The sequence below is a fragment of the Chryseobacterium sp. MMS23-Vi53 genome (assembly GCF_047651245.1).
GTDB lineage: Bacteria > Bacteroidota > Bacteroidia > Flavobacteriales > Weeksellaceae > Chryseobacterium.
The window spans coordinates 4,481,100-4,596,442 of the sequence record NZ_CP180265.1 but is presented as its reverse complement, the minus strand read 5'-3'; the positions used below and the strand labels follow the sequence as shown (position 1 = coordinate 4,596,442).

99 protein-coding genes, 1 tRNA gene and 2 pseudogenes (2 of these 102 cut by a window edge) are annotated in these 115,343 nt (G+C 35.8%); 46 read left to right on the top strand and 56 right to left on the bottom strand.

The features are described 5' to 3' along the window. The 8 genes in view from ACKX2A_RS20430 to ACKX2A_RS20395 are tightly spaced (at most 21 nt apart) and all read left to right on the top strand, a layout consistent with a single transcriptional unit that may run on beyond the window. Positions 1-944: the 3' end of an SDR family NAD(P)-dependent oxidoreductase gene (locus tag ACKX2A_RS20430; protein ID WP_415326919.1), read on the top strand. 6,055 nt of this gene lie to the left of the window's left edge; 944 of the gene's 6,999 nt are visible here — the last part of the coding sequence; the start codon falls outside the window, past its left edge; it ends in the stop codon at positions 942-944. Positions 945-965: 21 nt separating this feature from the next. After that, positions 966-5,201: a beta-ketoacyl synthase N-terminal-like domain-containing protein gene (locus ACKX2A_RS20425; protein WP_415326918.1), complete on the top strand. Its 4,236-nt coding sequence runs from the start codon at positions 966-968 to the stop codon at positions 5,199-5,201. Continuing rightward, positions 5,189-5,488, top strand: coding sequence for an acyl carrier protein (locus tag ACKX2A_RS20420; RefSeq protein ID WP_415326917.1), 300 nt, complete (start codon positions 5,189-5,191; stop codon positions 5,486-5,488). The genes ACKX2A_RS20425 and ACKX2A_RS20420 overlap by 13 nt, the downstream gene beginning before the upstream one ends. Beyond that, on the top strand, positions 5,479-6,270 hold the full coding sequence (locus ACKX2A_RS20415) for an alpha/beta fold hydrolase (RefSeq protein ID WP_415326916.1): 792 nt from the start codon (positions 5,479-5,481) through the stop codon (positions 6,268-6,270). The genes ACKX2A_RS20420 and ACKX2A_RS20415 overlap by 10 nt, the downstream gene beginning before the upstream one ends. Next, on the top strand, positions 6,263-8,659 hold the full coding sequence (locus tag ACKX2A_RS20410; protein WP_415326915.1) for a glycosyltransferase: 2,397 nt from the start codon (positions 6,263-6,265) through the stop codon (positions 8,657-8,659). Before ACKX2A_RS20415 ends, ACKX2A_RS20410 begins: the two co-directional genes overlap by 8 nt. A gap of 4 nt (positions 8,660-8,663) precedes the next feature. Next, positions 8,664-9,932: a condensation domain-containing protein gene (locus ACKX2A_RS20405; protein WP_415326914.1), complete on the top strand. Its 1,269-nt coding sequence runs from the start codon at positions 8,664-8,666 to the stop codon at positions 9,930-9,932. Beyond that, entirely contained in the window at positions 9,929-11,173 is a 1,245-nt protein-coding gene (locus tag ACKX2A_RS20400) for a phthiocerol/phthiodiolone dimycocerosyl transferase family protein (RefSeq protein WP_415326913.1), read from the top strand. The genes ACKX2A_RS20405 and ACKX2A_RS20400 overlap by 4 nt, the downstream gene beginning before the upstream one ends. Beyond that, entirely contained in the window at positions 11,170-11,718 is a 549-nt protein-coding gene (locus ACKX2A_RS20395) for a hypothetical protein (RefSeq protein WP_415326912.1), read from the top strand. The genes ACKX2A_RS20400 and ACKX2A_RS20395 overlap by 4 nt, the downstream gene beginning before the upstream one ends. Before the next feature lie 2 nt (positions 11,719-11,720). Here the strand turns inward: ACKX2A_RS20395 and ACKX2A_RS20390 are convergent, their stop codons facing one another. Then, entirely contained in the window at positions 11,721-12,317 is a 597-nt protein-coding gene (locus tag ACKX2A_RS20390) for a helix-turn-helix domain-containing protein (RefSeq protein ID WP_415326911.1), read from the bottom strand. Positions 12,318-12,439: 122 nt separating this feature from the next. Here ACKX2A_RS20390 and ACKX2A_RS20385 point away from each other — a divergent pair, with 122 nt between their 5' ends. From ACKX2A_RS20385 to ACKX2A_RS20360, 6 genes are all read left to right on the top strand, one after another. Next, a complete protein-coding gene (locus ACKX2A_RS20385; RefSeq protein ID WP_415326909.1) occupies positions 12,440-12,835 on the top strand; it encodes a YbjN domain-containing protein in 396 nt (131 codons plus the stop codon). A 20-nt stretch (positions 12,836-12,855) separates the two neighbouring features. Then, positions 12,856-13,557: a PspA/IM30 family protein gene (locus tag ACKX2A_RS20380; protein ID WP_415326907.1), complete on the top strand. Its 702-nt coding sequence runs from the start codon at positions 12,856-12,858 to the stop codon at positions 13,555-13,557. A 3-nt stretch (positions 13,558-13,560) separates the two neighbouring features. Continuing rightward, the gene (locus ACKX2A_RS20375) at positions 13,561-14,214 is read left to right on the top strand and encodes a hypothetical protein (RefSeq protein WP_415326906.1); all 654 of its coding nucleotides are present in this window, start codon (positions 13,561-13,563) and stop codon (positions 14,212-14,214) included. 100 nt (positions 14,215-14,314) lie between these two features. Beyond that, entirely contained in the window at positions 14,315-16,324 is a 2,010-nt protein-coding gene (locus ACKX2A_RS20370) for a flotillin family protein (protein WP_415326904.1), read from the top strand. 331 nt (positions 16,325-16,655) lie between these two features. After that, on the top strand, positions 16,656-21,467 hold the full coding sequence (locus tag ACKX2A_RS20365; protein WP_415326902.1) for a DNA repair ATPase: 4,812 nt from the start codon (positions 16,656-16,658) through the stop codon (positions 21,465-21,467). Between the two features lie 237 nt (positions 21,468-21,704). Then, positions 21,705-25,046 carry a DEAD/DEAH box helicase gene (locus ACKX2A_RS20360; RefSeq protein WP_415326900.1) on the top strand — a complete coding sequence of 1,114 codons (3,342 nt, stop codon included), beginning with the start codon at positions 21,705-21,707 and terminating at the stop codon, positions 25,044-25,046. Between the two features lie 287 nt (positions 25,047-25,333). On the opposite strand, the gene ACKX2A_RS20355 is transcribed toward ACKX2A_RS20360, so the two are convergent. From ACKX2A_RS20355 to ACKX2A_RS20330, 6 genes are all read right to left on the bottom strand, one after another. Beyond that, a complete protein-coding gene (locus tag ACKX2A_RS20355; RefSeq protein WP_415326899.1) occupies positions 25,334-25,855 on the bottom strand; it encodes a hypothetical protein in 522 nt (173 codons plus the stop codon). Between the two features lie 68 nt (positions 25,856-25,923). Next, a complete protein-coding gene (locus ACKX2A_RS20350) occupies positions 25,924-31,395 on the bottom strand; it encodes a beta strand repeat-containing protein (protein ID WP_415326897.1) in 5,472 nt (1,823 codons plus the stop codon). Between the two features lie 412 nt (positions 31,396-31,807). Further along, on the bottom strand, positions 31,808-32,449 hold the full coding sequence (locus ACKX2A_RS20345) for a helix-turn-helix domain-containing protein (RefSeq protein WP_415326896.1): 642 nt from the start codon (positions 32,447-32,449) through the stop codon (positions 31,808-31,810). A 387-nt stretch (positions 32,450-32,836) separates the two neighbouring features. Then, complete coding sequence (locus tag ACKX2A_RS20340) at positions 32,837-34,450, bottom strand: helix-turn-helix domain-containing protein (RefSeq protein WP_415326895.1); 1,614 nt, start codon at positions 34,448-34,450, stop codon at positions 32,837-32,839. A gap of 301 nt (positions 34,451-34,751) precedes the next feature. Beyond that, positions 34,752-35,699 carry an alpha/beta fold hydrolase gene (locus tag ACKX2A_RS20335; RefSeq protein ID WP_415326893.1) on the bottom strand — a complete coding sequence of 316 codons (948 nt, stop codon included), beginning with the start codon at positions 35,697-35,699 and terminating at the stop codon, positions 34,752-34,754. A gap of 318 nt (positions 35,700-36,017) precedes the next feature. Continuing rightward, positions 36,018-36,980 (bottom strand): YihY/virulence factor BrkB family protein, encoded by a 963-nt coding sequence (locus tag ACKX2A_RS20330; RefSeq protein WP_415326891.1) that lies wholly within the window; start codon positions 36,978-36,980, stop codon positions 36,018-36,020. A 197-nt stretch (positions 36,981-37,177) separates the two neighbouring features. Here ACKX2A_RS20330 and ACKX2A_RS20325 point away from each other — a divergent pair, with 197 nt between their 5' ends. The 3 genes from ACKX2A_RS20325 to ACKX2A_RS20315 all read left to right on the top strand — a co-directional run bounded on the left by ACKX2A_RS20325 (position 37,178) and on the right by ACKX2A_RS20315 (position 39,854). Further along, positions 37,178-38,221, top strand: a complete 1,044-nt coding sequence (locus ACKX2A_RS20325) for an NAD(P)-dependent alcohol dehydrogenase (RefSeq protein WP_415326890.1) — start codon at positions 37,178-37,180, stop codon at positions 38,219-38,221. A 128-nt stretch (positions 38,222-38,349) separates the two neighbouring features. Beyond that, positions 38,350-38,691, top strand: coding sequence for a nuclear transport factor 2 family protein (locus tag ACKX2A_RS20320; protein ID WP_415326888.1), 342 nt, complete (start codon positions 38,350-38,352; stop codon positions 38,689-38,691). Between the two features lie 26 nt (positions 38,692-38,717). After that, a complete protein-coding gene (locus tag ACKX2A_RS20315) occupies positions 38,718-39,854 on the top strand; it encodes a serine hydrolase domain-containing protein (protein WP_415326886.1) in 1,137 nt (378 codons plus the stop codon). A gap of 127 nt (positions 39,855-39,981) precedes the next feature. On the opposite strand, the gene ACKX2A_RS20310 is transcribed toward ACKX2A_RS20315, so the two are convergent. Beyond that, positions 39,982-40,167 carry a hypothetical protein gene (locus ACKX2A_RS20310; RefSeq protein WP_415326885.1) on the bottom strand — a complete coding sequence of 62 codons (186 nt, stop codon included), beginning with the start codon at positions 40,165-40,167 and terminating at the stop codon, positions 39,982-39,984. A 154-nt stretch (positions 40,168-40,321) separates the two neighbouring features. Between ACKX2A_RS20310 and ACKX2A_RS20305 the strand changes: the two genes are divergently transcribed. The 10 genes from ACKX2A_RS20305 (at position 40,322) to ACKX2A_RS20260 (ending at position 49,014) form a co-directional block, all read left to right on the top strand. Then, positions 40,322-41,167, top strand: coding sequence for a transporter (locus ACKX2A_RS20305; protein WP_415326884.1), 846 nt, complete (start codon positions 40,322-40,324; stop codon positions 41,165-41,167). Between the two features lie 229 nt (positions 41,168-41,396). Further along, positions 41,397-42,065 carry a MarR family winged helix-turn-helix transcriptional regulator gene (locus ACKX2A_RS20300; protein ID WP_415326882.1) on the top strand — a complete coding sequence of 223 codons (669 nt, stop codon included), beginning with the start codon at positions 41,397-41,399 and terminating at the stop codon, positions 42,063-42,065. A gap of 1 nt (position 42,066) precedes the next feature. Beyond that, positions 42,067-43,533: a phytoene desaturase family protein gene (locus ACKX2A_RS20295; protein ID WP_415326880.1), complete on the top strand. Its 1,467-nt coding sequence runs from the start codon at positions 42,067-42,069 to the stop codon at positions 43,531-43,533. 5 nt (positions 43,534-43,538) lie between these two features. Beyond that, positions 43,539-44,375 (top strand): phytoene/squalene synthase family protein, encoded by an 837-nt coding sequence (locus ACKX2A_RS20290; RefSeq protein ID WP_415326879.1) that lies wholly within the window; start codon positions 43,539-43,541, stop codon positions 44,373-44,375. 18 nt (positions 44,376-44,393) lie between these two features. Beyond that, a complete protein-coding gene (locus tag ACKX2A_RS20285) occupies positions 44,394-44,852 on the top strand; it encodes a beta-carotene hydroxylase (protein ID WP_415326877.1) in 459 nt (152 codons plus the stop codon). Next, positions 44,853-45,548, top strand: a complete 696-nt coding sequence (locus ACKX2A_RS20280) for a lycopene cyclase domain-containing protein (RefSeq protein ID WP_415326876.1) — start codon at positions 44,853-44,855, stop codon at positions 45,546-45,548. A 220-nt stretch (positions 45,549-45,768) separates the two neighbouring features. Further along, complete coding sequence (locus tag ACKX2A_RS20275) at positions 45,769-46,773, top strand: glycosyltransferase family 9 protein (protein ID WP_415326875.1); 1,005 nt, start codon at positions 45,769-45,771, stop codon at positions 46,771-46,773. 15 nt (positions 46,774-46,788) lie between these two features. Further along, entirely contained in the window at positions 46,789-47,550 is a 762-nt protein-coding gene (locus tag ACKX2A_RS20270) for a lipopolysaccharide kinase InaA family protein (protein WP_415326873.1), read from the top strand. A gap of 139 nt (positions 47,551-47,689) precedes the next feature. Then, positions 47,690-48,361, top strand: a complete 672-nt coding sequence (locus ACKX2A_RS20265; RefSeq protein WP_415326872.1) for a MarR family winged helix-turn-helix transcriptional regulator — start codon at positions 47,690-47,692, stop codon at positions 48,359-48,361. A 206-nt stretch (positions 48,362-48,567) separates the two neighbouring features. Continuing rightward, positions 48,568-49,014, top strand: a complete 447-nt coding sequence (locus tag ACKX2A_RS20260) for a hypothetical protein (protein ID WP_415326870.1) — start codon at positions 48,568-48,570, stop codon at positions 49,012-49,014. 168 nt (positions 49,015-49,182) lie between these two features. Here the strand turns inward: ACKX2A_RS20260 and ACKX2A_RS20255 are convergent, their stop codons facing one another. The 5 genes from ACKX2A_RS20255 to ACKX2A_RS20235 all read right to left on the bottom strand — a co-directional run bounded on the left by ACKX2A_RS20255 (position 49,183) and on the right by ACKX2A_RS20235 (position 53,216). Further along, on the bottom strand, positions 49,183-50,046 hold the full coding sequence (locus tag ACKX2A_RS20255) for an SDR family oxidoreductase (RefSeq protein WP_415326868.1): 864 nt from the start codon (positions 50,044-50,046) through the stop codon (positions 49,183-49,185). 77 nt (positions 50,047-50,123) lie between these two features. Further along, positions 50,124-50,693, bottom strand: coding sequence for a Crp/Fnr family transcriptional regulator (locus ACKX2A_RS20250; RefSeq protein WP_415326866.1), 570 nt, complete (start codon positions 50,691-50,693; stop codon positions 50,124-50,126). Positions 50,694-50,828: 135 nt separating this feature from the next. Beyond that, the gene (locus tag ACKX2A_RS20245; RefSeq protein ID WP_415326864.1) at positions 50,829-51,638 is read right to left on the bottom strand and encodes a T9SS type A sorting domain-containing protein; all 810 of its coding nucleotides are present in this window, start codon (positions 51,636-51,638) and stop codon (positions 50,829-50,831) included. A gap of 413 nt (positions 51,639-52,051) precedes the next feature. Then, positions 52,052-52,543: a cupin domain-containing protein gene (locus ACKX2A_RS20240; protein ID WP_415326862.1), complete on the bottom strand. Its 492-nt coding sequence runs from the start codon at positions 52,541-52,543 to the stop codon at positions 52,052-52,054. Positions 52,544-52,637: 94 nt separating this feature from the next. Further along, positions 52,638-53,216 carry a Crp/Fnr family transcriptional regulator gene (locus ACKX2A_RS20235; protein WP_415326861.1) on the bottom strand — a complete coding sequence of 193 codons (579 nt, stop codon included), beginning with the start codon at positions 53,214-53,216 and terminating at the stop codon, positions 52,638-52,640. 427 nt (positions 53,217-53,643) lie between these two features. On the opposite strand from ACKX2A_RS20235, the gene ACKX2A_RS20230 reads away from it, so the two are divergent. Together ACKX2A_RS20230 and ACKX2A_RS20225 are read left to right on the top strand one after the other, a co-directional pair. After that, positions 53,644-54,219: an isochorismatase family protein gene (locus tag ACKX2A_RS20230; protein ID WP_415326860.1), complete on the top strand. Its 576-nt coding sequence runs from the start codon at positions 53,644-53,646 to the stop codon at positions 54,217-54,219. Positions 54,220-54,300: 81 nt separating this feature from the next. Continuing rightward, entirely contained in the window at positions 54,301-55,029 is a 729-nt protein-coding gene (locus ACKX2A_RS20225; RefSeq protein WP_415326858.1) for a pirin family protein, read from the top strand. Positions 55,030-55,100: 71 nt separating this feature from the next. Here the strand turns inward: ACKX2A_RS20225 and ACKX2A_RS20220 are convergent, their stop codons facing one another. Beyond that, entirely contained in the window at positions 55,101-55,613 is a 513-nt protein-coding gene (locus ACKX2A_RS20220; protein WP_415326856.1) for a YceI family protein, read from the bottom strand. Between the two features lie 196 nt (positions 55,614-55,809). Here ACKX2A_RS20220 and ACKX2A_RS20215 point away from each other — a divergent pair, with 196 nt between their 5' ends. Further along, positions 55,810-56,400 carry a Crp/Fnr family transcriptional regulator gene (locus tag ACKX2A_RS20215; protein WP_415326854.1) on the top strand — a complete coding sequence of 197 codons (591 nt, stop codon included), beginning with the start codon at positions 55,810-55,812 and terminating at the stop codon, positions 56,398-56,400. A 24-nt stretch (positions 56,401-56,424) separates the two neighbouring features. On the opposite strand, the gene ACKX2A_RS20210 is transcribed toward ACKX2A_RS20215, so the two are convergent. After that, positions 56,425-56,580 carry a hypothetical protein gene (locus ACKX2A_RS20210; RefSeq protein WP_415326853.1) on the bottom strand — a complete coding sequence of 52 codons (156 nt, stop codon included), beginning with the start codon at positions 56,578-56,580 and terminating at the stop codon, positions 56,425-56,427. Positions 56,581-56,763: 183 nt separating this feature from the next. After that, positions 56,764-57,156: a GlcG/HbpS family heme-binding protein gene (locus ACKX2A_RS20205; RefSeq protein ID WP_415326852.1), complete on the bottom strand. Its 393-nt coding sequence runs from the start codon at positions 57,154-57,156 to the stop codon at positions 56,764-56,766. Positions 57,157-57,446: 290 nt separating this feature from the next. Between ACKX2A_RS20205 and ACKX2A_RS20200 the strand changes: the two genes are divergently transcribed. Together ACKX2A_RS20200 and ACKX2A_RS20195 are read left to right on the top strand one after the other, a co-directional pair. Further along, a complete protein-coding gene (locus ACKX2A_RS20200; protein WP_415326850.1) occupies positions 57,447-58,256 on the top strand; it encodes an SDR family oxidoreductase in 810 nt (269 codons plus the stop codon). 38 nt (positions 58,257-58,294) lie between these two features. Beyond that, the gene (locus ACKX2A_RS20195) at positions 58,295-59,209 is read left to right on the top strand and encodes a helix-turn-helix domain-containing protein (RefSeq protein WP_415326849.1); all 915 of its coding nucleotides are present in this window, start codon (positions 58,295-58,297) and stop codon (positions 59,207-59,209) included. Between the two features lie 134 nt (positions 59,210-59,343). Here the strand turns inward: ACKX2A_RS20195 and ACKX2A_RS20190 are convergent, their stop codons facing one another. The 9 genes from ACKX2A_RS20190 to ACKX2A_RS20150 all read right to left on the bottom strand — a co-directional run bounded on the left by ACKX2A_RS20190 (position 59,344) and on the right by ACKX2A_RS20150 (position 69,063). Continuing rightward, on the bottom strand, positions 59,344-59,883 hold the full coding sequence (locus tag ACKX2A_RS20190; RefSeq protein WP_415326848.1) for a VOC family protein: 540 nt from the start codon (positions 59,881-59,883) through the stop codon (positions 59,344-59,346). Positions 59,884-60,192: 309 nt separating this feature from the next. Beyond that, positions 60,193-60,942 (bottom strand): SDR family oxidoreductase, encoded by a 750-nt coding sequence (locus ACKX2A_RS20185; RefSeq protein WP_415326847.1) that lies wholly within the window; start codon positions 60,940-60,942, stop codon positions 60,193-60,195. An 11-nt stretch (positions 60,943-60,953) separates the two neighbouring features. Next, on the bottom strand, positions 60,954-61,418 hold the full coding sequence (locus tag ACKX2A_RS20180; protein WP_415326845.1) for an ester cyclase: 465 nt from the start codon (positions 61,416-61,418) through the stop codon (positions 60,954-60,956). 117 nt (positions 61,419-61,535) lie between these two features. Beyond that, complete coding sequence (locus ACKX2A_RS20175; protein WP_415326844.1) at positions 61,536-62,492, bottom strand: NADP-dependent oxidoreductase; 957 nt, start codon at positions 62,490-62,492, stop codon at positions 61,536-61,538. 156 nt (positions 62,493-62,648) lie between these two features. Then, the gene (locus tag ACKX2A_RS20170) at positions 62,649-63,548 is read right to left on the bottom strand and encodes a helix-turn-helix domain-containing protein (protein ID WP_415326842.1); all 900 of its coding nucleotides are present in this window, start codon (positions 63,546-63,548) and stop codon (positions 62,649-62,651) included. Between the two features lie 170 nt (positions 63,549-63,718). After that, positions 63,719-64,654, bottom strand: coding sequence for a hypothetical protein (locus ACKX2A_RS20165; RefSeq protein ID WP_415326840.1), 936 nt, complete (start codon positions 64,652-64,654; stop codon positions 63,719-63,721). Positions 64,655-64,722: 68 nt separating this feature from the next. Further along, complete coding sequence (locus ACKX2A_RS20160) at positions 64,723-65,184, bottom strand: hypothetical protein (RefSeq protein ID WP_415326839.1); 462 nt, start codon at positions 65,182-65,184, stop codon at positions 64,723-64,725. Positions 65,185-65,300: 116 nt separating this feature from the next. Next, on the bottom strand, positions 65,301-67,574 hold the full coding sequence (gene bglX / locus ACKX2A_RS20155; protein ID WP_415326838.1) for a beta-glucosidase BglX: 2,274 nt from the start codon (positions 67,572-67,574) through the stop codon (positions 65,301-65,303). A gap of 61 nt (positions 67,575-67,635) precedes the next feature. Further along, complete coding sequence (locus tag ACKX2A_RS20150) at positions 67,636-69,063, bottom strand: carbohydrate-binding protein (protein WP_415326836.1); 1,428 nt, start codon at positions 69,061-69,063, stop codon at positions 67,636-67,638. Between the two features lie 369 nt (positions 69,064-69,432). On the opposite strand from ACKX2A_RS20150, the gene ACKX2A_RS20145 reads away from it, so the two are divergent. The 7 genes from ACKX2A_RS20145 (at position 69,433) to ACKX2A_RS20115 (ending at position 83,512) form a co-directional block, all read left to right on the top strand. Further along, on the top strand, positions 69,433-70,263 hold the full coding sequence (locus ACKX2A_RS20145; RefSeq protein WP_415326835.1) for an SDR family oxidoreductase: 831 nt from the start codon (positions 69,433-69,435) through the stop codon (positions 70,261-70,263). A 12-nt stretch (positions 70,264-70,275) separates the two neighbouring features. Then, complete coding sequence (gene uxuA, locus ACKX2A_RS20140; RefSeq protein WP_415326833.1) at positions 70,276-71,454, top strand: mannonate dehydratase; 1,179 nt, start codon at positions 70,276-70,278, stop codon at positions 71,452-71,454. A 12-nt stretch (positions 71,455-71,466) separates the two neighbouring features. Next, a complete protein-coding gene (locus tag ACKX2A_RS20135) occupies positions 71,467-75,627 on the top strand; it encodes a two-component regulator propeller domain-containing protein (RefSeq protein ID WP_415326832.1) in 4,161 nt (1,386 codons plus the stop codon). A gap of 212 nt (positions 75,628-75,839) precedes the next feature. Continuing rightward, positions 75,840-78,863: a SusC/RagA family TonB-linked outer membrane protein gene (locus tag ACKX2A_RS20130; protein ID WP_415326831.1), complete on the top strand. Its 3,024-nt coding sequence runs from the start codon at positions 75,840-75,842 to the stop codon at positions 78,861-78,863. Positions 78,864-78,892: 29 nt separating this feature from the next. After that, on the top strand, positions 78,893-80,506 hold the full coding sequence (locus tag ACKX2A_RS20125; RefSeq protein ID WP_415326830.1) for a RagB/SusD family nutrient uptake outer membrane protein: 1,614 nt from the start codon (positions 78,893-78,895) through the stop codon (positions 80,504-80,506). 33 nt (positions 80,507-80,539) lie between these two features. After that, complete coding sequence (locus ACKX2A_RS20120; RefSeq protein WP_415326828.1) at positions 80,540-82,369, top strand: glycoside hydrolase family 2 protein; 1,830 nt, start codon at positions 80,540-80,542, stop codon at positions 82,367-82,369. Positions 82,370-82,381: 12 nt separating this feature from the next. Beyond that, positions 82,382-83,512 carry a glycoside hydrolase family 5 protein gene (locus ACKX2A_RS20115; RefSeq protein WP_415326827.1) on the top strand — a complete coding sequence of 377 codons (1,131 nt, stop codon included), beginning with the start codon at positions 82,382-82,384 and terminating at the stop codon, positions 83,510-83,512. Positions 83,513-83,624: 112 nt separating this feature from the next. Here ACKX2A_RS20115 and ACKX2A_RS20110 read toward each other — a convergent pair whose 3' ends face one another. The 9 genes from ACKX2A_RS20110 to ACKX2A_RS20070 form a co-directional block, all read right to left on the bottom strand. Further along, positions 83,625-83,753 (bottom strand): hypothetical protein, encoded by a 129-nt coding sequence (locus ACKX2A_RS20110; protein ID WP_415326825.1) that lies wholly within the window; start codon positions 83,751-83,753, stop codon positions 83,625-83,627. Positions 83,754-83,798: 45 nt separating this feature from the next. Beyond that, the gene (locus ACKX2A_RS20105) at positions 83,799-83,993 is read right to left on the bottom strand and encodes a hypothetical protein (protein ID WP_415326823.1); all 195 of its coding nucleotides are present in this window, start codon (positions 83,991-83,993) and stop codon (positions 83,799-83,801) included. A 24-nt stretch (positions 83,994-84,017) separates the two neighbouring features. Then, positions 84,018-85,148 carry an L-dopachrome tautomerase-related protein gene (locus tag ACKX2A_RS20100; protein WP_415326822.1) on the bottom strand — a complete coding sequence of 377 codons (1,131 nt, stop codon included), beginning with the start codon at positions 85,146-85,148 and terminating at the stop codon, positions 84,018-84,020. A gap of 18 nt (positions 85,149-85,166) precedes the next feature. Then, positions 85,167-86,102 carry an NADP-dependent oxidoreductase gene (locus ACKX2A_RS20095; protein WP_415326820.1) on the bottom strand — a complete coding sequence of 312 codons (936 nt, stop codon included), beginning with the start codon at positions 86,100-86,102 and terminating at the stop codon, positions 85,167-85,169. 253 nt (positions 86,103-86,355) lie between these two features. Next, positions 86,356-87,426, bottom strand: a complete 1,071-nt coding sequence (locus tag ACKX2A_RS20090) for an SMP-30/gluconolactonase/LRE family protein (protein ID WP_415326818.1) — start codon at positions 87,424-87,426, stop codon at positions 86,356-86,358. Positions 87,427-87,591: 165 nt separating this feature from the next. Continuing rightward, positions 87,592-88,482, bottom strand: coding sequence for a helix-turn-helix domain-containing protein (locus ACKX2A_RS20085; protein WP_415326816.1), 891 nt, complete (start codon positions 88,480-88,482; stop codon positions 87,592-87,594). A gap of 58 nt (positions 88,483-88,540) precedes the next feature. After that, positions 88,541-89,374: an alpha/beta fold hydrolase gene (locus tag ACKX2A_RS20080; RefSeq protein ID WP_415326815.1), complete on the bottom strand. Its 834-nt coding sequence runs from the start codon at positions 89,372-89,374 to the stop codon at positions 88,541-88,543. A 134-nt stretch (positions 89,375-89,508) separates the two neighbouring features. Further along, positions 89,509-90,351 (bottom strand): alpha/beta fold hydrolase, encoded by an 843-nt coding sequence (locus ACKX2A_RS20075; protein ID WP_415326813.1) that lies wholly within the window; start codon positions 90,349-90,351, stop codon positions 89,509-89,511. 33 nt (positions 90,352-90,384) lie between these two features. After that, the gene (locus ACKX2A_RS20070) at positions 90,385-91,119 is read right to left on the bottom strand and encodes a hypothetical protein (RefSeq protein WP_415326812.1); all 735 of its coding nucleotides are present in this window, start codon (positions 91,117-91,119) and stop codon (positions 90,385-90,387) included. A gap of 211 nt (positions 91,120-91,330) precedes the next feature. Between ACKX2A_RS20070 and ACKX2A_RS20065 the strand changes: the two are divergent. Then, a pseudogene (locus tag ACKX2A_RS20065) lies at positions 91,331-92,133 on the top strand (SDR family NAD(P)-dependent oxidoreductase). 203 nt (positions 92,134-92,336) lie between these two features. Beyond that, positions 92,337-93,254 carry a helix-turn-helix domain-containing protein gene (locus ACKX2A_RS20060; protein ID WP_415326810.1) on the top strand — a complete coding sequence of 306 codons (918 nt, stop codon included), beginning with the start codon at positions 92,337-92,339 and terminating at the stop codon, positions 93,252-93,254. Between the two features lie 11 nt (positions 93,255-93,265). Here ACKX2A_RS20060 and ACKX2A_RS20055 read toward each other — a convergent pair whose 3' ends face one another. From ACKX2A_RS20055 to ACKX2A_RS20035, 5 genes are all read right to left on the bottom strand, one after another. Continuing rightward, a complete protein-coding gene (locus tag ACKX2A_RS20055; protein ID WP_415326808.1) occupies positions 93,266-94,174 on the bottom strand; it encodes a helix-turn-helix domain-containing protein in 909 nt (302 codons plus the stop codon). A gap of 108 nt (positions 94,175-94,282) precedes the next feature. Further along, a complete protein-coding gene (locus ACKX2A_RS20050) occupies positions 94,283-95,104 on the bottom strand; it encodes an SDR family NAD(P)-dependent oxidoreductase (RefSeq protein ID WP_415326807.1) in 822 nt (273 codons plus the stop codon). A gap of 352 nt (positions 95,105-95,456) precedes the next feature. Next, positions 95,457-96,023 (bottom strand): NAD(P)H-dependent oxidoreductase, encoded by a 567-nt coding sequence (locus ACKX2A_RS20045; RefSeq protein WP_415326805.1) that lies wholly within the window; start codon positions 96,021-96,023, stop codon positions 95,457-95,459. Positions 96,024-96,026: 3 nt separating this feature from the next. After that, entirely contained in the window at positions 96,027-96,830 is an 804-nt protein-coding gene (locus tag ACKX2A_RS20040) for an enoyl-CoA hydratase/isomerase family protein (RefSeq protein ID WP_415326804.1), read from the bottom strand. Between the two features lie 100 nt (positions 96,831-96,930). Beyond that, complete coding sequence (locus tag ACKX2A_RS20035; RefSeq protein WP_415326802.1) at positions 96,931-97,827, bottom strand: helix-turn-helix domain-containing protein; 897 nt, start codon at positions 97,825-97,827, stop codon at positions 96,931-96,933. A gap of 250 nt (positions 97,828-98,077) precedes the next feature. Here ACKX2A_RS20035 and ACKX2A_RS20030 point away from each other — a divergent pair, with 250 nt between their 5' ends. Beyond that, positions 98,078-99,049 (top strand): aldo/keto reductase, encoded by a 972-nt coding sequence (locus ACKX2A_RS20030; RefSeq protein ID WP_415326800.1) that lies wholly within the window; start codon positions 98,078-98,080, stop codon positions 99,047-99,049. Then, positions 99,049-99,858, top strand: coding sequence for a helix-turn-helix domain-containing protein (locus tag ACKX2A_RS20025; RefSeq protein ID WP_415326798.1), 810 nt, complete (start codon positions 99,049-99,051; stop codon positions 99,856-99,858). Before ACKX2A_RS20030 ends, ACKX2A_RS20025 begins: the two co-directional genes overlap by 1 nt. 239 nt (positions 99,859-100,097) lie before the next feature. Here ACKX2A_RS20025 and ACKX2A_RS20020 read toward each other — a convergent pair whose 3' ends face one another. The 4 genes from ACKX2A_RS20020 to ACKX2A_RS20005 all read right to left on the bottom strand — a co-directional run bounded on the left by ACKX2A_RS20020 (position 100,098) and on the right by ACKX2A_RS20005 (position 101,622). Continuing rightward, positions 100,098-100,331 carry a hypothetical protein gene (locus ACKX2A_RS20020; protein ID WP_415326796.1) on the bottom strand — a complete coding sequence of 78 codons (234 nt, stop codon included), beginning with the start codon at positions 100,329-100,331 and terminating at the stop codon, positions 100,098-100,100. Positions 100,332-100,444: 113 nt separating this feature from the next. Further along, a complete protein-coding gene (locus ACKX2A_RS20015) occupies positions 100,445-100,708 on the bottom strand; it encodes a hypothetical protein (protein ID WP_415326794.1) in 264 nt (87 codons plus the stop codon). 12 nt (positions 100,709-100,720) lie between these two features. Beyond that, a complete protein-coding gene (locus tag ACKX2A_RS20010; RefSeq protein WP_415326792.1) occupies positions 100,721-100,975 on the bottom strand; it encodes an SDR family oxidoreductase in 255 nt (84 codons plus the stop codon). A 77-nt stretch (positions 100,976-101,052) separates the two neighbouring features. Continuing rightward, positions 101,053-101,622, bottom strand: coding sequence for a Crp/Fnr family transcriptional regulator (locus ACKX2A_RS20005; RefSeq protein WP_415326790.1), 570 nt, complete (start codon positions 101,620-101,622; stop codon positions 101,053-101,055). 313 nt (positions 101,623-101,935) lie between these two features. Between ACKX2A_RS20005 and ACKX2A_RS20000 the strand changes: the two genes are divergently transcribed. Continuing rightward, positions 101,936-103,348 carry an amidase gene (locus ACKX2A_RS20000; RefSeq protein ID WP_415326788.1) on the top strand — a complete coding sequence of 471 codons (1,413 nt, stop codon included), beginning with the start codon at positions 101,936-101,938 and terminating at the stop codon, positions 103,346-103,348. 74 nt (positions 103,349-103,422) lie between these two features. On the opposite strand, the gene ACKX2A_RS19995 is transcribed toward ACKX2A_RS20000, so the two are convergent. The 5 genes and pseudogenes from ACKX2A_RS19995 to holA all read right to left on the bottom strand — a co-directional run bounded on the left by ACKX2A_RS19995 (position 103,423) and on the right by holA (position 107,093). Continuing rightward, a complete protein-coding gene (locus ACKX2A_RS19995) occupies positions 103,423-103,989 on the bottom strand; it encodes a Crp/Fnr family transcriptional regulator (RefSeq protein WP_415326787.1) in 567 nt (188 codons plus the stop codon). 172 nt (positions 103,990-104,161) lie between these two features. Next, positions 104,162-104,428: pseudogene (locus ACKX2A_RS19990) on the bottom strand (helix-turn-helix domain-containing protein); the annotation flags it as partial. Between the two features lie 181 nt (positions 104,429-104,609). Beyond that, positions 104,610-104,697, bottom strand: a tRNA-Ser gene (locus ACKX2A_RS19985). A 218-nt stretch (positions 104,698-104,915) separates the two neighbouring features. Then, positions 104,916-105,857, bottom strand: coding sequence for a thioredoxin-disulfide reductase (trxB, locus tag ACKX2A_RS19980; protein WP_415326785.1), 942 nt, complete (start codon positions 105,855-105,857; stop codon positions 104,916-104,918). Positions 105,858-106,055: 198 nt separating this feature from the next. Further along, on the bottom strand, positions 106,056-107,093 hold the full coding sequence (gene holA, locus ACKX2A_RS19975) for a DNA polymerase III subunit delta (RefSeq protein WP_415326783.1): 1,038 nt from the start codon (positions 107,091-107,093) through the stop codon (positions 106,056-106,058). Positions 107,094-107,100: 7 nt separating this feature from the next. Between holA and ACKX2A_RS19970 the strand changes: the two genes are divergently transcribed. Beyond that, the gene (locus ACKX2A_RS19970; protein WP_415326781.1) at positions 107,101-107,532 is read left to right on the top strand and encodes a type I restriction enzyme HsdR N-terminal domain-containing protein; all 432 of its coding nucleotides are present in this window, start codon (positions 107,101-107,103) and stop codon (positions 107,530-107,532) included. A gap of 400 nt (positions 107,533-107,932) precedes the next feature. Beyond that, positions 107,933-108,676: a dienelactone hydrolase family protein gene (locus tag ACKX2A_RS19965; RefSeq protein WP_415326779.1), complete on the top strand. Its 744-nt coding sequence runs from the start codon at positions 107,933-107,935 to the stop codon at positions 108,674-108,676. A 66-nt stretch (positions 108,677-108,742) separates the two neighbouring features. Here ACKX2A_RS19965 and ACKX2A_RS19960 read toward each other — a convergent pair whose 3' ends face one another. The 8 genes from ACKX2A_RS19960 to carB form a co-directional block, all read right to left on the bottom strand. Further along, a complete protein-coding gene (locus ACKX2A_RS19960; RefSeq protein ID WP_415326776.1) occupies positions 108,743-109,120 on the bottom strand; it encodes a PEGA domain-containing protein in 378 nt (125 codons plus the stop codon). A gap of 139 nt (positions 109,121-109,259) precedes the next feature. Next, complete coding sequence (locus ACKX2A_RS19955) at positions 109,260-109,490, bottom strand: hypothetical protein (RefSeq protein ID WP_415326774.1); 231 nt, start codon at positions 109,488-109,490, stop codon at positions 109,260-109,262. A 2-nt stretch (positions 109,491-109,492) separates the two neighbouring features. Then, the gene (locus ACKX2A_RS19950; RefSeq protein WP_415326772.1) at positions 109,493-109,861 is read right to left on the bottom strand and encodes a cupin domain-containing protein; all 369 of its coding nucleotides are present in this window, start codon (positions 109,859-109,861) and stop codon (positions 109,493-109,495) included. 156 nt (positions 109,862-110,017) lie between these two features. Beyond that, complete coding sequence (locus ACKX2A_RS19945; protein WP_415326770.1) at positions 110,018-110,545, bottom strand: GNAT family N-acetyltransferase; 528 nt, start codon at positions 110,543-110,545, stop codon at positions 110,018-110,020. Positions 110,546-110,548: 3 nt separating this feature from the next. Next, on the bottom strand, positions 110,549-111,154 hold the full coding sequence (locus tag ACKX2A_RS19940; protein WP_415326769.1) for a DUF2911 domain-containing protein: 606 nt from the start codon (positions 111,152-111,154) through the stop codon (positions 110,549-110,551). Positions 111,155-111,182: 28 nt separating this feature from the next. Then, a complete protein-coding gene (locus ACKX2A_RS19935; RefSeq protein WP_415326767.1) occupies positions 111,183-111,692 on the bottom strand; it encodes a methylated-DNA--[protein]-cysteine S-methyltransferase in 510 nt (169 codons plus the stop codon). Positions 111,693-111,946: 254 nt separating this feature from the next. Further along, complete coding sequence (locus tag ACKX2A_RS19930; protein ID WP_415326765.1) at positions 111,947-112,444, bottom strand: hypothetical protein; 498 nt, start codon at positions 112,442-112,444, stop codon at positions 111,947-111,949. Between the two features lie 120 nt (positions 112,445-112,564). Further along, positions 112,565-115,343 carry the 3' portion of a carbamoyl-phosphate synthase large subunit gene (gene carB / locus ACKX2A_RS19925; RefSeq protein WP_415326763.1) on the bottom strand. The gene runs 401 nt beyond the window's last position, so the window shows 2,779 of its 3,180 coding nt (coding positions 402-3,180); the start codon falls outside the window, past its right edge — the gene reads right to left on this strand; the stop codon is at positions 112,565-112,567.

The window sequence follows — 115,343 nt, the reverse complement described above, 5'->3', positions numbered from 1 at the left end:
AAATTTTATCAACCGATAAACCTTCAGAAGTGATTTATAAAAATGACCAAAGGCATAAAGTGGATATTATTCCATCACCGTTGTCAACTGGTCTAAGCGAAGCACAAATTCAACTCGATAAAGATTCTGTTGTTTTGGTTCTTGGAGGTGCACAGGGAATTACTTCCGAACTCGCAAAACATATGTCACAGGCTTATCCTTGTACGTATATTTTAGTAGGAAGATCTGCTGATCCGAGAAATCAGGCAACAAATAGAGAATTAGAAGTCATGAAAACCAAGGAAGAAATAAGAGCCTATCTTATCAAATCCGGAACATTTACTTCGCCTTCCGAGATTGAAAAAGAAACGATAAAAGTTTTCAAAAATAATCAAATTCTACGCACAATCCGCGATATGGAGCAATTGGGAAATACAATTGTTTACCAGTCATTAGACCTTTGCGATGAAAATGGTTTGTCTGAATTAATCAATAATATTTACGAAAAATACAACCGTTTAGACGGAGTTATTCACGGCGCTGGATTGTTGGAAGATAAATTATTCAAGCAAAAAACAACAAGCTCTTTCGGACGTGTTTTCGATACCAAAGTGAAGCCGCTTCGTGTATTGGCGGAACAGCTTCGTACTGATTGTCAGTTTGTCGTATTGTTTTCAAGCATCGCTTCGGTGTATGGAAACAAAGGTCAAACCGACTACGCAGCCGCAAACTCTGTTTTGGATGACTATGCAAATGCTTTAAATAAAAAACTAAAAGGAAAAGTAATCTCCATCAACTGGGGACCTTGGAAAGGAGCCGGAATGGTTTCTCCAACCCTGGAAACAGAATATGAAAGAAGAGGTATTTCTTTAATTCCATTGGAACAAGGGAAGGAAATTTTCCTGAACGAAATTAAATATGGAACTGAAAGTCAGGTATTAATCATGTCTGGAAGTAATTGGTAATCTCTGTTTTAAATTAAATATATGAAAATAACAGATGTTGCAGTAATTGGTTTGTCTTGTGTCTTTCCGGGGGCACAAGACGCCCAAACTTTTTGGCAGAATATTGTCAATAAAGTAGATTCTACCCAGTTGGCTCCGGCCGACCGAATCGATCCTGTTCATTTCAGTGACAGCACGAATCCGGTAGACCGTTTTTATTGTCAACGTGGTGGATTTATTTCTGATTATGAATTCGATCCAACTGCTTTCGGAATTTTACCATTGGCGGTTGAAGGAACAGAACCCGATCATTTATTAACCTTAGATTTGGTTCAAAAAGCCTTAGACGATGCCGGAATTTTTCAGAAAAATATTTCGCTTGAAAAAACAGGAATCATCATAGGGAAAGGAAATTACACCGGACCGGGCGCAACCCGTGCCATCGAAATTGTAAGAACAGGTGAGCAGATTTCTTCTTTGTTAAAGGAATTATTACCCGAAGTTTCTTCTGCTGATATCGAAAAAGTAAAACACGCTTTTCAGGAAAAGAAAGGACGTTTTGCAGCAGATACAGCAATGGGATTAATCCCCAATTTGGTAGCTTCATTGGTAGCAAATCGTTTTAATCTTGGTGGTGCAGCTTTTACTGTTGATGCAGCCTGTGCAAGTGCTTTACTAGCAGTCGATCACGCGGTACAGGAACTTCAGAGAGGTCGTTCTGACATCATGATTGCAGGCGGTGTTCACACCGGACAAAACGCTGCTTTCTGGAGTATTTTTGCTCAGTTGGGTGCGATGTCCCGTCAACAGCAAATCAAGCCTTTCAGCAGCGATGCAGATGGATTATTGATTGGTGAAGGTTGCGGATTTGTAGTCTTGAAAAGATTAGAAGATGCCGTTCGCGATCAGGATAAAATCTACGCTGTTATTAAAGGTATCGGAATCAGCAGTGACGGTAACGGAACGAGTGTAATGAGCCCTTCTGTAAAAGGTCAATTAAAAGCTTTACAACAAGCTTGGACGAATGCAGATTTAGATGAAAATCAAATCGGTTATATCGAAGCTCACGGAACAGGAACGCCGCTTGGTGATAAGACAGAATTGCAGACTTTAGCTCAGTTTTTCGGAAAAGAAGAAGGCGTTAAAATTGCCGGAATTGGTTCTGTAAAATCAAATATCGGTCATGCGATGCCTGCTGCGGGAATTGCTGGTTTAATTAAAACCTGTTTGGCTCTGCATCACGACACATTGCCACCGACTTTATACTGTGAAAATCCGACTTCGGAAATGCAGAACACAAGATTCGAACCTGTTCAGGAAGCAAAAAATTGGTCAAAAACAGGCTTACCAAAAGTAGCGGCAGTGAATGCTTTCGGATTCGGAGGAATCAATGCACATGTGGTTTTAGAAGGATATAATATGCCTAAAAAAGATAAGGTCTTAATCTTGGCAAGACCAACACATGAAGCATTATTAACCGCTTTACAAAATAATGAAACAACAGTTGGTGAAGGAAATTTCCGTGTGGCAATTTTCGAACCAACTCCTGCGAGAATTGAAAAAGCGACTAAAATTGTTGCTAAAAATAATCCGTGGAGAAATAAACAGGATATTTGGTACACCAACACTCCTCTATTGCAAAACGGAGAAAAAGTTGCCTTTGTTTTTCCAGGATTAGATGGATTGGCGAAAGGTGAAGTGGAAAGTGTAAGTCGTTATTTCAACATCAATGCACCGATTGAAACGGAAGGCGAAGGTTTGTTAAATGATGCTTTAAATATTTTCAACAACTGCAGTATTCTTGATAATTCATTGAAAAAACTAGGAATTATTCCCGATATGAATGCAGGTCACAGTTTGGGAGAATGGCTCGCGGGCTACTCTTCTGAATTGGCAGAAGTAAATTCTGTAAAAGCTCTCATTGATGTTTTAAATCCTGAAACTTTTGAGTTAAAAGATTCTAAATTCATCGCCATCGGAGCCGGAATTGAAACTATTAAACCAATAATCGAAGAAATTCAGAACGTTTATATTTCTAATGACAATTGCCCGAATCAGGTGATTCTTTGCGGAAGTAATTCTGCTTTGGACGAATTGGTTCCAATCTTAAAATCAAAACAAATATTTCATCAGATATTACCTTTCCAGTCTGGTTTTCACTCGCCTTTCATCGCTGATAAATTAGATGTGATTTTGGCAGGAATGGAAAAAGCGCAGTTTCAGCAGACTAAAATTCCGTTGTGGTCGGCAACGACTTTAGAACCGTATCCGGCAGATCAGGAATCTATCCGAAAACTGAGTGCGGAACATCTAGTAGAACCCGTTCGTTTCCGTGAATTGACAGACAAATTATACGAAGAAGGCGCAAGATTTTTCATTCAGATCGGAACCGGCGGATTAATTGGATTTATTGATGATACGTTGAAAGGAAAAGCATTCAGTACGATTGCTTCAAGCGTAGCGACGCGTTCTGCATTAGCTCAGTTTCAAAGAGTGGTTGCGGCGTTATTCGTGGAAGGAAAAACAGTTGCGCTGGACTTTTTAGATATTCAAAATCAAACAAAAAAAACGTCCGGAAAAGGTATTAAACTGGAATTAGGCTCACCCATTATCCGTGATTTTAAAGAAATTCAACATCTAGCAAAATCGATTGATACTTCAAAGCCAAAAGTTTCTGCGGCTGTTGTAAAAATAGGACATCCGTTGGTTCAGGCATTTCAGGATAATATTTCGGACATGATCAAAATGCAGGAAGAAGTTTTGACTTTATTTCAGGATCGTCCGAAAGTTTCAATTCAAAATGTTGCTTTGCCAAAAGTTCAGGCCCCGATAAGCAAGAATTTTGAAAAAACATTGTACGTTACGTTGGAAACTCACCCCTATCTCATTGACCACAGCTTATTGAGACAACCAAAAGGCTGGACAGAAGTTGCCGATATGGAACCCGTGATCCCAATGACGATGATTTTCGAACAACTTGCTGAAATTGCTCAAGCTGAAATCGAGGGAAGTCAGGTTCATAAAATCATAAATGTAAGCGTTTTTCAATGGATGAATGTGGCGAAACCTTTCGAAAAAACCGTAAAAGGAGAATGGAAATCTACCAATCACGCTTATTTAGATATTGAAAATTTTGCAAACGCTGAAGTTGTATTAACCTCAACCGCAAGACCCAATCCTACTTTCAATCTTTCCATCGGAGAAATATTACCCATTGAGAGAACTCCCGAAGAAATCTACGAGATGCACATGTTTCACGGTGAAAAATATCAGGGAATTACAGAAGTTTCAAAGGTCGGAACGAAAGGAATTATCGGAAAAATAAAAGGAAATGGCGGAAAAGGTTCGTTGTTGGATAACGCGGGACAGTTATTCGGGCTTTGGCTTCAATTAACATTAACAAAAGACAGAATTGCCTTCCCTGTAAAAATCAAAGACATTGAGTTTTTCGGAGATTTACAGGATCAGGATGGTATTTTCGAATGTACCTGCAGCCTGACGGAAATGAATGACGAATTTGCCATCGGAGACATTCTTTTAACTAGAAACGGAAAAGTATGGTGCAAAATTTCAGGGTGGCAAAACCGCCGTCTGGAAATCGATGCCGCACTTTGGAATGTTTCGATGTCACCTTTGCACAATCGTCTTTCGGAGGAAATTGCACCTGAAGTATTTTTCTTCCATCAAGCCTATTCAAGGGTTGCTTCTTGGGATTTTATTCTGAAAAGATATTTCAATCAAACCGAAAAACAGCATCATCAAGCCTTGCTTCCGAACAAGAGAAAAAGCTATATGGTAAGCCGCGTTGCGGTGAAAGATGCGGTGAGAAATCTTCTTAAAAAGGAAAAAAATCACCCTTGCTTCCCGATCACTTTTGAAGTTGGAAAAGATGAGGTCGGAAAACCGTTCTTAATCGGAGATGCTACGAAAGATATACACATTTCTTTAGCACATAAAGGAAAAGATGCGGTCGGAATTGCAAAAAGCGGAAAACCAGTCGGAATCGATATGGAAGTCATGGAAGAACGAAGCTCAGGATTCTACGATTTGGTCTTTACCGATAACGAATTAGCCTTATTAAAAGGAAAAGATCAGGCAGAGTGGACGACCAAATTCTGGGTAGCCAAAGAAGCTTACGGAAAATTCGTCGGAACCGGATTGAAAGGAAACCCGAAAAACTTTGAAGTCGAGAAAATAACAGAAGATTCTTTATGGATCAATCAAACAGAAATCAAAACAATTAAACATAAAAATTATATCATAGGATGGACACTATAAACACTACAGCAAAATTAAATCACGAAGAATTATTTACTCTTTTAAAAGGTTTCATCACAGAAGTTATCGGTGAAGAATTTGCAGAGGAAATGGACATTACACCAGAAAGTTCTTTCACGAAAGACCTAGAAATGGATAGTATTGAAATCGTTTCATTTTCAGAAAAAATCAAAGCGCATTTTGGTGAGCAGATTGATTTCACAGGATGGTTGTCATCCATGGATCTGGACGAGTTGATTAACCTAGATTTAAGTATGATTATCAATTACATCTACGAATGCCAATAATCTCTGTTAACGATAAAAAGGTTCATATTCAGGAACTCAACAAAGGAGCTGAACAAACTGTGTTACTGATTCACGGGATGTTTAGCAACCTGTCTATTTATTATTTTAATATTGCTCCGATTCTGGCAAAACACTTCCATGTGGTGATGTTTGATTTGAAAAGTCACGGCATGAGCGAGCGTTTTACAGACGGTTATGATCTGGAAAATATGTCTTCAGATGTTTTAGCATTGATGGATGCTTTACATATTGAAAAAGCACATCTTGTCGGTTACAGCTTTGGAGGATTGATTTCTTTAAAAACTGCTTTAAAAGCTCCGAATCGCATCGAGCAACTGGTAGTTATCGAAGCTCCCGATCCGCAGGACGAAAAAGCAAGAAATATTATTGATGAATACAGCAAAGAGTTTCTGGAGCATTATGTAGCCAATTTTACCGACACCACAAAAGTACAGATGGGCAAAAGACAGATGGAAAAAAATCATCGTATGTATGAGTTTCTGTTTAATCAGACCAGCATCAAAGCAGATATGATTAAAGAAAAACATTTTCTGAGCGAAGCTGATTTTTCTGAATTACAACCATCAACAATGCTGATGTATGGCGAAGATTCCAACTGCAGACCGACAGGAGAATGGCTGAATGATCAAATCGGAAATTCTGAATTACAATTAATTCAGGGAGATCACAACATCCCGATTCAGGAACCTGTTTTGATCGCAGAAACTATCGCCCATTTTTTATCAAAATCATTAAAAACCTTATCACAAAACCATGGCTAAATTTGTATTTATAGTTCCACCTTTAACTGGTCATGTCAATCCCACATTAAGCATCGGTGCTACTCTTCTGGAAAGAGGACATCAGGTTGCATGGATAAGTCTCGACCAACAATTACAACACAAACTTCCGGAAGGCGGAGAATTATTATTTATTCAGTATGACCAGACCGATGAAGAAAAAAGAGAAAGCGAAAACTATCTCGATATTATTTCTAAAAAAGTAGTTTATGGAATCGACAGCATTAAATTTCTTTACGAAGAGGTGCTGATTCCTTTAAACAGACATTGCTATAACGGGATTATTCCTTTGTTAAAAGCCTATCAACCTGATTTGGTTATTGGTGATCATCAATTATTTGCGGCTTCTATTGCTGCGAAAAAATTAGGTTTGCCTTATGCAACAACAGTTACCGCTCCGGCTGCAATAAAAATCATGAGTGAACTCCCTAAAGTTCATGAGTGGGAAGAAAAACAAATCATCGCATTACAACAGGAATTAGGCGTTGAAGAAAACCGCGCATTAGATTGTTCAGATTTACTTACATTGGTTTTAACATCCCAATATTTTTTTGGCGAAATGGATTTGGAGTCCAATTTCCAATTTACAGGTCCGGTTCTTACGGAACGTCGTGTTTCTTCTGATTTTCATTGGGAGAAATTCAACAGCAATTCAAGAAAGAAGATTTTAGTAAGTATTGGAACTACTTTCGACCACGAACATAAAAAAGCATTTTTCCAAAAGGTTGTTGATGCTTTTAAAGATGAAAACTTAACGGTTGTTGTCGTTTCAGACCCTCAGCTTTTCGAGCAATGGCCGGAGAATTTTATGGTCTATCAGCAAGTTCCTCAGTTGGATTTGTTACCTCATTTGGATGGCGTTGTTTCTCACGGCGGTCACAATACAGTTTCCGAAACCTTGTCAAACGGTTTGCCGTTGGTAGTGATTCCGATTGCGTATGACCAATCGCATGTTGCGGGGCGTGTTGTGCGTACCGGAGCCGGCGAACGTCTGAATTTTAATAGATTTAAAGCGCATCATTTAAATGAAGCCGTACAGAATATTTTAACCAATCCTGAATATAAAAAAGCAGCCGAAACCGTTCGCGAATCTTTCATCGAAGCTGGAGGAAGTTCAACCGCAGCCAATTTATTAGAAAACGCCATTTCAAATTCAACTATGGAAAAACCTAAGTCTAAATTTTTATTTGTTGTTCCTCCGTTTTTCGGACATATCAGTCCGACTTTAAGCGTTGGAGCGAGTTTAATTGCCCGTGGTCACGAAGTAAAATGGTTCGGAATTACCCCTTTAGATACCAAACATATTCCAGAAGGAGGAAGTTACTTTTATCCAGAGCAGGATTTAATTCCGTATCAGGAGGAAATTGCAAAAATTTTAAAAAGACAGGATGACGGCCCCGCTTGTTCAGGTCCTGAAGTCATGAAACTGGCTTTAGAAGAAACCTACGTTCCTTTCGCAAAAATGATGATGCCCGGTTTGGAAACATTGACCAAAGAGTGGCAACCCGATGTAATTGTAAATGACTGCATCACTTTCGGAGGAGCGCTTTTTGCTCATAAAAATAATATTCCGTGTGTGACGACAACGCCTGTTCCACCTGATGTGATGGGCGATACCGAAAACAGTGCGCCGAAAATCTTCGAGTGGCAGCAGAATTTAATTAAAACTCTTCAAAAAGAAGTTGGAATTGAAGATGACGGAATTTTTATTCATTCTCATCATTTGAATTTGATTTTTACATCTCAGAAATTTGCCGATTTTGATGAGGTTTCGACACACATGCAATTTGTTGGGCCTGTAAAAGGTCGTCCAAATCCTGCACCTTTTGATTGGGATAAATTAAATGCTTCTACAACTCCGAAAATATTTGTTTCATTAGGAACATTATTGGTAGACATCAGAAAAGCATTTTTTGAAAAAGTAATTGATGCATTCGCAGACCAACCTGTGACGGTAATCGCCGCTACTCCACCGGAAATTTTTGAGGAATGGCCTTCAAATTTCATTGTAAGCAGTTTTGTGCCTCAATCTGCTTTGATGCCGCACATGGATGCCGTGATTTGTCATGGCGGTTTCAATACCGTGAATGATACTTTCACTAACGGATTACCGATGTTAATCACCCCCATTGCTTACGACCATTTTCATATCGCGAAACTGATCGAAAAAGCAGGTTGCGGAATCAGCATAAGATATAAAAGACTGCGTGTTGATGCGCTTCGTCAGACGGTTTTCGAATTATTGGAAAATCCGACATACAGAAATGCTGCAAAAGAAGTTCAATCGAGCTTAATTAATGCCGGAGGAAATGATCGCGCGGTAGAATTGCTTGAAAATTTTGTTGAACAATCCACTTTGGTTCCCGTATAAATTTATGAAACGAAGATTGTTATTTGGTGAACGAATGTTGCTTGGCGACGGAACCGAACCTTTCAACACAGTGATTCCTTTCAGATTAAAGGGAACATTTGTGCTGAAAGATATTCAGCATGCTTTAGAAAAAATTCAGAAAAAACATCCTTGGTTAAAGGCTGTTATTCAATATGATGAAAAAAATATTCCGTGGTTTGAAGTTTCAGAAAAAGTAAAAATTCCGATTAGAATTTTAGCCAGAAAAGAAGAAAACGACTGGCTGGAAGAATCGAAAACTGAGTGGTATAAACTATTCAATTACAAAGAACAACCATTGATGCGATTTGTCTGGATCAAAGGCGAGGAAATTTCAGATATGATGTTTGTATTCCACCATTGCTTATGTGATGGCGGTTCTGCCATGGCTGTTTTGGATGAATTTTTAAAATTACTGGACAATCCAAATCACGATATCGGTATTGAAGATCCGATTTTGGGAATTCACGATGTGGTTCCGAGCAAAATTCTGAACAGCAGCGGACAAAAATTTAAAGCAAAAATGATCGGAAGGCTTGCTGCAGCAGCGATTAAAATCATTCCTGTTAATAAAAAAACAACCGACCGACAAAGCGATTATTTAATCAATTGGAGATTCGATAAAGAAACAAGTCAGGAATTAATTGATTATTGTAAATCCCAAAAAGTAACGGTCAATACTTTCCTCTGCGCAACACTTTTAAAGGCATTTGAGAAAATCAGGAAAGAAAAGTCATTCAATAAAGTGTCTTGTCCAGTGGATATTCGACGCTTTGCCAATCAGATAAAAGCCGATCATATTTTCGCTTTTGGGTTGATGATTGTGGTTTCTTTAAATAAAAAATTCGGTTTTGAAGAAAATTTAAAACTGATGCAGGAAGCAGTAGAGAAAAAAACATCAAAGCTTAATCCATACATCACGATGATGGTGATGGAATCTGCTCATGATGCATTGACGAATTTTACTAAGCTATTGAAGAACGGAAAATCTTCCAACGATTGTATGTTTTCTAATTTAGGACGTATTCCAATTGCCCATGAATACAAAGAATTTACCGTAGAAAATATTTTCAGTCCATCTGTCATCGGGCCTTTGGGAAATACAACAACGATGGTAACTTCTACATTCCGTGGAGAAATGGATTTTGCTTTTGTGGGAAGCGAAGGTTATTTGCCCCATTCCGACGCGTTGGCAATTCGAGATGAAATGATGAAAATTGTAAAACAACAAATAGAATCTTTGGCTGTATCATGATTAAAAGAAAACTAATGATGGTGGAAAGAATCATGTATGTTGATTCTCAAACACCTTTAAATGTTGTCTACACCGCAAAAATTAACGGTGAAATTTTAGAAGAGAATTTCAAAATTGCTTTAGATAAAATTCAGCAAAAACATCCTTTGCTGAGGGTTTCTATTGACCATAAAAGTGCAAAATATCCTTTCTTTGTTGAGGAAAAAGAGATTTCGTCGATTCCGCTTCGCATTGTTGAAAGAAAAACCGATGAAGACTGGCTGCTTGAATCTGAAAATGAATGGTATAGGCTTTTTGAAGATAAGAAAAAACCAATGGCACAGCTCGTTTGGGTAAAAGGCGAAACGACTTCCGAAATTCTTTGGATAATGCCTCACTGCCTTTGTGACGGGACAACAGGCATTACTTTAACTCGTGAACTTTTGACTTTGCTGGATGATTCTTCCATTGAATTAAATTCGTACGAAAGTTTTAATTCAATTAATGATTTTCTTCCTGCAGATTTTAATTTGAAAAAAAAGAAACGAAAAGCCCGATTTTATGTAATGATGGCAAAATTGTTTTTTTTAATTCAATCTAAAAGTAAAGACAAAAATCTTGGAAAAAATTACGCACTTCACAGAAAACTGGATGCTGCTGTTTCCAAAAAAATAGTTGAAAAATGTAAAGCCAACGGAATTTCCGTTCATGCATTGCTTTGTTCGGCTTTTATGCAGGCTTTCAAAGAATTTAAGGGGAAAAATGCCAAAGGAAAAGTGATCAGTCCGGTGGATGTTCGCCATTTTATTCCGGAAATTAAGCAGGATCATATTTTTGCGTTTGCGCCAACTGTTGAACTGTCCATCAAAAAAGGACAAAATTTAATTGAAAATGCACAACAAATCAAGAAAGATTTAGTTGAAAAAATAGAAAAAACCAAAGCAAGAGAATTGTTATGGATGGGCGAAAACATGCATCCAGTCGTTGATCGCATGATTTCATTATTAAAATCAAGTAAAGGTGGACACGATATTACGCTGTCGAATATGGGAAAAATTGATATTCCGAGTGAGTATAAAAATTTCACACTGGAAACCATTTTCAGTCCGACTGTTGCATTTCCCTGGCTGAATTCAAACACCTTGGTAACAACCACTTATAACCAACAAATGGATTTTACGTTTATGTCTAATGAAAATTTTCTTCCCAAAGAAGAAGCGAAAAAAATAAAAGATAAAGCTATTGAGCTGTTAATTTCATGAAACTTAAAATAAAAAAGGCTCAACCTAAACCGCTTAAAAAAACAACACTGAATCGCTTTCTCAGAAGGCGAATGATTATTTATGTGCTTCCAAATGTGTTTTTTAATTTCATTATTGCTTATGCGAGTTTTAATGAATTGGGATACACGCATTTCTTTGCAGGAACACAATGCCTGGCCCGATTGACACTGCCAATGGCGATTTTTTTGCCCGTTGTTCTTACGATCGATATCATGAAAAGGGTAACCGATGCCGCTGGACAGGAAGCCATTGAATTTAAGGTTGACGATCAGCTTAATTTAAAAAAATTAATGACCAAGCTGAGCATTTTGCATGGTTTAATTACAGGTTCACTTGTTTTATTAAGTTTATTGTTTGCTCAATATATTTTATCTGAATTTTACAAACTCGATGCGGCTGCAATGGCTGTGTTGGTCGGAGTTTTGGCTGGTTTGCTTTCGGTTTTGTTCACTTATCTTCCGATTATGAAACTGAAAAGGCATTTGTACAAACAACCGCAAATTTCGGCAGAAACAAATAGTTAAAATCATTTTCGTTCCAATATTTCTATCCTTTCTAAAATTTCAGAAAGGATATTTTTTTGTTCAGATGAAATATAACCTACAATTTTATATAACTCTGAATTATTTTTCTCTGCTTCCTTAATTTCAGAATAATATTTCAAGTTTCCGTCTATGTTGACGAGAAGTGTAGAATAAGGATCTTTTGTGATATCGGCTTTATTTAAAAACAAAATATCACCGTAATTATATTTAGATAAAAGACTATTGCTTTTCGTAAATTCATAAATCAAATCTATATTAGCTAATATTTTTTGCAAGACCACAGCATTTGGATCCATGTTAGAAATAGTGGAAACATGATGATCTGTCGAAAACATTAAATGATCGATATCAGATCCACTTGCCAATTGATTAACTTGTAATGTTTCGGTTAATAAATCATGCAAATCCAAATTAAAGTGATCTGCAACTTTCAATAATGTTTCAATTTTTGGCTCTGCACGTCCTTCTTCATAAGAGCTTATCACTCCTCTATTCAAGTCAAACAAGTCTGCAAAGGCCTTTTGACTTAATCCTCTTACCTGACGTATCTTCTTTATATTAGTCCCGAAAAAGCTCATTAGTCTAATCTTTTTTGCAAATATACATTAATTCCATTAGATTAATTGCTAAAAATATTTGCATTTTGAAAATTTTATCCTATATTTGTGAAACTAAAATCAGAAACACTAAGTGATTGCTTATGAGAAACCAAATATTTAGAACTGTTAAAGAATGGCTGTTGGATAGTGGGTTTAATATCACACTGGATGATGAAACTCGCAGAATTCTTATTATAGAAAAAGAAACCCACGGAATAAAAAATATGATCCTTATCGTTTCGGATTCCATCCTTATTATGGAACAATTTCTTTTTGAGGTTAAAAATCCGAGCGAAAAAATTTACAAAACCCTTCTTCAGAAAAACAGAGACATTGTACACGGTGCTTTTGCCCTTGATAACACAGGAAAACGTGTGATTTTCAGAGATACACTTCCGACGGATAATATGGCACAGAACGAATTAATGGCTTCTATCAATTCTTTAGGGATTCTTGTAGGAGAATTTACCCATGAAATGATTGAAATGAGTAAATAATTTCACAAAAAACATTAAAAATGAACATTTTCAAAAGATTATTACATATAGGAAAAGCAGAACTACACTCTGCAATCGATGATTTTGAAGACCCTATAAAACTGACGGAAGAGGGAATCCGAGAAATGAAAGAACAGCTTGCCGAAAAAACCGAAACATTGGCTCAACTAAAAGCATTGTCGATTCGCAAGAAAAATGAAGCAGAAACTGAAGAATTAACCGCAAAAGAATATTATAAAAAAGCAGTTCTTTTAGTCCAGAAAGCGGAAAAAGGCGAAGTTGATACTGCCGAAGCAGACAGATTAGCTAAAGAAGCATTAAAAAAACAAGCTGCGGCACAGGAAAATGTAAATGCTTTAAAATCCGAATCCGAGAAACTTCACGGAGAATGTGACAAAATGCAGGGAAATATCGATTATCTAAAATCCAGCATTTCCAAATGGGAAACAGAGCTCAAAACTTTAAAAGCCAGAGTTCAGGTGAGTGAAGCAACGAGAGATATCAATCAGAAAATGACGCAGATTGACACAGACGGAACAGTGAGTATGCTGGAAAAACTTAAAGAAAGAGTTACTCAGCAGGAAGCCGAAGCAGAGGCTTATCTTGAAATTTCAAAAACGGGAAAATCTGTCGATAAAGAAATTGATGCTTTATTGAAAAATGAAGATACAGAAGCAGGAGATGCTTTACAAAAATTAAAAGAATCATTAAAAAAAGGGTAAAAAATGACCTTTCAGGAATTTTTAAACATTGCTTTTTCTCCGGTAAATACAGTTTTGAGTGTGCTTTTGGCGCTATCAGTTATTTATTGGGTATTTACAATGCTTACAGGATTGGATATCGATGTCGGAATGGATTCTGATGTAGATGCCGATTTGGACATAGACGCTCCGGACGGACATGTCCACATCTCCAACGATCCTTCAGCTTGGGCACATTTTCTGAAATTCCTGAATCTGGATATTGTTCCGATGACGTATTTTCTTACGCTTGTTCTTTTGCTGACGTGGCTGGGCTCTATTTATCTTAATGTTTTTCTTCCGTTGCCAACTTGGGCAGAAGCATTGATGGTAGTTCCGTTGCTGATTGGCAGTTTAATTTTAACTAAAATTATTTTAAAACCATTAAATCCTTTCTTCAAGGAAATTAACCATAAAGGAGAAAGGGCTCACGATTTTTTGGGAAGAGAAGGCAGATTGAAATCAAGCATTGAAGGAAATAAAATCGGAATGATGGAGGTTTTCATCGGGAGCGATCCCATGACGCTGATGGTCAAAAGCAAAGACGGAAAAAAACTGGAACATGGAACACGAGTGATGATTGTAGATGAAGAACCGAACCGAAAATTTTATGTCGTAGATACTGGTTTTAATTTTTAAAACCAATAACCATGTTCACTCTTTTTATCATTATCCTCGACTATATTTTATCATTTTTTACTTAAAAAAACACATTTTTAACATATAAACTATTAAACTTATGAATATACCTTTAATTGTTGGAATTATTGTAATCGTAATCGCTACTGTCGGGCTCATCTTTTGGGTGTTGTCGATGTACAAGAAGACGGTTCAGGGAATTGTAATTCTCAGGACAGGTTACGGAGGAACGAAAGTATTTTTCAATGCAGGAATTGTAATCCCGATCATCCATCGTATGGAATCTATGGATATTTCCGTGAAAAAATTAGAAATATCGAGAGAAGGAAAAGCAGGATTGATCTGTAAAGACAATATGAGAGCCGATATTCAGGTTGCTTTTTTCATCAGAGTAAATAAATCGGTGGATGATATTATTAATGTCGGACAAACCATCGGTTGCCAAAGGGCTTCAGATACCAATACCTTAAGAGAACTTTTTGAAGCTAAATTTTCAGAAGCCTTAAAAACAGTGGGTAAAAAATTCGATTTCACAGAATTATATGAGGCAAGAAGTGAATTCCGTCAGGAAATTCTGGACATCATCGGAACAGACTTAAATGGTTATGTTTTAGATGATTGTGCGATCGATTATCTTGAACAGACTTCTATTGATAAATTAGACAAAGACAATATCTTAGATTCGGAAGGTATTAAAAAAATTACGGAATTGACGGCTACTCAAAACATTAAAGCCAACCAGGTTCGCAGAGATGAGGAAAAAACAATCACCAAACAGAATGTTGAAGCGCGTGAAGCGATTCTTGAATTGGAAAAACAATTAGCCGAAAAAGAAGAGTCTCAGAAAAGAGAAGTTGCCAACATCAAAGCCCGTGAAAATGCTGAAATTTTAAAAGTTGAAGAAGAAGAGCGTTTGAAATACGAAACGGTAAGAATCGCAACAGAAGAGAAATTGCAGATTGCAGAAGAAAATAAGCTTCGTCAGGTTGTTATCGCCGCTAAAAACAAAGAACGCGCAGATCTTGTTGAAACCGAAAGAGTCCTTAAAGACAAAGCATTGGAAGCAACAGAAAGAGAAAGAATCGTTTCTTTGGCTCAAATTGAAAAAGAAAAAGCCATTGAATTAGAAAAGAAAACCATTCAGGATGCAATCCGTGAAAGATTAACAATGGAAAAAACCGTTGTGGAAGAGCAGCAGGGAATCAAAGATTTAGAAGCATTCAAAACCGCAGAAAGAAACAAGCAGGTAGAAATCACAATGGCAACTCAGGAAGCCGAGAAAAAATTAATCGAAGAAACAAAAGCAGCAGAATCTCGCAAATTAGCTGCAGAAAAAGATGCCCAGAAATACGTTATTGAAGCTCAGGCAAAAAGAGATGCTGCCGAAAAAGAAGCCGAAGCTCGTAAAATTATCGCCGATGCAAAAGCCAAAGAAGAAGCAACAGTTGGTTTATCTGAAGCTCAGGTAATGCAGGCAAAAGCAGATGCGGCCGAAAAACAAGGTATAGTAGAAGCGATTGTTATTGAGAAAAAAGCGGATGCCATCAGAAAAGAAGGAATTGCTCAGGCGGAAGTGATCAAAGAAAAAGCATTGGCAGAAGCAGCAGGAATAACTGAAAAAGCTGAAGCAATGAAGAAATTAAATGATGCAGGAAAAGATCATGAAGAATTCCGATTAACATTGGCAAAAGAGAAAGAAGTGGAATTGGCTCAAATTTCTATTCAGAAAGATATTGCAGAAGCACAATCTTTAGTTTTAGCAGAAGCATTTAAATCTGCAAACATCGATATCGTGGGTGGCGACAATACTTTCTTCGACAATGTTGTTCGTCAGGTTTCCGCAGGAAAAGGATTGGATAAATTCATCAACCATAGTGAAAATGCACAGTTGCTAAAGGAAAATTTACTGAGCGGTGACGAAAACATCATCAGCAAAGTGATGGGAATGGTGAACAAATACAATATTTCATCCGAAGATATCAAAAACATGAGCATTGCCTCATTGATATTTAAATTAAACAATGTTGCAGACCAAAACGAAAAAGGAATTCTTGGGAAAGCACTCGATATGGCAAAACATTTAGGAGTTGAAAACAAACCGTTGAAATAATCAGTTTTCTGAACCATTGAACTCAACATAAACATCAGTAGAACTCTCACTGTTTTAGCGACTTTTCGTGAAAACTTTGGGAGTTTTTTTAACAAAATTATGAACTTGTTTAAACTAAATTTTATTGGAAAAACACAAAGACTCAAAGATTTTTAAACCTTAAAAACGTTTTTAAGACACAAGAAAATCAAAGATTTTTAAAATAAAACGAGATAAATTTTATCAAAGATAAAATCCTTGTGTCTTAATCATTGAGATATTACCAAAAAGACTTTGTGCCTTTGCGATCACCAACAAAAAACAGGTTTATAAAATTATTTAAACCAAAATTATGTCAGAAAAACTTAATTCCGGTATATACGAAATTATTCAGAACCGTCTGAATGAGCAGAAAAACATCCTTGTCGAAAAACTCTACAAGCTTAATGACAGCCGTAAAAGTATTTTTGGAGGCATCGATTTTTCTCTGATTGCTAATGAAAGAATTTCCACCGACCACAATTGCGTGGCGAAAGATATTTTCTCATTCAACAACCTTCTGATTTTCGGTTCCAATGCTCATTTGGGAGTGCAAAGTGAAGTAAATATCACAGATGTATTTTCCGTCCATAAAATTAATAACAACCGTTTTGAACCACAGGATTGTTCCTTAATCAACGATGAAATTTTCATTGATGAGTTCAAAAACCTTTATAAATATTACAGAAATACCTTTTTTGCCCGTTTTTATTTCACGGAAAACTATTTGTACATGGTTTTCCAGCTTTCTGAAAGCACATCGGATATCAAAGCTTTCAAATGGCTGATTAAGGAAAATCAGTTGGTGTATATAGATTCCAGAAGCGCTTCAGAAGTCTCCTACCCTCCTCAGCATGGCTTTGCATGGACAAAAGCGACCAGAGATATGCAGCGAAACGGAAAATATCCGCACGTTTCTTTGGCAGATAAAGTTTTCGTTGAATCCACCGGAGGTGATATTACCATTAAAATTGAAGACAACACCGATACAGGAAAAGGTATTTATTCTGAGGACGTTACGCATAAAGACCAAAATCTGGATGACGCAGAAATACACTTCTGTGATTTGGGAAATTTGGTTTTATTTAAAATCCGACCGTATCAGGAAACGGAACGGTATTTCATTTACAATCATAAGGAAAAAACGGTTTCCAGAGTTGACGCTTTAAAACATGCAGGTGTTTTGCTTCCTGAAAGTCAGGGTGTTTTATTTTCCAACGGATATGCATTGCAAACGGGAGGTTTGAAGGTTATTTCACAAGACCAAAACCGTCTTCATTATCTTAAAACTATTGCTGAACCCAACGGTGAAAACTTCCTGTATATTTTCTATGATGATAAAACCAATAATTACCAGTTGGTTTCCTATAATATCATTACTCAGACCATCGAAACACCAATTCGTTGCAGTGGTTTCACGATTTTAAATGACGGAAGATTAATTTATCTTCGAGAAAGTACAGAAACTACAAAACATCATCTTGCACAGATTTGGCAGTCGCCATACTCAAAAGAATTCAGGATAAATACAGAAAAAGCAGACAATTTATTATATAAAATCGGGAATAAAGATATCGTAAGAGTAATGGCGGAAAGCCAGGAATTGATTACTTTATTAAACAAAAAAGACTCGTACAGCGGACTTTATGATGATATTGTAAAACTTTCGACGACAATTCTGGATGCTTATTATTTTTTGGGCGAAGAGGAAATTCAGCATCTTGATGTTCCGTTAAAGGAAATCAGGAAAATTGCCCATTCTGCCATTAATGAATATGAAAAAGTTGTCGAGCAGAAGAAAAAAACGGCCGAAGTTATTGAAAAAATAAAAGTTGCTTGTGAAAAAACGTTGGATGACACAAAAAGAATTCATTATTCCGAATTAACGGAATACATTGATATGCTTTCCCAAATCCGCGCTTTGCGAGGTGAAATTATCGGTATCAGAGAATTAAAATATGCTGATACAAACATTTTAGATTCTCTTGAAAAATCACTTTATACCCGTTCGGAAGAACTTTCGAATGCATGCGTAAGCTTTTTGCTTCAGGAAAATTCCTTACAGCCTTATCATAAAAGAGCCGAGAATATTACTGAGCAGATTATCAATCTTCAAAAAGCAATTGATGCCAAAGGAATTGACGAAGAAATCAACAATTTATCCGCCCAATTAGAGCTTTTGGTGGATATTGTCAACAATCTTAAAATTGAGGATACTTCACAATCAACTCAAATCATTGAAAATATTTCTTTGATTTTTGCGAGATTAAATCAGGAAAGATTAGAACTTTTAAAAAGAAAAAGAGAAATCTCAGGGAAAGAATTGTCTGCCGATTTTCAGGCGCAAATGACATTGTTCGATCAATCAGTGATTAACTTTTTAGAACTTTCCCAGACTCCTGAAAAATGTGATGAATATCTTACCAAACTTTCCATTCAACTGGAAGATATGGAAACCAAATTCGTAGATTTTGAAGAATTTATTCAGAAGATCGGCGAAAAGAGAGAAGAAGTTTACGGACATTTTCAGAATAAAAGAGTTCAGCTTACGGAAGCGAGAAACAAACGAACACAAAACCTGTTTGATTCGGCTCAGAGAATTTTAAAATCTGTTCAGACCAAAGCGGAAACCTTCAACAGCGACAATGAAATCAACGGTTATTTTGCCACCGATTTGATGGTCGAAAAAGTGAGAGATATTTCCCGACAGTTGACGGAAATGGAAGATTCTGCAAAGGCTGAAGAAATCCAGACTTTCCTGAAAACCTCACAGCAGGAAGCCGTAAGAAAGCTGAAAGATAAGAAGGAAATTTATGCAGATGGCGATAATATTATTGCGTTAGGAGATTATAAATTTGCGGTCAATCGTCAGAAACTCGATCTTACAATGGTGCTGAAAAATGCACAATATTATTATCATCTAACAGGGACAAGTTTCTACGAACCCTTACATTTCGAAACTCTCGCAGAATATAAAGACGTCTGGAATCAGGAATATATTTCTGAAAACCAATATGTAAAACGTTTCGAATATCTGGCGTGGAATATTTTTTCATTAAACCAAAATATTGCAACCGAAGAACAAAACCGCTATCTTATTCAGCAGTTTTTGACTGAACATTTTGGAGAAGGTCTTGTAAAAGGAATTCACGATGAAGACGCATTAACGATCGTCACTAAACTTCAGCAAATACATAATGAATTGGGGCTGATGCAGTTTACCCCACAAGAACGTGCTTTGGCTCAACTTTTCTGGAATTTTTTAAATACTGAAAGAAAAGATTATTATACTAAACAGTTTGAGGCTGCTGCTTTAATTTCGAAATCATTTACTACGGAAAAAGGGTTTAAATATCTTATAGAAGAATTATCCGCCGAAATCAAAACCTTTGCGGAAAACGGCCATTTTTTTGGAGAAATTAATTATAAAAAAGTTGCTGTTTACCTGAAAAGAGAAGACAAAGCCCATTTTATCATTTCGACAAAAGCTGGAGATTTATATCAAAATTTTATTGAAGATCTTAAAGGAAAGGTAAAGGATATTGAATTTATCGATCAGCTAGAAGCGTTGTACGCCTACCCTTCCGCGTGTTATTCAATTGCTGAAAGTGCATTGCAGGCATTTATTTTCAGTAAAAATTTACAGGTTGAAGAAAATATAAAACAGGAGGTTGCTGTTTTTCTGGTTACTCAGAATTTTAACGAAAAAAATATTCAGCATATTGCTTATGAAGCAGTTTTAAAAGGATTAAAATCATTGGAAAAAGATGCGGAATATGTTCTGAATTATTATGAATTTGTTTCCCGCCTCGGACATTTCAATGATGTTACCGTTCCGAAATACAAACAATTACAGGAACTTAAGTCCAAATGGATTGCCGATAAAAAGAAATCTTTAAAACTGGATACGTTTCAATCTCAGGTTTTAAGTTCGTTTGTGAGGAATAAACTGATTAGTGAAGTGTATTTCCCATTAATCGGAGCCAATCTTGCGAAACAGCTTGGAACCATAGGAAACGACAAAAGAACCGACAGAATGGGAATGTTGCTTCTGATTTCTCCACCAGGTTACGGTAAAACGACGTTGATGGAATATATGGCAGACAGAATGGGCTTGGTTTTCATGAAAATCAACGGACCTTCGATTGGTCACGATATTGTATCAACGGACCCGAGTGAAGCGAAAAATGCAGGAGCAAGACAGGAACTTGAAAAATTGAATCTGGCTCTGGAAATGGGCGATAACGTGATGCTTTATCTCGATGATATTCAACACTGTAATCCTGAGTTTTTGCAGAAATTCATTTCTCTTGCTGATGGACAGCGAAAAATTGAAGGAATTTACAATGGCGAAAGTAAAACGTATGATTTGAGGTCTAAACGTTTCTGTCTCGTGATGGCGGGAAATCCTTACACAGAAAACGGGGAGAAATTCAAAATTCCTGATATGTTGGCAAATCGTTCCGATACTTACAATTTAGGGGAAATTTCAGGAAGCAAAACGGAATTATTTGATTTAAGTTTAATTGAAAATGCATTGACTTCAAACGATTATCTTAGTCGACTGACACAACCCGGAATGGAAAACCTGTATCGATTATATGATGCGATTTTAACCGATAATCCGAATATTGATTTGTTAGGAAATTTCAGTTCAAACGAAATTGCAGATTTCAAAAAAGTGCTGGAAAACACGATGAAGGTTCGTGATATTATATTGAAGGTAAACAGTCAGTACATCGCTTCTGCAGCAATGTCGGACGAATACAGAAACGAACCGCCGTTTAAGCTTCAGGGTTCTTACCGAAATATGAATAAACTGATTACTCAAATTCAGCCTATTTTAAAGGATGAGGAAGTCGTTCAGTTGGTTTTAAATCATTATCAAAATGAATCTCAGACATTGACAACGGGAGCAGAATTCAATATGTTAAAACTGAAAGAATTAATGAATATTATTAACCCCGAAGAACAGACACGTTGGGAAGAAATTAAAAACACTTTTGTAAAAAATAAGATGATCAAAGGTCTTGGGGAAAGCGATAGAATGGCGCAGGTTATTGCGCTTCTTTCTCAGTTCAGTGAAGGTTTGGAGGGTATTAAGGACGTTTTGAAAAATTCATAAATTGTTTAAACTCTTATTTTACCGCAAAAGTCACAAAAGATTTTAGATAAATATTTAAAGCCTAAAAAAGAAAACATAAGTTTTAAAAATCTTTGATTTTTATCCTTTTGAGTGCTTTGGATTATCTAATAAAACTGGTAAATATCTTTTGTAACTTTTGTGGTGAAATTTAAAATTAGTTTAAAGAGCATTTTTACGTAAATTGGCAAATTAATTAATCACTTTCCTGCCGAACTCATGAAGCTGCCCAAAGAATATATTTTACCGGATACGAATATCACGACACTTTCGATATACGATCTTTTAAAACATACTCAGAATGCAGGTTTTATCGAGAATAAAGATTTCCGGGACATCTATCCTATTGCTTTGGAATGCAATGCGGGAGTTTTTACCAAGTCTATTTCCACGATTGATTATCCAAATGTTTCTGTCAGTCAGGTTGGTTCTTCGTTGATTACGGCTTGTTCTTGTGACAACGAAAGTCAAAAACTTTGTGAACATCAAACTGAAATTATTCATGCTATTCTTGAGCAGAAAAATTTTCGAATATTTTTCGATCATCATTTAAGACAACGAACATTAATTTCTACAGCAAAAGGTTTCGGACTGGAAAATGAACCTCACCTTGATGCCTATTTTCAACTAGAATACAAAGATGGAAAACTGGATATTCAGCCAAAAATCAAAGAACTTGTGAGGCTTGATGAACAACTTTTCAAACAAGAACTTCTTCCGCAACGACCATCGATATTGGACGAATTGGCTACAAAAGACACAGATAGAAAGAAAATTTTGGTGATTGGAAGACATCGTTTTTATAATCAACTAAATTTTTCGTTGATGGAAGCAGATGTTACCCAAACCGGAAAAATTAAAAACCCGATTACAACTGTCGATCCTATGAGTTTGATTTGGAATGCGGAACAACCTTCGGAAATAAAATTTTATACGGCGATTGTTACTTTTCAAACCAAATTCAGTGAAGAAAAAAGTCCAGCGGAAATACATGCTTTGCAACTGATCGCGCAAAACCCTTTGGAATTGGCGGTTTATTATCACGATCACAATATTTCAGAAACAATTTCATCAAAATCTTTGGTGTCTGTAAATCTGAATATTTTAAAGGCTGAAATACAACTTACGGTTTTTAAGAAAGATCCTTTCTATGAAATCACAGGAGAATTGCAGTTTAATGATGTTTCAATTCCATTTAAAAATATTGTTTTAAGAAATGAACAATTTGTTTATCATCAAAATACACTTCATCTTATAGACAATCCGGATTTGCTGCGTGTGATTCGTTTTTTTAAATCAAATAATGAAATTCTCATTGTTCACAAATCAAAATATGAAGAATTTTTGAATACCATTTTATCATCGTTAGAGCAATATGTTCACATCAATTACAGTTATATTCGTAAGGCAACTCCAGCAGAATCGGCGGAAAAAAGCTTTCAGACAGAGCGTATTGTTTATCTTCAGCAAAAGGGAAATTACATTTCTTTAACTCCGGTCATGAAGTACGGAGCGATAGAAGTTGCCGCTTATTCCCGAAAACAATTGTTTGATACTGATCAGAATGGAAATGAGTTTAAAATAGAACGAAATATTGATGCCGAAAATCAATTGACAGCCATCATAATGCAGCAGCATGATGATTTTAAAGAACAACTTGGAGGATATCAGTATTTTTATCTTCACAAAGATAAATTTCTGGATGGCAATTGGTTTCTGGAAGCCTTTGAAATGTGGAGAAATGAAGGCATTACCATTCTTGGATTCAATGATTTAAAAAACACGAAATTGAATCCTCATCGGGCGAAAATTAATATTGTTGTAACGAGCGGTGTAGACTGGTTTAATGCAAAACTGAGTGTTCGCTTTGGTAAAAAAGAAGCGCCTTTAAAACAACTTCATAAAGCCATCCGAAATAAATCAAAATTTGTACAATTGGACGACGGTTCTCAAGGTATTTTGCCTGATGAATGGATCGAAAAAATCACGCGATATTTTCAGGTTGGAGATATTGATGAAGAATTACTGAAAATTCCAAAAATCAATTTAACGGAAATATCCAATCTTTTTGAAAAGGAAGTTTTGAGTGAAGAAATTCATCAAGAACTCAGCAATTATGCTCAACACTTTTCTGATGTTAAAAATATTCCTGAAATTTCCGTTCCTGTAGAATTAAAAGCTCAACTTCGAGATTATCAACGGGAAGGATTAAACTGGCTTGGATTTCTTGACAAATTTAATTTCGGAGGCTGTCTTGCCGATGATATGGGATTGGGAAAAACGATTCAAATCATTGCTTTTATCTTATATCAAAGGGAAAAATATGGTCATACAACTAACCTGATTGTTGTTCCAACTTCCCTTTTATTCAATTGGCAACAGGAAATCGAAAAGTTTGCTCCCTCCATCAAAGTATTGCTTCATTACGGCGCAGATCGGAAGAAAAGCATTGATAAAATGCATCAATATGAAGTCGTGCTGATAAGCTATGGAATGCTGCTTTCGGATATTCAGTTCTTGAAAAAATTTAATTTTAATTATATTTTTCTTGATGAATCGCAAACTATTAAAAATCCAAATTCGGAAAAATATAAAGCTGCAAGATTATTACAATCGAGAAATAAAATCGTACTCACCGGAACGCCTGTTGAGAACAATACTTTTGATCTTTACGGACAACTTTCCTTTGCCTGCCCCGGATTATTAGGAAGCAAACAATTTTTTAAAGATACTTATGCCGTTCCAATCGATAAATTTGAATATACAAAACGTGCCGTTGAGCTTCAGCAAAAAATAAAACCTTTCATCCTCAGGAGAACCAAAAAGCAGGTCGCAAAAGAGCTTCCCGAAAAAACGGAAATGGTTATCTACTGCGAAATGAATTTGGAACAGCGTGCTATCTACGATACTTATGAGAAAGAATTACGGGATTATATCTCGGGATCTACTGACGATGAGGTGCTTAAAAATAAAATTCATGTACTGGCTGGTTTAACGAAACTAAGACAGATTTGTAATTCTCCGGTTTTGCTAAAAGAAGGTCATTCTAATGAGCATGCCGTGAAAATCGAAGTTCTCACCGAACAAATTGAAAATAAATCGAAAGAGCATAAAATTCTTGTATTTTCGCAATTTGTTGGTATGCTCGATCTTATTAAAGATGAACTGATTAAGAAAAATATTCCTTTTGAATATCTTACCGGACAAACTAAAGATCGCGGTACAAAAGTGAATAATTTCCAGACTGATGAAAATATACGTGTCTTTCTTATCAGTTTAAAAGCTGGTGGTACAGGACTGAATCTTACAAAATCAGATTATGTTTTTCTTGTAGATCCGTGGTGGAACCCTGCTTCCGAAAATCAAGCTATCGACCGTAGTTACAGAATCGGGCAAACGAAGAATGTCATCGCTGTACGTTTAATTTGTTCTGACACCATCGAAGAAAAAATCATGAATCTTCAAAAGAAAAAAAGCAAGCTTGTAGAAAATCTGATAAAAACCGATAATTCTAATTTTCAAAGCTTTACAAAAAGTGATTTATTGGAGATTTTAAAATAGAAAAATATTTTAGAGCTTGTTTAAATCTTAAGCTAAACTTACTTAAACAAAATAAATGCAGCTTATTCTTATTTAAAAATTTATTTTGATAATTAAGATTAAGAAATCAATACATTGATTTTTATTACGTTTTTTAAGCAGTACACTTAAATTCCTAAGTTTGAAAAACTTAAGCCAACTTTTAATAAAAAGAAACCGCCTCATGCGCTATGAGACGGTTTCAACAACTAATTTAAGAATTAACCTGAAAACTGAGTTAATTTTCTTTTATATCAATTCAATGATTTTTAAGGTTTCCAAAAACTCCAGACCGTGCCGTTGTAAATTGCTAATTGTCTTGCTGTCGTGTCATAAACAATCATTCCTGCACTTGGATTAATGATATTTAAGTGCGGACTTGCAACTTTTGGCAAAATCATAGCTCTGTCGTTATCAGCCAGAACAAAAATTCCGGGGGTTGTGTCTGTTCCGCCTTTTGTATCGACAGCAACTCTTGCTCCAGATTGTTCTATCCTATCGCTTGCCTGAATTGTTAAATCAGCAGTTCCCGTTGTATCAATACTCAAATCAAACCATGTATTAGTATCCTGTAAGTACTTCACTTTGTGATCTGTTGTGTCGTAAATCATTGTTCCATTTTGCGTAATTCCGGTTTTATCGGTGACGTAAGGAAGAATTAATCCTTTATTTTCAGCATCACTGAACTGAAGTGAAACCGATCCGTTCGCAACATCCGGTCTACTGATTCCAATTTGTGCTTGAAAACCAACCGCAACAAAGGATATGATTGATATTATTAATTTTTTCATGATGATTAATTTAAATTTTTAGAAAAGAGGCTAGGAATCAGTTTAATCCCAACCTCTTATTTTTATTATTAATCCGGACAAGCCTGAGTCGTCATACAATACCATCCGAAAGTTGTTCCTCCGTCTTGTGAAGTGTACATTTTCAGACATTTATTGGTGATATCATACACAAGCATTCCTTCCACAAAATTCGCAGGAGTAATTCCCACAGGATTTCCAGAAGCATTGAAAGCCATTCTGTTGATTACAAAACCTTTCGTTTTCGCTTCCAAAACCAACCAAGCTCCGGTACGAGCTGCAGGCCAATTGTCTGAAATACTTTGCGCACTTGTTCTTGCTAATGAAGAAATTCCCATTTTGCTTATTAAAGCCGGATTTCCTGCACTTGCAATTGCTCCCGGTTTGTAACACGCTGCGTTGATGGCATTTTCAAATGTTGCAAAAGTGATATAACGTTTTACATTTTCAGAATCGAAATTGTGGTTGAATTCCCATTTTCCGGCTACTTTTGTTCCCGGAATAAGGATTCTGTTTGTCGTGAAATTCGCATCATCCGCAACCACCATATACACCAATCCTGAAGCGTAGAACTGACTTTCATAAGCGGTAAGATCTGCCTGGAAATAGAGATTTCCAAGATCCGCCGTTCTTTGAACCAACCATTTTCTCTGGATTACCTTCGTATTGTTTCCGGCCAAGAAAACGACTGTATTCAGAGGCGTTGCAGTGATGTTGTTATCTCCGGCAACAAAGAATTTCTGATCGCCTGATAAAGCTGTTCTTGTTCCCGCTAAATTTTGAGAAACGAAATCATTATTCGTCGCCATAATAAGAATCGTTCCTGCATTCACACTCTTCGAAACTTTTTGATGCAAAGAAGAAATATCATCTTTAGCCAATCCAAAAATATTGTTGTTGAATGCTGTGTTAAAAGCACCATCCCAAACCATACTATTTGTTGATGATAAATAATGATCGGTATCGGTACGACCAAGTGTAATTCCGTATTTTAGAGCAAGATAAGAATCAACTTTTCGTCTTTCTGCAGGAGTAATATTTCCTGCTCCGTAAATAATTGTTTCTCCTAAATCTCCGATAATACCGCCATTATCACTTCCGTTTCCTGTCCACCGCGTATCTCCGAAAATATGTCCTCCAACTGCATCTCCAACTGCCGCTGTGCTTACTGTTGCGGCATTTGCTGCCCCATTTAAACCTCTTGCTAAAGTTGTATTGCTAAAAGTATTGTACATAATACTCGGAATCGTTGTAGAGAAATTCACACCTGAACTAGGTAATTGAGTTCCCCCTCCAACAACTCTTCTTTCGATCGTTGCATTTGGGAATAATCCTAAATAATCCCAGTTTTGGTCATTATTTGTCGTATTATCCATCCCAATGCTGAAGAAGTGCGGGTTTGGACTTCCTGGGAATGTCATTCCTTCTTTCGTGAATGTGAAAACATCATTATTTCTACTCTGTAAAGTTGGTAAAGAAATATTTCCAATCGTTTGAGTAACCGCCGTAAAGCTGATTCCCGGATTAAAATTAAAATAAGAAGCATCTCCAACTCTATATTTCGGTAAAGCTTTAGCATTAATTTGAGCTGAAACTACTCCAGAAGTATAATCTTTCCAAGCCGTAACATCTGTTCCGTTTCCGGTATTTGTAGCATCAATATCTGCTCTGTACCAATGACTTAATCCATTAATAACTCCTCCCGGTGCATGTGAAAACGCTGCAAAGGTGAAATATTGTCCGTTTGACAACGTTACATCTGCATAATTATATGTAACTCCATTGACAACCTGTGTATTGGCAGTCATATCCGTCACAGTATCCGTTCCGTCAAATATAGAATCCGAACTTTGAATTAATGTTAAAGCGGTCAATCCGACAGGCCATGCGACACGTACTGTGCCTACACTTCCTGTATTTTGAGCTTTCCAAATAGATTCAAAACGATAATTAACTCCTGTAATTCCGTTAATTGGAACTGCCAGATTTTGTTTTAATCCATTGTCTCCTACGATAAGAAACTGCCCGTCTGTTAAACTATTTGTATTTGAAGCATTTGTATTCGCTAAAGCTCCTCCTGCTCCGATAATTAATTTTTGTCCATCATTGATACTTTTAGATTGTTTTTGATATAATGAAGAAATCAAATCATTAGCAATACCAAAAATATTATTTCCGTAACTCGTGCTGGAAGTATTATCCCAAACAATCTGATTAGATGAAGACACATAGTCATGAGGTAAGGTAATCCCATATTTTACACTGCTGTAAGTTCTTACTTTAATTTTTTCGTCCGTTGTAAGATCTCTTTCATAAGCGATCATATCACCCATTACCCCGTTCATTACTTCCGGCTGAGAACCTAAAACACTTCCACTTGCCTGAAGAGAATTCCCCGTAACTCTTGTTTGCGTTGTATTTGCAGTCGTTCCATTAAGACCATATTTAATTCCGGCTACGTTTACCGTATAAGACATATCGGTCAATAAAAACTGATTATCGGGATATTGCCCTGAAAATGCCGATGTTGTAGAGTCATATAGTACAATATCATTATTTAATTTCGTTACAGTGGGAGAATTTGCATTGACTAAACTTGCCGTAGTTGTTGTTCCGCCAAATCCCCAAATATCCCTGTAGCCACTTGTTCCGCCGGTTCTCGTTAATGTCGTTGAGAACAAAGTTGCACTTAATCCATTAGCCGTAAAAGGTCCACCAGAAGGATAAACCATAAAGCGACCGTCTGCAGATGCTGTTCCTCCAAAATCCACAACAGGATTAAAATTATACAAAGTCGTAGCTATAAAAGGTTGACGTGTAGCATTCGTCTGAGTAAAATCGTTTGCATTGATCGATTTATCCTGCCAAACTGCCGGTGTAAATCCGTTATCTGGTTTCAACCAAACTCTCAAATCGCCCACTACTCCTCCAGGAGCTTGTACAAATGCTGCAAAAGTGAAATATTGACCATTTGAAAGCGTAACATCAGCATAATTATAAGTAATTCCGTTTACCGTTTGCGTGTTCGCGCTCATGTCTGTTACAACATCAGATCCATCAAAATTGGCATCGTTACTTTGAACTAATTTAAGATTCGTTAAACCTGTCGGCCAAGTTACTCTCACTGTTCCCGCGTTTCCTGTATTCTGAACTTTCCAGATCGATTCAAAACGATAATTGATTCCTGAAATTCCCAAAATCGCCACTTTTGGAGTTTTTTGTAAACCATTATCACCCCAAAGAACATATTGACCATCATTTAAAGAAGTCGTATTTGCCTGATTATTAATTGCAAAACCTGTCGTGGAGATAATCACTTGCTTACCAGCATTTACACTGATCGATTGTTTTTGATCAAGAGCGGCCAGTTCATCTTTAGCAATACCAGCAATATTGTTGCTGTAAGCACTGTTTGCTGTTCCGTCCCAAATTAATCCACCTGAAGCCGAAAGATAATTATCTGTTGATGTTCTGCTTAAAGTAATTCCATATTTTATCGCTAAATAAGAATCTACCCTTCTTCTTTCTGTCGGAGTAATATTTCCGCCACCATAAATGGCAACTTCACCCAAATTTCCAACGAAGCCAAAATCATCGCCATTTGGAGGATTTACACCACCATTTGCTCCGAAAATATGACCTCCAGTTACCAAACCAATCGCACTGTGAGTGGCAGTTGTTCCGTTTGCAGCACCATTTAAACCTTTACTTAAAGAAGTATCTGTAAAAGTATGGTACATAATGCTTGGAATATTAGCATTGAAAGTAATCGAACCAGGATTGGCAAAATATACCGTCCCACTTCCAGCATTATTTCTGAAACCTATATTTCCATCGGCGTATAATCCTGGTTGATCCCAGTTTGCACCATTCAGCGTTGTATTATTCATCCCGATATTGAAGAAACGCGTTCCCGTCATTCCTTCTTTGGTAAGGGTGAAAATATCATAATTCACATTATTTAAAGTAGATTCGGAGATATTTCCGATCATTTGCTGAATAGCTGTGAAGTTTAAACCCGGATTAAAATTAAAATAATCCTTTGCTCCCGCTTTATATTTCGGAAGTGCAGCCGTTGAAATCTGCGCAGAAACCGTTGATGAAATCTGATCCGTCCAAGAGGTTACATCTGTCCCGTCCCCTGTATTTACAGTTTTGGAATCTGCTCTGTACCATTGCGTTAAACCATTTACAACTCCTCCCGGAGCCTGAACATAGGATGCCAATGTAAAATACTGACCATCGGCAAGAGTAACGTCAGCATAATTGTAAGTAACTCCGTTTACAGTTTGAGTATTTGCACTCATATCTGTCACGGTATCCGTTCCGTCGAATATTGTATCTGAACTTTGAACAAGCTTTAAATTCTTCAAGTTCGCAGGCCACGCAACGCGCACTGTTCCAACATTTCCCGTGTTTTGAGCCTTCCAGACAGAAGCAAAGCGGTAATTTACTCCTGAAACTCCTGAAATGGGAACTGTTGACATTTTAGCCAAACCATTATCACCCCAAATCAAATATTGTCCGTCTGTTAGTTGTGTTGAATTTCCTGTATTCGTTGAAGTAAGACCTGTTGTAGAAATCAAAATCTGTTTTCCGGGATTTGAGCTCATCGATTGCCTTTGATTCAATGCTGTATCTCTCCCTAGTCCAGCAATATTATTTCCAAAACCTGAATTTGCAGTTGCATTCCAAACTACCTGATTGGTTGATGAAAGATAATTTTGCGTAGAAGTGAGTGTAATCCCATACTTTACAGCCAAATAACTATGAATTTTCTCAAGATCCGCATCCGAAAGATCGTTTCCCAGCGGGCTGTGATAAAGTATAACTTCCGCAATATCTCCTGTAAAATTGTCTCCTGTTGCTCCATCTGCGCCAATATAAGCACCTGCAGAAGGCAAAGCATAAGATCCACCACCAATAGGATAAGGTGAAGTATAATTCTTTTTCAAACCATTATAAAAACCTCTCTGAGTTCCCTGTGCTGGTGTTTTTGGAAGAATAGCCGAATATATTCCAAAATCGTTTGGTGACGAAATTGCCGCCGCAGCAGAATTAAAATTGTTTCCAATCGCCGGAAAAGCAGTCGTACCACCTCCGGAATAAAAAAAACCATCATCATTTCCTGCAATTGCAAACAACGACTGATAATTTGTATTTCTGTTTGTTCCTCTCGCAACTACAATATAATGAACAGATCCAATGGAAGTTAGATAATTAGTGGTTGTGTTTCTTAAATAATTATTGGTTCCGTCAAACGTAACTGTTGGATTAAAATTCAGTGTTTTTTTGTAGGTTGTCTGATCGTTGTAAGGCAACGTCGCCGTTCCGCTCGGAGTGAGTGAAACATTGGTGAAAGAAGATGAATTCCATTGCGTAACGAGCTTCGAGCCATCTGTGACAACGCCATTATCTGCCCTGTACCAGACCGAAAGGTCAATAGAAATTCCTCCCGGTGTCTGAGCTATCACAAAAAACGGAGCTATAATCGCAATGAAGAAAGTTAATATTTTTCTCATTTCTTTTGTTATTAGTTATTGTTTTACTTCCTAAAAAATTTAGAATTCATAAAATTTGAATTAAATGTTGTTGAATAAAAACAAGGCGGAGGACGTTGAAAGTTTTTGCCTACAAAGGGTTTGGATTGTGTTTTCATTTTTTCTCTTGTGTGTATTTAGAATCGCAATAAGCTTTGAAAAGCCTAACAATATTATGTTAACATCATATAAAAAAACAATCGGTTAACAAGATAAATTCTGAAAAACAGTCGTTTTTTTTGGGGACAATAATTAATTTTTCAACCTAAAGGAAGATAACTTAAACAACTAAAAATCAAATTATTGAAACATTAAAAACAGAAAGATTTTGAAATTTATCGTGGTAGATATCAGATAGACTTTTCGCAACTATATTTTTATGAAAATTTTTAATTTAATTTGAATTATGGTTTTTAATTTCATTCCCATTAAGGTTATTAATGAAAAATGATGGCGAGAATCCGTTTTCTTTTTTAAAGGCAGTCACAAAAACCTGAGATGATGCATAGCCACATTCCTTTGCCATTGAGACTATTTTGGTTTCCCTATATTGCGGATCTTCGTATAATTTCTGAGTTATATAATTGATTCTTAAACCATTGATATAACCATTAAAGTTTTTATTTTTATGAATTTTGATCGTCTCTGAAAGATATTTTGTGTTTGTTCCCAAATGGCTTGCTAACCAAGTTAACGTAATGTCTTTTTTTAGAAACCTTTGATCTTTTTCAAATTTCACCAGCTTTTTGAGAATAGTATTTGCGGTTTCGTTAGAAAGATTGGAATTTTTATATATAGCTTCATCTGTTTTTATCAGCTCAAATTCTTTTCTTCTTTTTTCACAGTTATTGGCGAGCTCGCTTATTTGTTTTTCGATATTTCTCTGTTCTCTTTTTCCAAATAAATAGATAAACAATAGCAGACTTAGAAACAGACTTATATAGATAAAATCACGGTTGATCTTTCCGAAATTCGGAGGTTGTGAAGAACAGATTCCGTACATTAAAAAGAGATGAAAGAAGAGAATTTTTTTCATGGTCGGGAAGTTTTTAAGCTTACTTTACTATGCATTTGTCAGCTTCAAAAGTTTCCGTAAAAGTATCACCATAATACCCTGAAATTAAAACATAATAAAAGATTATTTCCGATATTATTTTGTCTTAAAAACACTTAAACAATTGATTTTCAAATATTATTTTTTGTAAAATAAGATTTTGGAACCAAAATTATTTTACCATTATTTATAGAAATTTTAATAAAAAATTCCGTTTTCATGTTACTATAATTCTCAAAACATGGAATATTTCGAGAATATTTTATCCATTTAATTTGAAATTGTAGCGAAAATCATTTAATGCAAATTGAACACAAAAAATTCCGACCTTATTTAGGATCGGAATTCTTATTATATTTTTTAATTGAATTAACTTAAGGCTTCTTCACTTCTCAACTGATTGATAAAATAAGATGGCGTAACACCTGTTTCTTTTTTGAAAGCAATCGCAAATACTTCGCGCGACGCAAAACCACAATGTTCTGCGAGATATGTAATTTTATATTCTCTGTAGATCGGTTCTTTATACAGAAGCTGTGTGATGTGATGAATTCTAAGTCCGTTGAGATAATTGTTGAAATTTTTTCCTTTGTATTGTTTGATGATCTCCGAAAGGTATCTTGGATTGGTATCCAACGAATTGGCCAATGAAGTAAGGGTTTTATCTTTTTTAAGAAATCGTTCCGAATTTTCAAATTTATTGAGTTTTTGGAGAATTGAATTTACTGTATCATCATGAATGTTAAGACTTTTATCTGTATAAACTTCTTGTATATTCATTCCCTCAGAAATATTCCGTTTTTCTTCCTGTTTCAATTGATTGATAACTTTCTCATATTTTGCATGCTGAATTTTCTGATTTCTTCGCCATAGAAAGAAAACGATTGCAGATAATATTAGAATTGCACTTCCAATAATCGTAAGAATCGTCATTAAATTGCTTTTGTGATCTTCTTCTTTTGCTTTAATAATATTTTTAACAGGTGTATTAATGGCTCTTTTCTCCACATTTATTAAGCTGTCATTCAGCTTCATATAAAGATTCGTATATTTCTCTGAGTTTTTCTGATCGCCTTTTGCCAAGCTGGCTTTGTGCAGTACCTGATAAAGGTCTCTTCTCACTTCCGGTGAATGGCTTGTTTTTTCCAGAACAATAGCCTTTTGAGCATATATCATACTGCTATCATATTTCTTTTGGTCATCAAAAAGCAACGCTATTGAAGTATTTGCAAAAAGAGGAGTTGTATTTGTAAACTGATATTTTTTACATATATAGAGAGATTTATGAAAATATTTCAAGGCTTCATCGTCTTTTTGCATTTGATCGTACGCGGAACCCAAATTAAGATAAAGCATAGACAATTGTGCATTCTTCTTTTGCGCTATTTTTTTATCGTTGTCATTTACTTTTTGAAGAGCATGTAGTTGTTTCAAGTAACATTGTTCAACCTTCTTAAGATTGGGGGACGACTCCCCTTTCATTGTTTCAATATAAGCAAAACCACTGTAAATTACGCCTAAAGAATAGTATTTATCATTATTATTTTCCAGTTTATCATTATATTTCAATGCTTTATTCAGGTAATTTTCCGCTTCATCCAGTAATCCCATATACGAGTAAGCATTGGCTACATTGGTATAATTAAGACAAACAATGTAATCTACCTTTATTTTTTTTGCCAGTTCGTCATTTTCTTTACCAACTAAAGTGGCTTCTTTATATTTACCTGTAGCATTAAAGGCATAGATCAATGACATATTACATTTGAATATTCCATAATCATAATGAATTTTTTTGGCTAATTGCTTAGATTCATTTGCTGTTTTAATAATCAATTTAGGATTTCCGGAAAATTCAAGATAATCGAGCATAGCAATTTCTTTTTTTTGAAAACTTTCCTCGGCTTTTTTTTGTTTTTCTTCAGTACTGGAACAGGAAATTCCGAAAATCAGAATTAATAGAAGGTAGAAATGTTTGGTCATGTAGCTTCTCGGTTTAAATTGATGAATTGTTTTATAAATTTTAGGGAATATTTTTAAAATTAATTCAGAAATTATGTCAACAGTTTATGCAACAAAATATTGAACTTCAGTTAAATAAAATTTTTAATTAATTTTCACTTTTTATTAAATCTCTACTTAACTACATACCACAAATATAATGGACTTCTTCTAATATTTACCATTGATTTATTAATTATTACGTTTTATTATTAAACTGATTTCCATAAAAAAGACCTCAATGTCTGAACATCAAGGTCAAGGATTAATTAAAAAACAAAATTTACTTATTCAAAAACTGAATCGCTTTTGCAACAAATGCATCATGATTTTGGAAGAAAGACGCGTGTCCTGAATCCGGAAAAATCAATAATTCTGAATTTTCTAAATTTTGAGACATATTATGCGCATTCTGAACCGATACCGGAAGATCATTTTCTCCATGTACGATAAGCACCGGTTTCTTGATATTTTTAACTTCCTCAAGTGCATTCGCATCAGGTTGTGCCCAAGCCAAAACAGCTGTAAATTGTGCTCCCGAAGTCGCATCGCTCAACGTAAGATCTCTGTCTGTGGTACGAAGCTGAATTCTTGCATAAGCCGCTTTTCCTTCTGCAATACTTTGTGTAGATGTTGTAAATCCGAATTTTAGGAAAGATTCTTCAGGACTTAATCCTGCTGTACTTGCCACAATATTTGGTAAATTCGACAAACCGATTGCTCCTTTTGGGCCTGTTCCTGTTAAAATTATTTTGTTGATTAATGCAGGTTTCGTTAAAGCAACTCTCTGAGCAATAAACCCTCCCATCGAAAAGCCCATGATATTTACTTTCGTTAAATGTAGAGCTTCCATAAAATCTATTGCATCATTTGCCATCGATTGAATATCGCTCGGTGTTGTTCCTGTTGATGCTGCAACACCTTTATTGTCAAAAATAATGACCTTATTTTTCTGAGCCAATCCATCGATCACAGCGGGATCCCAATCGTCCATCGAACCACCCAATCCGGGAAATAAAACGATAGGAATTCCGCTTTCTCTTCCGATAACACGATACGCAAATGTCGCCCCTTTCACATTTACATATTGAGTTTTAGCATTTTGATGCGTGGGTGCCGGAGCTTCCTGAGTAATGGTAACATCGTTTTCGCTAGTGCAAGACATTGCAAATGTTGAAAAAAGTGTAAGACATAAAGCACCTGTAACTGAGATTTTTCTAAATGTTTTCATTGTAGTTTATTTTTGTAAGATTATGGTGCAAACTTACAGCGTGAAAACAAGCCAGTCACTTGAAAAATGCGTTAAATAGACATTTTAAAGATTAAAATAGACATTCGAGAAGATGAAGTGCGTAAATTAAATTTCGTGAAATAAAAACAATTTTACATAAAATGATATAAAGCCTTTTAAGCCGATAAACACGAATTATTAATAATATTTTATCTTACCTAATCTTTTGAAAATATCTTCAATTAAACTTTAAGTTTAGTTTCGAATATTATTTTAATTGATGATTTACAAATATTTAAATTCAAGCCAATTCAAAAATCAGATGGAAGAATCACTGGATGTCTTATTTGGAGATTCTACTCCAACTGTCACCTTTTCAGACTCATCTGCTGCAATAATCTGGGGATTCCATTTTGCATGCTTCGAAGGTAGAAGTTTATGTCCCATTTTTTTTGCATAAACTTTGGTAAACTCAGCTCCAAAAAAGATAATCTGACATGTATAATTGATCCAAAGAAGAAGTAAAATAACCGTTCCAGCCGTTCCAAATGCCGAACTGGGATTAAAAGTATTAAAATAGAAGGTCAGTATATATTTTCCGAGAGTAAAAAGTGCTGCTGTAACAGCCGCACCAACCCAGACAGATTTCCATTGCAATTGTACATCAGGCAAAATTTTGAACATTGCTGCGAAAAGAAATAAAGTTACTAAAAAACCTACAACAATATTAATAACATTCACAAAAACAAGGGTTTCCAGACCAAATCGACGGATAATCCAATCATTAGCAAGTCCAATGAAAGAACTTAGAAGTAACGTAATCAGCATCAAGAATGCTATAACGATGATCATTCCCAAAGAGTTTGCGCGGTCGAGAAGATACTTTTCCCAAGCTTTTTTAGGCGCTGCAACAACGTCCCAAAGCTTATTCAAAGATTTCTGAAACTGGAAAAAGAGTGATGTTGCCCCAAAAACAAGAGTAATAAGTCCGATAATTTTCATGACAATATTTTTCTTATCCACCATACCTCCAACGATCATCTCTTCAAGGCTTTTTCCGACATCTTTTCCCATCATATTGCCAATAAACTTTGTTATCTCGCCACGTACAGCCTCTTCGCCAAAGAAAAATCCTGTAACCCATATTACAATAATTAAAAGACCGGGAATTGAAAAAATTGCGTTGTAAGCAATACTGGCTGCTTCTGTACCAAGATCTCGGGCACTCCAGTCTTTATATGTGTCTTTGAATATTTCAAAAAAGTTTTTAAGTTTTTTCATATTATTTATTTTGGGTGTGTAAAAAATCAATTAGAATCAATGATTATAAAGAAAGAGATTCAAAATCCATACCTAATTTTTAAAATTAATTCAATGTTAGCAGGCATTATTCTTCATTTTAACTACAAAAAAAAGTAATACGGATACAAAGAATTCTATAGAGACTTATTACATTTGGATAAACAAATATTATCAATATGATTAAAGCAAAAGGCTACGCTGCCCAAGATTCTAATTCTGATTTAGCTTCCTGGGATTTTGAAAGAAGAGAAGTTGGCGCTCACGATGTACAAATAGAAATTATGTATTGCGGGGTATGCCATTCGGATCTGCACCAAATAAAAAACGATTGGTTTCCAGGGATCTTTCCAATGGTTCCGGGACATGAAATTGTTGGTAAAATCGTAAAAGTTGGCGACCATGTAAAAAACTTCAAAGTTGGTGAACTTGCAGGTGTTGGTTGTATGGTTGATTCTTGCCAGGAATGCAAAAACTGCAAACATGATTTAGAACAATATTGCCTGGAAGGAAATACGCAGACTTATAATAATCTTGATCGCAGTGGAAATCCAACTTATGGAGGATATTCCGATACAATAGTTGTAAGAGAAGAATTTGTACTGCATATCTCCGAAAAATTAGATTTAGCTGCGACTGCTCCATTGTTGTGTGCAGGTATTACAACTTATTCACCTCTTCGTCATTGGAAAGTTGGCAAAGGTCATAAACTGGCGGTTTTAGGATTGGGTGGATTAGGACATATGGCGGTAAAATTCGGAGTTGCCTTCGGAGCTGATGTTACTGTACTAAGTACTTCCCCTTCAAAAGAAGAAAATGCCAAACAATTGGGTGCACATCATTTCGTTGTAACCAGTGATCCTGAACAATTAAAAGCCGTTCAAGGTTCTTTTGATTTTATTCTGGATACCGTTTCTGCTCCACACGATATGAATCTTTATATTTCATTATTAAAAACAGACGGTGTTCATATATGCGTCGGAGCACCTTCTAAACCAATGGAATTGGGGATATTTCCACTTTTAGGAGGACGGAAAAGTGTGGCTGGATCTGGAATTGGCGGAATTAAAGAAACTCAGGAAATGCTGGATTTTTGTGCAGAAAACAATATTGTATCTGATATTGAACTTATTGATATCAAAAATATCTCCAATGCTTACGAAAGAATGCTTAAAGGCGATGTAAGATATCGATTTGTGATTGATAGCAAAACTTTAAAATAATAATTTCTATAAATAATTTATAAGAATAACAAAAAAGCCGGTAAGAAATTACCGGCTTTTTTAATCCTTAAAAGTAACGGCATACGCTTTGAATTCATTTTAAAAGTTAAATATTTAAACTCAAAACCATGGATCATAAAAAAATCTTACAAAAAGCAAATGAAGCTGTCTCGAAAGGAGATCATGAAACTTTTCTTAGTTACTGCACAGAAGATATACAATGGATATTTGTTGGAGACAAAACACTTAAGGGAAAAGAAGCCATACGTCTTTATATGAAAGAAACATATAAGCAGCCTCCAAAGTTTGACATTGAAAATATGATTGCCCAAGATGATTACCTAACCTCCATTGGTTCAATAAGTTTATTAAATGAAAATGATGAATGGATAGAATATGATTACTGTGATGTATGGAAATTCAAAGATGGAAAAATGGCATCATTGAAGGCTTTTGTGATTGAAAAATAATTGAACCAAATATTAAATTGATTTTAATGAATAATACAAAGAAATTTTTCTCTGCATTCATCATTGGGGCTTCAGCGGTCACAGTTGCAATCTGCATTTCAGGGTACGGATATATTTTTAAAGCTATTGGAATAAATTTAAAAAAAGGACCAATAACTCCTTCAACAGATGATGAAGAAAAATTTCCTTCTCATCCAATTCCCAATTTTCAACCCGAGCCGTGGATAAAAGATGAAAATTATAATACCAAAACCCTTTCGCAAAAAGTTTTAAAAGAACTTCAGAAAACTCGCGCATCTTCTCTGCTTATCATTCGAGACGGAAAACTTTTGCATGAACAATATTGGAAAAACCATGATGCTTCTTCACTTATGAATTCTTTTTCAATGGCAAAGGGTATTCTTTCCATTTTAGTTGGTTGTGCGATTGATGATGGCTATATTACTTCTGAAAATCAACTTATTTCTTCGGTTTTTCCATTTTATAAAGAAAGTCCTTATGGTAAATATTTAACTTTTAAACATTTAATGACTATGCAAGCCGGAATGGATTGGAAAGAAGAATATCATCATCCTTTTGCAGAAAATTCGAAACAATATTTTATAGACGATCTTGCCGAGCAAGCTTTTAATATCCAGATTAAAGAAATGCCGGGAGAAAAATACGAATATCAAAGTGTAGCGGCGCAATTGCTTGGTCTTGCCTTAAAAAAAGCAACGGGTAAGGAATTGGCAACCTATCTGTCAGAAAAACTTTGGGTCCCGCTCGGAATGGAGTTTCCCGCAAAATGGAGCACCGATGAAAAAGGTATGGAAAAAGCTTTTTGTTGTATACACTCAACACCTCGTGACTTTGCAAAAATCGGACAGCTCATCATGCAGGAAGGAATGTGGAAAGGAAAACAGCTCATAAACAAAGAATATTGCAAAAAAATGCTTACCACGACAAAAGACAACGATGCTTTCTGCTATACAATCTGGGCAGATGACGAAAACAAATTTAAATACAGATTTTTCTATGGTTTTTTAGGGCAGTTTATCATTATGATTCCTGAGAAAAAAATGGTTATCGTAAAAACAGGTCTTTATAATAAACTGGAAGTCGATAAAAAGATGAGACCGTTGCAGGTAAGACTTTTTGTTGATGAGCTTTGTAAAATATAGTATCGAATTTAATAGAAAAATTTCCACATATTTTTTACTTATAAATAAATTATGCCTCTCAGAATCTGAGAGGCTTTTTATGTTTAAACTTTTTAAATTGAATAAACTTTGTATTCAAAAATTATCATTAGCTCTCATCCTTTGTATTCTTTATAAGACTTATGCCAGAAAAAAAGAATAACAATCCTATTATTCCTACAACGATAAGCGATGTATTTCCGATTCCTTTATTGATAAGACCATTACCAACATAAATAAGACCTCCAATTCCGAGAATTGTAAGTACAGTTCCGAATATTCTTTTTACATTCATAATAATATATTATTTAAGGGTGTGATCAAACATAATCAAATATGATGCTAATTTTTAAAGTACATTATTACAGTTTATTTTTCTTAAAAATGTACCACACTTTTAATTTTGTAAGTTTTTTGTACACATTTTGTATTGTTTTCTTAAAAAAACGATGAATCATAAGAATTACATTTTAAACTTCGCACTTGCTGCTTTTTTTATTCCATTTAATTTTAAAGGGCAACAAAAACAAGATAAAAAATTTTCCATCTTCAATCCAGTTCCCAAGACCATGATGCGGGAAATGGAAACGGATCGTCCGGATGTTACCGAATCTCCATACACTGTAGATGCTGGACATTTTCAATACGAAACTGATATTGTAAGAAATATCAGGGAAACATCTGAATCAACAAACACTTCAACCCTCCTTATTAATCAGGGAAATCTGAAAATAGGTCTTACAGGTTCTACAGCAATTCAGATAAATTTTCAGACGTACGGCAGACAAAAAGAAACAGATTTATCTACAGGCAAAAAAACAATTTCAGAAGGTATTGGCGATGTGAGCTTTAGGGTGAAACAGAATATAATAGGCAATGATCATGGAAATTTTGCGCTTGCTATATTACCTTATGTAAAATTCCCGACCTCAAAATATGATGACGAAAGTATGTGGGAAGGAGGACTTATTGTACCAATGCAATACAAATTACCCGGTGAATGGAACTTAGGATTTCAGGTGGAAGTAGACAGACTGAAAGATAAAGATCAGCATGCATTACATACGGAACTTTTGCAAACTCTTACTCTAAGCCATTCATTGGTTAAAAATTTAGATGCTATTGCCGAGACTTATTATACCTATGATTTTAAAGCGCATCAATTTTCTAATTACATTAACGCAGCTCTTCAGATGGAAGTCATTAAGGATCTTAAACTCGATGCAGGAGTTAATTATGGTTTGCAACATTCAGCTGAAAAACATTATTTTGTGGGAGCTTCTTATCGATATTAGAACTATTTAAATAAAAAAGAGAGTTTTTAGCTCTCTTTTTTCATGATCAATTAACATTAATTTCTTTATTCTAAGTTTTCAAATTTATTAAAGGAAAACTTTTCTCATCTATCATGTATTTTTTAACCAAAAATAAAATATTAATGAATTTTATTCTTTGGCATAAAAAATGATATTGATTTATTTATAAACTATTTTAAAACAATTTTAGTTCATTTATATAATAATCATGAGTTATAAAATCACAAAAGACGTTATCGAACTCCTGGAAGAATTTGAAACAGAAAATCTATTATTGAGTTATACGAATGATATTAGCGGTTTCAAAAAATGGATTAGTGATAAAGAATTTCGTCATCAAAACAATGATGAAGAACCTTACTGGGAAGGTAAAGAAAACGGTAGAAGCCCCGAAAGTGCTATAAGTACTCTACTCTTGCATCTTAATAAATACGCCAAAACATATTCTAAATCGGCCATTGCAGACTCAGAATTTGCAACTCAGGAAGATTTTATTTATCTCATCAATTTAAAAGCTTTCGGCAGTATGTCTAAAATGGAATTGATTAAGAAAAACATTCAAGACAAGCCTGTTGGAATGTTGATTATCACAAGACTTTTAAAAAATGGCTGGATTGAACAATATGAATCTGAAAGCGATAAACGCAATAAAATCATTCAAATTTCTGACGAAGGTCTAAAGACTTTAGAACAACAAATGATTAAAATAAGAAAAGCAACAGAAATCGTTGTTGGAAATTTAACATTCAATGAAAAAATGGAACTCATCAGAATTTTAAACAAGCTCGACCGCTTCCATTATCCTATATTTTCCAGAAATATCAAGAGCAAGGATCTCATTAAGACGGTATTCGAAGAATATTCATTTAAAAATTAATATGAAAAAGAAAATTGCGATAATAGGATCCGGCTTTTCAGGATTATCGGCTGCTGCTTATGCGGCAAAAGACGGTCATGAAGTTCATCTTTTTGAAAAAAATGCTGAAATCGGAGGCAGAGCAAGGCATTTTAAAACATCAAACGGATATACTTTTGATATGGGACCAAGCTGGTACTGGATGCCCGATATTATCGAAGCTTTCTTTAATGATTTTGGAAAAAAAACATCTGATTTTTATTCGTTAATTCCATTAAATCCTCAATTTGAAATGGTTTTTTCTGATAGTGTAATGCAGATTCCTCATGAATACGAGGATATGAGAAAACTATTCGAAGAAACAGAAGCAGGAGCAGCAAAAAAACTTGATGAGTTCATGGAAGATGCTCAATATAAGTATGAAGTCGGGATGAAAGATTTTGTCAACAAGCCCTGCCACTCTTGGTTTGAATTTGTATCTCCTAAAATTGCAAAAAGTGCATTGAAGCTGGATTTGCTTACTAATTTTAAACGTTTTGTCAGAAAATATTTTAAAGATCCCAAATTGATCATGCTCATGGAATTTCCTGTGATATTTCTCGGAGCCGCACCTAAAGATATTCCTGCGCTTTACAGCCTCATGAATTATGGCGGATATAAATTGGGAACATGGTATCCGATGGGTGGATTTTCAAAAATCATTGATGCAATGAAGCAAGTTGCCCTGGAATTGGGAGTGACAATTAATCGTAATTCGAATGTTGAAAAAATAACGATTGAAAGAGGAAAAGCTTCATCTTTAATCATTAATAATCAAGAACATCAATTCGATAACATCATTGCTTCATCAGATTATCATCACACGGAAACTCTTTTGCCTGAAGAATTTAGAAATTATGATGAAAATTATTGGGAAAAGAGAACTTTTGCCCCATCATGTCTTATTTATTACCTTGGTTTTAATGCTAAAATTCCGAATTTAAAACACCATACCTTGTTTTTTGAAAACGATCTCGAACTTCATACCCATGAAATTTATACAGATAAAAAATGGCCTACTAAACCATTATTTTATGCCTGCTGCCCTTCAAAAACAGATCCGAATGTAGCTCCGGAAAACTGCGAAAATCTTTTTTTACTGATGCCCGTAGCTCCGGGAATTGATGATTCTGAAGAAATGCGCGAAAAATATTTCTACGAAATGATTTCAAGAATTGAAAAACATACAGGAGAAATTGACCTTTTATCTAAAATCGATTATAAAAAAAGCTATTGTGTAAAAGATTTTCAGAATGATTATAATGCGTATCAGGGTAATGCATACGGTCTTGCCAACACACTTTCACAAACTGCAGTTCTGAAGCCTTCCATCAGAAATAAAAAAATAAAGAATCTCCTGTACACGGGACAGCTAACCGTTCCCGGACCAGGAGTTCCACCATCTATTATTTCAGGAAAAATAGCTGCACAAGAATCCACCAAAAATTAGATACTATGAAAAAACTATTCGACGAACTTTCCTATACAGTAAGTAAAGAAACTACGAAAAAATACAGCACCAGCTTTTCTTTAGGGATTTTGGCGCTTTCTCCAGATATCAGAAATGCTATTTACGCTATTTACGGTTATGTCCGCCTTGCCGACGAAATTGTTGACAGCTTTCATGGATATGACAAAGAAAAACTTCTGAGAAGATTCCGAGATGATACCTGGATTGCTCTGGATGAAAAAATATCATTAAACCCTATTTTTCAGTCGTTTCAGCAAACGGTTCACGATTACCGTATTGATGAAAAACTGATAGATCAATTCCTGAAAAGTATGGAAATGGATTTGGAAAAAATTGAATATAATTCGGAATTATACCAAGAATATATTTTAGGATCTGCAGAAGTTGTAGGACTGATGTGCCTTCAGGTTTTTGTAAACGGAGATGAGGAAGAATATGAAAGATTGAAGCCTTTTGCCATGAAATTGGGATCTGCTTTTCAGAAAGTGAATTTCTTACGGGATCTGAAGGATGATCACGATATTTTAGGAAGATGTTATTTTCCGGATTTGGATATTTCACGTTTTGATAATGACATTAAGCATTCCATTGAAAAAGATATTGAGAATGAGTTTAATGAAGCTCTGGAAGGTATAAAGAAACTGCCGCCGACATCTCGTTTCGGAGTATATTTGGCGTATCGTTATTACGTTTCTCTTTTCAGAAAAATTAAAAAAAGATCTGCAAAAACCATTATGAATGAAAGGATAAGAATTTCAAATGGAGCAAAACTTTCTTTAATGATGAGCTGCTATGTGCAATATAAAACATCATTTTTATAAAAATTTAAATTTCTGATCATGAATTTTCTCATTGTAGCGGCAACATTTTTCATCATGGAAGGACTCACCTGGCTGATTCATAAATATATCATGCATGGCTTTTTATGGGTTCTTCATAAAGATCATCACGATCACAGCAATGAAGGGCATATGGAAAAAAACGATTATTTTTTCGTCATTTTCGCAGTTCCTACCATTATTTTAATGTATTACGGAACGATTCAGAATTTTAATCACTGGTTTTATGTAGCTGTGGGAATTGCATTGTACGGAATGGCGTATTTTTTTGTTCATGATATATTTATTCATCAGAGAATTAAATTTCTTCGAAATACCCAAAATCCCTATCTTTTGGCGATCAGACGAGCGCATAAACAACATCACAAACATACCGGAAAGCAAGACGGAGAATGTTTTGGATTTCTGTGGGTTCCGGTGAAATATTTTAAAATGTTTTTTAATCAAAATAAAAAATAAATGCTTCCGTATACGTATCTGCTAATTGATTTTTTTACCATCATTATCTGTTTTATTTTTTCATTTCATCATAAGATAAAATTCAACAGACATTTTGGAGCATTTATAGGTGCGTCTTTTATTGTTGCGGTATTTTTTATTGCCTGGGATATTTGGTTTACGAAAACAGGAGTCTGGTGGTTTAATGATAAATATTTATTAGGAATCAGAATATTTAATCTTCCTGTAGAGGAAATTCTGTTTTTCTTCTGTATTCCTTTTGCGTGTATTTTTACCTATTTCTGTCTAGATAAATTTTTTAAGCTTGACTGGAAGCCTCTGCCAGAAAAGATTTTTGTCATTATAAGTATTATTTCATCATTGGTTATCGGGCTTTATTTCCATGAAAAAATATATCCTTTTGTAACATTTCTTTCCACGGCGATTACTTTGTTTATCCTGTATTTTATATTAAAATCCAGATGGATCGGCAAGGCTTCTTTTGTTTATTTATTATTGATGCCCGGTTTTTTAATGGTTAATGGCGTTTTAACAGGTACAGGTTTGGAATCTCCGATTGTTAATTACAATCCTGACCACATTATCGGTTTTAGAATTTTCACCATCCCGATAGAAGATACGGTTTATGGTTATGAGCTTATTCTTTGGAATATTTATTTGTTTCAAAGACTTAAGAAAACAGAACCAGGTTTATAACATATTCTGAAATATAAAATATCAAGAATTGCGTTATAGTAACAAAATATTGTATTATTTCAATACTTAATTTCTATTGTTGAAATAAAAATTTATGATTAAAATTTAATTCGAATTATGCTTTTATAATATAATTTTAATCTAAATTGCAGCTTTTGTTTAAAACCCATCCTCCCCTATGAAAGTTCCTAAACAAATAAACGCAGTGAGAAGATCCGTAATGAGGCGTCTCACTAAGAATATTGGAAAATCAAATGCAGATATAGCCCCTAATAAAGGGATTACTATAAAAAAAATACTAATATCCAGACCCAATCATCGGCTAGGAAACTTGCTTTTACTGAGTCCGCTGGTACAGGAAGTCATCAATACTTTTCCGGACAGTAAAATAGATCTGTTTGTAAAAGGAGGTATCACTCCCAGTATTTATCAGAACTACAGCAATATTGGCAAGATCATCCAACTTCCCAAAAAACCTTTTAGCAATATTTTCAAATATCTGAAAGGCTGGACTATGTTGAAAACCAGAAAATATGATCTCGTAATCAATGCAAGTTTTGGATCTTCGTCCGGTAGATTGTCGACTCTTTTTGCAAATTCAACCTACAAACTATTTGGTGAGTTTGAAGAAGAACATCTGAAACAAATCCCTGATTATCATCACTCTGCCAAAAACAGCATTTATAATTTAAGGCAATATTTATCAAGGCTTGGAATATCTGAAAATCAAAGCAAACTTCCTGATCTAAATATTAAATTGAGTGAAGATGAAATAACATCCGGCAGAAAAAAACTCTTTAATCTTACCCAAAACAACAAACCTACCATTTGCCTATTCACCAACGCTACAGGAGATAAATGTTACTCTGAGGAATGGTGGATCGTATTTTACAATCATCTAAAACAAACATTTCCCGATCACAATATTGTAGAACTTTTACCTGTTGAAAATATCTCGAAATTAAATTTCACCATACCACATTTCTACAGCACAGATATTCGTGAAATGGGGTCTTTCATAGCAAATTCTACACTATTTATCGCTGCAGACAACGGCGTAATGCACTTAGCAAGCGCTTCCGGAACACCTACGGTTGGCTTGTTCTCCGTGACGGACGAAAATGTATATAAACCTTACAATGGCAAAAGCTTTTCCGTAAACACCAATCAAACAGACAACGAAAACATTATGAGTTTATTACAAGAAACCATGATCCAAATTTAATTTAAAATATTTGATATGAAATTGATTTTTGCTGAAGATTTACCCCAATCTAAATACGATGTTCTTTCCATCCTGAATAAATTTAAAAATGACGGTACTCTTATTGGAAATGGCTCTCGAAATATTATTAAGTTCTTTAATCTGAATGGATTAATATTAAACTTTAAATCGTTTAAACAACATAATATTATAAACCGGCACGTCTACAAATTCTACCGAAAGTCGAAAGCCCAGCGTTCGTTTGAATATGCACATTTACTTATTAAAAAAAACTATCATACCCCAAAACCAATTGCCTATATAGAAAACCACGATTTCATAGGTCTTACATCAAGTTATTACATAAGCGAACAATTAGAAAATTCCTGGACGTTTACTGATATTCTTACCGATCATTCCTTTCCTGATCGGGAAAAAATTATAAAAGAATATACACTTTTGATGTTTCGTCTCCATAACGACGGCATCCAGTTTTTGGATAATTCCCCTAATAATTTTTTAATTCAAAAAAAAGACGAAAAATATATCATTTACATGGTAGACCTCAACAGAATGAATTTTCACGAATCTATTGAACTGGAAAAGCGGCTGAAAAACTTTGCAAGGATCACCAATGATCCCGAAATCATTAAAATAATTTCTCATGAATATGCTCAATTATTCGGAAGCACAGCCGATTATTGTGAAAAAATAATCTTGGATGCAGTTAACAGACTGATTTTAAAACGAAAAGTAAAAAAAGTTCTGAAATTGTATAAATATATCATTAAAATTTAAGTAAAGTAATTGGCGGAAAAGAATATAATTTTTTTGTAAAAAAACGCCAAAACGTTTAAGTTGCCTAAAATTTGAGGACAATTTTTAAATTCAATGCCATTAAATAAATATGGTATATTTGTAAACCAATATTCCAAAAATGCATTACAGAATTATTAAAGACCTTATTAAACTGCTTGAAGAATTTGAAGCTGATAATGCGATCTCCAATTATACGTTGGATATTGACGGCTTTATGGCGTGGATTCGGGATAAAGAATGCCATAAACCCCAAAAGGTCGAAAATGAGCCGCACTGGGTGGGAAAAGAAGATGGAAGATCTGTCGAAAGTGCGATCTGTACAATGATCGTTCATACCAATAGATATGCGAAAACTTATTCTAAATCTGCTATTGCTGATTCAGAATTTTCTACACAAGAGGATTTTATTTATTTAATTAATTTAAAAGCCTTTGGAAGTATGTCGAAGATGGATCTTATTAAGAAAAACATTCAGGATAAACCGGGAGGTATGCTGATTATCACAAGATTATTAAAGCAAGGGTTTATCGAGCAGACTGATTCTGAAGTTGATAAGAGAAATAAAGTCATTAAAATTTCTGAGAAAGGTCTGGAAGCATTGGAAGCCAATATGCAGAAGATAAAAAATGCAACAAAAATTGTTACGGGAAATTTAAATTATAATGAAAAGTTAGAATTAATAAAGATTTTAAACAAGCTTGATCATTTTCACAACCCTATTTTTTCAAGAAATATTAACAGTAAGGATCTCATTGAAACTGTTTTAGATGAATATTCTTTTTTAAAATAACAATCTTACTTTAGCACGTCTAATAAAATTTGCAGTAATGAAATTAATATAAATCTTACCATACAAATACATAAAGCATAAAAACACACATAAATTGGAATTTTTGTGTGTTTTTTATGTCGTTTTTTTGATTTTAATTAAAATTAAATAGAATACATATAAACCTAATTGATAAAATACAGTATATTTGTATCGCAATCCGTTATATGTATTACACTATCATCAAAGACTTAACAAACCTTGTAGAAGAATTTGAACGAGAAAATAAATTGAATTTATACAGTTCAGATATCGACGGCTTCAAAAGTTGGATAGTAAACAGAGAGCAAACAAAAACACATGAAGATATAGAGCTTCATTGGGAAGGTAAAGAAAATGGAATAACAGTTGAAGAGGCTATAACCAAATTATTCGACCATCTTGGTAATTACGAAGTCCTTTATTCTAAAGACATCGCTAAAGATTCTAAAATTACTATAACAGAGCAAATTCCTTCTCATCTGCTGGAAATCCTTACCAAAAAAGAAAAAAATGATATGCTTAACATCATGACAAAGCTTAATAGTTTTCATCATCAATTTTTTTCAAAAATAGGCATTGATAATTTATCTCAAAGCGACAATAATTCTTCAGACCAAAAAAATAAATCATAGTATAGTTTCGATAAAATTAAAAAAACTAAATCCGTGAAAGAAAAAGTCTTACTTATAAACTGGTTTAATTGTACTCGACTCTAATGCTTTGTAAAATATATCTAAAAATCCCGGAGAAATATTCTTCGGGATTGTTTGCAGAGAAATCTGTTATTTGAAAATCTTTTATTAATCCAACAACTCTCCCATTCCAAAGACCGTTAAGCCTTTTCCAAACTGTTCTGCTACGGCTTCGTTGGCAGCATTAATATATTCTCCGGTTATCGGATCCACAACGGTTCTCAGTGGTCTTTTACCTTTTTCGGTATTTATTAATTTTACAATCGCATCGGCAACATCTTGCGGATTGGTCTGATGAGTCTGGATCATTTCGCCAAGAGCAGCCATCATTTTATTTGGAATTTCCGCAATTGCACCATACCCCTCAAATACAGACTGATCCGAAGCATAACCAGTTTTTTGTGCCATTTCAGTTGGAAAAGCACCAGGCTCCAAGATGGCAACATCTATTCCCAGACGTTTAACTTCATAATGCAAACCTTCGCTAAGACCTTCCAAGCCAAATTTCGACGCAGCATACACTGTTGCAAAAGGAAATGAAACTCTTCCAAATCCGCTTGTAACATTTATGATAAGTCCATCTTCCTGTTTACGCATTGCAGGTAATATCTGCTTGATGAATCTCCAAGGCGCAAAGACATTGATGTCGAACATTGCCTGTACATCGGCTGTTGTAAAACTTTCTGCAACACCATGCATCGAAAATCCCGCGTTATTTACCAATACATCGATAGCACCTTCTTTAGCAAGAATTGTTTCTACCGCTTGATTTACACTTTTATCATCAGTAAGCGCAACATCCAGAACAGTGATGTTTTCAACTTCCGAAAGCGCTTTCGCTTTATCTGCATTCTTGCCCTCGGTATCTCTCATTGTTGCATATACTTTGTGACCTAATGCTGCAACGCTATGTGCAGTAAGCCAACCGAAACCACTATTTGTTCCTGTAATCAATACTATTTTTTTGCTCATCTTTTTATTCTTTAATGATTGATGCAAAGATTGATTAATTCAAATAAAAAACATTTACCATTTGGTAAAAAGCATTTTTAACGGATATTTTTCCTAATTCTGCTAAGTGATTGCTGGGTAATCCCCAAATAAGAAGCCACCTGCGAAAGCGGAACACGATTAAGAAGCCCCGGAAATTGATTGATAAATGATAAATAGCGAGTTGTAGCATCTTCAGATACTAAAGGACTTCTTCGTTCTATCGTTTTCATCAGACAGTTTTTGACAATCAGATTCTCTATATCTTTCCATCCGACAATGGTATTTCCAATCTCATCCCAGTTCTTTTTTGAAAAGACAAGCAACTCACAATCTGTTATCGCTTGTATATATTCTGAAGCAACCATTTGTGCTTCAAACTTTTGCTGGTCCGAAACAAAATTATTTTCTTCAACAAACGAGTGTGTGATTTCTTCACTTTTATTGTTGTAATAGCAGAACCTTACAACACCTTTTAAAATAAATCCAACATAGCGGGGTATTTTACCTGCTTCAGAAAAATATTCATCTTTACGAAGTTTCATTGTTTCTGCTTTACTCAAGATCAGCTCTATCTGTTTATTATTCAGATTGCCGAATTGCAGTATGTAATTGACAAATTCTTCCATAATACAAATTTCGGGTTTATAATGGAAAATTTATTTACCAAATGGTAAAAACCTGCGGTAAAGATAAAGCTTTAAATTGCATGGAAAAACCGTCCAAAAGTTGAACGGTTTTTTTAATTTAAATTTTTAAAACATTTAATTCACAGAGAATTTACCCGAAATTTTATTATTTTCGCCTTTAGCATTATAAAAATAAATTCCCTGACGCATTCCAGCCGTGGAGATTACTGCTTTTTCATCTTTTCTTATCTTTTCATATTTAACTTCAATTCCATCAGTATCAACGATCCTTAATTCATAATTATCCGATGGAGAAAGATCAATAGTGATGCTTTCGCCTTGTCTTACCGGATTCGGGTATACAGGAGAATTGGTTTTGGTTGAAGCATCCGATAATCTTAAATTGGTACCGCTTATAGTTTCTAAAAACCATTTATTATCATCTGAGTTAGCAGCCGATGACAGATAAACAAAATTAATGAGTGGAATCTCAAGAAGACCAAGAATCTTGCTTGTCCATGATAATGGATTGTCAGAATTAGCTATTAATATATTGTAGCTGTCATCTGAATATTTTGTCAGCATCCAAGTCTGTCGATCTAAGTTTGAATTTGGATCGATATTAGCCTCTACTTTAAGGTTAATAAGATTAAGAAGCGCGGGATACTGAAGTCTATATGTGCTGTTATCAGCAAGGTTTCTACCACTTATTGTATAAATATTTAAAGACGGATCTTTTACGATGGTAAATTTATAATCCGTTACAGCACAATCTTTTAATATTACTTGAGGAAAGGATAAAACCTCATTGATACCAACACATTTTCCGTTGGCTTTATTTTTTATCCTGAAATTGGTACTGGAATCGAATGTTTGTGCATTGAGAAACATACAGCTTATAGTCAATACTAAAAGCAGGACAAGATTTTTTAAAATTGTTTTCATGATAATTGCTTTTTTGGTTAACTACCTTAAAGTTAACACATTATTTATTTAAATTTTTTAAAAAACAAGAAATAAATCACTAAATCATGATTTTTAATATATAAAATCTATAAAAATTATTTTTCTATAATTAAAATTGTCCATGTTTAAAGATAAATTTAAAAATCTCTTATTATTTTGGAAGGAATCAATCATTGAAAAAAACAATATTATAACATTGATAAACAATTACATAAAACCTAATTTAATAGTAAATCACTTTTTAGATTCTGTCGTGAATGATATTTAAGAAGCGCACGTTCCCAAACAATTGAGAATAAATTATTGGAATATCTGAAGTTCCAAAGAAGTGTCATATTAATTAATATCTGTAAAATCCTATTAGAATTATTCTTAAAAATCATTGATCGATTTCAATCTAAATAATCAGGCGGAAAAGTTTTCTGTCCAAACTTCTCATCCAGATTCTGTAGGAAATTTTTCCTTTCTTCTGTCATCTCCGGAACAGGCAAAAACTCACCTTCGGAAACTGGTTTTCCGATAGCTTCGAAGATTGTTTCCAATCCTGCGGGCATTACTGTACAAAGGAGTTTCGCAAAAGAATCAGAAGTATTTTTAAAACAATGGACAGCGCCACCAAAAGGAATCTCCACAAATCCACCTTTGGAAACAACAGTTTTTCCTTTCTCCGTTTTAAATTCAACTTCACCTTCCAAAACATAAAAAGTTTCGTGAGTGTTCGGATGCGAATGCGGTGGCGGTCCGCCATTCGGCGGAACAGTCATTTCGATGACAGCAAAACGGTTATCCGTTTCTTCCCCGGAAATAATAATTCGATAATTTCCTCCTGCAACGGCCAGTCTTTTGCCACTTACCTCGCCTATAATTTTAATATCTGAGTGCATTGTTTTTTTCTTAAAATTATTAATGAAACAAATTTACATTAGTACTAAACTTGAAATCGTTGACTTTTGTCACAATCAATTCGACAGAATTCAATTAACGAAAACTTTGCTTCCTGATTCTACTAAGTGTTTCACGGGAAATTCCCAAATAAGAAGCTATCTGATGCAAAGGAAATCTCTGAATCATGTCCGGATGAAGTTGAACAAAACTTTCATAGCGCTCCAAAGCACTGAGACTTATTGCATCATTCACACGTTTTTGTGAAGCAATATGATTGTTTTCGCTCATTTTCCAGAACATATCTCTCACTGAGGGAATTTCCAGAAAAGCATCAAGATTGGGTCTTGGTAAGACCAATAATTCTGTGTTTTCCCAAGCTTCGATATAATATTTGGAAGGTATTTGATTCATAAAACTTTGTCGGTCAACGATCCACCAGTTTTCCAGTGCCAATTGTAGAATGTACTCAATTCCGTGACTGTCTACACTGAACTGTCTCATCGCTCCTTTCAGAATAAAACCTGTGTACGAACAAATATTTCCTTCTTCAAGAAAATATTGTTTTTTTCTTAATTTTTTCGGCAATAATAGTGACTGAATCTTCTCTTTCTCTTCAGCTGAAAGACTCGAATTGCTATAGCGTTCTATATAATCAAAAAGTGGTTCGTACATTTTAGTTTTTTGAAGCGATCAGGAAAATCGTTATTTTATCAAATTTAAAAATTTTCGCTCAATTGTCATTTATTATATTTGATCTCCAAAATACAATACTAAAAAATCGCCCGTTGATTTCTCAGGACGATTTTTAATCAAAATTAAGATAAGCATTCAGAACAGCAGGAAAATTCCTTAATGTTCTCATCATATTAGAAACCATCCTTTTTTTTTATTTTCTTTTAGAAAACACATTTACAAACACACATCTTATTAAGTGCCTAAAAAGCAAACACTTAAACAATCTTATTGATATTTATCACAGGTTTTTTGTATCAAATATCACCGTTTTTCAGAAGCAAGTCAGCCTAATTTTGTCCTGTACAATAAGCACTTATACAGCTAAAGTACACCATTAAATAATATTAACTTAAATACATTTATTATGCACACAAAAGCATTCAATCCGGAAAACGCAGCCATACTTCTTATCGACCACCAAGTAGGAACAATGGCTTGGACACATTCTCACGACATCAATCTAGTAAAGCAAAATGCCATTAAACTGGCGAAAATTGCAAAAGCTCTTAACCTTCCTGTGATTTTGACATCCAGTATGGAAGACCAAGTTCAGGGGCCACTAATTCCTGAATTACAGGAAATTTTACCAGAAGCCTATGAAGCCCGAATCAAACGCCCGGGAATTGTAAATGCAATGCACCACCAAGGTTTTAATGAAGCGGTAAAAGCTTTAGGCAGAAAAAAACTTTTCGTGGCAGGTGTTACGACAGAAATTTGCGTGACTTTCCCTGTTTTGCAGATGTTGGATGAAGGTTATGAAGTACAGGTTTCTGCTGATGCATCGGCTTCCTACACCCAATACGGCGATAATCTGGCTTTGGAAAGAATGAGACAGGCAGGAGCAATTATCACGACAGTAGATCAGATCATCTCTGAACTGGCAATTGACTGGACCAGTCCAAACGGACAAAAACTGGTTGGAATTTTAAACTATCATTAAAATTTGATTTACAAAAAGAAACATCGTTTCAAAATATAAAAGCGGTGTTTTTTTTGTCTTTAGAATTAAAACTTTATCTATATGAAAATCATTAGAGCTTCAGAAAAGCATACCCACGGAAACCAGACATTTCATGTTGAAATATTGTATCCGGGAATCAATCTCGGAAAAAACGATACGGGATTTTTGACTATCGGAAGAATCGATCACGCCTTATTTAAACCTCCCGGGTTGGTTCCGATGCATCCTCATCAGGATGATGAAATCTTCTCCTATATCCGTTCCGGAAAGATGGTTCATCTCGACAGCACGGGTAAAAAAGAACATCTCAACAATTCTTATATGATGCTGATGAATGCCGGAAGCGGAGTTTCACACGAAGAAAGTGCCGAGGAAGATGTGGAAATGCTCCAAATCTTTATGCGACCCTCTGAAAATAATTTACCTCCGCAAGTTCAGTTTCATCAGTTTGACAATGTTTTCAGTGAAAATATCTGGAGATTGGTTGCTGGAGACAGAGGTGATTCTCCCTTGAAATTAAGGGTAGAAACCAATATTTTCGATATCAGAGTGGAAAAAGATAAAGTTGTGAAAATCCCAGAATGGAATGAAGAATTTATCAATTTTATCTACTGTTTCAACGGAAAAATTAAAATCGAAAATGAGACCGTTGCAAAGGGCGATTGCATAATTCTTGAAGAAAATTTACCTCTTGAAGCGACCACAGAAAGTGATCTTGTTTTATTTCAGATAAAAAAAGACGCTAAATACAGCGAATCAGGAATGTTCAGCGGAAATAAATTCCATTAACCTTCTTACTGTAAAAAAATAAAGCCTTTGAGATTCCAAAGGCTTTTTCTATTGTCTGCAATTTTTTGTTTTTAAGCTTCTTTTACAAACTGTAATTCACCTGCCAATTTCACCTCATCACTTACCATTACTCCTCCACCTTCAAGTGCAGCGTGCCAGGTAAGTCCGAAATCTTTTCTGTTGATTTTCCCTTCGAAAGAGAATCCGGCTCTTGTATTTCCGTAAGGATCCGCTTTGATTCCGTTGAAATCTACATCAAGCGTAATTGGTTTTGTAATTCCGTTGATGGTAAGATTTCCCGTCACATCGTTGCTAAGTGCTGAAGCTTCGAAAGTGATTGTAGGATAAACTTCCACGTTAAAAAAGTCTGCAGATTTCAAATGATTATCTCTGTCGGTATTGTACGTTGAGATAGAATCTGTCTGGATGGTTGCCGCTGTTTTTACGTTCGCGAAAGTATCGTCTTCAGCTTCAAGTTGCACATCAAAATCGGTAAAATTTCCTTTGACATTTGATATCATCATATGTCTTACTTTGAAAGTCAATTCACTGTGCGTTGGGTCTAGGTTCCATTTTGTTGCCATTGTATAAAATTTTAAATTGTTGTTTATACTGCAAATTTATAGGGACTGCTGAACGGAAATTGTTGATATTTGATAATAAATATCGTGTTTAGAATTAATTTAATTATCTGCTTAACATTGAATTAAAAAAAGCATTTTTAACGCCCAAATTATTTCATTAAATTCGTGAGTCCAGAAATAAGTCGACCCTATAAATATGAATATTAACCAAGACAGTTTTTTAATTCTTTTCGATTATATCGAAGCACACAGCTCTTCGCCATTAACTTTTGAAGACAAAGAATTTATAAAAGAGTTGTTTGTTTATAAAAAAATTGGCAGAAAACAGTTTTTTCTGAAACAGGGAGACATCTGTAAATATTGCGGTTTTATCATTAAAGGGGCGATGAAACAATATTCTGTAGATGATTTGGGCAAAGAAAATGTCATCAATCTTTATCTCGAAAATTGGTGGGTTGCAGACCGCGAAAGTCTGCTCGGTGCAAAACCAACCATTTACAATATCGAAGCCTATGAGGATACAGAAATGTTAATGATTCCGCAAGAGGGTATTAAAGAAATGGCAAAAGTTCCTGCTCTCAATGAATTGACAAAACGCCTGGACATGAATCACGGAATAGCAATGCAAAACCGCATAAATAATGCAATAAGCCTTTCTGCAGTTGATCGTTACAACAACCTTTTTAAAACTCATCCTGCATTTTTACAGAGATTTCCACAGCATCTCATTGCATCTTACCTTGGAATTACAAAGGAAACTTTGAGCCGTATTCGTAAACAGAAATAGATTGTACTAAATTTTACTTTCAAATTACATTTCAGGACCGCTTTCACCGATTCCTGCGTTACTGAAAAATATGTCGATATCTAATTTCAGTGCATTCTTAACATCATATTTATCTAGAATGTCTAATTTTCTGACCTCAATACTATCCTGCAATCCTGCTTCTTCAACTTTCTTTCTCATTGCTGTAACTTCAGGTAAAATTTAAACCCCTGCGATAATCTTGTGACCTAATTTAGCTAAACCAAATGCTGTTCCTTCTCCGAATCCGGAACCTGCCCCGGTAATTAGAATTGTTTTTGTTGTACTCATGATTTCTAAAATTTATTTGTTTATATTTAAAATGTTTTTGTTGATTTTTGTGGTTTAAATTCTGCTTCCTGCAGTTGCAATTTCAAAATCCTGCTCGGGACTTCCGCCGGAAACACCGATGTAAGCAACAATTTCATTTTCTGAAGTGACAGGAACTCCGCCTTTAAAACCTATAAGCCCTCCATTGGTATTAACCATTCCGTAGGTTTTGTTTTCAGGATTAAGAAATTCTCCCACAGCTTCAGAATTCATCCGAAAGAGCATCGCTGTTTTTGCTTTTCCCATTGAGATGTCGATCGATCCCAGAAAAGCATCGTCCATTCTAATAAATGCTTTAAGATGACCAGCTTTATCCAGAATTGTAATGTTGGCATTTACGCCGATTTCGTTTGCTTTCTCTACCGACTGATTTAATGATCTGAAAGCCTGTTGTTGTGTAAATTCCATGACAAATTTTTTTTAGGTTTTGAATCAATATTGATTACTGATTTTCTCTGTAGCAAAGTTGCGACGAAACAAGGCGGAAGTTTGTACAAATAACAAAGGCTTAATTATGAATATCAAAGAAAGATGAAGAAAAAACGTAAATTTTAAACCTCGAACCTTTAGTGACGGTGAAAATCTGCAAAACCTTAAATATCACCTCCGTCATTTTGGTTACAGGAAAACTCAATATGGCCACATTCTAAATCATTTGAATGCTCATTTTTGCATCATTAACAATTAAAAATAAAAGAATGAAAAAAACAATTTTTATAACGGGAGCTTCTGCAGGTTTGGGTAAGGCGACAGCAAAATTATTTCAGTCAAAAGGATGGCACGTAATTGCTACCATGAGAAATCCCGAAATAGAAAAAGAATTAAACAGTCTGGAAAATGTTACACTTAAAAAACTTGATGTATCAGATTCTGAACAGCTCAATGAGTTAATCACAGATATTTTACAGAACCATTCTGTCGACGTCGTTGTAAACAATGCCGGATATGGTCTCATCGGTGTTTTGGAAGCATTCACAGATGATCAAATTGTCCGTCAGATCGATACTAATTTATTAGGAGTCATACGTATTTCAAAAGCTTTTACACCGTACTTTCGGGAGAAAAAGCAAGGATTGTTTATTAATATCTCTTCAATGCTGGGACTTTGGGGATATCCTACCTGTTCTGTTTACTCGGCAACAAAATTTGCAATTGATGGTTTTTCAGAAAGCTTAGCTTATGAATTAGCTTCCTTTAATGTTGGAGTTAAAATTATTGCACCTGGAGGCATAAATACCGATTTTGCAGGGCGCTCACTGGATGGAGCACAGCATGAAGCCTATCAGGACATTGAAGAAAAAGTAATGGAAGGTTATAATCCGGAAAAAATTCAGAAATTCAGAACAGCTGAAAGTGTTGCATTAGCAATATACGAAGCAGCCACTGATAATAATCTAAAATTACGATATGTTGTAGGAGAAGATGCAGAACCCGAATTTGAAGAAAGAGAACGAATAGGTTCTGAAGCACATTATTTAAAAATCAAAAATATTTTCACTATTAAATAAATAATTGATTTTCGAAGAAAAAAAATAAATTTGTAGGAATGAAAAAGGAAAATAGAATTGCAAGATTTGATTCTCTTTCTGAACTGAACAGTGTTTTGGGATTGCCAAGGCTCTCACATCCTCTGGTGAATTTGGCCAACTATGCAGATATCACAACGCCATTTGAAGATCAGCCAGAAACTTTTCAGCTTAATTTTTATAAAATCTCTTATAAATTTAAGCTTAATGGAAAAATATCCTATGGGCAGCAAAATTACGACTTTGACGAAGGAAGAATGGCATTTACTGCACCCAACCAAGTGCTTTCCAGAGGTGCGGCAGAAAGAGATTTGTCTGGGTATACACTTTTATTTCACCCCGACTTCATTCGTCATTATCCATTGGCTCAAAAGATTAAAAATTTTGGTTTTTTTTCTTACAGCGCTAATGAAGCGTTGTACATATCTGATAAAGAGAAACAAATCATTTTTTCTATTTTTGAAAATATTAAAACAGAATTAAACAATACAATTGATGATTTTAGTCAAGATGTTTTGATATCTCACATCGAAGTTTTACTCAATTACAGCAACCGTTTTTATAAAAGACAATTCATTACCCGAAAAGATGTGAATTACGATTTGCTTACAAAAATTGAAACTCTTTTAAATAGCTATTTTGAGCTGGAAGGTATAATTCAAAATGGTTTGCCCACTGTGGAATATATAGCAGAGCATCTCAATTGTTCGCCACGTTATTTAAGCGATATGCTTCGTTCGCTTACCGGACAAAATGCTCAGCAGCACATTCATAATAAGCTTATTGAAAAGGCTAAAGAATATCTTACCTCAACCAATCTGTCTATTTCAGAAATCGCATACACATTGGGATTTGAGCATTCTCAGTCACTCAGCAGACTTTTTAAAAAGAAAACAAATCTTACTCCAATTGAATTTAAAAAATTGCTTAATTAAAAAATATATTTCAAGCAACAGTATGTGCAGTTTAAAATAACAAATGAATACAGCATCGATTTTGAAGCTGTATTTAGTATCCATAAAATAAAGCCTTCAGTCTACAGACTAAAGGCTTTTAAAAAATTGGCAATTTATTTTTTTACGAGTTCAGATAACTCAATCATATTTCCCCACGGATCCTGAAAGAATGCTAATTTACGTCCGATAGCAGGAAGATAAAATGTGTCTCCTACAATTGTCACGCCTCTTTTTTTCAATTCGGCAACAGTCTTATCTACACTTGTAACATCCATGCAAATGTGATGAAAACCTGCCTTCTCAAGACTTTTTCCTAAATCGTTGTATACAATTGGCTCACTGAGCTTTCCGCCGGCAAGAATTTCAATCCAAAAATCGTTCGTGTTTGCTGGTGCCAGATAAGCTAGTTTTTCATCAGCATAAGGCCATTCGTGAATAATTCGGAAATCTAATTTTTCGGTGTACCACTTAATTGCTGCATCATAATCAGGAACTCTGATGCCCACATGATTTCCACTTAATTCCGCTAATGCACTTTTGGGATTTAATGCCGGCATCTTGAATCCCGTGTTATGTTTGTGATTTTGTGCACTTCCGACAATGGCAAAAGATAAACTTAATGCAATGATTGTTTTTTGTAATAAATTTTTCATGATTTCTAAATTTTAATTAGTATTAATTTAATACAGCAAATTTCTGCAGAAAGTCATTGCGGTTTTATACAAAATACAAAGCCAAGATTATGAATATCAAAGATTGTGTGGAATTATGACAGATGTTGACTACAAAATAAATAACACATTTTATTTTATTAATAAATAAGCAAATTTTGATATTAATATAAATATCGACTGATTGAGATGCAAATTGTGTCCTAACAAGTTAACATCTCCACTACGGTACTCCAAGCTACTTATTTACTTCAAAGATACTTAGACATATCTTTGAATAATGGGAGGAATTTAAAAACTGGAACCACCATTAGCCTTGATATGGGCACCATTGATATAGCCTGCTTCATCAGAAGCCAGGAAAGCAACTACCTTTCCGATGTCCTGTACGTTTCCAAGGCGACCAAATGGAGAATTGTCGCGCACAAGCTGCTTAAATTCTTCCGAAATATTGGCAATTACTCCCGCCTGATCTATCACGCCAGGCATAACAGAATTAACAGTAATACCGCGATGTCCCAACTCTTTGCTCAGGATATCTACGAACTTTTTTCCCGCACTTTTACTGGATGCGTAAACCGCCGCACCTGACTCCGCATTTAGGCTCTGAGTGGAGGAAATTAAAATAATCCTTCCACCGTCGGTAATATGCTTTGCAGCCTGTTGCATAACAAAAAAGGTTCCTTTTACATTAAGGTTATAAATTTTATCAAAATCGTTTTCGGTATAGTCTGTAAAAGGCTTATCAACCATTTCTATACCTGCATTTGCGATCACAATATCAAGACGACCAAACTTAGCTAACACCTGCTGAAACAATTCTTCAATGGCTGAAGGATTTGAAACATCCGCTTTAATCATCTGATAATTAATTTTATAATCATCCATGAGTCTCGCCGTTTCCAGAGCTGCTTTTTCATCTGAGCTATAATTAAGAATAAGCTGTAAACCCTCAGAAGCCAGTTTCTCAGCAATTCCTTTGCCTATGCCTTTGGAAGCTCCAGTAATCAATGCGACTTTTCCTTTTAATTCAGGATACATATTAAATTTTTTTAATGATTATTTTGATTTGCAGGCCATGCACCTGTTTGCAATAACATGCTTAGCCAGTCTTCCAGATGCCAGTTTTTTTCCAGTTTGCAATGTTTCAGATGATGAAATTCATGAATGGCGATGGTGAGTTTTTGATTGGTTGCAGGTATCCCCATAAATTCGTTACTATGAGTAAAGACCATTTCTGCACGTACACCTGCACGCTCATGACTGCCAAAAATCTCATGAACATTCACTTGCACATCCGGAAATGCCGAGGTAAAATCTTGTACCAAAGTCTTAAAACCATTAGCTCCTTTTTGCTGACCCGGAGCCAGAGGAATATCCTGCCAATCCGGAGATAAAATTTGATCTATCACACTGTAATCACGGTTGCTGAATACAGCGTAAAATGCTTTTAAAGTATCTATTTCCTGTTGTGTTAACGCTTTAACATAATCTTGCGCTGTTGTATCTGTCTTCATATAAAAGTTTTTAATTTTTTAAAAATCGGTTTACATCCTTATCAGGAATAAGGATATCGGTTCTGTCTGATTTTAATTAGAATTTTTAGAATTTCTATTGATTTAAAAAGGAAATTGTCAGTTAATTTCAACCGCAATTTTACCGGTAGCTCTTCCCGATTCCACCACCTTTTGGGCTTCCGGCAGTTGATCGAATGAAAATACCTGTGTAATTTGAGGTGTAACTTTTCCTGCTTCGATGAGATTGCTGATTTCGTTGAGTATCTCTGCCGATGAGTGTACGAATACCCCGAAGCCTTTTATTGCAGCTTCCTCTAATTTTGATGAAAGGGCCTCCGCGAAATGAGGCTGCAAATAAACCAATCTTCCACCTTTTTTAATTACCGAAATTGAGCGCAGAACATGTTCTACAGAATTAATTGTGTCTATAACAACATCTATATCATTTACCTTTTCCTCAAACGAAGCAGAGGTATAATCTATAAATTCATCCACCGCTAAGTTTCTTACAAATGCCTCATTTTTAGCGGAAGCCGTACCAATAACATATGCTCCCCGCTCTTTTGCAAATTGAACGGCAAAATGACCAACACCGCCTGAAGCAGCATGAATCAGTACTTTTTCACCTTTTTGAATATTTCCTAAAGTAACCACCGCCTGCCAAGCCGTCATAGCAGACATTGGAGTGGCTCCTGCAGCAGTAAAATGTAGATTTTTATGCTTATGTGCGATATGTTCTACATTTGCTATGACATGGGTAGAATATGTACGACCAAGACCTGGCATATTCAGTAGACCATATACCTCATCTCCAGGCTTAAATTCAGTAACACCAGCTCCAGTTTTTTCAATAACACCAGCTACATCCCATCCAAGTATTACCTGATCCGGAAAGTGACCGCCTGTGATCATACCCAAAACATCTTTTGAAGCACGTACCTGGATATCAATAGGATTAATACCGATAGACTTGGTTTTTATCAGGACTTCTCCTGTCTTCGGAAAGGGGGTGTCTAATGTTGTCTTCTTTAAGTTTTCCACTCCTCCGTTTTGTTCTAAAATGTAAGATTCCATTTGAAATTTTTTTTATTATTACAAAACAAAATTAGAAAGGAAACAAAGTGCAGGAAAGGCAGATTCAAACCAAAAACAGTGCTATTCAAACCATTTTGATTTTTCTTCGAAATTCAAGATTTTAAAAATAAATAAAATGATCTGTCCTTTTCTCCTCTATGAACGATATTGATTGGGTGTCGAAATATTTTTTCTTTTAAAAAATTTAATAAAATTGGAAGTATCCTCAAAACCAAGACACCAGGCAATTTCGGAAATATTCCAGTTTGTGTGTTTCAATAATGCTCTGGCTTCTGATGCCAAACGCTCTTGAACCAATTGAGTAGTCGTTTTTCCGGTTACCATTTTTAAAACCCTATTCAGATGATTTACGTGAACATTGAGTCTGTCTGCAAATTCAGCGGCAGTTTTTAACTTCACTTGCTGTACAGTTGACTCAATAGGAAACTGCCTTTCCAGCAATTCTTGAAACAAAGAGGCAATGCGGGTTCCTGCATTAGATCCAGTCTCTTCCGCAGCCGTTGCCGGTCTCAGCTTTAATCCTTTATGAATAAGCTCAAATACATGGCTTCTTAAAACATCATATTTATAAGGATAGTCCGATGCAATTTCCGTAAACATTTTATTGAAAAGCTCCATCACCTGCGCAGCTTCTTCATTGGTAAGATCCAGAATCGGAGTTCCACCGGGCTGGTATAGCGGGTAGTCTGTAATATTTCCGAAGCCTTTCATGTAATCCTCCGTAAATACACAAAAAGCTCCGACTGGCTGCATGTCCGATGGCGTCCAGTTATAAGGAATCTGAGGATTGGCAAACATCAGCATATTATTCTCAACCTGATAGGTCTGATCGGCATATTCAACGGTATGAGCTCCCCTGATCAAGGCAATTTTATAATAATCCTTTCGGCTGTAAGGCATGGGATATGCAGGCTTCGGACCCGTATAGTCTTCCATCGTAAAAACATTGAAGTGTCCTGTTTTGCGAAAAATTTCGCTTGGAAGAATTCCCATTTTTTCGCGGTAGAAAACTTCCAGAGATTCCATTTTTTCCATTATTAAAGCTGATTTATTACATAATTAATCCCTAGCATAAAATACCTTCATCATACACAAAGTTAAGAAATAAGCAATGGAATACATGGTGAAAATCAAACCGCATTCGGTGAAATCCAAACAGAAAAATTTACCGTTAATTACGATTTTTTGGATAGACAGAGACAATATTACTTACCGGAGTCAAGAAAGCGTATGAGTCCATACACATTATTGTTAATGGTTTTCATATTTTCCATGAGCGGCATGTAATACTGATAATTGCTGTTTAAAATTCCTTTATTGGAGTCTCGGTTAGAATAATCTGTTTCTAAATTGTCGGGATCGTTATCCTGATATTTGAACCAGTGCCAACCGACACATCCTTTGCTTTTTAGTAATTCAATAATGAAATTCTGATAGAAATACCCTCTGTCTTTCTGAGTCGGCACATTCCAGCCTGCACCTGTTTTATTCGGTAATCCGGAATCTTCTCCTTTAGTGTAAAATTCAGTAATAATGAAAGGTTTGCCAGACCAAGTTATCCAATTCGAAAGAACGGGCTGCTCCGGTTCCCATTTTCTGTAATGATTAATTGAAATCACGTCCATATATTTTCCTGCCACTTCAAATATTTTCGGGTTGTCCAATTCATCCAGTTCCTGATTGAATCTGCACCCTAAATACATATGATTGCTGTCGTATTTTTTAATGGCAGCAGTTACTTTTTTCATATAGGTCTCAAAGTAAAAACCTGTGAATTCCAGTCGGTCCTGGTCTGTGATATCATCTATGGAAGCGTTTTTATTTTTTCTGTTGTCCAGCCATTTTTTGGCAGCAATATAACCTGCTTCCTCTTTTCCTAAATTTTTCAAATGTCTGTCCAAAGCATCATCTACCCAGGGTAATTCGTTATCGGTGAAGTATCCCAGCAAATATTTATCATTTTTATATTTCTGAATTTTGGAAATCTCTGTTTCGACATAGGTATCAAATTCAGGATCAAATACCATAGCCAGATCATACCGGAAACCCTGCCAGCCGGTCTGTTCGTATTTTCCGTTGAACTTTTTTAAATGCTGAGCTTTGTACGCACCCATCGGACTTACAATGACTGTATAAACCAATGGGTTTTTAGCCTCGCGGATGACATCAACACTCGACCAAGCTCCAGCGCCGTTAAAACCATTTTCCTTTAAAAATCCAGATTCTTCCGAAATCCAATTTTTACGCGTTTTATATTTTGCAGCGAATTTTTTTCCTGATTTTTGGATGTCCCCGGACTTAAAACCGCAACACCTTTGTGAATAAACGGATAACCTTCCGGATCGATAATCCACCAACGGCTATCTCTTTTTTCGGTCCTGAAGAATCCCGTTGCTTTTGTTTTAAAAGTTATCCATGATCCATACGCATTGGTTTTCGGATCTTTTGAGACATTAAACCCCTGAAGCTTGTCAATGGTTTTCGCAGTATATCCTTTCCAGATAGAATCTTCTGCATTTTTCCTTGCCATTACTTCATAATAATCGGCTTTAGAAAAACCTGAAATTTTGTGAGGCGCCGAATTTTGTGCCTGAACTACATCTGCATTTGATAATGCTAATAATACAGCTAGAAAGCCTGTCCTGAAAATAGTCTTGAGTTTACTTTTCACAATAATTATTTTATTAATTAAAGTTCAAAGTTGAAGTTCTTCTTATAGTTTTCAGGCTTTAAATATGCTGAAATAAGGGTTAATTTGTGTTTTAACCCTTATTAAATAAGATATTTTTATTTTAATTCAAACTCGGTTTCCAAAACCTGATCAGAATTTGTCCCGACAAATACTTTAAATGTTCCAGGCTCGATGAGATAATTGCCTTCATTATCATAGTAACCAAGATCTTCTTTATTCAGTGTGAAATTGATGGTTTTTTGCTGTCCTTTTTTGAAATCAACCAATTCAAATCCTTTTAATTCTTTTACAGGTCTTACAAGCGTTCCGGAAACATCCCTGATATAAAGCTGTACAACTTCTTTTCCGTCATAATTCCCTGAATTTGTAACAGAAACCGAAACTTTTACAGGTTCTCCGATGGCAAATGAATTTTTATTTAATTTTAAATCTTTATACTCGAATTTTGTATAGCTTAATCCATAGCCAAAAGGATAAAGCGGAGTCTTCTCTACATCGGAATAATGCGACCAGAATACATTATCATCAACATTTGTGGGTCTTCCTGTACTGAAATTGTTATAGTAAATTGGAACCTGACCCACATTTCTCGGAAACGAAATTGGTAATTTTCCACTTGGATTGTAATCGCCGTAAAGCACCTGTGCAATGGCATTTCCGCTTTGTGTACCCAATTGCCATGCTTCTACAATGGTTGGAATGTGATCGTTTGCCCATTGAATCGCCAACGGACGACCATTGTTGAGAACCAAAACAATATTTTTGTTCACTTTATAAACTTCCTCCAGTAACTGTTGCTGGTTTCCCGGTAAATCCAGGTTGGTTCTGCTTCGTCCTTCACCACTCTGAAAGCCGTGTTCACCCAAAACCATGACAACGACATCTGCGTTTTTTGCAACATTTATAGCTTCTTCAAATCCACTTCTGTCGGTGGTGTTGAATTCGAGCTCTTTTACAAAAGTGGTCTTTCCAATCGTTACATCTGTTCCTTTTGCATAGGTAACACTGTTGTTATACTGTTTCATACCTTCCAAAACAGATACAGCAGTACCGTCATCGGCAGCTATTCTCCAGCTTCCGAGCGGACTGGTTTTATCACTTGCCAAAGCTCCGATCAAAGCTATTTTCTGTCCCGATTTTTTAAGGGGAAGCAGATTTCTTTCGTTTTTTAATAAAACAATTGATTTTTTGGCCATATCCAGAACTCCGTCATTGTTATATTTACTTCCTATAACTTCCTTCTCTCTTTTCTCGTCGCAATATTTGTAAGGATTATCAAATAAACCCAATTCAAATTTAACTCTGAGGATTCTTCTTACCGCATCATCAATAACTGAAACATCAACTTTTTTATCGTTCACAAGCTTAGCCAGCTCCTGTACATACAGATAAGATTCCATATCCATGTCGGAACCTGCAATGGCAGCTCTTTCTGCCGCTTCTGAACCATTTTTGGCATATCCGTGAGCAATCATTTCCTTGATAGAAGCCCAATCTGACACAACAAACCCATTAAAATTCCATTTGTTTTTCAGAATATCTCTCAAAAGAAATTTATTTCCCGTTGCAGGAGTTCCGTTGAGGGTATTAAAAGCATTCATAAACGTTCTTGCTCCGGCCTCGGCTGCAGCTTTAAAAGGAGGCAAAACGGTGTTGTATAATTTTGAATTGCTCATATCAACAATATTATATTCCCTTCCGGATTCAACAAAACCGTATCCTGCAAAATGCTTGGCACAGGCTGCGATGGTATTGACTGCCGATAGATTGTCTCCCTGAAATCCTTTCACCCTTGCCACTGCAATTTTACTTCCCAGAAAGGGATCTTCTCCGGCACCTTCCATCACTCTTCCCCATCTTGCATCGTTTGAAATATCTACGTTGGGAGCAAAAGTCCAGTTGATACCGGATGCGGAAGCTTCACTTGCAGCAATGGCTGCCGATTTTTTAATAGCATCCAGATCCCAGCTTGCAGCTTCTGCCAATGGAATCGGACTTAATGTTTTGTAACCGTGAATCACATCAAAGCCAATAATCAAGGGAATTCCCAATCTTGTTTTTTCGACAGCAATTTTTTGCACTTCGCGTACCTGCTTTACTCCACGCACATTGAGTAACGATCCGACCCAGCCTTTGCTGAGATGATCATACTTCAGCTTCGATGAGCCTTCTTTCGGCGCTGGTCCAGTAACTTCCCAAAAACCATTATACTGATTCATCTGACCTACTTTTTCTTCCAGTGTCATTTGATTCATCAGAAGTGTGATGCGTTCTTCTATGGTCTTTTTATTATCTAAATATGGTTTGGTCTGTGCATGAATAAAAGCTATGCCCAATACCGCAATACAAAAAGTTATTTTTTTTCTCATGCTATAAAGTTGGAATTAATAAAAACCCTGAAGGTATTCTTCAAGGCTTTATGTTACAGATTTAGTTTACAGTTAAATAAATATCATCTATATAATAATCGAAAGAGTTTGCAGCGGCAGTATAATCACTGTCATCGGTCCTTATCGTAAATTGCTTAATACTGGATTTTGCAGCAGCAACTGTAGATAAACTTTCTGCAGTACCATCTTTCAAAAGGTCGGAAAACGGAATGACCAGCTCATGCCATTGTCCGTCCCAAAGCATTCCGTACTTCGGAAGACTAGGCTTTAAAGTTACCCAAAAATTTCCGGAATTTGTATTCAGTCTTATTCTTACATTTCTTGCAGTGTTGGATTTCACAGCTATATTCAGATAATTGTAGGCAGAAGCATTGTATGGCGATGTTGTAAGATCCATGTGCGACAAGGCGTATCCTGTCTGAGGACTGCCATTTCCGGTAGGATCGAAATGATAGAATAAACATTTTGTGCCGTGATTGGTATTGGTGGTTTGAACTGTTATTGCCATATTTCCTGCATTTACAGGAGGTATAATCCCCGCATTGGTACTTGTAATGCTTTTTTCGGTGAAGATTCCCACACCATTTATTGGCGGTGGCGGAACACTTACTTTTACATTTACTTTATCAAGAAGAGTTTTAGCTCCTGTAAAGAAAAGTCGGATTGTATTTAATCCTTGTGGTAAACTTATTCCTGTGATCGTTTTGCTTATAAAAGCTGTAGGTCCGCTTGTGGCGAAGCTCCCGGTTTGTCCGATATCAGTTGTTGCGCCTGTACTTTGGTTCATCTGCTGTAGCTTGATAGATGCACCTCCTGAAGTATCAGCCGAAGCAACCTTGAATTCAAAATCATAATTTCCCGCAGTGGGAACATTTATTGTATAATTCGCCCACTCCCCGTTTTGCGTGTAGTTGATGAAAGTAGCTGCAGATGCAACCTGGATATCAACTCCGTCGTCGGTTCTGTACTGTGCACTTCCGTTTTGTACCGCCAGGTTTTGAGCTTCGGTATCATGATAAGCTACACCTTCACCTCCCAGATTATAATTTTCTGCTTCGATCGTACCGGGAATTACTACAGCGGTTCCGTTGTAGGGTTGTGGCGCATCTATTCCTTTCACAACGATACTGAAAGTTTTGGTTTCTACGGAGTTATCAATATATTTCACAACAAGTTTTGCTTCGTAAGTTCCTGGTGTGCTGTACGCCACTGTGACATTAGGATTAATGGATGAGGATGGATTTCCTCCTGCGAACGTCCAGGTTGTCGTTACAGACTTAAAAGATTTGCTTGTAAAATCTACATTTCCCCCAAAATTGACAGTCGTAGCAGAAGCAGAAGCCTCAGTGTAAGGTTTGTCGTATAATGTTACTTCCCTCAGCTCCTCCCTTTCACAAGACTGGAAAGACAGAGCCATAAATAATATTAAAAGCATGCCTTTCAAAAAGTAAGTAATCTTTAAATTCATAGCTTAGTTGGTTTTTAGGTTTTATTGTTTTTTCCCGAAACAAATTTTTAAATAAAACGCTACAACAAAGGTTCTGAAAATTTTTGTTTGGGGGTATAAATGTACTTTTTAAAATTTAATGTATTTTAATTATTATTTTTCGTTGATTCATTCACTCTAAAGTAATTTTTTTTATTTTAAGCTTTTTAATATTAAAATTATGTAAATTTTCATTATACAAAAAAAGAGTATTGATTTTCAGATTTTTAACTAAAAAATACATTTTCACGGCTTTTATATCGGGTACGTTTTTACCCCTAAAAAAATATATTTAAGCAAGTTGAGTTGCTTTTGTGAAATTATATTTGCTTCGTTTAATCAACATTTAATATGAAAGAAAAAGTAGTCGTCATTACCGGAGCATTAGGCGTATTGTGCAGGGTACTTGCCGTAGGATTAGCAGAAAAGGGATATAAAATAGCTCTTCTTGCCAGAAAAATGGATGAAGCCGAAGAACTCGCTTCAAAAATTACAGCTTCGGGAGGAACTGCTTTTGCATTTAAAGCAGATGTTTTAAAAAAAACAACTTTAGAAGAGGCGAGATTGCAGATCAATGAAAAATTAGGAAGCTGCGATATCTTAATCAACGGAGCCGGAGGAAATCATCCGTCAGGAACAACTTCCAATTCTTATTTATCTGAAGAAGATCTTAGTAATGACAACGAAAATCTTACAACATTTTTTGATCTGGATACGAAAGGAATTCAATATGTTTTTGACCTCAACTTTCTCGGAACCTTGCTTCCTACCCAAATTTTTGCTAAAGATATGATCGGAAAACAGGGTTGCAGCGTCCTGAATATTTCTTCGATGAGCTCTTTCTCACCTCTTACAAAAATTCCTGCATACAGTGGAGCTAAAGCGGCAGTTTCTAATTTTACGCAGTGGCTTGCCGTACATTTTTCGAAAGCCGGAATTCGTGTGAATGCAATTGCACCCGGATTTTTCCTGACCAACCAAAACAGGAATCTGCTTCTCACGGAAAGCGGAGATTTAACGCAACGTGGGCATGATATTATTAACCAAACCCCAATGAAAAGATTCGGGCAGCCGGAAGATTTGCTTGGTATCACATTATTTCTATGTGATGACGCGTCCTCATTCGTGACTGGAGTGATCATCCCTGTGGACGGAGGTTTTAATGCATTCAGCGGAGTTTAAAAAAATTAGAATATGGAACAATCATGGCGTTGGTACGGGCCAAATGATCCCGTAAGTTTATCAGATATCAGGCAGGCAGGAGCAACAAGCGTTGTTACTGCGCTCCACCATATTTCAAATGGTTCTGTCTGGAGCAATGAAGAAATTATTGTAAGAAAAAGAATAATAGAAGATGCCGGATTATCCTGGAAAGTTGTTGAAAGCGTTCCGGTGCACGAAAATATAAAAACCCGCTCCGGAAACCTTAACCTTTATATTGAAAATTATAAAGAGAGTATTAAAAATCTTGCAAACTGTGGTATTAATATTATTTGTTTCAATTTCATGCCGGTTTTGGACTGGACCCGGACCGATTTGGAATATATCTTGGAAGATGGTTCTAAAGCCTTGCGCTTTGACATCATTGCTTTTGCCGCTTTCGAATTGTTTTTGCTGAAAAGACCAGGCGCAGAATCGCAATATTCTGAAAACATGAAAAAGGAAGCAAAAAATTATCTGGATAAGCTTTCTGAAGAGCAAAAAAATACTCTTATTAAAAATATAATTGCAGGATTGCCCGGTGCGGAAGAAGGATACTCTCTAGATCAATTTCAGGATATTTTAAATACTTATGCAACGATAGATGACAAAAAATTAAGAGAAAATTTGGTTTTATTTTTAAAAGAAATCATTCCTGTTGCTGCTGAAAATGATGTCCTGATGTGCATTCATCCGGATGATCCTCCTTTCCCGATTCTTGGACTTCCCAGAGTGGTAAGCACGGAAGAGGATTTTGCGTATTTATTTTCTGAAGTCCCTCATATTTCAAACGGAATTACTTTTTGTACAGGTTCTTTAGGCGTACGATCAGACAATAATCTGGTGAGGATTTTTAAAAGATTTTCCGAAAGAGTGCATTTTTTACACCTTAGAAGTACCCAAAGAGATTCTCAGGGAAATTTTTACGAAGCCAATCATCTGGAAGGCGATGTAGACATGTACAGCATTGTAAAAGAAATCATTACGGAAGAAAAAAGAAGAAAAAATACCGGCAGAAAAGATTTTTCGATTCCAATGCGTCCTGATCACGGGCATCAGATGCTCGACGATTTATCCAAAAAAACAAACCCCGGATATTCCGCAATCGGCAGACTAAGAGGTATTGCAGAGCTCCGCGGTTTGGAAATAGGAATTGCAAGAAGTCTGTTTTAAAAACTAATAACTATGAATAATCATCTATCCATCGTTTTTAAAATATTCAAAAAACAGTATGCAATCTGCATGCTCTTTTTACTGAGCTTCAGCTTTTTATGGCCTCAGGAAACTGTTTTGAACTTTAATCAGATTCATAATGATGACGAGTTTTCGCCCAGCATGATTTCCAGTATGATCCAAAGTAGTCAGGGTTTTATCTGGATTGGGACAGAAAATGGACTTTTCCGGTATGACGGGTACAATTTTAACCGGTATGCAAGAGATAAACAGACAACGGGAAATCTCAGCAATAATCATATTAACGTAATTTTTGAGGATACCGCTAAAAATCTTTGGATAGGAACCAATCATGGCGTCAATTTTTTTGATAAAAATGCCAATAACTTTCAGTCAATTGATATTTCTAAAGACAAAGGAGGCCGAAATTACATCAGCTCTTTTGTAGAAGATAATCAGAAAAACCTGTGGACAGGGACTTTTGGAGGTTTAAAAAAATTAAACAAAACCACCCGAAAGCTTGAAAGCATAAGCAGCGAAATGGATAAAATCCGTGTCCTTTCTTTATTCTTCGATAAAAAATATGGCCTTTTTATCGGCTGTTCAACTGGCTTAAAATGCTTCGACCCACAGAATTTAAGACAAAAAGCACTTCCAAAAATCATGTCTGAAAATTCAGAATTTTTGAAATCCAAAATCAAAAAGATTCTGCGAACTCAAAACGGCGATCTATGGTTTGGAACAGAGACATCCGGTGCTTTTCTGTATTCTGCAAAGGATAATTCTCTGACGCAATATAAATTTAATGCCAATGACCTAACCTCTATTTCTTCCAACTGGATCAGCGATATTGTGCAGTGGGATGAAAACTACATCTGGTTTGCCACAAAAGACGGTCTCAGTATTTTTGATAATCATAGAAAAATATTCACCAGAGTAAAGCATAATCCGCAAAATAATTTTGGACTTAGCGATAATGATTTAAAATGTTTCTTAAAAGATCAAACCCAATCTGTCTGGATAGGAACAGCAATAGGCGGAATCAATTTTTACAACAGGGCTAATTTAAATTTCACAAAAATTTCTGAATCTTCCAACGGAAGTTTCGGATTAAACAATTCTTCTGCAAGTGCGATTTTAAAAGAAAACGACCATGCTATGTGGGTAGGAACCAATGGTGGCGGACTTAATTATTTAGACATCACCAATAAAATTTCACAATACTACTCCATCGGAAGCAATGATGATAAAAATTTAAGAAACATTATCACTTCATTGGTAGAGAAAGATAGAAGCACACTTCTGTGCGGAACTTTTAAAGGGTTGTATCAATTTAATAAAAATTCAAAGCAATTTTCTCAAATCCCATTGAATACGGAGAATTCTCAGGATGATGAAAGACCGATAACTTCTTTGCTGGTTGACGGTTCTGATATTTGGATAGGAACCAACGGAAATGGTCTGAAAAAAATAACTTCTGATGGAAAAATTTTAACATACAAGCACAGCAATTCCGGCAATTCCCTTTCCGATAATTTTGTAATGGCATTGGAAAACAGGGAAAACGGCATCTGGATCACCACGCAGAACGGACTGAACTACTTTGACAAAAAGCTTAATAAAATAACTAAAATCTTTAACGCAAAAAATTCAAAGCCACTTGATAATAACAGCCTTACCGTGATGTTTACAGATTCCAAGAAGAGACTCTGGATAGGCGCAGATTATGATGGCTTATATTATCTGAACGAATCTAATGATAAGTTTTTTTTCTTAAACAAAAGCAAAGGCTTAACCGATGCGACCATAAAAAGCATTACGGAAGATTCGCAGGGCAATCTCTGGGTAAGCGCAGAGGATTTTCTATATAAAATAAAAATTAAAAACAATGGCAGGTTTTTAAAAGATTCTGATTTTCAGATCACCAGATATTCTTCTGATAACGGCATTTCTGTAAAACAATTTCTTTACAATGCCGGTATGAAACTGAATGACCGTCTTCTTGTTTTCGGGTCGTCTAAAGGAATATTACTTTGCAATCCTGAAAAAATTATAAAAACAAATAATGCCAATAAAACGGTACTCACAAAACTTATTGTCAACAACGAAACCATAGAAGCCGATGACAAAAACGATATCCTAAAAAAAACAATTTCAGAAGTCGAAGAAATTAAGATCAATTATGATCAGGGATATATCGCGTTAGAATTCAGCAACCTCAATTTTATTAATCCTCAGAAAAGCAGATACGCGTACAAGCTCAGCAAATCCCAAGATGAAGACGAATGGCATCTTATAGGAACCCAAAACAGAATCAACCTTTCCAATCTGGATTCCGGCACTTATACACTATCTATAAAATCCAACAACGGAGACGGAAACTGGAATACCTATATTAAAGAAGTCAAAATTGTCGTCCTGCCGCCGTGGTGGAGAACATGGTGGGCTTATTTGTCTTATTTAATACTTTTTGCGGGGGCAAACTATGCCGTGTATCGCTTCATACAGGAGAGAATAAAGCAAAGAAGAGAAAAATTCCTGGAGCAGATGGAAAATGAGCAGAAGCAGGAAATCTTAACAACCCAGATCAACTTTTTCACTAATATTTCTCATGAGATCAGAACGCCTTTAACGCTTATTAAAGGTCCGGTAGAAGAACTATTGTCATTAGAAAACGATGAAAAAACAACTTACAAATTAAAAACCATAAAGCAAAATTCTGACCGTTTACTGAAGCTTGTGAATGAACTGCTGGATTTCAGGAAAGCAGAAAAAGGCTACATGAAAATCTATTGCCAGAAGCAGGATGTGGTTTCTTTCTGTTTCGAAATATTCGAGTCTTATAAAGATCTCGCTGAGGAAAAGAATATAGAGTATAAGTTTGTTTTAAATTCCAACACCATTTTTGCTTATTTCGATAAAAACCAAATGGAAAAGGTTGTTTTCAATCTTCTTTCGAACGCCTTTAAATTCACAAAGAAAAACGGAAAAATTGTTTTTGCCGTAGAAAAAGGTTCACCTTCTGAAAATGCAGTTTTCATTAAGATAAAAGACAACGGAATCGGCATTCCTGCCAACAGCAAGCACAGTGTTTTCGACAGATTTTTCCAGGTGGATGACCGAGGAGTTCACAATATGGGAAGCGGTGTGGGACTTGCGCTTTCAAAAAATATTGTGGAGCTTCATCATGGTGAAATTTCAACGCCGGACGAAGAAGGCTCATGGGCAAAAACGGTGTTCCAGATTAAGCTGCAACTTGGAAAAAAACATCTTAGAGAAGAGCAGATTGTTGAAAATTCGGCTTCCGAAAATCCTAAGCAGATGCTGATCGACACAGAAAATTCTGCCCCAGAAGAATCCAAATTGTTTGAATATGAAGATGAAGATACGTCCGATCCGGATAAAAAGACCATTATGCTCGTGGAAGACAATGAAGAGATGCGAAACTTCATCATCAGCATACTTTCCGAAGAATACAATATGATTGAATTTGCTGAAGCTAAAGAAGCCATCATTTTTCTTGAAAAAGAAATTCCGGATCTTGTCATCAGCGACGTTATGATGCCCGAAATGGACGGGATAGAATTTTGTAAATACATCAAAACCACAGAAGGGACCAATCATATTCCGGTCATACTTCTTACTGCAAAAGCATCCACAGACAACAAGATAGACGGTCTTTCCAACGGTGCAGATGCGTATATTACCAAACCATTTAATATCAAAGAATTAAAATTAAATATCGCCAATATTTTATCTTCAAAAGAAATTCTGAGGTTAAAATACAGTGGAAATTTCATCCTGAATTCCGATTCGAACAAGTTGAAAACACCGGAAGAGCTTTTTATTAAAAAACTGATGCGCATCATAGAAGAAAATCTTGAAAACCCTGATTTTGATGTGAATATGCTTGTAGATAAAATCGGGATGAGCAGAACGATCCTTTACAAAAAGGTAAATACGCTTACCAATCATTCTGTTGCCAATCTTATCAAAAATCTAAGACTGAAAAAAGCGGCTCATATCATTCTTACCACAACCCATCCTATTTCTGAAGTTGCATTTATGGTTGGCTTTAATGATAGGAAACACTTCAGCAAGGAGTTCAAAAAAGTATATAAAGTATCTCCGACAGCGTACAAAAACGAAACAGAATCGGGCGAAATAAACTGATTTTAAGGTCTTTTTTACATTAATTTTATCTTAATCAAATATTTAAACTAAACACAAAATCCTGTATAACAAATACTTACATTTAAAAACACGTTTTACACCCCCAAAACGAATATATTTCTCCTCCGATATAATCTTTATAAAACATATTTGTAATTGTAGAGACTAAACAAACAGACTTAAAACAAACTAACGAAACCAGCCTAATAATTATGAAGAAAATAAAAGAGTGTATCGTAGGAAAAAAATCATCTTTTGGGATAAAACTTTTTATTGTTTTATTCATTTTTATTTTTTCAATTAAAGCCAATGCTCAGGAAAAAAATATCTCCGGTAAAATAACAGACATTTCCGGCGCACCATTATCTGAAGTAACGGTGACAGTGAAAGAAACCAAAGCAACAGCATCTTCTGATAAGGAAGGAAACTATATCATTCAGGCTTCGCCCCGCCAAACACTGGTTTTTTCCTTTTTGGGTATGAAAAACCAGTCTGTTGCTGTAAAAAATCAAACCTCTATTAATATAAAATTAGAAGAGGAAGAAACGAAGCAGAAAGATATAGAACAGGTCGTAATCATAGGTTACGGAACAAAAAAGAAAAGCGATGTTATAAGCTCTGTCGTAAAAGTGAAGGCAGAAGATCTTACAAAGGTCGCCACTTCCGACATTGGAGAAATGCTGAGAGGTAAAGCAGCCGGTGTACAGGTAACTCTTGCCAACGGTGCACCGGGAAGCTCATCGAATATACAGATTCGCGGACAGCGTTCTATTTCGGGAGGAAACAACCCTATCGTAATTGTCGACGGAGTAAGAGTGGGCAGCATCAACGACGTGAATGCCAATGATATAGAATCTATGGAAGTGCTTAAAGATGCGGCAGCACAATCTATTTACGGAGCAAGAGCATCAAACGGAGTTATTTTAATTACAACCAAAAGAGGTAAAGATGGAAAAGCAAGAGTTTCTTATTCGGGATTTTCTGGTTTTCAGACCATCAATAGAAATTTTGACATCTACAGCGGTGATGAATTTGTACAATTGAAAAGAGAAGCTTTCAGAACCAACAACAACGGCGTTTACAGACCAGATGCAGAGATTTTTTCTGCACTCGAGCTGGAAAGCCTGCAAAGCGGAAAATATATCGACTGGGAAAAACTGGTTCTCAGAACGGGAGAAACGCAGAATCACGCTCTTAATATTTCTTCGGGAAACGATAAATTCAGCATTTTCAGCAGTTTAAATTATATCAATACGAAAGGGGTTATTCCCAATTCGGATTACAACAAAACAGGAGTCCGCATTAATGTAGATCAAAAAATAAATAATTGGATAAAAATAGGTTTCAATACCTCTTTTCAGTTTTCGGAGGCTAATAATCCCAATACAGATAATGTAATTCTCAGCTCAATTACCACATCGCCTTTGGGAAGAGTGTATAATGATGACGGCAGCCTGCGTCTGCTACCGGGAGGTTTTGCAGAAAATAAAAACCCATTAATAGATCTGTACGAAACGACCAATTTTGTTCAGAACAGAAACGACATTCTCAATGCATTTTTAGACATCACTCCTTTTACGGGCTTCAGATACAGACTCAATGCCAGCAGAAGATCATGGAATTATAAAAGAAAATCGTACAATACGACAAAGTCGATTTCCGGAATTGCAAATAATGGACTGGGAAGCGGAAGTATACAGTTTCAGGATGAAACAGAATGGCAGATCGAAAATATTTTCACTTATAATTTTAATCTTGCGGAGAAAAATCATTTTGGAGCAACCGTTGTACAAAGTATATCGCAGACGAAAAATAATAACTTTCAAAACGCTTCACAAAATATTCCAAATGATATCCTAGGCATCAACGGTTTAGAATCGGCACTTTTGAATACACCTACAATATCCGAATATAAAAGAGGAATTGTCTCTGCCGTAGGTCGACTGGAATATGATTATGATGGCAAATATTACTTCACAATTGCAGGCAGAATGGACGGCTCCACCGTATTCGGGAAAAACAACAAGTGGGCATTTTTCCCTTCAGCCAATCTGGGTTGGAATGTACACAAAGAAAATTTCATGCAAAATCTAAAGCAGATCAATAATCTAAAACTAAGATTCAGTTACGGTAGTGTCGGAAACGAAGCCATTTCTCCGGGACTGAGCCAAAGTGTAGCCGACCAAAGCAATTATGTAATCGGAGGTACCCAAGTTTCGGGATATATTCCCGGTCCTACGTTACCTAATCCAAACTTGAAATGGGAAACCTCAACGACATTCAATTCTGCGGTAGATTTGGGCTTGTTTAAAGACAGAATTACCACAACGGTAGAATATTATATTACAAGAACAAAAAATTTACTCGTTCAGGAGCAACTGGATCAGTCTTCAGGGTATACCAACAGATGGAGCAATATTGGCGAGGTTGAAAATAAAGGTTTTGAAGCTACTTTAAATGCAGATGTTATCAGGAAAAAAGATTTTAAATTTAAAATCGGACTTTCTTTTACTAAAAACCAAAATAAGATCATCAGCCTATACGGAAGAGATGCGAATGGTGACGGTATAGAAGATGATGATGTTTTAAATAAGAGATTCATTGGGCAGCCTATTAACGTGTATTATCAGTATCAGGTTGCGGGTATTTTCCAACAAGGTGAAGATATTGTAAATTCCGCCCAACCACTGGCAATGCCGGGAGACATCAAATTAAGAGACATTAACGGAGACGGTGTTATCAATGATAAGGACAGAGTTATTACTTCCCAGACTCCGGACTGGTACGGATCATTAAATGTAGGTCTGGAATACAAAGGCTTTGATCTTTCTGCAGACTTTTACACGGTACAGGGTATTATAAAAGATAATCCTTTCTTATATGGCTATACAGAAGGCGGTTCTCTGAGAGGAATTAAAAATGGTATTAAACAAGATTACTGGACACCGGAAAACCCGGGAGGAAACTTCCCTAGACCAAGTGAAGGAAACGACCCAAGCAATATTTATAATATGGGACTGCAGGATGCTTCTTACTTCAGGTTACAAAATTTAACGTTCGGTTATTCTTTTACCAAGGATACAATTTCGAAAATCGGGCTTACCAATCTCAGAATTTTCCTTACAGGAAGCAATCTTTTTACCATCACAGATTATCAGTCGTACAGCCCGGAAAAAACACCGAAAGATTATCCGGAAGCAGTAACGGTAGTTGCGGGTATTAAATTAGGTTTTTAAAAAATTAAAAATATAAAATCAATTAAATCATGAAAAAAATACACTACGTCATCCTGTCAATGACTTTAGTTTTGATGACCATTATCTCATGTGAAAGATTTTTAGAAGAAAAAATTCTGGATCAGGTATCGGTAGATTATATCTACACTACACCGGAAGGTCTGGAAGTGGGCGTAAATGCATTATACAATAAGATGCGTATCTACAATGCCCCATCAGGCGACAATTCAAATTTGCAGGCCAATGTCTTTTTTTTAGCCGCTACAGATTTGGGGCTTCACAGAACGTGGTTTACACCTTACGGTGCTGCAGAACATACGCCTGCAAGATTTCCGAAAGATAAATGGGTGAATGCTTATAGAATCATAGACAGGGCTTCAGCCATTATCTCGAGCGCAAGAAAAGTACAGATGGACGAAACTGCCAAAAAGAAGCTTGTTGCACAGGCAAGAGTCATCAGAGGTGAGCTTTATCTGGATCTGATCCGTATGTATGGTCACATCATATTAGACACCGTTGCTACAACTGCAGAAAACATCGATGATCCCGTTAATTATGCTGCGGCTTCGGAAGACGCTGTATTTGGAGTAATCAATGCAGATCTTGATTATGCGGTAGAAAATCTAGACTGGCAGGTTCCCGCTGGAAGATACGGACAGGGAGCTGCAAGACACATCAGAGGTAAGGCAGCGATGTGGAGAAGCGACTGGCAAAAAGCAGCAGATGAATTCGGAGCCATTATTGCTAATCCTACACATGATTTGGTAAATTTAAATGAAGTCTTCGGCAACGATGTCAATCATAAAGAAGCCTTATTCGTATATCAGAGAAACCAGAGCCTTGGCCAGGGAGACGATCTGGCAGGTGGCGGAGGTTTCTGGCTGGGAAGCGTTTTTACTCAAAGATTGTATGAAAAACAGTCCGGCGCAAACCCAACAGCAGGAAATGAAGTAATACTGGATGTCAATTATGGAGGACAGTCTTTAGGATGGTTTTTTCCTAATAATTATTTAAAATCTCTTTACGATAAAGTGAATGATAAAAGATTTACGACCTATTACTGGCCGGAAAATTACACCTCGTATACTGTAAATAATCCTACTCATCCCAGATTCGGACTTCCGATTACACAACCGGAAGATAACTACAGAAGATTTCACTGGAGCTTAAAGAAATATGCAGATTTCCAGACAAAACTGGTTGGAACCGAGAATAGTTACAAAAGTTACATATACTACAGATATGCAGAAACATTATTACTCGCTTCTGAAGCCTATCACAATTTAGGAAACGATGCTTTGGCTTTAGAATACATGAACCGTGTACGAAGAAGAGGATACGGGCTAAATCCAAATTCTCCGTCTGCTTTCGACTTTACAACCTGGACACAGGAAACTTACCTTGAAGAATCTGCAAGAGAACTGGCATTTGAAAACGAACGTTGGTTTTTATTAAAAAGATTGGGAATTTTAGGTGAAAGAATTTCCCTTCACTACAGAAACGGAGACAATTCCAGCACCGAAGCCAATGATGCGGCCAATAGCCAGACTCCATGGCGACCACAATATGTAAACTGCCCGGTTCCGCAAAGCCAGATCGACATTATGGGAGCAAGCGCATCACAGTTTAATATTGGATATTAAAAATCACATTTAATATATTTTAATTTTAAATCAATGACATTAAACAAAAAAATTATACTATTTCTGCTGTTTGCATTTAATGTATTTTCATTTCAGATACAGGCACAGAAAGTGATGCAAAATCCATTTGGAAGAGAAAATCTGAGTTTGAACGGAGCTTGGCAGTACATTATTGATCCTTATCAGATGGGTTATCTTGATTACAGGCAGAAACCTTTTGACCAAAGCAAAAACGGCAAAGGCGGCTTCTACGAAAATATTACCGCACCGGATAAGAAAACAAGGGTTGAGTACAATTTTGATTTTGAACCTTCCCTGCAGGTTCCCGGTGATTGGAATTCGCAGGATTCCCGATTGCTGTTCTATGAAGGGACAATTTGGTACAAAAAAGATTTTATAGTCAATCAAAAGTCGGATAAAAACTATTTCCTCTATTTTGCCGCGGTAAATTATGAGTGCCATGTTTATTTGAACGGTAAAAAGCTGGGTATGCACAAAGGCGGCTTTACACCCTTTCAGTTTGACGTTACTTCACAATTGCATAACGGAAAAAACTTTGTCGTGGTTATGGTAGATAACGTACGAAAAAAAGATGAGGTACCGACCGTAAATACAGACTGGTGGAATTACGGAGGAATTACAAGAGACGTCACCCTGATTTCCACACCAAAATCTTACATAGATGATTATAAAATTCAGCTGGCTAAAAATGAAAAAGATATCATTGAAGGCTTTATACAATTAAAAGGAAGCACCGAAAAAGAAAAAGTAACCGTAGAAATCCCGGAACTTAAAATAAAATCAACATTTCCAACGGATGAAAACGGCTATGCAAGCATTAAAATCCCGGTAAAAGATGTGAATTACTGGTCGCCGGAAAATCCAAAATTATATGATGTAAAAATCAGCACCAAAACAGACAAAAACACCGATAAAATAGGTTTTAGAACGATAAAAACGGTCAACAAGGATATTCTTTTAAATGGAAAATCCATATTTCTGAAAGGAATCTCCGTACACGACGAAAACCCTTTGGTCGGAGGTCGCCTGAAATCTGAAGGAGATATAAGAATGATCCTCAATTGGGCAAAAGAACTGGGATGCAATTACATACGTCTGGCACATTATACTCACAACGAAACCATGCTGCGTCTTGCAGACGAAATCGGTCTTCTTGTATGGGCTGAAGTACCTGTCTACTGGACGATCTCCTGGACCAACGAAGACACCTATAAAAATGCAGAAAATCAGCTCACTGTAGGTATCGAAAGAGATAAAAACAGAGCATCTGTTATTGTCTGGTCTGTAGGAAATGAAACTCCGGTAAGCAAAGAACGCAACATTTTTATGGGAAAATTAATAGACAAAGTAAAATCCCTAGACGACACACGACTTGTTGCTGCTGCCCTTGAAATCGAAAGAAATGGCTATTCGGTAACCGTAGAAGATCCTCTCGGTGAAAAGCTGGATCTGGCTAGCTTTAATGAATACGGCGGCTGGTATTGGTCGGAACCTAAAGAACTGCCAAAATATAATTTTGATATTAAATTTAACAAACCTGTCGTCATTTCAGAATTCGGGGCAGATGCTTTGGCTGGTTTCCATGCAGACGATGATACGGTGTGGAGTGAGGAATATCAGGAATTATTTTACAAAAACCAGCTAAATATGCTGGAAAAAATCGATGGTTTGCGCGGAATGACACCTTGGATTTTGGTAGATTTTAAATCCCCGAGAAGACAAAACCCAAAATATCAGAACTTCTGGAATCGCAAAGGATTAATTTCCGAGACGGGTCACAAGAAAAAAGCATATTTTATTTTGCAGAACTACTACAAAAACAAAACTTTAACTAAAAAATAAAATCACCATCACATGAAAAATATATTGAGTATTGTAGGATCGTTGCTTATTTTTTCTGCATTGTCCTGCACCCACGTAGATAAGGTTGAATTTATCGATGGGGAAACAAGAAAAACACAGAATGCCGATCCTTTTTCCGCACAAAATGTTGTTCTGGATATGGGACAGGGCTTCAATTTGGGAAACACCTTTGAGAACGGAAGCAACCCTACAACATTTACTTCTATAAAGCCTATTATCGACTTATATAAAAATGCAGGGATGAAGCACGTACGGATTCCTACCACTTGGATGGATAGATTTCCTGATAATCTGGCAGATTCAAATGGAAATCTGAATGTCAATCACCCACGTTTCTTAGAGCTTGTAGCCGTGATCGATTATGCGCTGAGCCAAAATTTATATGTCATACTGAACACTCATCACGAGTCCTGGCTGAAAGATCATTACGACGGTTCTTCAGCATATGACACAAAATTCAGCACACTTTGGACTGGAATTGCAAATTATTTTAAAAATTATTCTAAAAAATTAGTATTTGAAGTTTTAAACGAACCCGAAGGATACTTGGGCGAGCTTGACGGAACCGGTCCTTTTCCGGATCCGACAGATCCGGTTGCTCTAGAATACACCAGGAGAGTGAATCTAGTCGGTTACAACGCAATACGAGCAACAGGCGGAAACAATGATAAAAGAATAATTATGGTAGGCATGAACGGACAGGGAAATGCTCTGTATATCGCCAATGTATATCCCAACAAAGCCAGTTTACCGGGATCCGGAAACGATGATTACCTCACTCTTCAGGTACATACCTATACTCCCTGGGCGTTTTGCGGACAAACCGGAAGCAATGCCGCTTTTCCCGGAACAGCCTCTCTGGAAAAAGGAATTCAGGATGTGAAAACCCAGTCTTTAAAATTAAATGTTCCTGTTCATTACGGTGAATTCGGTGTAGGAAGAAGCATAAATACAGCCGAAAGAAATACTGATCTGGTAAGAGGATATTATCGGACCATGGCAAAAACAACTTTAGCACAGTCTATGTCTTATAGTGTTTGGGATGACAGAGGCTGGTTTGCTCTCGTAAATCCTGCAGGAACTTCTTTTGTTTATAATATAGTTCCTTATATGCTGCAATAAAAATTTAGGTAATGATATATTTCGGTATACATTACCTAATTTTTTTATTATTATATTTATTAGATACAGTTTAGAAGTTAATAATAATACTTGAAGCTAAAAAATTGCCATTTTACACAAAGCTCTTATCCGGGCTGAAAAAATCAATGTCGATAGTATAATCCTCCAATGCAGGAACATTGGGCGGAATAATGATTCCGTCTCCGGCTTTTACGATATATTCCTGATCCAGAATTTTCACTTTTACACTTCCTTTGGTAATGAGAGAATACTGTTCGTTGGAATGCTAATGGGTCGGAACCACAGCTCCTTTTTTATACGTAAAATATCCGATCGTTCCTTGTTCATCGGAAATCATTCCTCTTGTGAGAAGTTCATTCATGGGTTTTGTTGGTAATTCCTTCAAGGTAAATGTCTGGACATTTTGGGCAGAAATTTTCATAGCAAACAGCATAGTCATCATTAATAATAAATTCTTCATTTTTGTAGTTGAATTGATTGGATTTTAAATTTTAATTCTGAACACTTTAAAAGGTTTTTTAAACCGCTCTTTCCCCTTGTGAAACCAAGGCATCAGCTGAATTTGGGAATTGGAAATGTATAAATACCCATCATCAGAAATACTGTAACTGTCAGGCCAGATCAGTTTTTCATCGTCCTTTACAATCATCTGCATTTTCAAATCCGGAGTAATTTTTACAATCGAATTCTTCTCCAAATCTCCCAAATACAGGTTTCCTTTTTTATCGAAAATCATCCCGTCAGTCGTAATGAATTTTCCCAAATCTTCTACACTTTTGTTTAAAACAGCTTCATCGGTTTTAAAATCTCTCAACAAATCCGTTTTAATTCTGTACAAACGGTTGTCTGTAAGCGGTTTGTAGTATAGATATTGATTATCGGGAGTCAGCGCAATACCGTCAGAATTCACTTTCAGCAAAGAACCGTCGTCTTTTTTAAGTTCTGTACCTAAAGGAGAAAAATGGTAATTAGGGTCAGATTTCACTGATGAAGAATTAGCTAAAACCAATCTTGATTCTCCGGTTTGAGTGTTTAAAACCACGATTCCGCCTGTATTTGAATTGGTTAAATACGCAAAACCATTTTCATTATCAACCCGGATATCATTGATGTAAACATCTTCGCTCACCACATTTTCAGGAAATCTGTAGATTTTCTCAATTTTATTGTTGGCTAAATTGATTTTCACCACCTTACTGCTGTGTTGATACACTTTTCCAAGTCCGATTCCTGCGGCATCCACTACCCAAAGAAATCCTTTATCATCGGTAACTACAGACTGTACGGTGACAAATTTATTCTGTCCGTCTTCGCCTTTTTTGAAACTGTTCCATTCCGCATCAGGATAAGGAATCGGTTTTCCGTCTTTTACCTCAACCACGGAATAGGAATGATTGTCCAGCCAATAAGGATAATTCACAAAGACCCGGTTATCTTTTGCCACGGCAACCCCCGTTAACTGATACGTGCTGTCTGAGAAAACCTCTTCTAGCTGTGCATTTTTTTCTGTTGAAACATCATTCTCAGACTTTGTATTAGCCTGAGTCGGAGATTTTTTGCAGGCAGTCAAGGAAACCAATGTCATTGCCAATACTGCTATATTTTTTAAGTTCATTTTGATGATTTTTATTATTTATAAAGCTACTACGATTTTCCCAACCGTTCTTCCGGTTTCTTGCTCCAGATGCGCTTCTCTCATTTGTTTAAAAGGAAATATTTTTGAAACGTGAGGTTTTACAGCACCGCTTTCCAATAAAGAAGCAACCTGTTTCATATCTTCACCGCTGGATTGCACGAGAATAAAATAGCCTTTTACACCTTTGGATTCTGCTTTTGAAGTCACCTGTTCATTCAAACCCGTCGGAATACTGATGATACAACCGCCTTCTTTCGTTACTTCAAGAGAATGGTCGATATTGTCTCCACCAATGGTATCCAATACAAAATCGAAAGTTCTGCCCGCTGATTTCCAGTCGAAACCGTGATAATCGATATGTGAATCTGCGCCTAAACTCAAGACAAAATCTTTATTTTTTGCGGAAGAAGTTCCAGTCACTTTCGCCCCCAAATGTTTGGCCATTTGTACCGCGATATGTCCCACTCCTCCCGAAGCAGCGTGAACCAAAACATTTTGCCCTTCCTGAATATTCGCATTGTGAACCAAAGCCTGATACGCCGTAAGCGCAACCAAAGTGGAAGCTGCAGCATCTTCAAAAGAGATATTTTTAGGTTTTAAAGCTAGTTGATTGGCCGGAGCTGCTACATATTCTGCATACGCTTTTCCGTGTCCGGGGAAATTCACCATTCCGAAAACCTCATCACCCACTTTAAAATCTGAACTTTTAGTTTCTTCCACAATTCCTGAAATATCCCAGCCCAAAATCAATGGATTTTCTGTTTTAATTCTTCCGTAAACACCTTTTCCAGCGCGGCTTTTCACATCTACCGGATTGATGCTGATAGCTTTTACTTTTACTAAAACTTCGCCTTCGTTAATGGTTGGTTTTGTCAATTCTACGTATTCCAAATTGTCTACGTTTCCTGCTTCTGTTAATACAATTGCTTTCATAATATTGATATTTTTTAATGTTATTTATTTTTGATTATTTTGAATTTAATGATAGAGCCTGACTAAACTTTTATTTAACCACAAAAGGCACAAAAGATTTGGATGATATATTAAAAGCTTATTTTATGAGATGAAAAAATAGAACACATAAGCCTTTAAAAATCTTTGATTTTTATTCTTTTGAGAGCTTATATTATCTAATATCAGCTATGAAATTAACTTTTGTATCTTTTGTGGTTAAATTTAAAATGAGTTAATTTCTTATTGGTTTTGCATTGATTTTCAACTTATAAATTACGACTGGAAATTTCACTTTACTTTTTCCGTTCTGAAATGCTGCTAAACGGTTCAGCTGACCTGTAGGTATCCACAGATATCCCTCGTTATCAATCCATAAAGCGTCTGCCCAGAGCAATCTTTTATCTTTAATAACCAGACTTTCTTTTCCTTCAGGTGATATTTTGATGATTTCACTTGTATTGACGTCGCTTACATAAATATTTCCATCCGCATCAATGGTTGTTCCTCCTGTTGATGGGGTTTTATAGAACAATTCCACTTTGGAAGCCAAATCTTTTTCAGATATATTTTCATCGCTCAGATATTGCGTTTCCACTCTCCAAAGCGGACCGCTTGCTGGCTGGAAATACAGCCATTTTCCATCAGGAGAAATCTCCAATTGGTCTGCGTGGATTCTCACTTCACTTTCTTTTTCATCTTTCATAATTTTTCCTTCTGCTTTTATGGGTAAATTATCGGTGGAAGGTTGATTTTCCAAAACTCTCCTACCTTTTCCTGTCGTTTTATCCAAAATAATTAAAGCCGGTTCGCCCGCATCCGTGAGATAAATGGTGTTTCCCGAAATTCTGAGATCATCAATAAAAGTCGAAGGTTTTGCAATTCCTGAAAGCGGAATAATCTGCTGAACTGTATTGGTTTTAGTATCGATAGAAACCAGTTTCAAAGCATTTCCTGATAATGGATTTTGTCCCATCGAAGGCGTTCCCGTATCGACAATCCAAAGCAAATCATCAGGTCCTATTCTCAGTGAATTGGTTCTTACAAACTTCTCATTTACATCTGCTCCCGATTCCCAATTGTTCCAGTCTTCATTTGGATAGGGAATGATTTTTCCGTTTTTCAGAACTTCTCCGATTCTCATTCCTTTATCACCCTCAATTCTTGGGAAATTAACAAAGACTCTTCCGTCCGAGCTTGTTGTAACACCGTTCCAAACTACATCTGATGTTGCTATTTTTTCTAATTGTGCATTCGCTAATCCGAAGAAAAGAAATAAGGAAAGAAGGTTGAATTTAGTTTTCATTTTAAATTGATTTTCGATGATTTTGATAAGTCAAAGGTAGAAGCATTACGGCTGAATAAATAATACATTTCGGGGGAAGAATAGCACAGATTTACAGTACAGAAATAAAAAAAAGACTGTTCCATTTTCTGAAACAGTCTTTTCTAAAATATTATTATTTGAAATTTAATTCATCTGCGACTTCCTGAATTCCAAAGGCTTCATTCCCGTCTGTTTTTTGAACAATCTTGTGAAATAAGATGCATTTTCAAAGCCTAACTCGTAAGCGATTTCAGCAACTCCTTTTTCTCCCAACCTCAACAGATTTTTTGCTTCGGAAATCATAAAAATATGAATGAGTTCCATTGCGGTTTTTCCCGTTTCCTGCTTCAATAAATCACTTAAATATCTTGGCGAAACAAAAAGCTGGTCGGCTAAAAAAGCGACATTCGGAAGTCCGTTTTTTTCCAATAAACCCTCGCTGATATATTTTCTCAACGCATCATTGAATTTTGAAGCCGTCTTTCCTGTCACCTGCGCTCTGTCAATAAACTGTCGTTTGTAATAGCGTTGTGCATATTTTAAAATCGATGAAATATGACTTAAAATAATATCACGGCTGTATTCATCAGGATTATTAAAATATTCGCTCTGAATTTTCGAGTGAAGTTCCAGGATAATCTGCTCTTCTTTTGGAGAAAGATGCAGGGCTTCAGTCACTTCGTAATCAAAAAAACTGTATTTCTCAATTTCTTTAAAAAGCTCGTGGCCGTTCAGATAATCTTCGTGAATCAACAGCATATAGCCTTTTTCTTCAAACTCAAGATTTTTCATCTCGATAATCTGTCTTGGTTTTGCAAAAAACAGACAGCCGTTGTCGTGGTCATACGGTGTACGGCCGTACATAAAAATCCCTGATTTTATTTTTTTGAAAGCAATCACATAACAATCTGTGGTAAACTCTCTGTTCCCCAATTTGCACTCCGACTGACAGCCGATCATACTGAAAAGCGGATGTTCCGGAGCGTCCCAATGATTACCCCAATGTAATTCGGTAAGGGTTTTGTAATGTTGCATCGGTTTAATTTTATCTAAGTTAAATTATATTTTACCGAAACTAAAAACAGAAATTATACTATCCTAAAAAAAGGTTGATATATCCTGCCGTAAGTTCCGGATGCTGATGTTGAGGACCGTGTCCTGCATCATTCAAAATAATATGCTGCATGGTAGGTGCATTTTTCAGTAGCGGAAACCAGTTTTCTGTTGCAAAGCTGATGTCGTGGTCCCCGGAAATAACCAAAACGGGAGATTTCAGTGTTTTGTAGCCATCTCTAAAGTTCAGCTTATCTTCTTTCATTGTTCCGGAACCCGCAATATATCTCTGGAAAACCTCCATTGTAGAAGGTATTAACGAACGCTCTAATCTCTGCCCGATTCTGTCGTGAGATTCTTTGGCTGCCTGTCTGCTTTTTTCGGAAGCCGGCTCAAAAAACAGATAATATTCATCTTCCAGATCGTTAATCGGTTTTAAAGCGTGGTCAAAAAACACCTGCTCAATTGGGATTGCATTTTCTCCCGGAGGATTGGTTCCGATTAAAACAGTTTTTAATACTCTTTCCTGATTCTGAAAAGTCACAGCCTGCGCCACCAATCCGCCGTAAGACCAGCCCAACACATTAAACTTATCGATTCCCAAATAATCCGCCAAAGCTGGAACCGTACCCGCCACTTCTACAATATCCAAAGGCAGCTCTCCTTCTGAGCTTCCGATTCCCGGATAATCAAAAAGAGTGACTGTATTTTTTTCTGCCAAAGAATCTAAAAATAAAGGATCCCAGGTATCCATAATTCCTCTGAATCTGTTCACAAAGAACAATGGAGCTCCGGTTCCGAATTGTCTGTAAGCAATTTTATTGTTGTTAATTTCTGCGAATTTTGTTTCTGCGTTTAAGGCTGTTGTTTTCAAAAGTATTAAGATTTTGTTTGTTATTTACTCATTCAAAGTTGAGAATATTTGGTTGAAAATAATTTCACAAATCAGCGGAACATTAGCACGAAAAAACATTATTTTTACTACTTAAAACTAATGACCAACAGATTTTAAAAATTGTTTAAGAAGTCGTTTGCCTGCTTCACAAACATTTCAGGATACTGGAAAAAAGAACCGTGTGCAGCATCCGGATAATACGATAAAACCGCATTCGGAATCTGTTTAAACAAAGTATAAGATGTGTCGGAATCCATCATTTCATCATGACTTCCCTGAATAATAAGAACAGGATGTGAGATTTGTGAAAGATCAGTATCTGAAGTTGTTCCCCAATCTGTAATTGCTTTTGCCTGAGCCATTACGGTTTCGATTTTTGTCTGCTGATCTCTGTCTTCAGATCTTTCGAAAATACGTTTCAGAGTATCTCTACCTTTGCTTCGACTGTTTTCAGATTTTGTAAAGAATATATACAGAAAAAGCTCTACAGGATCCAAATGTGCACCTTTTGCGATCAGATCATTAAATCCTTCTAACACTTTTGCTCCTTGCGGTGCTGTTCCCACCATAATAATCTTTCTTACCATTCCGGCATATTGGGTTCCAAGGTACTGGGCTATAAAACCTCCGAGAGAAAATCCTAATACATCGAATTTTTCAATACCTAACGCTTTTATGAATTCAACTGCATCTTTCGTCATGTCAAGCACATTATCCGGTGTTTTGCCACTGCTGTTTCCAACACCTTTGTTATCGAAAATGATGACTTCTCTCTCCTGTGCCAATCCGTTCACAATTGCCGGATCCCAATTATCCAGTGTTCCTGTAAAATGCTGAAATCCGATAACAGGAACATCAGTTGTTTTATTTCCGAATCTTCGATATGCGTAATTAGTCCCATTTACATCAATATATTGAGTATTTGAATTAGCTGCAAAATTTTGTTGTAATTCCATTTTTTTATGATTTTTAATGTTATTTTTTATAATTTATTTTTCAAATTTTACATCCAGAATATCGATGGAAACCAGTACAAAATCTTTGTTGTAAGAATTATCTTCATCATTCAGAACATAAATATTTCTTTTAGTTCCGGTTTTTATTCCCTGAAATTCTTTGTAGTCCTCAATAATCTGTGTTGCAGAAGAACCGCCCAACACTTCAGGCCAGTAATCGTGGCGTTTTAAAAGTCCGTCTTCATTAAAATAAAAGAGCTGTCTTTTGCTGTGCGTAGCGAAACCATCGGGATAAATTACTTCCAGTCTATTCAGTACTTCTCCATTTTCTTCCCAAATTCCCAGATCATTAATATCCAATCCCGGAACCAGAAAATTAAAAGGAGCCGTTGCGTAATTCCAGGTTGCGTAGCTGGAGAAATAAATAAGTTGAGCTTTCGTCCAAGGCGTTTCCACCGTATGACCTTTAAAAGATTCTCTAGGGTTTTCCAAAGATTCTATAAGTTGTCCGTTTTCGCCAAATAACTGAACTTTTCCGGGTTCAAAAGATGAGGTGTAGTTTTCTTTAAAAATATTTTCCCATATGCTTTTCTGCTCTTTTAAAGAACCGATAAACAGTACATCGCTTAATGCATTTTCGTGTCCTTTCATTCCCCAGACTGCGCCACCAATTTGAGTATGAATTTTTACCGTCTGAAATTCCGCAGCACTTTTAATTCCGTGAGCGGCTAAAACTTTATTGACCAATGTTTGAGTTGAAGTTTCCATTTTTTTAATTTTTAAGTGTTATTCAATTGTTTCGTTTTGTTGATACAAAGTTAAATCTGCTTCAAGCCTAAAGTGTAGTTCATTTCAGCGGAAGAATAGCACAGAATTACCAACCGAAATCGTAGAAATGTATAAGACATTCCGTAAAATCGACAAACGATTCGTGTTTGGTTATCGGAACTTTGCCTGAGAAATTTTAAACAAATTCATTATGAAAAATACAGTATTAATCACCGGAGCATCATCGGGATTGGGAAAAGCAAGCGCTAAATTATTTCAGCAAAACGGCTGGAATGTCATCGCTGCAATGCGTTCGCCGGAAAACGAAAAAGAACTGAATCTTCTTGAAAATGTTCTATTGGTAAAACTGGATGTCACAAATCCACAGCAAATTCAGGAAGCGATAACAAAAGGAACAGGAACATTCGGCTCAATTGATGTTTTGTTGAACAGCGCAGGCTACGGATTGATGGGCGTTTTCGAATCTTCAAATCCTGAACAAATTCAGAAACAGTTTGAAGTAAATGTTTTTGGTCTGATGAATGTTACCAAAGCCACTTTACCGATAATGCGAACTCAAAAAAAGGAACCATCATTAATATTTCTTCGTTCGGAGGAATTACAGCGGGACCTTTTGCAAGTTTGTACAACAGCTCAAAATTTGCTGTAGAAGGATTTTCCGAAGCTTTACATTTTGAAGTTTCGGCGTTAGGAATTGATGTAAAAATCGTAGAACCGGGCAGTATTGCCACCAATTTCAGAAGCGGAATCGAAATGATTCAGAATATGATTGAAGAATATAATACGGAACTGGTAGCATTTATCCCGAAATTCACCAAACGGACAGAACATCTTCCGAAAGCAAGCGCAGAAGAGGTTGCGGAAACTATTTTTGTCGCTGCAACGGATCAACTTTCCAAATTAAGATATGTGATTGGCGAAGATGCGCAGTTTTACATTGATTTGAAAAATAAAAATTCTGAGGAAGATTTTCTGAGATTAATGCAGAATTAATCATCCTATTTGAAGCCGCAAAAGTTACAAAAGATTTTAATATTGAATAAGATTCAAAAGCTCACAAAACGCTTAATAAAGTACATCAATTATAACATTTTGTAAACTTTTTAATTTTCTTTTCAAACATTTCTTTTGAGACTTTTCCGGTAAAAAATTAATATAAACATTATTTATCTTTAAATTTAACTAAAATCAGAAAAATGTCAGAAGCTTTTATTTCCATAAAATCTGTTGCAGACCTTCATCATTTTTACAATTACAGAAGTCCGAAACATCCTTTGATTACGGTGATTGATCTGAAAAATGTAAGCCGTTCCGACGAAAATTTCGCAGACTATCTGTACAGCCTTGATTTATACACGATTGTTTACAAAAAATTTAAAGGAAGTTTAAAATATGGACGCTCAAATTATGATTTTCAGGAAGGAACTTTGATGTTTACCGCTCCGAATCAGGTGATGAGTCCGAGTGCGGATACAGAGATTGAGGAAGGTTGGTTTCTGGCATTTCATCCTGATTTTATTTATGGTTCAGATTTAGGTAAAAAAATTCAGAAGTACAGTTTTTTTCAATACGAAAGCAATGAGGCGCTTCACATTTCGGAAGATGAAAAAATTTTGCTTGATGAAGTGATTGCAAGAATTAAAAAAGAATATTCCCAGAATATTGACCGCCATACGCAGGGATTGATTTTAAACCAGATTGAAATGCTTCTGAATTACTCCGACCGATTTTACGACCGGCAATTTTTTACCCGAAACAAAACCGGAAACGATGTAACCCAACGTTTTGAAAGTCTCCTTAATGATTATTTTAATGATGACCATTTGATAGAAAAAGGGATTCCCGAAGTAAAATATTTCGCCGAAAAACTGAATCTTTCTCCTAATTATCTATCAGATTTGCTCAGTAAATTGACAGGCAAAACTACAATAGAACACATCCATTTGAAGTTGGTCGACAAGGCAAAAAACATCCTTTTGGGAACCACAAAATTGGTAAGCGAAATTGCTTACGAACTCGGTTTTGAACATCCCTCCCACTTCACCAAAATTTTCAAAACCAAAGCCGGAATTTCTCCGTTACACTTCAGAAAACAGTTTCCTGAGCAGAATTGAAACATTCAAAATTACTTAACCGCTTCCTTTTTATACTGAACAGGCGTTACCCCCACCACTTTTTTGAATAATCGGGTAAAGTAAGACGGACTTTCGAAGCCTAAATCGTAGGCAATTCCTGCGACATTACTTTCTGAGCTCAATAAGAGATTTTTTGCTTCTTTAATTAAGTAAATATGAACGTGCTCCAATGCCGTTTTTCCGGTTTCCTGTTTCAGAATATCGCTTAAATATCGGGGTGAAACTGCTAATTCATTTGCCATAAAATTGACTGTGGGCAAGCCATCTTCAATGTGTTTATTTTCCTTAAAATAGTTATCTAAAACCGTAAGGAATTTTTTAACCATTGTTCCGGAAACGTTGGAACTGCGATCTATGAACTGTCTTTTGTAAAAACGATCAGAATATTTTAAAATAGAATCGATATGAGACAGGATAATTTCCCTGCTGAATTCATCAGAATTTTCCTCATATTCTCTTCTGATTTTCTCATAAAGTTCCCACATAATCACTTCCTCCGAAGGCGAAATATGAAGCGCTTCATTGATTTCATATTCAAAATAGCCGTATTTTTTGATCTGTTCATTCAACGGATGTCCCGATAGGTAATCTTCGTGGAAAAACATTACAAAGCCCTTTTCGGCAAACTGTACATTTTGCACCTCAATAATCTGTCTGGGCTTCATAAAAACCGCAGAACCGTTGTTGTGGTCGTACTTGGTTTTGCCGTATAACACGTAACCGGATTTGATTTTCTTTAAACCAATCATATAAAAATCTCCTGTAAAACGGTCTTCGCCTACAGAATAGGTCATCAGTTCTTTACAGGTCATCAAACTCAAAAGAGGATTTTTCGGAGGTTCGAAACCGCTTTTTTCGTGAAGCTCTGTGATACTTTTATAGTGATTGATTTTTTCCATATTTAAATGTTTTTAAAGATTTATTTCAATAAGGTTATTAGTAATTATCAAATTTAATAAATTACAAAACAGAAATGACAAGCACTTCTGTTTTGTATAGTAACTGACCTATCCGTGCGCAGCTTCGGAAACCTCTTTCCAGTCGTTCCACACCTGAAGTTTTTCTGCGTACACTCTTTCTGTTTTTCTCAATCCTACTTTTCCTAAGAATAAACGAAGTGGTGGATTCTCGCTGTCAATTAATTTCAAAATCGCAGGAACCGTTGCTTCCGGCTTTCCGTAATCTTCCGGTAATAATCCTTCAGCTTCTCCCAAACTTGATTTCAAAGCATCGTAGGCCGGAATGGCATCGCCGTGAACAGCTGAGCTTCCTCCGAAATCGGTTGTATATCCGTTAGGCTCAATCATCGTTACATTAATTCCGAATGGTTTTACTTCTGTTGCCAAAGCTTCGCTGAAGCCTTCTACTGCAAATTTTGTCGCGTTATAAATTCCCAAAGTCGGCAAACTCCAAACACCCAAAACACTTGATAGCTGAATTACATGACCGCTTCCCTGTGCTCTGAAAATCGGCAAAGCCGCCTGTGTTACCCAAAGAGTTCCGAAAACATTGGCTTCAAAAACATCTTTAGTTACTTTCTCTCCTACTTCTTCTACAGCTCCGAAAACACCGTAGCCGGCATTATTAATAACAACATCCAGATTCCCAAAGTGATTCTTCGCTTTATTTACCGCTTCAAAAACCGCTTCTCTATTGGTAATATCTAAAGAAATAGGAAGGAAAGTTTCAGGATATTGTTCTACCAGATCTTTATACGCTTCAATATTTCTTGATGTAGCCGCTACTTTATCGCCTCTTTTAAGGAAGGCTTCTGTCCAAAGTTTTCCGAATCCTCTTGATGCTCCTGTGATAAAAATTGTCTTTTCCATTTTTAAAAATTTAAATTGTTTTGTTTTTTAATTTTGATAAGACAAAGTTATCTCGCATCAGAGCTAAACCTGTAGCTCAAATCAGCGGAAGAATAGCACAGAATTACGGAAGCTTTATGACTTGTTTAAACTAAATATTTAATAAGTCTGTTTAAACTTTTTATTTAACCATAAAAGTCTCAGAAGATAAGCTAAACTTTTATTTAAAGTTGATGACTCTAAAAGAGAAAGATCACAATAGTTTAAAAAAATCTTCGATTTTTATTCTTTTGAGAGCTTTAAATATTCTACTCACTGTCGTAACGATCTTTTGTGACTTTTGCGGTTAATTCTGAAATCAGTTTAAATAAGTTTATATATGATTTCTAAGATGTTCCTCAAAAGAAACCAGTTCCTGTTCAATATTCGGATTTTTGAAAACATCATAAAAAGCAAACGTCGGTAATGGCTGAACGCCCACAAACTGAAGCGTCGCTGTGAAAGGTCTGGTAAATTCTTCCATAGAAAAACTTTCAAGCAGCTGACCTACATTTCCAAAAGTTTCTTCGGGAGCATTCCAGATATTCACGATGATTCCTTTAGATTTCAGAAGACCGCCAGTTCCGTAGTTTCCGCCACTATTTCGACCGTCTCCGGCATAGATTTTTCCGTAGCCGCTCATCAGAACTTTATCGATATAATCTTTTGTTTTGGCAGGCATTCCAAACCAGTTGATCGGGAAATGAAACAGGATGACATCAGCATTTACCCACTTTTCAATTTCCTGCGAAATTTCGTAGCCATTATCAACTACTGTTTCGAGAATTTCGTAGCCTTTTTCATCGAAAACACTTTTACTTTTTTCAAAAATGGTTTTATTGAGATTTCCTTCTGCAATTTGCGGCCATTTGATGTGCCCGTTGATGATTAATGCTTTCATTAATTATAAATATTTTCCAAGATTAAGTTCAACATCGCCATAGGTTTGTAATCCCTGGTCTAAGAGTTTTTTAATTCTGGTTCTTGCTTCGGGTTCTGTTAATGATGCGAAGAAGGCTATCTGCGTTTCCATAATATGTTCATTTTTTGGAATAATTACCCTTTCGTTCATCGTTGTCTTTATTTTCTTGATGATTTTCAAATCAAATGAATCTATTCTTTTTGCCAAATTTTCCACGAATGCATCCAGCTCATTATCCGGAAATGCACGGTTAATCCAACCATAATCAGTGGCTGTTTGCGCATCATAATCGTCACCACTCAAAATAATTTCCAGAGCTCTGGCTTTTCCTGTTAAAAGATGTAAACGCTCCAATCCACCACCACCTGGAAAAGAACCAATTCCGATTTCGGGTTGTGCAAAAACTGCTTTTTCCTTGCTTGCAAAACGCATATCGAAAGCCTGAATTAACTCGCTTCCCAAGCCTCTCGCTCTTCCTCTGATAGAGGCTATGCTTACAAACGGAGCCTGTTCGAGACGTTTGGCAACGTCGGGCCAAGATTTTGAAAGCCCGGTTTTCCCCTCACCTTTCGGAAAATCAAAAATATTGACCAATTCTGCGTGAGCAACATAAAATTCTGGGTTGGAACTTTCAAAAACTACTACTTTTAAGTTATCGTTGGCTTCCAATTCATCCATTAATGTTCTTAACTGAACTGAAAATTCGGGGTCGAATACGTTTACCGGAGGATGATTGATGGCTACTTTCCAATAGCTTTCTGTTATTTTTTGTGTTGTAAAAATCATAGTAATACTTTTAATTGATGTAAATCTTAGACATAACTTTTTTGTCTGTTCAAAATTAATTGCACAAATGCTGGATTTTTAACACAAATCGGGGAATATCTTATCCTTTTCTCTGATTTCTGATTTCTTTAGGAGAAATACCTTTAATCTTTTTAAAAAATCTGGAAAAATATGGAACGTTCGTAAAACCTAATTGGTAAGCCACATCGCTGATATTCATATCTGTCTGAAGCAATAATATTTCGGCCTGTTCGATCACAAATTCCTGAATGAAGCTGATGGTACTTTTCCCGGTTTCTGCACGAATAAGGTCTGTAAGGTAGTTTGAAGACATATTAAGCTCTTCGGCAACAGATGAGACGGTAGGAAAATTTGAAACGGGTTTTGATAGATCCTTATAATGATTTTGAAGGAAGCTTTTTAATTTTGAAGACACTGAAATGGCTTTTGTTGCTTTGTCTTTGAATTGTCTTTCATAAAAAACATCTGCGTACGAAAGCACTGTATTCAATAGAGACAGAATAATATTGATATTGGCATTGGCTTTATTTTCCAACAACTCCATATGAATTTTTGTAAAAAGCCAAGTGATAGTCTCTTCCTCCTCCGCGGTCATAAACAACGCATCATTGATCTCATAACTGAAATATTTATATTGATGGATTTTAGCAGCAACCGGATTTTGTTTGATGAGATCAGGGTGAAAAACAAATGCATACCCGTCCCAGAAAGTCAGGCTGTCCCAGGAAACAACCTGTCCCGGCTCGCTGAAAAGCATTAATCCGTTCTCGGTATAATATTTATTATTTCCGTAATTGATGTCTCCGGTAAAGTTTTTCTTCAGCGAAATCTTAAAGAGGTTAACCTGAATTTCACCACTCACCTGTGGAAAATTTGGAATAGCCTGTTTGCACACTCTGCTGTCCATTAATGGATGAAGAGGAAGTGAGAGATTCAGATATTTGTTATATGATATTAAATCATTAAAGGTTTTCATAGCTTCAAAATTGCAAAATTCTTTCTAAAACTTTTAGCAAATGTTTCGATATTTCTTCATTCCAATAAAAAAAGCGGACTAAAAAATTAAAACCAGGTTATGTTATTTTTTCTGCTCACAGATTTAAGTGTAAACGATCAATACTTTTCTTGAACCACACAAGCAAGTAAATTGAACCGTACACAAAAGTAGAATATGCAATAATACTTGAACTTTGTCCTATTAAATTAATTAAATTAAATAAATCAAAATGTCAGAAATTAAAAAAATACAGTTAGGTCAAAATGGACCTATGGTTTCAAAACTTGGTTTGGGATGCATGAGAATGTCATCAGTTTGGGGTGGTTCGACACCTGATGAAGCAGAAAGTATTGCTACTATTCGTCAGGCATTGGATAATGGAATAAATTTTCTCAATACCGGAGATTTTTATGGTGCAGGTCATAACGAGATGCTCATTGGAAAAGCAATTAAGGGAAGACGTGATGATGCATTCATCAGTGTCAAGTTTGGCGCTATTTTCCACAATGGTCAGTGGATTGGAATGGATCTTCGTCCTGTAGCAATCAAAAATTTTGTCAATTACTCTCTTACCCGTCTGGGAATTGAGACCATTGATCTTTATCAGCCAAGCAGGATGGATGGCAGTGTTCCGATAGAAGATATTATTGGAACAATCGCCGGTCTTGTTGAGGAAGGTAAGGTACGTCATATCGGAGTATCGGAGATCACATCGGATCAGCTTCGTAAAGCTAATAATATATATCCAATAAGTGCTTTGGAAATCGGATACTCTTTGGCAGACCGCCAGATAGAAGAAGATTTATTACCAGCCGCCCGAGAATTAGGAATCGGTGTCATCGCCTTCGCAAATACTGCGGAAGGGCTTTTGAGCGGGGATCTTCAGTCACCATTATCAGAGAATGATTACCGAAATCATTTCTCCCGTTTTAAGAGTGAAAACCTGATTCATAATCTTGAAAAAGTAGAAGTGCTCAAACAGATGGCTCTACGCAAAGGTTTCACACCGACACAGCTTGCTATTGCCTGGGTAAAGGAACAAGGTAAGAATATAATGCCTCTCGTAAGTATGAGCCGCAGATCGAGACTACCTGAGAATATTTCTGCAATGGAAATTATATTCACTCCTGAGGAAATGAACATTTTAAACACTACATTTGCAATAGGCGCCATAAAAGGCGGTACCTATCTTCAAAGATAATGGAAAGTCCAGCAGAGATTTTACCCGGCGTTATATTTTATTCCTATCTTTCTTCGGAGCAGAAACAAAAGGTCTGCTTTTGGAATCATCATACCTTAGTTTTACAGGTTTCAGGTCAACTTGTCTTGGAGACCTCAGAGCAGAATATTTCCATCTCTGCGGGAGAGGTTTTATTAATCCGAAAAAATCAACTGGGAACCCTTACCAAAACACCTCTTCCCGGCGGACATTATGAAACTATCGTTATATCTCTGCAGGAAGATCTAATGCGCAAGATTATTTTGGAGGAAAGAATGGAAGCGGCTGGTAAATACATTGGACTTCCTAATTTGATAATCCCTCATAATGAATTTCTAAAAGGATATTTCCAGTCTATTGTTCCCTATGCCAGAAACTCAGGTGCTCAAATGACCGACGAAATGGGACTTTTAAAAGTGAAGGAAGGCATTAAACTTATGATTCTTGCCATGCCTGAACTACGAAACTTTCTATTCGATTTTTCTGAGCCTTACAAAATAGATCTTGAAAAATTTATGCTCAGCAATTATCATTTTAATATTTCGGTCGAAAAATTTTCCCAATTGACTGGAAGAAGTCTTTCAGGATTTAAGAGAGACTTCCAGAAAACATTTGGAATGCCCCCTCGAAAATGGCTGCAGGATAAAAGATTGAATGAGGCAAGACATCTCATCGAAAGTAAAAACCAACGTCCATCTTCCATTTACCTTGACCTGGGATTTGAAAGCCTTTCTCATTTTTCCCATGCTTTTAAAAAGAAATTTGGAAAAGCACCTACATTAGTTTTGTAAAATAATAATTAATATATGAAACGGCTCTGAGTAGTGTTAAACTCTTCAGAGCCGTTCATATATTAGTATGATAAGGTAATTGATATACTTTTAAATGAACCATGTGCTTAGTTGTATAATATTATGATAATAAGTGCTCAAACAATCTTTAATCCTCAGTTTTAATAAGAACAATAATTTTGTACACTAAAGTATATCATTATCCAATTTAATTATATTGTTTAATGTAATGAATTCTCTTAATTTATTTTATAAACTAAATTATCTGCCAACCACTCTTTAATGGTTGTCGATGTTGTAGATTCATTTGTTCTAGATTCCCTATCATAAAGGCCATTGCCAATTGCCGTCAGCATTTCTGTCAAAGAGATGGCAAATGCTTCGCTTGTATGATGTTTTTCCAAAAGAGTTTTTATATAATCCTCTTTTGAAACTTGTTGAAAATGAATAGCCTTCCCTGTTAGTTCACTCATTTGTCGCGCAATCTCATTGTAGCAAATGTCTGCTGGACCTTGAACTGCAAATGCTTCAAAGTCTATCCAGGTTGTGTCAATAAGTAATTCTACTGCTTTTGATGCAATGTCTTTTACGGCGACTGCGGGAATTTATAATTTTCGTCAATAGGTAAAAAGAACATTCCCGATTTCTTTACAGATGTAATCTGATAATGTAGAGTTTCAAAAAATACAGGGCATCGCAATGCTCTCACCGATGCTCCTGATTGGCTGATGATATCTTCAGCTCGGTGAAGTGCTGTAATAAGACCTGCCTGCAAATCACTTTCTTTACCTAGACTTGATAGATAAACAACCCTTTTTGTACTAGCATTTCTAATTGCTTGTGAAGCCACTTTTGCGAAGTCTTAATAATAGGCATTTACATCCTCTTGGGTATTGCTTTGAGGCACACAAAAATAAAGGGTATCACATCCTTTCAATGCTTCCGTGAATTCAACTTCATTTAGCAAAGAGCCTGTAACTATTTCTACTTTTTCTAAAATATCGGCTGATATTTTTTTGGGGTCTCTAAGAAAAATTCTCACCTTTTGTTCTTGCTCTAGTAGCTGTTGCAGAATCATCGAACCCGTGTTGCCTGTTGGCGTTGTTATTAAAATCATAATTTAACTTTTAATTAATATTAAAGTACAAAGATGATCACAGTAAATATTGTAAACGTTGTCCTATGTTCATATTTTCAGATCTTCGATTTTAATCTGCTCAATGTTTGAGGGGTAAGTCCTAAATAAGATGCAACCATTTTGTTTGATATTCTTGTCAATAATTTTGCCTGATTTATTATAACCCAACGAACTTTTTCTATAGCTTCCAAACTCTGAAAACAATAAATTCGTTCTTGCGATTTGATATAAGCTAACTCTAAAATCTGCTTGTAAACAAATCCAAACTGCGGAACTGTTTCAACCAAATGAAAGTAATCTGCGTGGTTGATCACTAACAATTCAGATGGTTCAATAGTCTGCATACATTCGAATGAAGATTTTTGATTGATGAAACTTGATAAAGCCGTTCCAAACGTATTTTCAAAATGAAAATATCTTGTTACCTCTTCTCCCTCCTTATTAATATGAAAAAGCCTTATACATCCTTTGTTTAGAAAATAATGATGCTTGCAAATTTCACCTTCTTTCAAAAGAAATTCGTTTCGTTTGGTCTTTATGGATCTAAAGTATGAAAAAATATACAAAAGTGTTTCATCGTCAATTTCAGTTCTTCCTCTCATATATTGTTCTAATTGTCTATACACTATAATTGATTTTTGTTTAGTTAATAACAGGTAACATCAAAGTTAAATATTGTATTATTCAATTTTTTTAACGATTTCTAAAATGTCTAAATTTAGTATAAAAGTACTAATACTTCCCGTAAGCCAGTAGGTAAATAATTGTGTTCTAACTTGCAAATTCAATACTTTTAATCTCAATATATTATTTATCGTACATCTTTTTGTGAGAAATGTCACATTCAAATTGTGTAAAACGACCTCCTTATTTGGTATTGACTAAAAGTACATTTGTAGTGTAAAAAGAGCAATACTGTTCAAATAAAATATTTTAATAATGAAAACAAATCCTATCTACTATCAAGATGCCACATCTTTGGCTCAGCTAATTCGTGACCGTGAAATTTCCCCGGTTGAAGTGATGGAAACTCATCTTGAAAGAATTAATTCATTAAATCCATCAATTAATGCTATTGTAACCATTTCAGATCAGGCAATTAATCAAGCCAAATTAGCTGAAAAAAAAGTTTTAAATGGTGAAAAATTAGGAGTGTTCCACGGTGTTCCATTTACCGTCAAAGATTCAATAGATACTTCAAATCTCCTCACTCAAAGAGGATCTCCGATCTTTAAAGGCCATATACCAGAAAGAGATGCCATAAGTGTTGCAAGAATGAAGGCTTCAGGAGCAATTCTCATAGGAAAGACCAATCTGCCTGAATTTTCTTACTGGATTGAGAGCGATAATTTACTAAGTGGAAGAACAAATAATCCCTGGGATCTAAGTCTCACACCGGGCGGATCAAGCGGCGGGGAATCCGCAGCGGTCGCAGCCGGTTTATCTCCTATTGGTCTAGGTACCGATTTAGCAATTTCAGTTCGTGGTCCTGCCGCCCAGACAGGAATTGTCTCTTTAAAAGCTACTCACGGAAGCATTCCAATGACAGGAATCTGGCCTCGAGCGCCTCGTCGATTTTGGCATGTTGGTCCTATGGCGAGAAGTATCCGTGATCTTTCTCTGGCATTTTCAATTCTCTCAGGACCTGATGGTCAGGATGGATTTGCATCCAGTCAGATTCAAAAGGAGAAAAGCTTGAGAAATTTTGAGAGTCGTCCGCTTAGAATAGGCTGGATGACAGGACCGGGCTTTGGGCCTGTGGATCCTGAAGTAGCAAAAATCGTTGAAGCTGCAGCATCAACTTTAAAACAAATGGGCCACAGCGTACACAAAGTTGAAATTCCTGTCCTTGAAAAGGATTTTGCTTTGGATGTCTTCAACCATATTCACGTGATGGAAATGAAAGAAGCATTCAGACAGGCAACAAAAGGTCGAAGCGACAATGAAATCTATAAAATGGCCAAAACTATGCTTTCGCTTCCCAACACTTCGATGAAAGATTATATTAAAGCTGAACAGGCCGCAGAAAGAATCAGAGATGGTTTTGCCGAATATTTTTTTCAGTATGACGTGTTGTTGACTCATGTTTTACCAATTCCTGCTTACAAGCATGGAGAGGAAAGTTTTGTCATCAATGGAGAAACTGTTGATGCAACTTATCTTCAAGGAGCGACAGTTCCTTTGAATATTACAGGACTTCCAGGCATATCGATGCGATTTGGAACTAGCAGCTCAGGATTGCCTATCAGTGTTCAGGTTATCGGAAGCTGGCATGCAGAACCCACAATATTGCATGTTGCATCACTCTTGGAAACTGCCGGTTCGGTATCCGAATTACATCCTGATCTTTAAATGATATGCTTTAAAAGTGAATTTAAATTAACAAGACCTGACTATTGCAGCCAGGTCTATTATTTTAATGAAATTTATCCTTTTCTAATTCTGCTTAAAGTTTCGCGTGACATTCCAAGATATGAGGCTACCATATATAATGGAACCTTATTGAAGACATTTGGATACGTTTTTTGAAATGTGAGATATTTTTCTTCTGCAGATCCGCTAATCAGTGAATATATTCTTTGTTGACTTGCCTCGTATGCTCTCGCCTGTAGTCCTTCTTCGAATAATTTTAATGCCGGAACAGTTGCTATTAACTTTTGCCAGGAATCTTTCTTCCATAGTAAGACCGTACTTTTAGCAAGTGCTTCTATATTGTATTCTGAAGGTGTTCCTTGGTTATAGCTTTCCTGATCTGTCATCCACCAGTTCTCAATTCCAAAACGCATCGTATGATCAGTTCCATCCTCACCAAAACGGTATAATCTGAAACATCCGCTAACGATAAAACAGTTATAGTTCCAAACCTCACCGTCATGTAGAAGCGATTGGGATTTACGAAGGTGTCGCTCAACTCCAGCCTTACAAATTATATCAAATTCATCATCGGAAATTTCTACAAACTGATTTAAATAACTTTTAAACTTACTAAACATAGAACAAATTTATAGAATTAAATCTTCATATTTCTAAGATAATGATGCGCTTAGTACTACATGCTTAAATACATAAAGTAAGAAGGTAGTTAACTAACAATATCCGAATAAAGATCTTTAAAATCCAAATTATATTAGAAAAACAAATTTGCTACACTAAAGTAATTATTGCCTAATTTTTTAATGAAGACTTAAAATCAATGAGACTTTGATTGGTTTTGCTTTTAAATAACAGACTGAAGGACTGCGAGTGTTCAAAGCCAAGTTCATATGCGATTGAGCTGATAGATAAATCTGTTGTTGATAATTTTTACTTTGCCATTTCTATAAGTTGGGTTTGTATATGCAGCTGAGCATTTTGCCCTATTAAGTTGCGGAGCATATCACTTAAATAACTTAGCGAGAGATGCAGTTCAGCTGCAAGATATTGAACGGTTGGAGTTGCCTATTGGTAGAGTTTTCCAGAGATTTCAGTGACCTATTTTGATATTTTCACAATAGGTCACTAAATAGGTCACTTTTAATATGGCCTTTTTTAATTTTCTTTGATACTAGCACAAAACAAAAAACGCTGTAAACATTAATGTTTACAGCGTTTTAGCTTATTTTGGTTTCCCAACTGGCGGAGAGTGAGGGATTCGAACCCCCGGACCTGTTACAGTCAACAGTTTTCAAGACTGCCGCAATCGACCACTCTGCCAACTCTCCTTAAACTCCGATTGTATCGTTGTTTTCAGTGGTGCAAATATAGAATGTTTTTCAATTCTGACAAAATATTTTCGAACAAATTTTAACAAAAATTAATAATAGACTCAAAATCAGATTAATTATTTTCATCAAACATCGATCAACAAAAGAAATTTTGAGATTTTAAAAACAAAAAAACGCACCCAAAAGATGCGTTTCATATTTTAATTGAAATAAGATTAATGTAATTCTGCCAAATACTTTTCAGCATCCATCGCAGCCATACAACCACTTCCTGCAGCAGTAATCGCTTGTCTGTAGATATGATCCTGAACATCACCTGCCGCGAAAACACCCGGAAGATTTGTTCTTGAAGAACCTTTTTCAGTTTCAATATATCCGTTTTCGTCTAAGTCGATCTGACCAACAAAAATATCTGTATTTGGTTTGTGACCAATTGCAATGAAGATTCCGTGAACATCAACCGTAGATTTTTCCTGAGTCTGGTTATTAATCACAACTGCTCTTTCTACCAAGTTATTTTCACCTTCAATACCAATTAACTCATGGTGGAATTTCACTTCAATATTTGGTGTATTCTGAACTCTGTGAATCATTGCTTTCGAAGCTCTAAACTCATCTTTTCTCACCAACATTGTTACTTTATTCACCAATTTAGCAAGGTAAGTTGCCTCCTCTGCCGCAGTATCACCAGCTCCTACAACCACAACGTCTTTTCCTCTGTAGAAAAAACCGTCGCAAGTCGCACATGCAGAAACTCCTCCTCCATTATATTTTTTTTCGTCATCAAGACCCAAATATTTTGCAGTTGCTCCTGTTGAAATAATTACTGTTCTGGCAAAAATCTCTTTTTGTCCGGCATATAATTTGTGAATACCTCCAACTTCCTTAGAAAATTCAACTTTCGTGATCATTTCATAATGAACTTTCGTGTCGAATCTCTCCGCTTGTTTTTGCAAATCCATCATCATTTCAGGACCTGTAATTCCTGCCGGATACCCTGGAAAGTTATCAACTTCAGTAGTTGTAGTCAATTGTCCGCCCGGCTCCAAACCTGTATATAATTCAGGTTTTAAGTCTGCTCTTGCCGCATAAATTGCCGCTGTGAAACCAGAAGGTCCAGATCCAACGATCACACAATCTAAAATGTTTTGCTCCATAATTTGCTTTCAAAGATTTAAAAATTTCCGAGTACTAATTTCGGAATTTTTAATATTTATTTAAAGTTATTTTAATGATAGTTGTCAATATCTAATATGTTGAATTTCGATGGTAGTTGCTAGTTTTTGGTTGCTGGTTGATAGTTCTGAGTAATGCTCTAATACAATCAACTGACAACCAACAACAATCAACCAAAATCACACTTTCATCTTAATTTTATCGACGTTGATAATCTTGTAAACCAGCTCCTTAATCAATTCCGCTTCACTCATGTTTACGGCTCCCAAACCTTTTCCTTTCATGTCGAATTCTCTTAAAATAGAGATCACTCTGGTTGCATGTTTTAAAGGATATAATCTTGCAGATTCAGCATAATCTTTTATAAAATAAGGGTTTACACCCATCTGAGAAGCAATAACCTGCGGCGGCTGATTAGCCATTGTGTTATAAATAATAACATTGGAAAAATAATTATACAAACTCGCCAACATCATCACAAACGGATTATTTTTAGGATTTTTCCCCATAAAATGAGCAATTTTAAATGCAGCATTCGCATTTTTTGTTCCTAAAGCCTTTTGCAACTCAAAAACGTTGTATTCTTTACTGATCCCGATATGATTTTCTACGATAGTTCCGTCTAAAACTTCGCCTTCTTTTAGAATAATTTTAAGTTTATTCAATTCATTGGCGATTCTGGAAAGGTCATTTCCTAGATATTCGGCTAAAAGATGAGAAATATTCGGTGCTGTTTTTATTTTTAACGAAATACATTCATCAGCAATCCATTTTGGTAGATTATTTTCCTTTATTGATTCACTTAAAAATAAGGCATTGATTTTATCTAAAGATTTTGCAACCTTTTTTCGGCTGTCTAATTTCTTGTGTTTGTGTGCAAAAACCAAAACCGTTGAAGGAACCGGATTCTGAATGTACGTTTCCAAAGCGTTGCTTTCACTTTCGGCTAGTCTCAAATCCTGCGCTTCTTTCACGATGATTACCTGTTTATCGCCCATCATCGGAAACTGTCGCGCCAACGAAAGAACTTCCTGATAAGACGTATCTTTTCCGTACACAACCGTTTGGTTGAAAGCCTTTTCGTCTTCGGTTAAGAAGTCATGTTCTAGGGCTTTTACAGCAAGATCTATAAAGTAAGGTTCTTCTCCGTGGAAAAAATAAATCGGTAAAACTTCTTTATTTTTAATATTTTTGAGGATTAAATCTAATTCTTTCATCTTATAAATGGAACTTCCAAAACTGAACTTTCAGGAAACTTTTGATTTTAAATTCAAGAAAGACAAAGATAAGTTTTTTATTTATGATTTGGTTCGTAAAACTTACCTTTTGCTCACTCCTGAAGAATGGGTGCGCCAACACTGGATTCACTATTATCTGACGGTGAAATCCTACTCTACCTCTGCTTTAATTACAGAAAAAAAGATTATTTTAAACGGTTTAACAAAGAGAATCGACCTTTTAATAACAGAAAAAACAGAGCCCATTATTTTGATTGAATGTAAAGCTCCGCAAATCAAATTGACAGAGAAAACGTTTGAACAAACCGCAAGATACAATTCGATAATCGGAGCAAAAGAAATTATTTTAACAAATGGATTACAGCATATCAATGCGTATTATGAAAATGAACAATATCAGTTTTATAGACCAAATTAAGATTGAGGTTGAGACTGAGATTTAAAACTTTCTTAAAAAATTTAAATAATATTCTATTAATACGCATTCTGAGTTATTTTTATTAATTTCGATAGAGGATTTTTTTCTCGTCATTGCAAGGAGTGAAACGATGAAGCAATCTTTATAAAAATAATAACTGTAAAGTTTGTCATCCCGATTTTTATGGTAAATAAAGTGTTAGATTTGAAATAAAAAGTCTCAATTTGATCGTGATAATTTGAATGTCCGACAAAATCTTAGCCCCGATTGAAGCGACATCCTTTTTGGTTGCGGTCGGAGCGAAGCGGAGACCGTAACCAAAAAGATACAGCGGAAAGCGGGAGAAAGCTCCAAATAAAAATAATTAATTACATTTTTAAATACAGTTAAATTACAAAATATGATACGTTCAATATTATTATCAGCGTTTTTGATGACTTCGGGAACTATTTTCAGTCAGAATCTAAAAACAGTTTCTTATCAGGACGGAGCACAAAAGCTCAATGGTTTGGTAACGTCAAACACCGGAAAAAAACTTCCGGGAGTGTTGGTTCTTCCAGCCTGGAAAGGAATTGATGACGAAGCAAAAGCTGCTGCTGCAGAACTTGAAAAACAAGGTTATATAGCTTTTATTGCAGATATTTATGGAGAAGGAAATATTCCTACAAGCATGGATTCTGCTGCGAAAAACTCAGGTTATTACAAAAAAAATTACGAGGCTTATCAGAAAAGAATTTCGTTGGCTTTAGAACAATTAAAGAAAAATGGTGCGATTCCTGAAAAAATTGCAGTGATCGGATATTGTTTTGGAGGAACAGGTGCATTGGAATCTGCGAGAGGAAATCTTCCTGTTTTAGGTGTTGTTTCAATTCATGGAAGTATTGGTAAAGATAGAACCAGAGTAAATGGACCTATTTCTACTAAAATTTTAGTTGAAAATCCTGCGGACGATCAAGGTGTAACTCCGGATGATTACAATAATCTGATCAAGGAGATGAATGAAGGAAATGCAGACTGGCAAATCATTACCTATGCGCATTCTAAGCATACTTTTACCGATCCGAAATCACCGGATTATAATGAAGTGATGGCAAAAAGAGCTTGGAATCATACATTAATGTTTTTGAAGGAGATTTTGAAATAAATTTCACTAAAATAAAAAAGGATGCTGAAAATTTTCAACATCCTTTTTCATTATATTTTTATTTGATTATTTTGCTTCTAATTCTACCGTGTAAGCTTTTGGAGAATACTTAGTTAAAGAACCTGTTGCAGCATCAATTCCTACTCCGATTGCTCCTCCAAGAATAATATTTAATAAAGTTACTGCATTAAAATTTTTCGTCAACTTTACTTCTTTATCATTAAATCCTTCTTTTTGGAATGTGACGGTTTGTTTGCTCAATGATCTTGGAATAGCAACTGTACAAGGCGTTGTACATTTCTCAACATTCTTGTGAAAAACTTTCGCTCCTTCCGGAGTTGAGTTGAAAGTTATTTTATCTCTTGTTCCTGTAAAAATTGTTGCACAAGAAGTTGTTGACAATGTAATACCAACCAATAGTACGATTGACAGCTTATTTTTCATAGTTAAAAGTTTATTTCTTTACATATTTTTAAGTGCGCGAACTTACAAAAATTATTTAAAGAAAAAAGGTAACCACTACTATTTGTAAATGAAATTTAACTTAATATGAAAAAAGATTCTTCAACTCGCTTTACTATTTTTATAAATCATTGATATTATTACAATTAGAACACCACCAATATTCTTTTTCTTTATCTTTCAGCTTCGTTTTTGTTTTATTCTCACAATTTTCGCAGACACATCGATCATTTTCGTTTTCTTTTGCTTCATAATCGCAGTCAAAACAGCTCCAACTCGTTAAATGAGTCTTTCCGTTGATAAACCAAGTAAATGAATTTTCTTTACATTTAGGACAAGTTTGTAACGCCATATTTAATTTATTTCTTCTTCTCTGTTCACCAAATCCATAGAAAACGCAGGAAGGCAAATTGCAATATATTCACAAGGTTCTGAAAACGGATTACTGTAACGAATTCTCGCACCTTTTTCAATTAAAATGCTTTGACCTTTTTCTAAAGTCACCAGCTCTCCGTCGATTTCGAATTGTTTCTTCCCTGAGATAATTAATGTAAATTCATCAAATTCAGGAGTTTGATGCGGTTCGCTCCAATTCGGTGGCGCAACCATGTGAGCAATTGAAATATTTGAATTTTGGGTTGAATTTCCCCAATGTTCTTCAATTAATTTTCCGTCTGTGGTCGGAACAACAAAGGGAGATTTTTGAATTTTGTATTTTTTCATATTAATGTTGTTTTATTAATTAGATATTTAATCTCAATATTAATTTTTTAACGCAAAGTACGCAAAGATTTTTTTTACTACTAATCACTTTTAAGTTGCACAAAGGCGTTTCACTTATAAAAGTTCACAAGGTTTTTAATTTAGATAAATTTTAAACTAAAAATGATTTTCTTTTTTGATTTCGTACACAAAATTGGTTCTCGTTGGTTCTCCAAAATAGGCAACTTCTTCTTCCGCAACTTTTTGTCCGCCAAGCCTTTCCAGTGCAATTTGCGAACGGTAATTTTCTTTTCCGATATGAAAGTGAACCGTATCAACAAACTGGAAAATATAGTTGAGCATCAATTTTTTTATCTGAGGATTAATTCCTTTCGCCCAAGATCTTGTTCCGTAAAAAGTATATCCGATGAAAATACTGTTTTTATTTTCATCAAAATCATAAAAACGGGAACTTCCAAGAATATCTCCAGTTGCTTTTTCAACGATTTTAAAAGCACCTTTACTTTCAATTGCACCTTTAAAAAAGTTTTCGAAAACTTCTCGTTGGTAACGATCTTTGTTAGGATGCTGCTCCCAAACTTTAGGATCGGATGCCACTTCGTATAAAGACTCAAAATCCCCTTGCTGTAAGGGGATTAATTTATATTCTTGATTTTCTAAAATAGTCTGAATAGAAAAGTTCATTGCTTAGCTTTTTGATTTTGCAGCATCAGATTCAATTTTTTTGATTTCCTTTAATTTGTCAGCAATCTTAGTCACAGCATCCGGACTTGAAGGCTTTAAAGCAACCTCAGCTTGAGCTGTATCCCATTTGATAACTAAATTTCCTGTATTTTCGCCAGTTGGATTCAAAGTAATTTCGAACCATTCTTGCTTGTCCGCCAATTTGTTAACAGGAACCGTAACATCTACAACATCCTGTTTTGCGTCATATGTATAAGCGCCCCACTGTTGGAAGTCTTTGTTTAAGATTACTTTCCATTCTTTTTCAGTCGGAACGATGAAAAGTCCGTAAGTTCCTGCAGGAACTATTTTTCCACCAAAATTTATAGATTGTCCAAATGTAATTTTTGTAGATGAGTTTGCTCCTGCTCTCCAAACTTGCCCGTAAGGAACCAATTCTCCGAAGATTTTACGCCCTTTCACGCCCGGTCTTCCGTAGTCAATTGTGATTTTAGACATTGAAAACTGCTGCTCTACTTTCTGACGCGGGCTCGCTGCCGGTACCGAATAATCTTGAGCAAAGCTGAAAACTGAAGCTGATATGCAAACTGCAAATAATAACTTTTTCACGTGTAAATTTTTGCTTAAAATTACAAAATCAAAACAGAATAGCCTTCTCCAATTCCAATAATTTTTGTTTTCTCCAGATTCCTCCGGCATAGCCTATCAGTTCGCCGTTTGAACCAATCACTCGATGACAGGGAATTAAAATCGCTATCTTATTGATTCCGTTTGCAGTTCCAACGGCACGGATTGCTTTTAAATTTCCTAAAATTTCCGCTTGTTGCTTGTAAGTTCTGATTTCGCCTGACGGAATTTCTCTCAATAATTGCCAGACTTTTTGCTGAAATTCTGTTCCGATGATATGTAAAGGAACATCAAAAGTTTTTCTTCTTCCTTCGAAATATTCTTTTAACTCTTGTTCTAATTGCTTGAAATGATGATGGTCTTTTTCAACAATTTCGCAATTTAAATTATTAGATAAAGATTTAAATTGTTTTTCGATATTTTTTCGGTCAGTAAATTCTAATAGACAAATTCCTTCGTCTATCGCACAGGCAACCATTTCTCCGAGCGGAGTTTGTATTAATGTTTGGTGTATTGTCATTAATTTTAAACGTAATAAATGATTATCTCTAAAAAAGGCAATTTAAAGATTAAAAACAAAAAGTCAATATTAGCATTTTCTTTATCAATAATTTCTTTTGTCAGAAAAGCTCAGGAAAAAATACTTTTTAGAATTACAAAAACACAATAATATCATCGTAAAAACTTTAGATTTTTTGAATTAATATCTAAATTACGATAAATTAATTAAGTCAATAAATATTTTAAAGAGCGATAATATGAAATCTATTATCACTAAATAACCATAGACATCATCATCGACATATAATAATTGGCGCAATGCAGAGCAATCATTAGTAAAATTTCTTTTTCATGAATTCCTTCAAAAGAATCTGTCGTGGTGATCTGATATTCATAATTCATGAGATTCCATTTTAAATGCGGTTTCATGATCAACAGCTCGGTTCCTTCTTGATCGGTCAATATAAAAGATTCTTTAAAAATGCCTTTATACTTAAATACATAACCATTCTTTATTTCATTAAAATTCGTCTGAATCACAATCTCTCCGTTCCAGTTCATCCTGAATTTCAAAAGCACCGTTTCACCGTCCTTGAGCTCAATTGTTGTTCCCCAAAAACCCTTAGGTTGTATTTGATATCTCGAGTTTAATAATTCAATTTCTGCGTCAAACTTGAACCAACTCTTATACGTCAGTTTTCCAATGAATTTTTCGTCTTTTGTTATTTCGAATAGTAAAGAATTGGTTGATTTCGCAAGATATTCTGTCATGGTTGTTATTAATTTGATGTGATTGATTATCAGCTTCTAAATTATGTATTTTTTGCCTTAAGAACCAAAAAAACCTCGCAAGAAAACTTACGAGGTTTTAAAAATATTTTAATCCGAAAACTACATCGTTTCCATTTTGAAACTCATGCTTTCGATTACTTTCAGGATTGCTTCAACCGTATCCATTGATGTTAAACAAGGAACACCGTTTTCCACACTCATTCTTCTGATCTGGAAACCGTCTCTTTCAGCTTGTTTTCCTTTCGTAGTCGTGTTGACAACGTACTGAACTTTTCCTTTCTGAATTAGATCGATTAAGTTTACATCTTCCTCTCCGATTTTATATCCTATTTTACAAGGAATTCCTTTTTCTTCGAAGAATTTCGCAGTTCCTTCTGTTGCCCAGATTCTGAAACCAACTTCATGGAATCTCGCCGCCAAATCAGCCGCTTCCTGCTTGTGCTTATCCGCTACCGTGAACAAGATCGAACCGTGCATCGGAACTTTTCTTCCTGCTGCAACTAATCCTTTATAAAGCGCTTTTTCTAAAGTTGTATCTTTACCCATAACCTCTCCCGTAGACTTCATTTCAGGGCCTAAAGAGATGTCAACTTTCGTTAATTTAGAGAAAGAGAACACAGGAACTTTTACGAAAACCCCTTCTTTATTTGGAACTAATCCGTTTTTGTAGCCTAAATCTGTTAGTTTTTGACCTAAAATTGCTTTTGTTGCCAAGTTTGCCATTGGAACATCCGTGATTTTAGATAAGAAAGGAACTGTTCTCGATGAACGTGGATTTACCTCGATTACATATACATTTCCTTCGAAAAGTACGTACTGAATGTTCATTAAACCAACTACATTCAATCCTTTTGCTAATCTTTGCGTATAATCTACCAAAGTCTCAACCTCGCTTTGTGAAATATTCTGTGGAGGATACACCGCAATTGAGTCTCCAGAGTGAACTCCTGCTCTTTCGATGTGCTCCATAATTCCAGGAATGATTACCGTTTCACCGTCGCAAATTGCATCAACTTCGATTTCTTTTCCAACCATGTATCTGTCAACCAAAACAGGGTGTTCCGGACTTGCATCTACCGCAAACTCCATGTAATGAGCCAATTCACTTTCTGAGTACACAATTTCCATAGCTCTACCTCCTAAAACGTAGCTTGGACGAACCAGAACAGGATAACCGATTTCGTTAGCGATTTTTATAGCTTCTTCTTTTGAAGTTGAAGTTTTTCCTAAAGGCTGAGGAATCCCCATTTCCTGAAGGGCTTTTTCAAACTTATCTCTGTTTTCAGCTCTATCAAGATCCTCAAGAGAAGTTCCTAAAATCTGAACTCCGTGAGCTGCCAATTTATCGGCTAAGTTGATCGCTGTTTGTCCACCAAACTGTACAACTACACCTTTTGGTTTTTCCAATTCGATGATGTTCATTACATCTTCTTCCGTTAATGGTTCGAAGTATAATTTATCTGAAATTGAGAAGTCTGTAGAAACTGTTTCTGGGTTGTTGTTGATGATGATCGCTTCATAGCCCATTTCTTTGATCGCCCAAACTGAGTGAACTGTTGCGTAATCAAACTCAACTCCCTGTCCGATTCTGATTGGTCCAGAACCCAGAACGATAATTTTTTCTTTATCAGAAGCAACACTTTCGTTTTCTTCTTCGTAAGTTCCGTAGAAATATGGAGTTTCAGATTCGAATTCCGCAGCACATGTGTCTACCATTTTGTAAACCGGCATTAATCCGTTTTCTTTTCTGAAATTGAAAACTTCACGCTCCGTTACGTTCCAAAGAACTGCAATGTTTACATCTGCGAAACCTAATTTTTTAGCTTCCAATAAAGTTTCTTTGTTGAATTTATTTTCAGCAATTGTCTTTTCGAAATCAATTAATTTCTTGATTTTCCAGATGAAGAATTTATCAATTTTGCTCCATTCTACAATTTGCTCCCAGTCGTATCCTCTTCTTAAGGCATCTCCAATGATGAATAATCTTTCGTCATCACACACTCTGATTCTTCTTTCGATTTCTTCAGCTGTTAAAGCTGCAGCTTGTTTAGTTTTTAAACCGATATGTCTGATTCCCGTTTCTAATGAACGGATGGCTTTCTGTAAAGATTCTTCGAAATTTCTTCCGATTGCCATTACTTCACCCGTTGCTTTCATCTGAGTTGATAACCTTCTGTCCGCAGTTTCGAATTTATCGAACGGGAATCTTGGAAATTTAGTTACCACATAATCCAAAGCTGGTTCGAAACAAGCGTAAGTCTTTCCTGTAACAGGATTCATGATTTCATCAAGTGTTAATCCTACTGCGATTTTTGCAGCAATTTTAGCAATCGGATAACCAGTTGCCTTTGATGCTAAAGCTGATGAACGGGAAACTCTAGGGTTCACCTCGATGATATAATAGTTGAATGAATGCGGATCTAAAGCCAACTGTACGTTACATCCACCTTCAATTCCTAAAGCTCTGATAATTTTCAGTGAAGCATTTCTCAACATCTGATATTCTCTGTCAGAAAGCGTTTGAGAAGGTGCCACAACGATTGAATCTCCTGTGTGAACTCCAACCGGATCTATATTTTCCATGTTACAAACCACAATTGCGTTGTCGTTTGCATCACGCATTACTTCGTATTCAATTTCTTTGAAACCTGCGATTGATCTTTCGATCAAACACTGTGTAACAGGACTGTGTTTTAATCCTAATTCGGCGATTTCTTTCAGTTCAGCTTCAGTAGCAGCGATTCCACCACCTGTTCCTCCCATTGTGAAGGCAGGACGAACAATTACAGGATAACCGATTTCGTTAGCAAAATTTAAAGCTCCTTCTACCGTATTTACGATATCAGATTCCGGAACAGGTTCGTTTAATTCTCTCATC

Coding starts and splice junctions, on each gene's coding strand:
- ACKX2A_RS20270 (WP_415326873.1), top strand. CDS start 46,789: ATGAAATTGATTTTTGCTGAAGATTTACCCCAATCTAAATACGATGTT.
- ACKX2A_RS20145 (WP_415326835.1), top strand. CDS start 69,433: ATGAAAGAAAAAGTAGTCGTCATTACCGGAGCATTAGGCGTATTGTGC.
- ACKX2A_RS20425 (WP_415326918.1), top strand. CDS start 966: ATGAAAATAACAGATGTTGCAGTAATTGGTTTGTCTTGTGTCTTTCCG.
- ACKX2A_RS20245 (WP_415326864.1), bottom strand. CDS start 51,638: ATGAAAACAATTTTAAAAAATCTTGTCCTGCTTTTAGTATTGACTATA.
- ACKX2A_RS20115 (WP_415326827.1), top strand. CDS start 82,382: ATGAAAAATATATTGAGTATTGTAGGATCGTTGCTTATTTTTTCTGCA.
- ACKX2A_RS20135 (WP_415326832.1), top strand. CDS start 71,467: ATGAATAATCATCTATCCATCGTTTTTAAAATATTCAAAAAACAGTAT.
- ACKX2A_RS20250 (WP_415326866.1), bottom strand. CDS start 50,693: ATGGAAGAATTTGTCAATTACATACTGCAATTCGGCAATCTGAATAAT.
- ACKX2A_RS20395 (WP_415326912.1), top strand. CDS start 11,170: ATGAAACTTAAAATAAAAAAGGCTCAACCTAAACCGCTTAAAAAAACA.
- trxB (WP_415326785.1), bottom strand. CDS start 105,857: ATGGAGCAAAACATTTTAGATTGTGTGATCGTTGGATCTGGACCTTCT.
- ACKX2A_RS20060 (WP_415326810.1), top strand. CDS start 92,337: ATGTCAGAAGCTTTTATTTCCATAAAATCTGTTGCAGACCTTCATCAT.
- ACKX2A_RS20230 (WP_415326860.1), top strand. CDS start 53,644: ATGCACACAAAAGCATTCAATCCGGAAAACGCAGCCATACTTCTTATC.
- ACKX2A_RS20315 (WP_415326886.1), top strand. CDS start 38,718: ATGAATAATACAAAGAAATTTTTCTCTGCATTCATCATTGGGGCTTCA.
- ACKX2A_RS19995 (WP_415326787.1), bottom strand. CDS start 103,989: ATGTTTAGTAAGTTTAAAAGTTATTTAAATCAGTTTGTAGAAATTTCC.
- ACKX2A_RS20340 (WP_415326895.1), bottom strand. CDS start 34,450: ATGACCAAACATTTCTACCTTCTATTAATTCTGATTTTCGGAATTTCC.
- ACKX2A_RS20420 (WP_415326917.1), top strand. CDS start 5,189: ATGGACACTATAAACACTACAGCAAAATTAAATCACGAAGAATTATTT.
- ACKX2A_RS20380 (WP_415326907.1), top strand. CDS start 12,856: ATGAACATTTTCAAAAGATTATTACATATAGGAAAAGCAGAACTACAC.
- ACKX2A_RS20000 (WP_415326788.1), top strand. CDS start 101,936: ATGAAAACAAATCCTATCTACTATCAAGATGCCACATCTTTGGCTCAG.
- ACKX2A_RS19950 (WP_415326772.1), bottom strand. CDS start 109,861: ATGAAAAAATACAAAATTCAAAAATCTCCCTTTGTTGTTCCGACCACA.
- ACKX2A_RS20215 (WP_415326854.1), top strand. CDS start 55,810: ATGAATATTAACCAAGACAGTTTTTTAATTCTTTTCGATTATATCGAA.
- uxuA (WP_415326833.1), top strand. CDS start 70,276: ATGGAACAATCATGGCGTTGGTACGGGCCAAATGATCCCGTAAGTTTA.
- ACKX2A_RS20310 (WP_415326885.1), bottom strand. CDS start 40,167: ATGAATGTAAAAAGAATATTCGGAACTGTACTTACAATTCTCGGAATT.
- ACKX2A_RS20100 (WP_415326822.1), bottom strand. CDS start 85,148: ATGAACTTAAAAAATATAGCAGTATTGGCAATGACATTGGTTTCCTTG.
- ACKX2A_RS20265 (WP_415326872.1), top strand. CDS start 47,690: ATGCATTACAGAATTATTAAAGACCTTATTAAACTGCTTGAAGAATTT.
- ACKX2A_RS19930 (WP_415326765.1), bottom strand. CDS start 112,444: ATGACAGAATATCTTGCGAAATCAACCAATTCTTTACTATTCGAAATA.
- ACKX2A_RS20415 (WP_415326916.1), top strand. CDS start 5,479: ATGCCAATAATCTCTGTTAACGATAAAAAGGTTCATATTCAGGAACTC.
- ACKX2A_RS20070 (WP_415326812.1), bottom strand. CDS start 91,119: ATGGAAACTTCAACTCAAACATTGGTCAATAAAGTTTTAGCCGCTCAC.
- ACKX2A_RS20400 (WP_415326913.1), top strand. CDS start 9,929: ATGATTAAAAGAAAACTAATGATGGTGGAAAGAATCATGTATGTTGAT.
- ACKX2A_RS19970 (WP_415326781.1), top strand. CDS start 107,101: ATGGAACTTCCAAAACTGAACTTTCAGGAAACTTTTGATTTTAAATTC.
- ACKX2A_RS20365 (WP_415326902.1), top strand. CDS start 16,656: ATGTCAGAAAAACTTAATTCCGGTATATACGAAATTATTCAGAACCGT.
- ACKX2A_RS20375 (WP_415326906.1), top strand. CDS start 13,561: ATGACCTTTCAGGAATTTTTAAACATTGCTTTTTCTCCGGTAAATACA.
- ACKX2A_RS20150 (WP_415326836.1), bottom strand. CDS start 69,063: ATGAATTTAAAGATTACTTACTTTTTGAAAGGCATGCTTTTAATATTA.
- ACKX2A_RS20385 (WP_415326909.1), top strand. CDS start 12,440: ATGAGAAACCAAATATTTAGAACTGTTAAAGAATGGCTGTTGGATAGT.
- ACKX2A_RS20290 (WP_415326879.1), top strand. CDS start 43,539: ATGAAAAAACTATTCGACGAACTTTCCTATACAGTAAGTAAAGAAACT.
- ACKX2A_RS20210 (WP_415326853.1), bottom strand. CDS start 56,580: ATGAGAAAGAAAGTTGAAGAAGCAGGATTGCAGGATAGTATTGAGGTC.
- ACKX2A_RS20025 (WP_415326798.1), top strand. CDS start 99,049: ATGGAAAGTCCAGCAGAGATTTTACCCGGCGTTATATTTTATTCCTAT.
- ACKX2A_RS20320 (WP_415326888.1), top strand. CDS start 38,350: ATGGATCATAAAAAAATCTTACAAAAAGCAAATGAAGCTGTCTCGAAA.
- ACKX2A_RS20130 (WP_415326831.1), top strand. CDS start 75,840: ATGAAGAAAATAAAAGAGTGTATCGTAGGAAAAAAATCATCTTTTGGG.
- ACKX2A_RS20105 (WP_415326823.1), bottom strand. CDS start 83,993: ATGAAGAATTTATTATTAATGATGACTATGCTGTTTGCTATGAAAATT.
- ACKX2A_RS20360 (WP_415326900.1), top strand. CDS start 21,705: ATGAAGCTGCCCAAAGAATATATTTTACCGGATACGAATATCACGACA.
- ACKX2A_RS19965 (WP_415326779.1), top strand. CDS start 107,933: ATGATACGTTCAATATTATTATCAGCGTTTTTGATGACTTCGGGAACT.
- ACKX2A_RS20295 (WP_415326880.1), top strand. CDS start 42,067: ATGAAAAAGAAAATTGCGATAATAGGATCCGGCTTTTCAGGATTATCG.
- ACKX2A_RS20190 (WP_415326848.1), bottom strand. CDS start 59,883: ATGAAAAATTTATTACAAAAAACAATCATTGCATTAAGTTTATCTTTT.
- ACKX2A_RS20370 (WP_415326904.1), top strand. CDS start 14,315: ATGAATATACCTTTAATTGTTGGAATTATTGTAATCGTAATCGCTACT.
- ACKX2A_RS20050 (WP_415326807.1), bottom strand. CDS start 95,104: ATGGAAAAGACAATTTTTATCACAGGAGCATCAAGAGGATTCGGAAAA.
- ACKX2A_RS20275 (WP_415326875.1), top strand. CDS start 45,769: ATGAGGCGTCTCACTAAGAATATTGGAAAATCAAATGCAGATATAGCC.
- ACKX2A_RS20120 (WP_415326828.1), top strand. CDS start 80,540: ATGACATTAAACAAAAAAATTATACTATTTCTGCTGTTTGCATTTAAT.
- ACKX2A_RS19955 (WP_415326774.1), bottom strand. CDS start 109,490: ATGGCGTTACAAACTTGTCCTAAATGTAAAGAAAATTCATTTACTTGG.
- ACKX2A_RS20185 (WP_415326847.1), bottom strand. CDS start 60,942: ATGTATCCTGAATTAAAAGGAAAAGTCGCATTGATTACTGGAGCTTCC.
- ACKX2A_RS20075 (WP_415326813.1), bottom strand. CDS start 90,351: ATGGAATTACAACAAAATTTTGCAGCTAATTCAAATACTCAATATATT.
- ACKX2A_RS20170 (WP_415326842.1), bottom strand. CDS start 63,548: ATGGAAAAAATGGAATCTCTGGAAGTTTTCTACCGCGAAAAAATGGGA.
- ACKX2A_RS20180 (WP_415326845.1), bottom strand. CDS start 61,418: ATGAAGACAGATACAACAGCGCAAGATTATGTTAAAGCGTTAACACAA.
- ACKX2A_RS20390 (WP_415326911.1), bottom strand. CDS start 12,317: ATGAGCTTTTTCGGGACTAATATAAAGAAGATACGTCAGGTAAGAGGA.
- ACKX2A_RS20055 (WP_415326808.1), bottom strand. CDS start 94,174: ATGGAAAAAATCAATCACTATAAAAGTATCACAGAGCTTCACGAAAAA.
- ACKX2A_RS20020 (WP_415326796.1), bottom strand. CDS start 100,331: ATGAGTGAACTAACAGGGAAGGCTATTCATTTTCAACAAGTTTCAAAA.
- ACKX2A_RS20095 (WP_415326820.1), bottom strand. CDS start 86,102: ATGAAAGCAATTGTATTAACAGAAGCAGGAAACGTAGACAATTTGGAA.
- ACKX2A_RS20410 (WP_415326915.1), top strand. CDS start 6,263: ATGGCTAAATTTGTATTTATAGTTCCACCTTTAACTGGTCATGTCAAT.
- ACKX2A_RS20335 (WP_415326893.1), bottom strand. CDS start 35,699: ATGAAAACATTTAGAAAAATCTCAGTTACAGGTGCTTTATGTCTTACA.
- ACKX2A_RS20030 (WP_415326800.1), top strand. CDS start 98,078: ATGTCAGAAATTAAAAAAATACAGTTAGGTCAAAATGGACCTATGGTT.
- ACKX2A_RS20305 (WP_415326884.1), top strand. CDS start 40,322: ATGAATCATAAGAATTACATTTTAAACTTCGCACTTGCTGCTTTTTTT.
- ACKX2A_RS20045 (WP_415326805.1), bottom strand. CDS start 96,023: ATGAAAGCATTAATCATCAACGGGCACATCAAATGGCCGCAAATTGCA.
- ACKX2A_RS20125 (WP_415326830.1), top strand. CDS start 78,893: ATGAAAAAAATACACTACGTCATCCTGTCAATGACTTTAGTTTTGATG.
- ACKX2A_RS20010 (WP_415326792.1), bottom strand. CDS start 100,975: ATGATTTTAATAACAACGCCAACAGGCAACACGGGTTCGATGATTCTG.
- ACKX2A_RS20205 (WP_415326852.1), bottom strand. CDS start 57,156: ATGGAATTTACACAACAACAGGCTTTCAGATCATTAAATCAGTCGGTA.
- ACKX2A_RS20240 (WP_415326862.1), bottom strand. CDS start 52,543: ATGCACTCAGATATTAAAATTATAGGCGAGGTAAGTGGCAAAAGACTG.
- ACKX2A_RS19960 (WP_415326776.1), bottom strand. CDS start 109,120: ATGAAAAATAAGCTGTCAATCGTACTATTGGTTGGTATTACATTGTCA.
- ACKX2A_RS20325 (WP_415326890.1), top strand. CDS start 37,178: ATGATTAAAGCAAAAGGCTACGCTGCCCAAGATTCTAATTCTGATTTA.
- holA (WP_415326783.1), bottom strand. CDS start 107,093: ATGAAAGAATTAGATTTAATCCTCAAAAATATTAAAAATAAAGAAGTT.
- ACKX2A_RS20255 (WP_415326868.1), bottom strand. CDS start 50,046: ATGAGCAAAAAAATAGTATTGATTACAGGAACAAATAGTGGTTTCGGT.
- ACKX2A_RS20350 (WP_415326897.1), bottom strand. CDS start 31,395: ATGAGAAAAATATTAACTTTCTTCATTGCGATTATAGCTCCGTTTTTT.
- ACKX2A_RS20300 (WP_415326882.1), top strand. CDS start 41,397: ATGAGTTATAAAATCACAAAAGACGTTATCGAACTCCTGGAAGAATTT.
- ACKX2A_RS20280 (WP_415326876.1), top strand. CDS start 44,853: ATGCTTCCGTATACGTATCTGCTAATTGATTTTTTTACCATCATTATC.
- ACKX2A_RS20405 (WP_415326914.1), top strand. CDS start 8,664: ATGAAACGAAGATTGTTATTTGGTGAACGAATGTTGCTTGGCGACGGA.
- ACKX2A_RS20085 (WP_415326816.1), bottom strand. CDS start 88,482: ATGCAACATTACAAAACCCTTACCGAATTACATTGGGGTAATCATTGG.
- ACKX2A_RS20330 (WP_415326891.1), bottom strand. CDS start 36,980: ATGAAAAAACTTAAAAACTTTTTTGAAATATTCAAAGACACATATAAA.
- ACKX2A_RS20235 (WP_415326861.1), bottom strand. CDS start 53,216: ATGTACGAACCACTTTTTGATTATATAGAACGCTATAGCAATTCGAGT.
- ACKX2A_RS20040 (WP_415326804.1), bottom strand. CDS start 96,830: ATGATTTTTACAACACAAAAAATAACAGAAAGCTATTGGAAAGTAGCC.
- ACKX2A_RS20225 (WP_415326858.1), top strand. CDS start 54,301: ATGAAAATCATTAGAGCTTCAGAAAAGCATACCCACGGAAACCAGACA.
- ACKX2A_RS20220 (WP_415326856.1), bottom strand. CDS start 55,613: ATGGCAACAAAATGGAACCTAGACCCAACGCACAGTGAATTGACTTTC.
- ACKX2A_RS20200 (WP_415326850.1), top strand. CDS start 57,447: ATGAAAAAAACAATTTTTATAACGGGAGCTTCTGCAGGTTTGGGTAAG.
- ACKX2A_RS20285 (WP_415326877.1), top strand. CDS start 44,394: ATGAATTTTCTCATTGTAGCGGCAACATTTTTCATCATGGAAGGACTC.
- ACKX2A_RS20355 (WP_415326899.1), bottom strand. CDS start 25,855: ATGAAAAAATTAATAATATCAATCATATCCTTTGTTGCGGTTGGTTTT.
- ACKX2A_RS20175 (WP_415326844.1), bottom strand. CDS start 62,492: ATGGAATCTTACATTTTAGAACAAAACGGAGGAGTGGAAAACTTAAAG.
- ACKX2A_RS20035 (WP_415326802.1), bottom strand. CDS start 97,827: ATGAAAACCTTTAATGATTTAATATCATATAACAAATATCTGAATCTC.
- ACKX2A_RS19945 (WP_415326770.1), bottom strand. CDS start 110,545: ATGAACTTTTCTATTCAGACTATTTTAGAAAATCAAGAATATAAATTA.
- ACKX2A_RS20345 (WP_415326896.1), bottom strand. CDS start 32,449: ATGAAAAAAATTCTCTTCTTTCATCTCTTTTTAATGTACGGAATCTGT.
- ACKX2A_RS20195 (WP_415326849.1), top strand. CDS start 58,295: ATGAAAAAGGAAAATAGAATTGCAAGATTTGATTCTCTTTCTGAACTG.
- ACKX2A_RS19935 (WP_415326767.1), bottom strand. CDS start 111,692: ATGACAATACACCAAACATTAATACAAACTCCGCTCGGAGAAATGGTT.
- ACKX2A_RS20090 (WP_415326818.1), bottom strand. CDS start 87,426: ATGAAAACTAAATTCAACCTTCTTTCCTTATTTCTTTTCTTCGGATTA.
- ACKX2A_RS20260 (WP_415326870.1), top strand. CDS start 48,568: ATGTATTACACTATCATCAAAGACTTAACAAACCTTGTAGAAGAATTT.
- bglX (WP_415326838.1), bottom strand. CDS start 67,574: ATGAGAAAAAAAATAACTTTTTGTATTGCGGTATTGGGCATAGCTTTT.